Source organism: Pseudomonas sp. AC169 (assembly GCF_979258515.1).
In genome coordinates this window covers 1,983,189-2,098,531 of the sequence record NZ_OZ409866.1, presented here as the reverse complement: position 1 = coordinate 2,098,531, position 115,343 = coordinate 1,983,189, and the positions used below count along the sequence as shown (strand labels likewise).

Annotated in this window: 96 protein-coding genes and 3 pseudogenes (2 of these 99 cut by a window edge); 46 read left to right on the top strand and 53 right to left on the bottom strand. The window is 59.5% G+C overall.

The features are described 5' to 3' along the window. Positions 1–1,106 carry the 5' portion of an MFS transporter gene (locus tag ACZZ0G_RS09545; RefSeq protein ID WP_463555990.1) on the bottom strand. The gene continues 64 nt to the left of window position 1, outside the view, so only the first 1,106 of its 1,170 coding nucleotides appear in the window; its start codon is at positions 1,104–1,106; the stop codon falls past the left edge of the window. A gap of 212 nt (positions 1,107–1,318) precedes the next feature. Here ACZZ0G_RS09545 and ACZZ0G_RS09540 point away from each other — a divergent pair, with 212 nt between their 5' ends. Together ACZZ0G_RS09540 and ACZZ0G_RS09535 are read left to right on the top strand one after the other, a co-directional pair. Then, on the top strand, positions 1,319–2,152 hold the full coding sequence (locus ACZZ0G_RS09540) for an EamA family transporter (RefSeq protein ID WP_463555989.1): 834 nt from the start codon (positions 1,319–1,321) through the stop codon (positions 2,150–2,152). A gap of 39 nt (positions 2,153–2,191) precedes the next feature. After that, positions 2,192–2,575, top strand: coding sequence for an MAPEG family protein (locus ACZZ0G_RS09535; RefSeq protein WP_008081053.1), 384 nt, complete (start codon positions 2,192–2,194; stop codon positions 2,573–2,575). Positions 2,576–2,689: 114 nt separating this feature from the next. Here ACZZ0G_RS09535 and mltA read toward each other — a convergent pair whose 3' ends face one another. Beyond that, positions 2,690–3,874 carry a murein transglycosylase A gene (gene mltA, locus ACZZ0G_RS09530; protein WP_463555988.1) on the bottom strand — a complete coding sequence of 395 codons (1,185 nt, stop codon included), beginning with the start codon at positions 3,872–3,874 and terminating at the stop codon, positions 2,690–2,692. A 128-nt stretch (positions 3,875–4,002) separates the two neighbouring features. Between mltA and ACZZ0G_RS09525 the strand changes: the two genes are divergently transcribed. Next, positions 4,003–4,452 (top strand): c-type cytochrome, encoded by a 450-nt coding sequence (locus ACZZ0G_RS09525; protein WP_463555987.1) that lies wholly within the window; start codon positions 4,003–4,005, stop codon positions 4,450–4,452. A 78-nt stretch (positions 4,453–4,530) separates the two neighbouring features. Here ACZZ0G_RS09525 and ACZZ0G_RS09520 read toward each other — a convergent pair whose 3' ends face one another. From ACZZ0G_RS09520 to ACZZ0G_RS09505, 4 genes and pseudogenes are all read right to left on the bottom strand, one after another. Continuing rightward, positions 4,531–4,926: a DUF1090 domain-containing protein gene (locus ACZZ0G_RS09520; protein ID WP_463555986.1), complete on the bottom strand. Its 396-nt coding sequence runs from the start codon at positions 4,924–4,926 to the stop codon at positions 4,531–4,533. 97 nt (positions 4,927–5,023) lie between these two features. Further along, positions 5,024–6,700 (bottom strand): annotated as a pseudogene (gene ligB, locus ACZZ0G_RS09515) (NAD-dependent DNA ligase LigB). Between the two features lie 247 nt (positions 6,701–6,947). Continuing rightward, entirely contained in the window at positions 6,948–8,138 is a 1,191-nt protein-coding gene (gene metK / locus ACZZ0G_RS09510) for a methionine adenosyltransferase (RefSeq protein WP_034153622.1), read from the bottom strand. Positions 8,139–8,156: 18 nt separating this feature from the next. Continuing rightward, positions 8,157–9,152: an ArsR/SmtB family transcription factor gene (locus tag ACZZ0G_RS09505; RefSeq protein ID WP_463555985.1), complete on the bottom strand. Its 996-nt coding sequence runs from the start codon at positions 9,150–9,152 to the stop codon at positions 8,157–8,159. 259 nt (positions 9,153–9,411) lie between these two features. Here ACZZ0G_RS09505 and tkt point away from each other — a divergent pair, with 259 nt between their 5' ends. From tkt to fba, 6 genes are all read left to right on the top strand, one after another. Continuing rightward, positions 9,412–11,409 carry a transketolase gene (gene tkt / locus ACZZ0G_RS09500; RefSeq protein ID WP_463555984.1) on the top strand — a complete coding sequence of 666 codons (1,998 nt, stop codon included), beginning with the start codon at positions 9,412–9,414 and terminating at the stop codon, positions 11,407–11,409. Positions 11,410–11,560: 151 nt separating this feature from the next. After that, positions 11,561–12,613, top strand: a complete 1,053-nt coding sequence (gene epd, locus ACZZ0G_RS09495; protein WP_102900055.1) for an erythrose-4-phosphate dehydrogenase — start codon at positions 11,561–11,563, stop codon at positions 12,611–12,613. A gap of 12 nt (positions 12,614–12,625) precedes the next feature. Continuing rightward, positions 12,626–13,789, top strand: a complete 1,164-nt coding sequence (locus ACZZ0G_RS09490) for a phosphoglycerate kinase (RefSeq protein WP_064119175.1) — start codon at positions 12,626–12,628, stop codon at positions 13,787–13,789. Positions 13,790–13,823: 34 nt separating this feature from the next. Next, positions 13,824–14,045 carry a hypothetical protein gene (locus ACZZ0G_RS09485; protein ID WP_064119176.1) on the top strand — a complete coding sequence of 74 codons (222 nt, stop codon included), beginning with the start codon at positions 13,824–13,826 and terminating at the stop codon, positions 14,043–14,045. Positions 14,046–14,101: 56 nt separating this feature from the next. Then, entirely contained in the window at positions 14,102–14,434 is a 333-nt protein-coding gene (locus ACZZ0G_RS09480) for an MliC family protein (RefSeq protein WP_463555983.1), read from the top strand. Positions 14,435–14,705: 271 nt separating this feature from the next. Continuing rightward, the gene (fba, locus tag ACZZ0G_RS09475) at positions 14,706–15,770 is read left to right on the top strand and encodes a class II fructose-bisphosphate aldolase (RefSeq protein ID WP_008081027.1); all 1,065 of its coding nucleotides are present in this window, start codon (positions 14,706–14,708) and stop codon (positions 15,768–15,770) included. A 107-nt stretch (positions 15,771–15,877) separates the two neighbouring features. Here fba and ACZZ0G_RS09470 read toward each other — a convergent pair whose 3' ends face one another. Continuing rightward, positions 15,878–16,240 (bottom strand): hypothetical protein, encoded by a 363-nt coding sequence (locus tag ACZZ0G_RS09470; protein ID WP_463555982.1) that lies wholly within the window; start codon positions 16,238–16,240, stop codon positions 15,878–15,880. 298 nt (positions 16,241–16,538) lie between these two features. On the opposite strand from ACZZ0G_RS09470, the pseudogene ACZZ0G_RS09465 reads away from it, so the two are divergent. Further along, a pseudogene (locus tag ACZZ0G_RS09465) lies at positions 16,539–17,147 on the top strand (class II fructose-bisphosphate aldolase); the annotation flags it as partial. Between the two features lie 61 nt (positions 17,148–17,208). On the opposite strand, the gene ACZZ0G_RS09460 reads toward ACZZ0G_RS09465, so the two are convergent. From ACZZ0G_RS09460 to ACZZ0G_RS09450, 3 genes are all read right to left on the bottom strand, one after another. Next, positions 17,209–17,460, bottom strand: a complete 252-nt coding sequence (locus ACZZ0G_RS09460) for a helix-turn-helix domain-containing protein (RefSeq protein ID WP_463555981.1) — start codon at positions 17,458–17,460, stop codon at positions 17,209–17,211. Between the two features lie 220 nt (positions 17,461–17,680). Next, entirely contained in the window at positions 17,681–18,043 is a 363-nt protein-coding gene (locus tag ACZZ0G_RS09455) for a DUF6124 family protein (RefSeq protein ID WP_223027594.1), read from the bottom strand. Positions 18,044–18,406: 363 nt separating this feature from the next. Continuing rightward, positions 18,407–18,817 (bottom strand): hypothetical protein, encoded by a 411-nt coding sequence (locus ACZZ0G_RS09450; RefSeq protein ID WP_463555980.1) that lies wholly within the window; start codon positions 18,815–18,817, stop codon positions 18,407–18,409. Positions 18,818–19,400: 583 nt separating this feature from the next. Here ACZZ0G_RS09450 and ACZZ0G_RS09445 point away from each other — a divergent pair. Further along, positions 19,401–19,802: a hypothetical protein gene (locus ACZZ0G_RS09445; protein ID WP_463555979.1), complete on the top strand. Its 402-nt coding sequence runs from the start codon at positions 19,401–19,403 to the stop codon at positions 19,800–19,802. Between the two features lie 103 nt (positions 19,803–19,905). Here the strand turns inward: ACZZ0G_RS09445 and ACZZ0G_RS09440 are convergent, their stop codons facing one another. Continuing rightward, complete coding sequence (locus ACZZ0G_RS09440) at positions 19,906–20,574, bottom strand: polysaccharide lyase family 7 protein (protein WP_194935214.1); 669 nt, start codon at positions 20,572–20,574, stop codon at positions 19,906–19,908. Between the two features lie 320 nt (positions 20,575–20,894). Here ACZZ0G_RS09440 and ACZZ0G_RS09435 point away from each other — a divergent pair, with 320 nt between their 5' ends. The 3 genes from ACZZ0G_RS09435 to ACZZ0G_RS09425 are packed head-to-tail and all read left to right on the top strand — an operon-like array spanning position 20,895 to position 23,877. Continuing rightward, positions 20,895–23,018 carry a putative bifunctional diguanylate cyclase/phosphodiesterase gene (locus ACZZ0G_RS09435; protein WP_463555978.1) on the top strand — a complete coding sequence of 708 codons (2,124 nt, stop codon included), beginning with the start codon at positions 20,895–20,897 and terminating at the stop codon, positions 23,016–23,018. Positions 23,019–23,061: 43 nt separating this feature from the next. Next, the gene (locus tag ACZZ0G_RS09430; protein WP_034153713.1) at positions 23,062–23,556 is read left to right on the top strand and encodes a M48 metallopeptidase family protein; all 495 of its coding nucleotides are present in this window, start codon (positions 23,062–23,064) and stop codon (positions 23,554–23,556) included. Positions 23,557–23,580: 24 nt separating this feature from the next. Continuing rightward, entirely contained in the window at positions 23,581–23,877 is a 297-nt protein-coding gene (locus ACZZ0G_RS09425; RefSeq protein ID WP_007913779.1) for a winged helix-turn-helix domain-containing protein, read from the top strand. A 199-nt stretch (positions 23,878–24,076) separates the two neighbouring features. On the opposite strand, the gene ACZZ0G_RS09420 is transcribed toward ACZZ0G_RS09425, so the two are convergent. Further along, positions 24,077–24,529: a GNAT family N-acetyltransferase gene (locus ACZZ0G_RS09420; protein ID WP_038358715.1), complete on the bottom strand. Its 453-nt coding sequence runs from the start codon at positions 24,527–24,529 to the stop codon at positions 24,077–24,079. A 254-nt stretch (positions 24,530–24,783) separates the two neighbouring features. Between ACZZ0G_RS09420 and ACZZ0G_RS09415 the strand changes: the two genes are divergently transcribed. After that, positions 24,784–25,521, top strand: coding sequence for a substrate-binding periplasmic protein (locus ACZZ0G_RS09415; protein ID WP_463555977.1), 738 nt, complete (start codon positions 24,784–24,786; stop codon positions 25,519–25,521). 112 nt (positions 25,522–25,633) lie between these two features. Here ACZZ0G_RS09415 and yccS read toward each other — a convergent pair whose 3' ends face one another. The 9 genes from yccS to betI all read right to left on the bottom strand — a co-directional run bounded on the left by yccS (position 25,634) and on the right by betI (position 39,425). Further along, entirely contained in the window at positions 25,634–27,826 is a 2,193-nt protein-coding gene (gene yccS / locus ACZZ0G_RS09410; protein ID WP_463398509.1) for a YccS family putative transporter, read from the bottom strand. A gap of 224 nt (positions 27,827–28,050) precedes the next feature. Further along, positions 28,051–29,229 carry a BaiN/RdsA family NAD(P)/FAD-dependent oxidoreductase gene (locus ACZZ0G_RS09405; protein WP_463555976.1) on the bottom strand — a complete coding sequence of 393 codons (1,179 nt, stop codon included), beginning with the start codon at positions 29,227–29,229 and terminating at the stop codon, positions 28,051–28,053. A 131-nt stretch (positions 29,230–29,360) separates the two neighbouring features. Continuing rightward, positions 29,361–30,698, bottom strand: a complete 1,338-nt coding sequence (gene dbpA / locus ACZZ0G_RS09400; RefSeq protein WP_230669476.1) for an ATP-dependent RNA helicase DbpA — start codon at positions 30,696–30,698, stop codon at positions 29,361–29,363. A 128-nt stretch (positions 30,699–30,826) separates the two neighbouring features. Continuing rightward, entirely contained in the window at positions 30,827–32,254 is a 1,428-nt protein-coding gene (gene mdtD, locus ACZZ0G_RS09395) for a multidrug transporter subunit MdtD (protein ID WP_007913788.1), read from the bottom strand. A 139-nt stretch (positions 32,255–32,393) separates the two neighbouring features. Next, positions 32,394–33,731, bottom strand: coding sequence for a TldD/PmbA family protein (locus ACZZ0G_RS09390; RefSeq protein ID WP_463555975.1), 1,338 nt, complete (start codon positions 33,729–33,731; stop codon positions 32,394–32,396). Beyond that, positions 33,731–35,173: a TldD/PmbA family protein gene (locus tag ACZZ0G_RS09385; protein WP_463555974.1), complete on the bottom strand. Its 1,443-nt coding sequence runs from the start codon at positions 35,171–35,173 to the stop codon at positions 33,731–33,733. The genes ACZZ0G_RS09390 and ACZZ0G_RS09385 overlap by 1 nt, the downstream gene beginning before the upstream one ends. 252 nt (positions 35,174–35,425) lie before the next feature. Further along, a complete protein-coding gene (betA, locus tag ACZZ0G_RS09380) occupies positions 35,426–37,126 on the bottom strand; it encodes a choline dehydrogenase (RefSeq protein ID WP_463555973.1) in 1,701 nt (566 codons plus the stop codon). A 144-nt stretch (positions 37,127–37,270) separates the two neighbouring features. Next, positions 37,271–38,743: a betaine-aldehyde dehydrogenase gene (gene betB / locus ACZZ0G_RS09375; RefSeq protein ID WP_463555972.1), complete on the bottom strand. Its 1,473-nt coding sequence runs from the start codon at positions 38,741–38,743 to the stop codon at positions 37,271–37,273. Positions 38,744–38,831: 88 nt separating this feature from the next. Beyond that, positions 38,832–39,425, bottom strand: a complete 594-nt coding sequence (gene betI, locus ACZZ0G_RS09370) for a transcriptional regulator BetI (RefSeq protein WP_038363121.1) — start codon at positions 39,423–39,425, stop codon at positions 38,832–38,834. Between the two features lie 429 nt (positions 39,426–39,854). On the opposite strand from betI, the gene betT reads away from it, so the two are divergent. Beyond that, positions 39,855–41,852 carry a choline BCCT transporter BetT gene (gene betT, locus ACZZ0G_RS09365; RefSeq protein ID WP_038363124.1) on the top strand — a complete coding sequence of 666 codons (1,998 nt, stop codon included), beginning with the start codon at positions 39,855–39,857 and terminating at the stop codon, positions 41,850–41,852. 249 nt (positions 41,853–42,101) lie between these two features. Here betT and choV read toward each other — a convergent pair whose 3' ends face one another. From choV to ACZZ0G_RS09350, 3 genes are all read right to left on the bottom strand, one after another. After that, a complete protein-coding gene (gene choV, locus ACZZ0G_RS09360; protein WP_064119193.1) occupies positions 42,102–43,280 on the bottom strand; it encodes a choline ABC transporter ATP-binding protein in 1,179 nt (392 codons plus the stop codon). Continuing rightward, the gene (gene choW, locus ACZZ0G_RS09355; RefSeq protein ID WP_457464073.1) at positions 43,277–44,122 is read right to left on the bottom strand and encodes a choline ABC transporter permease subunit; all 846 of its coding nucleotides are present in this window, start codon (positions 44,120–44,122) and stop codon (positions 43,277–43,279) included. Before choW ends, choV begins: the two co-directional genes overlap by 4 nt. Before the next feature lie 66 nt (positions 44,123–44,188). After that, entirely contained in the window at positions 44,189–45,133 is a 945-nt protein-coding gene (locus tag ACZZ0G_RS09350; protein WP_064119194.1) for a choline ABC transporter substrate-binding protein, read from the bottom strand. 437 nt (positions 45,134–45,570) lie between these two features. Between ACZZ0G_RS09350 and ACZZ0G_RS09345 the strand changes: the two genes are divergently transcribed. After that, the gene (locus ACZZ0G_RS09345) at positions 45,571–46,947 is read left to right on the top strand and encodes an L-serine ammonia-lyase (protein WP_463555971.1); all 1,377 of its coding nucleotides are present in this window, start codon (positions 45,571–45,573) and stop codon (positions 46,945–46,947) included. Positions 46,948–47,496: 549 nt separating this feature from the next. Beyond that, complete coding sequence (gene gbdR, locus ACZZ0G_RS09340; protein WP_122604372.1) at positions 47,497–48,600, top strand: choline metabolism transcriptional regulator GbdR; 1,104 nt, start codon at positions 47,497–47,499, stop codon at positions 48,598–48,600. Positions 48,601–48,698: 98 nt separating this feature from the next. Here gbdR and ACZZ0G_RS09335 read toward each other — a convergent pair whose 3' ends face one another. The 6 genes and pseudogenes from ACZZ0G_RS09335 to ACZZ0G_RS09310 all read right to left on the bottom strand — a co-directional run bounded on the left by ACZZ0G_RS09335 (position 48,699) and on the right by ACZZ0G_RS09310 (position 54,287). After that, complete coding sequence (locus tag ACZZ0G_RS09335; RefSeq protein ID WP_016983943.1) at positions 48,699–48,962, bottom strand: hypothetical protein; 264 nt, start codon at positions 48,960–48,962, stop codon at positions 48,699–48,701. A gap of 371 nt (positions 48,963–49,333) precedes the next feature. After that, positions 49,334–50,496, bottom strand: a pseudogene (locus ACZZ0G_RS09330) (gamma-butyrobetaine dioxygenase). A gap of 23 nt (positions 50,497–50,519) precedes the next feature. Then, entirely contained in the window at positions 50,520–50,996 is a 477-nt protein-coding gene (locus ACZZ0G_RS09325) for a thioesterase family protein (RefSeq protein WP_463555970.1), read from the bottom strand. Between the two features lie 227 nt (positions 50,997–51,223). After that, complete coding sequence (locus tag ACZZ0G_RS09320; RefSeq protein ID WP_463555969.1) at positions 51,224–52,189, bottom strand: L-carnitine dehydrogenase; 966 nt, start codon at positions 52,187–52,189, stop codon at positions 51,224–51,226. A gap of 155 nt (positions 52,190–52,344) precedes the next feature. Beyond that, positions 52,345–53,232: a 3-dehydrocarnitine:acetyl-CoA trimethylamine transferase CdhC gene (gene cdhC, locus ACZZ0G_RS09315; protein WP_095187107.1), complete on the bottom strand. Its 888-nt coding sequence runs from the start codon at positions 53,230–53,232 to the stop codon at positions 52,345–52,347. Positions 53,233–53,342: 110 nt separating this feature from the next. Further along, on the bottom strand, positions 53,343–54,287 hold the full coding sequence (locus ACZZ0G_RS09310; RefSeq protein WP_053124565.1) for a choline ABC transporter substrate-binding protein: 945 nt from the start codon (positions 54,285–54,287) through the stop codon (positions 53,343–53,345). A gap of 191 nt (positions 54,288–54,478) precedes the next feature. Between ACZZ0G_RS09310 and ACZZ0G_RS09305 the strand changes: the two genes are divergently transcribed. Then, positions 54,479–55,423: a GlxA family transcriptional regulator gene (locus tag ACZZ0G_RS09305; protein WP_463555968.1), complete on the top strand. Its 945-nt coding sequence runs from the start codon at positions 54,479–54,481 to the stop codon at positions 55,421–55,423. Positions 55,424–55,563: 140 nt separating this feature from the next. Here the strand turns inward: ACZZ0G_RS09305 and ACZZ0G_RS09300 are convergent, their stop codons facing one another. The 4 genes from ACZZ0G_RS09300 to ACZZ0G_RS09285 form a co-directional block, all read right to left on the bottom strand. Continuing rightward, positions 55,564–55,980 (bottom strand): DUF3010 family protein, encoded by a 417-nt coding sequence (locus ACZZ0G_RS09300; RefSeq protein ID WP_463555967.1) that lies wholly within the window; start codon positions 55,978–55,980, stop codon positions 55,564–55,566. Between the two features lie 29 nt (positions 55,981–56,009). Continuing rightward, complete coding sequence (locus ACZZ0G_RS09295; protein WP_463555966.1) at positions 56,010–56,333, bottom strand: helix-turn-helix domain-containing protein; 324 nt, start codon at positions 56,331–56,333, stop codon at positions 56,010–56,012. Next, positions 56,317–56,571 carry a type II toxin-antitoxin system RelE family toxin gene (locus ACZZ0G_RS09290; RefSeq protein ID WP_064388148.1) on the bottom strand — a complete coding sequence of 85 codons (255 nt, stop codon included), beginning with the start codon at positions 56,569–56,571 and terminating at the stop codon, positions 56,317–56,319. The genes ACZZ0G_RS09295 and ACZZ0G_RS09290 overlap by 17 nt, the downstream gene beginning before the upstream one ends. A gap of 212 nt (positions 56,572–56,783) precedes the next feature. Further along, positions 56,784–57,185, bottom strand: a complete 402-nt coding sequence (locus tag ACZZ0G_RS09285; RefSeq protein WP_463555965.1) for a lysozyme inhibitor LprI family protein — start codon at positions 57,183–57,185, stop codon at positions 56,784–56,786. Positions 57,186–57,419: 234 nt separating this feature from the next. Between ACZZ0G_RS09285 and ACZZ0G_RS09280 the strand changes: the two genes are divergently transcribed. From ACZZ0G_RS09280 to ACZZ0G_RS09230, 11 genes are all read left to right on the top strand, one after another. Then, on the top strand, positions 57,420–58,397 hold the full coding sequence (locus tag ACZZ0G_RS09280) for a dipeptidase (RefSeq protein WP_463555964.1): 978 nt from the start codon (positions 57,420–57,422) through the stop codon (positions 58,395–58,397). 106 nt (positions 58,398–58,503) lie between these two features. Further along, complete coding sequence (locus ACZZ0G_RS09275; RefSeq protein WP_005792152.1) at positions 58,504–59,034, top strand: DUF5943 domain-containing protein; 531 nt, start codon at positions 58,504–58,506, stop codon at positions 59,032–59,034. Between the two features lie 15 nt (positions 59,035–59,049). Then, positions 59,050–61,110 (top strand): dimethylglycine demethylation protein DgcA, encoded by a 2,061-nt coding sequence (gene dgcA, locus ACZZ0G_RS09270; RefSeq protein WP_016983627.1) that lies wholly within the window; start codon positions 59,050–59,052, stop codon positions 61,108–61,110. A gap of 112 nt (positions 61,111–61,222) precedes the next feature. Continuing rightward, complete coding sequence (dgcB, locus tag ACZZ0G_RS09265; protein WP_463555963.1) at positions 61,223–63,172, top strand: dimethylglycine demethylation protein DgcB; 1,950 nt, start codon at positions 61,223–61,225, stop codon at positions 63,170–63,172. Next, the gene (gene etfA, locus ACZZ0G_RS09260) at positions 63,172–64,392 is read left to right on the top strand and encodes an electron transfer flavoprotein subunit alpha (RefSeq protein ID WP_463555962.1); all 1,221 of its coding nucleotides are present in this window, start codon (positions 63,172–63,174) and stop codon (positions 64,390–64,392) included. Before dgcB ends, etfA begins: the two co-directional genes overlap by 1 nt. A 9-nt stretch (positions 64,393–64,401) precedes the next feature. Next, positions 64,402–65,172: an electron transfer flavoprotein subunit beta gene (gene etfB / locus ACZZ0G_RS09255; protein WP_463555961.1), complete on the top strand. Its 771-nt coding sequence runs from the start codon at positions 64,402–64,404 to the stop codon at positions 65,170–65,172. 1,241 nt (positions 65,173–66,413) lie between these two features. Beyond that, positions 66,414–67,040, top strand: coding sequence for a hypothetical protein (locus ACZZ0G_RS09250; RefSeq protein WP_463555960.1), 627 nt, complete (start codon positions 66,414–66,416; stop codon positions 67,038–67,040). Beyond that, positions 67,041–67,319 carry a hypothetical protein gene (locus ACZZ0G_RS09245; protein WP_463555959.1) on the top strand — a complete coding sequence of 93 codons (279 nt, stop codon included), beginning with the start codon at positions 67,041–67,043 and terminating at the stop codon, positions 67,317–67,319. A gap of 488 nt (positions 67,320–67,807) precedes the next feature. Then, positions 67,808–71,260 (top strand): GMC oxidoreductase, encoded by a 3,453-nt coding sequence (locus ACZZ0G_RS09240; RefSeq protein WP_463555958.1) that lies wholly within the window; start codon positions 67,808–67,810, stop codon positions 71,258–71,260. A 164-nt stretch (positions 71,261–71,424) separates the two neighbouring features. Next, positions 71,425–73,293 carry a c-type cytochrome gene (locus ACZZ0G_RS09235; protein WP_463555957.1) on the top strand — a complete coding sequence of 623 codons (1,869 nt, stop codon included), beginning with the start codon at positions 71,425–71,427 and terminating at the stop codon, positions 73,291–73,293. A gap of 25 nt (positions 73,294–73,318) precedes the next feature. Further along, positions 73,319–74,560: a metallophosphoesterase family protein gene (locus ACZZ0G_RS09230; protein WP_463555956.1), complete on the top strand. Its 1,242-nt coding sequence runs from the start codon at positions 73,319–73,321 to the stop codon at positions 74,558–74,560. Between the two features lie 88 nt (positions 74,561–74,648). On the opposite strand, the gene gbcA is transcribed toward ACZZ0G_RS09230, so the two are convergent. Further along, the gene (gene gbcA / locus ACZZ0G_RS09225) at positions 74,649–75,944 is read right to left on the bottom strand and encodes a glycine-betaine demethylase subunit GbcA (RefSeq protein WP_095121404.1); all 1,296 of its coding nucleotides are present in this window, start codon (positions 75,942–75,944) and stop codon (positions 74,649–74,651) included. Positions 75,945–76,241: 297 nt separating this feature from the next. Here gbcA and gbcB point away from each other — a divergent pair, with 297 nt between their 5' ends. Continuing rightward, positions 76,242–77,342 carry a glycine-betaine demethylase subunit GbcB gene (gbcB, locus tag ACZZ0G_RS09220; protein ID WP_007911227.1) on the top strand — a complete coding sequence of 367 codons (1,101 nt, stop codon included), beginning with the start codon at positions 76,242–76,244 and terminating at the stop codon, positions 77,340–77,342. 75 nt (positions 77,343–77,417) lie between these two features. On the opposite strand, the gene ACZZ0G_RS09215 is transcribed toward gbcB, so the two are convergent. The 3 genes from ACZZ0G_RS09215 to ACZZ0G_RS09205 form a co-directional block, all read right to left on the bottom strand. Further along, the gene (locus ACZZ0G_RS09215) at positions 77,418–78,563 is read right to left on the bottom strand and encodes an integrase core domain-containing protein (protein ID WP_463555955.1); all 1,146 of its coding nucleotides are present in this window, start codon (positions 78,561–78,563) and stop codon (positions 77,418–77,420) included. Positions 78,564–78,823: 260 nt separating this feature from the next. Then, on the bottom strand, positions 78,824–79,648 hold the full coding sequence (locus ACZZ0G_RS09210) for an SDR family oxidoreductase (RefSeq protein WP_463555954.1): 825 nt from the start codon (positions 79,646–79,648) through the stop codon (positions 78,824–78,826). 202 nt (positions 79,649–79,850) lie between these two features. After that, complete coding sequence (locus ACZZ0G_RS09205; protein WP_016772826.1) at positions 79,851–80,891, bottom strand: threonine aldolase family protein; 1,041 nt, start codon at positions 80,889–80,891, stop codon at positions 79,851–79,853. Positions 80,892–81,017: 126 nt separating this feature from the next. Here ACZZ0G_RS09205 and ACZZ0G_RS09200 point away from each other — a divergent pair, with 126 nt between their 5' ends. The 8 genes from ACZZ0G_RS09200 (at position 81,018) to fdhA (ending at position 91,095) form a co-directional block, all read left to right on the top strand. Next, on the top strand, positions 81,018–81,728 hold the full coding sequence (locus ACZZ0G_RS09200) for a TraX family protein (protein ID WP_463555953.1): 711 nt from the start codon (positions 81,018–81,020) through the stop codon (positions 81,726–81,728). Between the two features lie 257 nt (positions 81,729–81,985). Continuing rightward, on the top strand, positions 81,986–83,239 hold the full coding sequence (locus tag ACZZ0G_RS09195) for a serine hydroxymethyltransferase (RefSeq protein WP_150708227.1): 1,254 nt from the start codon (positions 81,986–81,988) through the stop codon (positions 83,237–83,239). Between the two features lie 20 nt (positions 83,240–83,259). Beyond that, the gene (locus ACZZ0G_RS09190; RefSeq protein ID WP_003206307.1) at positions 83,260–84,510 is read left to right on the top strand and encodes a sarcosine oxidase subunit beta; all 1,251 of its coding nucleotides are present in this window, start codon (positions 83,260–83,262) and stop codon (positions 84,508–84,510) included. Between the two features lie 14 nt (positions 84,511–84,524). Beyond that, positions 84,525–84,854 (top strand): sarcosine oxidase subunit delta, encoded by a 330-nt coding sequence (locus tag ACZZ0G_RS09185; protein ID WP_016986286.1) that lies wholly within the window; start codon positions 84,525–84,527, stop codon positions 84,852–84,854. Then, a complete protein-coding gene (locus ACZZ0G_RS09180; protein ID WP_463555952.1) occupies positions 84,851–87,868 on the top strand; it encodes a sarcosine oxidase subunit alpha in 3,018 nt (1,005 codons plus the stop codon). Before ACZZ0G_RS09185 ends, ACZZ0G_RS09180 begins: the two co-directional genes overlap by 4 nt. 147 nt (positions 87,869–88,015) lie before the next feature. After that, complete coding sequence (locus ACZZ0G_RS09175) at positions 88,016–88,648, top strand: sarcosine oxidase subunit gamma (RefSeq protein ID WP_463555951.1); 633 nt, start codon at positions 88,016–88,018, stop codon at positions 88,646–88,648. Between the two features lie 215 nt (positions 88,649–88,863). Beyond that, on the top strand, positions 88,864–89,721 hold the full coding sequence (gene purU, locus ACZZ0G_RS09170) for a formyltetrahydrofolate deformylase (RefSeq protein WP_008086918.1): 858 nt from the start codon (positions 88,864–88,866) through the stop codon (positions 89,719–89,721). Positions 89,722–89,895: 174 nt separating this feature from the next. Then, the gene (gene fdhA / locus ACZZ0G_RS09165; RefSeq protein ID WP_463555950.1) at positions 89,896–91,095 is read left to right on the top strand and encodes a formaldehyde dehydrogenase, glutathione-independent; all 1,200 of its coding nucleotides are present in this window, start codon (positions 89,896–89,898) and stop codon (positions 91,093–91,095) included. 254 nt (positions 91,096–91,349) lie between these two features. Here the strand turns inward: fdhA and ACZZ0G_RS09160 are convergent, their stop codons facing one another. Both ACZZ0G_RS09160 and ACZZ0G_RS09155 read right to left on the bottom strand, forming a co-directional pair. After that, positions 91,350–92,024 carry an anti-sigma factor gene (locus ACZZ0G_RS09160; protein ID WP_463555949.1) on the bottom strand — a complete coding sequence of 225 codons (675 nt, stop codon included), beginning with the start codon at positions 92,022–92,024 and terminating at the stop codon, positions 91,350–91,352. Then, the gene (locus ACZZ0G_RS09155) at positions 92,021–92,656 is read right to left on the bottom strand and encodes a sigma-70 family RNA polymerase sigma factor (protein WP_463555948.1); all 636 of its coding nucleotides are present in this window, start codon (positions 92,654–92,656) and stop codon (positions 92,021–92,023) included. Before ACZZ0G_RS09155 ends, ACZZ0G_RS09160 begins: the two co-directional genes overlap by 4 nt. A gap of 150 nt (positions 92,657–92,806) precedes the next feature. Here ACZZ0G_RS09155 and ACZZ0G_RS09150 point away from each other — a divergent pair, with 150 nt between their 5' ends. Further along, a complete protein-coding gene (locus ACZZ0G_RS09150) occupies positions 92,807–93,364 on the top strand; it encodes a DUF2780 domain-containing protein (protein ID WP_463555947.1) in 558 nt (185 codons plus the stop codon). A 1-nt stretch (position 93,365) separates the two neighbouring features. On the opposite strand, the gene ACZZ0G_RS09145 is transcribed toward ACZZ0G_RS09150, so the two are convergent. Then, complete coding sequence (locus ACZZ0G_RS09145; RefSeq protein WP_463555946.1) at positions 93,366–94,253, bottom strand: acyltransferase; 888 nt, start codon at positions 94,251–94,253, stop codon at positions 93,366–93,368. Between the two features lie 239 nt (positions 94,254–94,492). On the opposite strand from ACZZ0G_RS09145, the gene rloA2 reads away from it, so the two are divergent. The 4 genes from rloA2 (at position 94,493) to creD (ending at position 98,717) form a co-directional block, all read left to right on the top strand. Continuing rightward, positions 94,493–94,996, top strand: coding sequence for a retropepsin-like aspartic peptidase RloA2 (rloA2, locus tag ACZZ0G_RS09140; protein WP_095050277.1), 504 nt, complete (start codon positions 94,493–94,495; stop codon positions 94,994–94,996). Between the two features lie 67 nt (positions 94,997–95,063). Then, positions 95,064–95,744 carry a two-component system response regulator CreB gene (creB, locus tag ACZZ0G_RS09135; protein ID WP_463555945.1) on the top strand — a complete coding sequence of 227 codons (681 nt, stop codon included), beginning with the start codon at positions 95,064–95,066 and terminating at the stop codon, positions 95,742–95,744. After that, positions 95,744–97,162 carry a two-component system sensor histidine kinase CreC gene (creC, locus tag ACZZ0G_RS09130; RefSeq protein WP_463555944.1) on the top strand — a complete coding sequence of 473 codons (1,419 nt, stop codon included), beginning with the start codon at positions 95,744–95,746 and terminating at the stop codon, positions 97,160–97,162. The genes creB and creC overlap by 1 nt, the downstream gene beginning before the upstream one ends. Positions 97,163–97,346: 184 nt before the next feature. Then, the gene (creD, locus tag ACZZ0G_RS09125; RefSeq protein ID WP_463555943.1) at positions 97,347–98,717 is read left to right on the top strand and encodes a cell envelope integrity protein CreD; all 1,371 of its coding nucleotides are present in this window, start codon (positions 97,347–97,349) and stop codon (positions 98,715–98,717) included. Positions 98,718–98,916: 199 nt separating this feature from the next. Here creD and ACZZ0G_RS09120 read toward each other — a convergent pair whose 3' ends face one another. From ACZZ0G_RS09120 to ACZZ0G_RS09085, 8 genes are all read right to left on the bottom strand, one after another. Then, on the bottom strand, positions 98,917–99,546 hold the full coding sequence (locus tag ACZZ0G_RS09120; RefSeq protein WP_463555942.1) for a glutathione S-transferase: 630 nt from the start codon (positions 99,544–99,546) through the stop codon (positions 98,917–98,919). A 196-nt stretch (positions 99,547–99,742) separates the two neighbouring features. Next, the gene (locus tag ACZZ0G_RS09115; RefSeq protein ID WP_463555941.1) at positions 99,743–99,922 is read right to left on the bottom strand and encodes a hypothetical protein; all 180 of its coding nucleotides are present in this window, start codon (positions 99,920–99,922) and stop codon (positions 99,743–99,745) included. Further along, the gene (locus ACZZ0G_RS09110) at positions 99,919–101,049 is read right to left on the bottom strand and encodes a PepSY-associated TM helix domain-containing protein (RefSeq protein ID WP_463555940.1); all 1,131 of its coding nucleotides are present in this window, start codon (positions 101,047–101,049) and stop codon (positions 99,919–99,921) included. The genes ACZZ0G_RS09115 and ACZZ0G_RS09110 overlap by 4 nt, the downstream gene beginning before the upstream one ends. Positions 101,050–101,123: 74 nt before the next feature. Next, complete coding sequence (locus ACZZ0G_RS09105; protein WP_463555939.1) at positions 101,124–103,562, bottom strand: TonB-dependent siderophore receptor; 2,439 nt, start codon at positions 103,560–103,562, stop codon at positions 101,124–101,126. 235 nt (positions 103,563–103,797) lie between these two features. Next, entirely contained in the window at positions 103,798–104,772 is a 975-nt protein-coding gene (locus tag ACZZ0G_RS09100; protein ID WP_463555938.1) for a FecR domain-containing protein, read from the bottom strand. Beyond that, entirely contained in the window at positions 104,769–105,245 is a 477-nt protein-coding gene (locus tag ACZZ0G_RS09095) for an RNA polymerase sigma factor (RefSeq protein ID WP_463555937.1), read from the bottom strand. The genes ACZZ0G_RS09100 and ACZZ0G_RS09095 overlap by 4 nt, the downstream gene beginning before the upstream one ends. A gap of 336 nt (positions 105,246–105,581) precedes the next feature. Then, positions 105,582–106,289, bottom strand: coding sequence for a 3'-5' exonuclease (locus tag ACZZ0G_RS09090; RefSeq protein WP_463555936.1), 708 nt, complete (start codon positions 106,287–106,289; stop codon positions 105,582–105,584). Continuing rightward, complete coding sequence (locus ACZZ0G_RS09085) at positions 106,286–108,220, bottom strand: putative nucleotidyltransferase substrate binding domain-containing protein (RefSeq protein ID WP_463555935.1); 1,935 nt, start codon at positions 108,218–108,220, stop codon at positions 106,286–106,288. Before ACZZ0G_RS09085 ends, ACZZ0G_RS09090 begins: the two co-directional genes overlap by 4 nt. Before the next feature lie 258 nt (positions 108,221–108,478). Between ACZZ0G_RS09085 and ACZZ0G_RS09080 the strand changes: the two genes are divergently transcribed. Beyond that, on the top strand, positions 108,479–108,925 hold the full coding sequence (locus ACZZ0G_RS09080; RefSeq protein WP_463555934.1) for a response regulator: 447 nt from the start codon (positions 108,479–108,481) through the stop codon (positions 108,923–108,925). A gap of 333 nt (positions 108,926–109,258) precedes the next feature. On the opposite strand, the gene ACZZ0G_RS09075 is transcribed toward ACZZ0G_RS09080, so the two are convergent. Continuing rightward, positions 109,259–111,436, bottom strand: a complete 2,178-nt coding sequence (locus ACZZ0G_RS09075; RefSeq protein WP_463555933.1) for a malate synthase G — start codon at positions 111,434–111,436, stop codon at positions 109,259–109,261. 504 nt (positions 111,437–111,940) lie between these two features. On the opposite strand from ACZZ0G_RS09075, the gene ACZZ0G_RS09070 reads away from it, so the two are divergent. Next, positions 111,941–112,459, top strand: coding sequence for a glycine cleavage system transcriptional repressor (locus ACZZ0G_RS09070; protein ID WP_463398548.1), 519 nt, complete (start codon positions 111,941–111,943; stop codon positions 112,457–112,459). Between the two features lie 223 nt (positions 112,460–112,682). Here the strand turns inward: ACZZ0G_RS09070 and rarD are convergent, their stop codons facing one another. The 3 genes from rarD to ACZZ0G_RS09055 form a co-directional block, all read right to left on the bottom strand. Beyond that, positions 112,683–113,570, bottom strand: a complete 888-nt coding sequence (gene rarD, locus ACZZ0G_RS09065) for an EamA family transporter RarD (RefSeq protein ID WP_463555932.1) — start codon at positions 113,568–113,570, stop codon at positions 112,683–112,685. A 166-nt stretch (positions 113,571–113,736) separates the two neighbouring features. Next, on the bottom strand, positions 113,737–114,711 hold the full coding sequence (locus ACZZ0G_RS09060) for a serine/threonine protein kinase (RefSeq protein ID WP_463555931.1): 975 nt from the start codon (positions 114,709–114,711) through the stop codon (positions 113,737–113,739). Positions 114,712–114,904: 193 nt separating this feature from the next. Next, positions 114,905–115,343, bottom strand: the 3' end of a protein-coding gene (locus tag ACZZ0G_RS09055; RefSeq protein ID WP_463555930.1) for a PhoX family protein. 1,463 nt of this gene lie beyond the right edge of the window; 439 of the gene's 1,902 nt are visible here — the last part of the coding sequence; its start codon lies beyond the right edge, outside the window; it ends in the stop codon at positions 114,905–114,907.

The window sequence follows — 115,343 nt, the reverse complement described above, 5'->3', positions numbered from 1 at the left end:
AGCACTGTCAACACGCCGACCATCGCCCCCGTCCACGGCAAGTCCGCCAGATCCGCGCCACTGGCAACCACCAGCCCGCCAATCCACGCACCTGCCGCATTACCGAGATTGAAAGCGCTCTGGTTCAACGTCGAGCCGAGGTTCGGTGCTTCATGCGCCTGATCGATGATCAGCAGTTGCAGAATCGGGCACAGCGCGAAAGCAAAAATCCCCCACAGCACCAGCGTGATCGCCGCCGGCACAACCGAGCGGCTGGTCTGACTGAACGCCGCCAGAATCACCACAACGGCCAGCGCCACGCCGACCAGCGATGGCAGCAAACGGCTATCGGCCAGACGCCCGCCGAGCATGCTGCCACCGGTCAGACCAACACCGAACAGCAGCAACATCACCGTTACGCCGTGCGGGCTGACCCCGGTGATGTCTTGCAGGATCGGCGCGATGTAGGTGAACACGCTGAACAGACTGGTCGACGCCAAGACACTCATGCCCAGAGCCAACAGCACATTTATCTTGCCCAGCACCTTGAATTCGCTGGCCAGGTTGGCCTTGTCCATCGGGATGTGTTTCGGCAGCCACAGCCACTGCGCCAGGGCGGCGATTACACCAATCACCGAGACCGCCCAGAAGGTTGAACGCCAGCCGGCGTATTGCCCGAGCGCCGTACCCAGCGGTACGCCGAGGACGTTGGCCAAGGTCAGGCCGGTGAACATCATCGCAATCGCTTGCGCGCGTTTGTTCGGCGCGACCAGCCCGGCGGCAACCACCGAGCCAATGCCGAAGAACGCGCCGTGACACAGCGCCGTGACCACGCGAGCGGCCATCAGCGTGGCGTAGTTCGGTGCCAGTGCACAGAGCACGTTGCCGAGAATAAACATCAGCGTCATGCCCAGCAGCGTCGCTTTGCGCGGCATGTTCGCGGTGCCGATCGCCAGGATCGGTGCGCCGAACACCACGCCCAAGGCGTAGCCGGTGATCAACAGACCCGCGTGAGGAATGCTCACAGAAAGGTCGCGGGCGACGTCGGGCAACAAGCCCATGATGACGAATTCAGTGGTGCCGATGCCGAACGCGGCAACAGCGAGGGCAAGCAAGGCGAGTGGCATGCGCAAGGTCTCTGTCGGTAGTCTTGACGCTTTGATCAGGCATACGCAGGCCGACGACCGCTCTCGCAAGAGAGCAGGGCAGGCAGGAATTATTGGTATTTTTCTGTGCGCAACTGAGTGCGGCGTGGTCGCTTGCAGTATAAACAGCTGCTGACACATCGCGAATCAATAATCTGACTAATTGGCTCGCTAACAACAATAAGGAGTGGAACGTGCTGGCGACAGCTCTGGTATTGGTGGCGGCGCTGTTGCACGCGACGTGGAATACATTGATCAAATTCAGCGCCGAACGGCTGCTGGTGGTGGCGTGCATGGACACCGTGGCGCTGCTTGTCGTCGCGATCGCGTTGCCATTCGTCAATCTGCCACCGATGGAAATCTGGCCGTGGATTCTGGCGTCGGCCGCTTTCGAACTGCTCTATCGTTATCTGCTGATCCAGGCCTACCGGGTTGGCGACCTGGGGCTGGTTTATCCGCTGATGCGCGGACTGTCGCCGCTGGTGGTGCTGGCGCTGACCCTGATCTTTGCCGGGGAAGTGCTCACCACGCAGCAGATCTTCGGGATCATGCTGATTCCGTTTGGTATGGCTTGCCTGCTGTGGCAGGGCGGCGGCGGAAAGCATTTACCTTGGTCAATGCTGCCCGTGGTGGCGCTGATCGGCCTGTGCATTGGTTGCTACACCTACATCGATGGTCAGGCGTTGCGGCGCTGGTCGCATCCGCTCGATTACCTGGTCTGGGTCACGCTGCTCAGCGCCTGGCCGTTTCCGATGTTGGCGTGGGTCGCCAAGCGTCCGGCGTTCATGCAGTTCTGGCGTGAGCAATGGAAGCTGGGGCTGGCCGTCGGGTTCTGCGTGTTGTTCAGCTACGCTCTGGTGCTGTGGGCGATGCAACTCGGCTCGATTGCGGAGGCGGCGGCATTGCGCGAGATCAGCGTGATTCTGGTGGTGCTGTTCGGTATGCGCTACTTGAAAGAACCTTTCGGCCGGCCGCGGCTCTTAGCCTGTGGGCTGGTGCTGATCGGCATGCTGGTGATGAAGTTCTGACCGCTCGCGAACTCTATAACTCGAAAAAAGGACGGCGTTATGACGGTGGCTCTGTGGTGTGTATTGATCGCAATTTTTCTGCCGTATATCTGCACTGGTGTGGCGAAAGCCGTGGGCGGCTACCGGTTGAGTGATAACCACGATCCGCGCGACTTTCTCGAAAGTCTCAACGGTGTGGCAAGGCGTGCGCATGCGGCGCAGATGAACAGCTTTGAAGTGACGCCAGCGTTTGCGGCGGCGGTGATCGTCGCGCATTTGGTGGGCACGGCGGAGCTGGTGACGGTCAATGTGCTGGCGGTGCTGTTTATCACCAGTCGCCTGCTGTACATCATTTGCTATCTGGCGGACTGGGCGATCTTGCGCTCGCTGGTGTGGTTTGTGGGGATGGGGTTGATTGCTTCGTTCTTCTTTGTGTCTGTCTGATGATCGGGTGATGCTGCTGGCCCCTTCGCGAGCAGGCTCGCTCCCACAGTTGGAATGCATATCCATGTGGGAGCGAGCCTGCTCGCGGAAGCTGTTGATCAGGCACCGAAAAACTTAGGATTTATCCTTGGGTTTGTCCGCCACCTGCGGCACTTGCGGCAGCGCCGCGCCTTTCGGCCAGAGCATCCAGATCTGCCCCTGCTGTTTCATGTCCCCGGCCAGTTGCCCGGCCGCATCCCCGGTGCCCCAGAACAGATCCGCACGCACCTCGCCGGCAATCGCGCCGCCGGTATCCTGCGCCGCCACCGGGCGCACCAGGGCGGTGCCATCCGGTTTTGTCGTCGACAGCCACAACAGGCTGCCCAATGGAATCACCTTGCGATCCACCGCCGCGCTATAACCGGCAGTCAACGGCACATTCAGCGAACCACGCGGGCCTTCGTTGCTGTCCGGGTTGCGAGTGAAAAACACATAGCTCGGGTTACTGCCGAGCAGTTCGGGGATGCGCGCCGGATTGGCCTTGGCCCAGTTGCTGATCGCGTTCATGGTCACGTCTTCTTTCTTCAGCTCGCCTTGCTCGACCAGCCAGCGCCCGATCGGGCGATACGGATGGCCGTTCTGGTCGGCGTAGGCGATGCGCAACTGTTTGCCGTCCTCGGTCTGAATCCGGCCGGAACCCTGGATCTGCAGGAATTGCAGGTTCATCGGGTCGGTCAGGTAGGCAACCACTGGGGCTTTGACGCCTTTGGATTCGATGGTGGCTGCGTCGTCGTAAGGCTTGAGCACGCGGCCTTCGAGGCGACCGCGCAGACGCTTGCCTTTCAGTTCCGGGTAAATGCTGTCCAGCGAGACGATGATCATGTCTTCCGGCACGCCGTACACGGGCACATTGGCCGTGTCGGTCGGCGTCAAACTGCCGGGGTAGACCGGTTCGTAGTAGCCGGTGATCAAGCCGTTGGGGTTGTCGTTTTCAGCGCGCAGGCCAAACACGTCGAGGTTCTGCTTGAGGAAGGCGCGAATTTCGCTGGCGCTCTGCGGCACATTCGCTGCTGCTGCGCAGGTTGTGCCCCAGACCGGATCAGCCTTCAGGCGGGTGCAGGCGCTGCGCCACGAACCGAAGCCGGCGACCAGATCGCTGTCGGACACCGCCGGCAATGCTTCCCAAGTGGCGCTGGAGTAAGTGGCCAGTGCATGGGTTTTTGGCTTGGCGCTGTCACCACCGGTGCAGCCAGCGAGGATTGCCAGTAGCGGCAGGGTTGCGATCAGCGGGTGACGCAAGGCCTTGAAACGGCTGTTCATGGAGTGATTCCTGTGCCGGTTGCCCGTGTGCTCCATGCGCTCGAACAACCCGTATTTTTAATAGGGCTATTGGTGTTTGGTGGTGACGCGAGGATACTGGCCGCCGAATTCCGTGACCTGAAGCCACCATGACTCTTAAAAGAATTTCTGTTGTATTGCTGGCCTGTCTGACCCTTGCCGCCTGTGGCGGTGTCGATCCGAATTCCCCACTGGGCCAACGCAAGGCCATTTTCAAACAGATGCTCAAGACCGGTGAAGAACTGGGTGGCATGTTGCGTGGGCGCATTCCATTCGACGGGCCGAAGTTCGCCGAGGGCGCGGTCAAGCTCGATGCGTTGTCCCATGAACCGTGGAAGCACTTCCCGCAAGTTCGTGAAGAAGATCACACCAGTGCCAAGGATGATGTCTGGCAGAAGCAGGCGCAGTTTCAGGAAATGGCCCGCACCCTTGAAACCGCTACCGGTGAATTGGTGATTGCCAGTCAGGTTCAGCCGTACAAGGCCAGCAACCTCGGGCCTGCGGTGCAGAAAGTTGAAGATGCCTGCAGCGCTTGCCATAAACAGTTTCGCGATCATTGATACCTAAAAGATCACAGCTTGCGGCAGCTCCTACATTGATCAGGGTAGGAGCTGCCGCAGGCTGCGATCTTTTGATTTTTACTTATCGATTTCGTCCAGCGCATCCTGCAGTTCTTTGCGCGACTCGGCGAGTTTGTCTTTGCGCTTGTTGATCTTTTCCGGGTCGCCTTTCTTCATGGCTTTATCGAGATCAGCCTGACGCTGACTCACTTCGTGCTTGGCTTCGAGCACCTTGTTTTCGCGCTCTTTCTTCAGGCCGGCGTCGGTGCAGTTTTTCGTTACTTCATCCAGAGCCGTCTGCAGGCCAGCCTGCTGATCGGCATTGCCGCGCGACCTGGCCTGTTCGATCTGGTTCATGATGCCCTGCTTTTTCGCAGCGCAGCCGGTCAGGCCCGGAGCGTCTTCGTCGGCCATTACGGGGGCGGCCATCATGCCGCAGAGGGTGAGCATGGCGAGCGGTGCAAGAAATTTCATAAAAGCTCCATGTGCAAAGGCAATCGGGTCGGTCAGGCACTGCGCTGTTGGAGCGCCTCGGTGGTGGTTGGGTTCCCGGGGTAACGGGATTGCGTGCTCAGAAACCGTCGATACCGGCGGTACGCAGGGTATCGCTCAAGGCTAGCACCTGCGGATCGCGAAAGAATGCGCTCAATTGCGCTGCGCGGCCGGGGCCGATACCGGGTTCTGCCTGCCATCGTTCGGTGTCACGTTGTGCCAGCGCCTGCCATGAATCGGGGAGTCGTGCCTCACCGGTTGGCGGTAAGCCCAAGGCCTTCAGCCACTGAGCGAAGGGCCGTTGGCGGGCGCTGTGAAAACTGTTCATCAGGCGTTCGCTACTGCGCTCGCCGAAGCCGGCAATGTTAGCAAGCTCTGGCGCGTCGAGGGTCAACCAATCCAGCAGGTTATTCAGGCGGCCTGTTTCGAAAAGTTTCTCCCAGGTGCCGCGACCGACATGTTGCATCGCCAGTCCCTGTTTGCCACTGAGCCAGGTCAAACGGGCGAGAAACTGGCTTTCGCAACCTGGCGTGGGTTGCCAGCAGCTCAAGTTGTGGAAGTCATCAGCGTTGGGGATCTTGATGTCTGCCCGTTCGACGGTGCGCAGTACAACATTGTCGAGCCGCGGAATGGTCAGGCCGGCGAGGCTGATTGCGACCTGATCACCGGGACGAATATCCAGCGCCTGCCAGCGTTTCAACGAACTGGCGCTGACTCGTTTGATCTCCCTGTCGTCGAGCATGACCGGGACAAGCTCAATCACCGGGGTGATGCGCCCGGTGCGCCCGACCTTGAATTCGACCTTGCGGACTTCGGCCAATGCCTGAGCAAACGGGTATTTCCAGGCGACTGTCCAGTAGGGCGCGCGCGCCTGCCAGCGCTCGGCGGGTGGACGCTGGCTCTGGCGCAAAACCACGCCGTCAGTGGCAAACGGCAGGGGCGAGCGATACCAGTGCTCGCGCCACTTCTGCGCCTCGGTGAAGTCGCTGACGGGATGGCTGAACGGCTCGATTGTGGCGAAACCCAGTGCTGCCAATCTGGCGATACGCTCGGCTAGGTCCAAGGATTCTTGCGGCCAGTCCCAGACGAACAGTCCGATGCCGGCGGCGTGTTCGGCCTCCAACGATTTTCGTCCCATCAGACCCGCTACGGTTGCGCGGGCGTTGACGCTGCCGGCTCGAGCTTGCACGTGTTCGTTCAAGCGCCAGTAGAGTTCGCCTTGCACCAGCAGATCCACCGGTTGTGAAAGACGTTTAGGGATCGCGCCAATCTTCTGTGCCGAAGTCGTCCAGTCTTGGCCACGAACGCCGTTACCACGACTGATGGCCTGATGCAGAACGCCTGCGCGATAAATCAGCGTCACCGCGACGCCGTCGACTTTGGGTTGTACCCAGACATCCTTGCGGTCGCGAAGCCACGCTTCCACAGCCTAGGCCTTATGCAGTTTATCCAGCCCGGTATGGGCGATAGGGTGGGTGATCGAGCCTGAGGCTGTGCGCAAGGGATTGGGTGGCGAGGGCAATTTGAAACACGCTCGCCATTCGTTCAGGCGTGCGCGCGATTGATCGTAGAGCTCATCGGCAACCAGTGAGCGACCTTCGCGGTGATAGGCGTCGTCCCATTGGTCGATCTGTTTTTGCAGGGCGGCGATTTCGCTTTTTGCTTGAGTGGCCGGCCATTTCGGGCAATCGGCGTGGGCGTTGAGGGTCGTACAGACCAGGAGAAAAACAGGCAGCAGGCGCAGCGTGGCAAGCATCGTGAGCGTCCTTGCTCAGGGGGAATGCTAAAAGGTTAGGCGAAGATATTTATACTGTCGGATGGGTGTTTTGCGGCTTGTTTCTGTGCAGTAAAAAAGCCCCTCTCCCTGAGGGAGAGGGGACTGACCGAGTGGTTTGTTGAATGTGCATCGACCTGAACGTTCTGAGTTGAACTCTTTGATGCTGGCATGAAAAAGCCCCGCACGGCGCGAACCGTGCGGGGCTTTTTGTACCGCCGGGGAAGTCTTACAGGCCAGCAGCAGAACGCAGGGCGTCGGCGCGGTCGGTTTTTTCCCAGGTGAACGTGGTGAAGGTGTCTTCGCCAACAGTCTTGGTCTCTGGCGCGCGACCGAAGTGGCCGTACGCCGCAGTTTCCTGGTACATCGGGTGCAGCAGGTCCAGCATGGTGGTGATCGCGTATGGACGCAGGTCGAACACTTCACGCACCAGTTTGATGATCTTGTCATCGCTGATCTTGCCGGTGCCGAAGGTGTTCAGCGAGATCGAAGTTGGCTGAGCCACACCGATCGCGTAGGAAACCTGAATCTCGCAGCGCTCGGCCAGGCCGGCAGCAACGATGTTCTTGGCAACGTAACGGCCAGCGTAGGCAGCCGAACGGTCAACCTTCGATGGATCCTTACCGGAGAACGCGCCGCCGCCGTGACGGGCCATGCCGCCGTAGCTGTCGACGATGATCTTGCGACCGGTCAGACCGCAGTCACCTACCGGGCCGCCAATGATGAACTGGCCGGTCGGGTTGATGTGGAACTGGGTGTCTTTGCTCAGCAGTTCGGCAGGCAGCACGTGCTTGACGATCAGCTCCATCACACCTTCGCGCAGGTCTTTGTACGACACTTCAGGGTTGTGCTGGGTCGACAGAACAACGGCGTCGATACCGACAACCTTGCCGCCTTCGTAACGGCAAGTCACTTGCGACTTGGCGTCCGGGCGCAGCCAAGGCAGCAGACCCGATTTACGAGCTTCGGCCTGGCGCTGCACCAGCTGGTGCGAGAAGGTAATCGGTGCAGGCATCAAAACGTCGGTTTCGTTGCTGGCGTAGCCGAACATCAGGCCCTGGTCGCCGGCGCCCTGATCTTCAGGCTTGGCACGGTCAACACCCTGGTTGATGTCTGGGGACTGCTTGCCGATGATGTTCATCACGCCGCAGGTCGCGCCGTCGAAGCCGACTTCGGAGCTGGTGTAGCCGATGTCGCAAATCACATCACGAACAATCTGCTCCAGGTCGACCCAGGCGCTGGTGGTCACTTCACCGGCAACGATGGCCACACCGGTCTTGACCAGAGTTTCCACAGCAACGCGTGCGTGTTTGTCCTGGGCAATAATGGCGTCCAGCACCGCATCGGAAATCTGGTCGGCGATTTTGTCCGGATGTCCTTCGGACACGGACTCGGAGGTGAAGAGGGAGTATTCGCTCATCTCGATGTTTTCCTGAATTTACCGATGGTGAGTGTCGCCAGCCGGTCGCTGAAAGTGGCGGACCTGGATCTGGAAACCATTACGTAAGCCTACATAGAGGCTTTCCCCGGGAACGAGTCCCGCAGCGGTGGCCCAACGGGCCAAATCGTCCTGTTCAAACCCCAACCACAGATCACCGCAGGCCTCCCTGGCCCAACTCTGGTTGTGGCTACATAACTCTGTCACGAGCAGGCTACCGCCCGGTTGCAGCAGGTCGGCCATGTGCTTGAGCGCATCGGCCGGCGCGGCGAAATGGTGCAACACCATGTTCAACACCACGCAATCGGCCTTGAGGCTGGTGCCGTTCAATGCATCGGCCAATTGCAGGCTGACGTTAGCCAGCTGTTCACGTTCACATACCTGACGCGCCAGTTCGAGCATCGCCGGGCTATTGTCCAGCGCGGTGACGGTGCCGAAGCGGCGGGCCAGTTCCGGCAGAAAAGCACCATCGCCGGGGCCGACTTCAATGGCCGTGGCTGCACCATCGAAGTTCAGTTTGTCGAGCAGGGCCAGCACGCTGTCACGGTACTGCGGCAGGCCTGCGATCAAGTCTTGCTGGGCGCGAAATTTCTCCGCGACCCGGGCGAAAAAGTCCTGACTGGCTGCGGCGCGTTGGCCGTGCACCTGTTCGATGCGCGCTTGCACGTCGTCAGGCAGATCCAGGTTGTCGACTTCTTCTAACAATGCTGCGTGCAACTTGCCGCCCAGCAGTTCGGTGTGGGGCAGGGCGCGGCGATAGAAAATCGCGTTGCCTTCACGGCGGGTTGCTACCAGATCAGCCTGGGCCAGTACCTTGAGGTGGTGGCTCATGCCGGACTGGCCGATGCCGAAAATCTGCGCCAGCTCCAATACGCCGAACGAGTCGTTGGCCAGCGCGCGCAAGACATTCAGCCGCAACGGATCGCCGCCGGCCTTGCACAGGGCCGCCAGCTCGTCGCAATCGTCATGGCGAATGGAAGGCACGCGTAAGTTCATAGGGCTGGCAGTCTAGAGAGGGGGGCAATTCATCGCAAGGCCAATATCAAAAAGTTTTGATATTGCTCGATAAATGGCACTTCTCACGAGACGGTTAACTCTACAAACGAGTAGCGGAAAGGTTTCACCAACAGAAAGCGCCGCTATCCATTGGAAAAACGCCCACCGATGACTATCTGTCATTGCCCCGAGGCGCCCCGGTGAGGGAAAATGCCTTCCTTTTTTCCGTTTCGACTTACCAGAACCCAGGAGATCAGCGATGCCTAGCCGTCGTGAGCGTGCCAACGCCATTCGTGCCCTCAGCATGGATGCCGTGCAAAAAGCCAACAGCGGCCATCCCGGTGCCCCTATGGGTATGGCAGATATCGCCGAAGTGCTTTGGCGCGACTACCTCAAGCACAACCCGAGCAATCCATCGTTCGCCGACCGTGACCGCTTCGTGCTGTCCAACGGCCACGGCTCGATGTTGATCTACTCGCTGCTGCACCTGACCGGTTACGACCTGTCGATCGAAGACCTCAAGCAGTTCCGTCAACTGCACAGCCGCACCCCGGGCCACCCGGAATTCGGTTACACCCCGGGCGTGGAAACCACCACTGGCCCACTGGGTCAGGGTCTGGCCAACGCTGTGGGCTTCGCCCTGGCTGAAAAAGTCCTGGGCGCGCAGTTCAACCGTCCTGGCCACGACATCGTTGACCACCACACCTACGTGTTCCTGGGTGATGGCTGCATGATGGAAGGCATTTCCCACGAAGTCGCTTCCCTGGCCGGCACGCTGGGTCTGGGCAAGCTGATCGCTTTCTACGATGACAACGGCATCTCCATCGACGGCGAAGTCGAAGGCTGGTTCACCGATGACACCCCGAAGCGCTTCGAAGCCTACAACTGGCAAGTGATCCGCAACGTTGACGGTCACGACCCGGAAGAGATCAAGACCGCCATCGACACCGCGCGCAAGAGCCCGCTGCCGACGCTGATCTGCTGCAAGACCACCATCGGTTTCGGCTCGCCGAACAAGCAGGGCAAAGAAGACTGCCACGGCGCTCCACTGGGTGACGCAGAAATCGCGCTGACCCGTCAGGCGCTGAACTGGAACCACGGTCCGTTCGAAATCCCGGCCGACATCTATGCCGAGTGGGATGCCAAGGAAAAAGGTCGCGCGGCCGAAGCAGAATGGGATCAGCGTTTCGCTGCCTACTCCGCTGCGTTCCCGACCGAAGCCAACGAACTGGTGCGTCGCTTGAGCGGTGAGCTGCCAGCCGACTTCTCGGAAAAAGCCTCGGCGTATATCGCTGAAGTCGCGGCCAAAGGCGAAACCATCGCCAGCCGTAAAGCCAGCCAGAACACCCTGAACGCGTTCGGCCCATTGCTGCCGGAACTGCTCGGCGGTTCGGCCGACCTGGCCGGTTCCAACCTGACCCTGTGGAAAGGTTGCAAGGGTGTCAGCGCTGAAGATGCCAGCGGCAACTACATGTACTACGGCGTGCGCGAGTTCGGCATGACCGCGATCATGAACGGCGTGACCCTGCACGGCGGCTTGGTGCCTTACGGCGCGACCTTCCTGATGTTCATGGAATACGCGCGCAACGCCGTGCGCATGTCGGCACTGATGAAGAAGCAAGTCATCCACGTCTACACCCACGACTCCATCGGTCTGGGCGAAGACGGCCCGACGCACCAGCCGATCGAGCAACTGACCAGCCTGCGTACCACGCCGAACCTCGACACCTGGCGTCCAGCCGATGCCGTGGAATCGGCCGTGGCCTGGAAAAACGCTCTGGAGCGTAAGGACGGCCCTTCGGCGCTGATCTTCTCGCGTCAGAACCTGCAGCACCAGGAACGCGATGCTGGCCAGATTGCCGACATCAGCCGTGGCGGTTATGTACTGAAGGACTGCGCAGGCGAGCCTGAGCTGATCCTGATTTCGACCGGTTCGGAAGTGGGTCTGGCGGTTCAGGCTTACGACAAACTGACCGAGCAAGGTCGCAAGGTGCGTGTGGTTTCCATGCCATGCACCAGCGTGTTCGATGCTCAGGACGCTGGTTACAAGCAAGCCGTGCTGCCGTTGCAGGTCAGCGCGCGTATCGCGATCGAAGCGGCGCACGCCGACTTCTGGTTCAAGTACGTGGGTCTGGAAGGTCGCGTGATCGGCATGACCACTTACGGCGAATCGGCTCCGGCTTCGGCACTGTTCGAAGAGTTCGGCTTCACCCTGGAAAACATCCTGGGTCAGGCGGAAGAGCTGCTGGAAGACTAAGTCCGACAGTTGAGTTGTCCGGGCTGACGCCTTCGCGAGCAGGCTCGCTCCCACATTGGAATGCATTTCCCTGTGGGAGCGAGCTTGCTCGCGAAAGCGTTGGTTCGGGCAACATCGCACTGCCTGATTCACCACGGTAATCGAGAACCCCATGCCTCAACCGCGTCCTTACAAAGTTGCACTCAACGGCTACGGCCGGATTGGTCGTTGCGTCTTGCGTGCGTTGTTTGAGCGAGGCGAGAAAGCCGGGTTCGAAATTGTCGCGATCAACGATCTGGCTGACATGGCCAGCATCGAATACCTGACACGCTTTGACTCCACCCACGGCCGCTTCCCGGGCGAAGTGCGAGTAGAAGGCGATTGTCTGCATATTAATGGCGATTGCGTGAAGGTCCTGCGCAGTGCCACTCCCGAAGGCATCGATTGGGCGTCACTCGGCGTCGATCTGGTGCTCGAATGCTCCGGGGCCTATAACACCCGTGCCGACGGCCAGCGCTTTCTCGACGCCGGCGCGCCACGCGTGTTGTTCTCGCAGCCGATGGCCAGCGAGGCGGATGTCGACGCCACCATCGTTTACGGCGTCAATCAGGATTGCCTGACCGGCGACGAACTGCTGGTGTCCAACGCTTCCTGCACCACCAACTGCGGCGTGCCGCTGTTGCGCTTGCTCGACAAGGCGATCGGCCTCGATTACGTGTCGATCACCACCATTCACTCGGCGATGAACGATCAGCCGGTGATCGACGCCTATCACCACGAAGACCTGCGCCGCACCCGTTCGGCGTTCCAGTCGGTGATCCCGGTGTCCACCGGTCTGGCGCGCGGTATCGAGCGCCTGCTGCCGGAACTTGCCGGACGAATTCAGGCCAAAGCCGTACGCGTGCCGACGGTCAACGTGTCCTGCCTCGACATCACGATGCAGACTGCCACGGCGACCGACGCCAATGAGGTCAACCGGATCCTGCGCGAGGCCGCCACCCATGGCCCGCTCAAAGGCCTGCTGGCCTATACCGAGTTGCCCCACGCCAGCTGTGATTTCAACCATGACCCACATTCGGCCATCGTCGATGCCAGTCAGACCCGTGTTTCCGGCCCCAAACTGGTGAACATCCTGGCCTGGTTCGACAACGAATGGGGTTTTGCCAACCGAATGCTGGACGTTGCAGAACACTATCTGCAAACAGCAACTTCAAAAAAACCGTAGGAAGTGCGACCCATGACCGTGTTGAAGATGTCCGACCTCGATCTGCAAGGTAAGCGCGTATTGATCCGCGAAGACCTCAACGTCCCAGTCAAGGACGGTGTTGTCACCAGCGACGCGCGTATCCTGGCTTCGCTGCCGACCATCAAGCTGGCCTTGGAAAAAGGCGCGGCCGTGATGGTCTGCTCGCACCTTGGCCGTCCGACCGAAGGCGAGTTCTCCGCCGAGAACAGCCTCAAGCCCGTCGCTGACTACCTGAGCAAGGCCTTGGGCCGCGAAGTGCCGCTGGTGGCTGATTACCTGGGCGGCGTTGACGTCAAGGCCGGCGACATCGTGCTGTTCGAAAACGTGCGCTTCAACAAAGGCGAGAAAAAGAACGCTGACGAACTGGCCCAGCAATACGCCGCCCTGTGCGACGTGTTCGTGATGGACGCCTTCGGCACCGCTCACCGCGCCGAGGGTTCGACCCACGGCGTGGCCAAGTTCGCCAAAGTCGCTGCCGCTGGCCCGTTGCTGGCTGCTGAACTGGATGCACTGGGCAAAGCGCTGGGCGCACCGGCTCAGCCGATGGCAGCCATCGTTGCCGGCTCCAAGGTGTCGACCAAACTCGACGTGCTGAACAGCCTGAGCCAGATCTGCGATCAACTGATCGTCGGCGGCGGCATCGCCAACACCTTCCTCGCGGCAGCCGGTCACCCGGTTGGCAAATCCCTATACGAGCCAGACCTGCTCGACACCGCGCGCGCCATCGCTGCCAAAGTTAGCGTGCCGCTGCCGGTTGACGTGGTGGTTGCCAAGGAATTCGCCGAAAGCGCCGAAGCCACCGTCAAGCTGATCGCTGACGTTGCTGCTGACGACATGATTCTGGACATCGGCCCGCAAACCGCAGCCAACTTCGCGGAACTGCTGAAATCGTCGAAAACCATTCTGTGGAATGGCCCGGTCGGCGTGTTCGAATTCGACCAGTTCGGCAACGGCACCAAAGTGCTGGCCCAGGCCATCGCTGAAAGCTCGGCGTTCTCCATTGCTGGCGGTGGCGACACCTTGGCCGCCATCGATAAATATGGCGTGGCTGAGCAAATCTCCTACATTTCCACCGGTGGTGGCGCGTTCCTCGAATTCGTCGAGGGCAAAGTGCTGCCAGCCGTTGAAGTCCTGGAAAGCCGGGCCAAGGCCTGAGGCCGCCCGTTTGGCCAGGCAAAGGAGTGTTTACATGGTCAAGTCGTTAGCGCTGTTGTTGCTGACCGGTACGCTGGCGGCCTGCGGGAGTAACCCGAAGGCCGAAGCCACGCCGGCGCCGAGCGAGTCGCAGAAGGGCTGTTATCAGGCCGACTGGCAGGCCGAAACCAACCCGGTGCTGAACAAGCGCTCGGGGCCGGACGGCCTGGAGAAATACGAGACGCAAACCCCGGCCAAGGAACATGGTTGTCCTTGACGGGTCTGACTCTTAACTCAGGGCTGGCGGCGTGTGCCGTCAGTCGAGGAACACGGATGAAAGGCTTGATCGCCATTGCGGCGTTGGCATTGTTGGGCGGTTGCGCGCAGTTGAACCTGTTTCAGTCGTCTGCTCCGGCGGATGACTGGACGACCTGGACCTGCGACAGCCAGGCCAAAGTGCTGTGGCGTTACGCCGACGCCGGCCAGAAGGAAGTCGACGTTCGACTGGGTGGCGGTGATCAGGTCTATCGCCTGAAAGAAGAGCCGGGCGCCTCGGGCACGCTGTACAGCGATGGCATGCTGGCGTTTCACGTCAAGGGTGAGGAAGGCCTGGTGTACTGGGTCGCCACCAATGACCTGATCGGCCGCGGCTGCAAGGCGCAGTAATTGACACACCACAGATCCAATGTGGAAACCGATCCAACTGTGGGAGCGAGCTTGCTCGCGAAAGCGGTGGATCAGCTTGCATCAATGCTGAATGCCAAGCCGCATTCGCGAGCAAGCTCGCTCCCACAGGGGTTCTGTGTAGCTCTCAGGATTTTGCTTTATCGAATCACCAGACCGGGCCTCAACCCCCGATCTGCAATCACTTGAATAGCCGCCGCCGCTCCGGCAGGCTGGCACGATTAACGACCCTCAACCGGGAGAGACACACACAATGGCACTTATCAGCATGCGCCAGATGTTGGACCACGCAGCCGAATTCGGCTACGGCGTTCCAGCCTTCAACGTCAACAACCTTGAGCAGATGCGCGCCATCATGGAAGCCGCTGACAAGACTGACTCCCCGGTGATCGTTCAGGCTTCGGCCGGCGCTCGCAAATACGCCGGCGCGCCATTCCTGCGTCACCTGATCCTGGCCGCGATCGAAGAATTCCCGCACATCCCGGTGTGTATGCACCAGGACCACGGCACCAGCCCTGACGTCTGCCAGCGTTCGATTCAACTGGGCTTCAGCTCGGTGATGATGGACGGCTCGCTGGGCGAAGACGGCAAGACCCCGACCGACTACGACTACAACGTCCGCGTTACCCAACAAACCGTGGCCATGGCTCACGCCTGCGGCGTTTCGGTAGAAGGCGAGCTGGGCTGCCTGGGTTCGCTGGAAACCGGCATGGCCGGTGAAGAAGACGGCATCGGCGCCGAAGGCGTTCTGGATCACAGCCAAATGCTGACCGACCCGGAAGAAGCCGCTGACTTCGTCAAACGCACCCAAGTCGATGCCCTGGCCATCGCTATTGGCACCAGCCACGGCGCCTACAAGTTCACCAAGCCACCTACTGGCGACGTGCTGGCGATCGACCGCATCAAGGAAATCCACAAACGCATTCCGAACACTCACCTGGTAATGCACGGTTCCTCGTCGGTGCCACAAGAGTGGCTGGCGATCATCAACCAGTACGGCGGCGACATCAAAGAAACCTACGGCGTCCCGGTTGAAGAAATCGTCGAAGGCATCAAGCACGGCGTGCGCAAGGTCAACATCGACACTGACCTGCGCTTGGCATCCACTGGCGCAATGCGTCGCTTGATGGCCACCAACCCGAGCGAATTCGACCCACGTAAATTCTTCGGCGCGACTGTGACTGCGATGCGTGACGTGTGTATCGCTCGTTATGAAGCGTTTGGTACTGCCGGTAATGCTTCGAAGATCAAACCGATCTCGCTGGAAGCGATGTATCAGCGTTATCTGAAGGGTGAGTTGAACGCGAAAGTTAACTAAGCCTTCGAGTTGTAGATACACTAAAAAACCGCCGTCGGGCGGTTTTTTAGTGCATTAGGAATGGTCAACTCAGTATCGGCACTCGCTGAGCTGTTTGGATATTTCACCTACATTCCACTTCCGCCAATTATCAGTCCTGCAGTACCCCCCGACATGTCCTTATAAAATGGCCATAGCGCAGTGGCGTCGGGGTTGGATTTTTCTTTTTTAAGACCGTTCCACTCCTCGAAGTCTGGACCATCGTTGTTGTATTTAGCCTCGAACGCCCAATTTGCGTCGGATGTTGAAAAGTTCAAATCAGTTTTCTTGGCTGCGTTATTAAAATGAAATCCGCCGCTGATGTTTTCCTTGCCAGCAGCGGTGCTAAAAGTACCTGTAAAGCGACCAGCCGATTCATCCATGGTAGCGATTTCAAGTTGATGGCCTTTCGGAAACGAGTTGTAAATACCTTTCATGTTTGAATGGGACATTTAAAGCCTCCGCTGTAAATTATTGAATTCAGTTCCTTTGAGTTGTCCCTAAGGAGCCGTTGCTGCGAGAACAGGTTAGTTTTCCGCGTTATTCGTTGTCACCTGTAATAAGTGACAGGTTTTTATATGCTTTTGAAATAATGATCTGCGCAATCTGATCTATAGAAAAAGGGGGGTTAGTAGAAAAAGGCGACGATTTATATATCAATGGCTACTAAGGACGTAACACCAAAAGGCCCGGCATCCGTCACCCTTCCAGTTGAAAAAAGGGGACGACAAAAGGGGACAGATTTATTGCATGGCCGGTGAAGAAGACGGCATCGGCGCCGAAGGCGTTTTGGATCACAGCCAAATGCTGACCGACCCGGAAGAAGCCGCTGACTTCGTCAAGCGCACCCAGGTTGATGCCCTGGCCATCGCCATCGGCACCAGCCACGGCGCCTACAAGTTCATCAAGCCACCTACCGGTGACGTACTGGCGATCGACCGCATCAAGGAAATCCACAAGCGCATTCCGAACACCCACCTGGTGATGCACGGTTCGTCGTCGGTTCCACAAGAGTGGCTGGCGATCATCAACCAGTACGGTGGCGACATCAAAGAAACCTACGGCGTACCGGTTGAAGAAATCGTCGAAGGCATCAAGCACGGCGTACGCAAGGTCAACATCGACACCGACCTGCGTCTGGCGTCCACCGGCGCCATGCGTCGCCTGATGGCCACCAACCCGAGCGAATTCGACCCACGTAAATTCTTCGGCGCCACCGTGACCGCGATGCGTGATGTATGTATCGCTCGTTATGAAGCGTTTGGCACTGCCGGTAATGCTTCGAAGATCAAGCCGATCTCGCTGGAAGCGATGTACCAGCGTTATCTGAAGGGTGAGTTGAACGCCAAGGTTAACTAAGCCTGAGCGTTAGACTGATTAAAAAAATACCCGCCGTGAGGCGGGTTTTTTGTGGGCGTGATTAAAAAAATATTTCCGCTACCTCTTCAAGCGTGGGCATCACTGCTGGAATAACGGTGAGCTCGCAATCCAGAGCGGCAATAACACGTGCATAGGCGTTCATGCCCACAGAAAGGGCGCCTTTCTCTATAGCGATGACTGTGTTACGCGTCACTCTCGCGAGGTCGGCGAGTTGCGCTTGCGTTAGTCCGCGCTCCCTACGCTTTATGCGTAATTGGGCGGCGAGGCGGCTCATTAATAGAACGTGATCCATGTACAGCCTCTGTAACTTTCAAAGTTAAATGTGGCGTAAACGCTACATTTGATCGTTATGAGTCCGCTCGTACGCGTCCGCGTTTACTCGATCTCCCAGACCCTTTTTCAAGCTGTATGCGCCGCCTTCTCCAGAGTGGCACTTCACAGGGCACAGCTAGCTGAATGGCAGCTGTAAAGGAAGTTGGAAGATTTTTCGACGAAAAGTCCGTTATCAGTGACTACTCCTTCAGCTCAACGTGATCCAGTGCCTGATTAACCGCCAGTTCACCGAGCATGACCACCTGCGCGATGCCTAGCGCAGTCTTGCGGTGTGAGGTGTCGAGCATGGCGGCGAAGTTGTTGAGCATTTCGCTGGCTGAACCCAGGGTTTCGCTGGCGTTGGCCAGTAGCGATTCGGTGTTGTATTTCGGGTTGGCGAGGTACATGGGCTCGGGTTTGTGCGTGCTGGCCATGATGAAGGCGGACGGTTTGAGGTAATGGTCGAGGGCGCGTTCGGCGGCGTCGTTGAGTTTTCTGGAATCAAGAGATTCGTAGGGCGATGCGGGATCTGTTTCTGGCGGGTGTGGCGTTGATCTGATCATGTTTCGTCTCCGGTAAATGGAGCCGACACCGGATCGCTACTAAACGAAGAGGGTGGCAGCTGAACGCAGGTTAGTAGACCGGGGAGACGCGACCGGCGCACCCGAAGGCGCCCTGCGTACAGCTACCATCAAGCGCGGGTTATGCCCGACTGAATGGTGCCAATGCGCATCGCGTAACCACGGGCTACTAAACCCGATCACTGGAAATCAGTGACGCGAATCAAGTTACCGATGGCTCGCCAGGCGCACAAGCCGGCGGATTCTGGCGCAGTGGTAGGCAACGGCGCAAGCTGTTGTAGGCATCCGGAAGTAACTGCTGACAGATTTAAACAGCGCTGTTTAAAAGGCTGGATTTAAAACAGGTCAACCGAGCATCCAGCGCTTCAACTGAACGAATAACCCCCCGTCAAGCGGTGTCTGCGCACTTGAATGAGCGCATTGAATTGACTGGGGAAGAGGTTTCTCTTTCAAGTGATAACCGGTCAGAACATGGCGCCCGCCTCCCGTGGCATGAGCGCGGATGGCGCTGAGTGTCGGGTAACCTCTCAAACAGTCCATTTCTCCTTGCCAGCTGTCTTTTGCATCGGCGATGTCGGTCATGAACCAAACGTCGGTGTAGGTACTGTCTCGGTGGTAATAAGACCCGGCAATCGGGTAGCTCTGAGCATTATTTTTCAGCGTGCCCCACAACTGACCGTTGTTTGCGTTTGCATGGGTAATGTCTATGCAAAAGCTGTTGTCGTCGTTGCAGAAGTTTCCGAGTGGACCTGGCATGGGCGGCTTCTTGGCGGATTGATGTGTCAACCAACGTTATCGGGGTTGGTTAACAGAGCCAACTGTCAGGTCTGACAGGTTTTTATATCTTTTTTGGATTTCCCTACGTTTTTTAAGTCCGTGTTGAATGCAGCGGAGATGGGTGCTGTGCCTGAAAGGGGACAGATTTATTGAATTTCTGCCTGCCCTCGGTATTTTTATTAGCGTCCGAACTACTTCGCAGGTCCTCTAGATCGTTTTGAAATCCGAATTCCGTTGATGTTTTCAATTGGGTCGGTGAAACGTGGACCGGGCGTCAATTGCCCGCATTGAAGCGCGCCTCTTATCAACTGCAATTCGGAACATGTCATGGCTTGATCCATGAACTCTGCGTAACGGGCAAGGCGGGGTGGATGGTCCAAGCCACGTCCTTTGAAACCAGTGCTTTCATCCAGCCAATTGTTCTTACACAGATTCGTTCATTAAGTTGTTAAGAAGTCTTTGAGTATGCTTTTTAAGTATAAGAACCTGTCAGATCTTACAGGTGTGGAAAATTTTTTAGCCATTTATTGTAAGGGCTCATTTATATTTCAGGATGGAAAAAATGCAAACGGACAAAAGAGCTACCAGTGTTGGTGTTGGCGACGTTCACATGTTTCTGACGATTCCCGGTGGGGAAAGCTTTACCGTCTCGATTCGTGGAAGAGAGTTTTTGGAACACAGTGGAGAATCTTTTAGCTTTAAGTTTCTTCAGGATTTAGGCAGGAATGAGTTCTATATCGGTTCCAGAATCGACAAAAAACTTCCACTTAACGTGGCGTACAAACTAGGCGAAGTCGGCACAGCTGCCCACGTGCATCTGGAGTTGGACGGCATTGATAACTCAAGGAATGCCCAGGGCTTTGTTTGTTTGGAGCGAGGCGGAGATTATCCGAAGGGTGTGATCTATTGCGCTGAAGAAAAAGCGTTTTCTTTGATTGCGATGTTTGATTTTAAAAATAGTTAATCTTGGCCTTTACTGCGATGTCAGTAACATACGGCAGACTTTAAAAAAGTCTGCCTTTTTCTATTTTATGTCATCAATAATAGATGCTCAGGTAAGCCCCCTGTTATTTGTCATGATCAATATCCAGCTTGCTGAATGTTACTTGCCCGCCCTCACTCGTATACCCGGTGTTGTCCTGCACATAAACCCCGGCCTTGAAATACAACGGCTTGTTGCGCCACGTCGCGCTGATCTGTGAATCCCACTGATATCCCGCCGCACTCACACCCAATGCGCCGCCGGGGCTGAGGTGGATGAGGTAGTTGAATTCGCGATCCAGTTTGATCCCGGTCGCCAGGGTGATAACCCGGCTTTCATCCTCGTCCGGATGCATGCGCACCTTGATCACCAGGTTGCCGGTCTCGGTTTTGGTTTTGTACTGGTATTCGAGTTTGACCATCGGCTTCTGGCTTTCATAAGCATGAATCTGGCCGATGACGATCTTGCCGGAGCTCGGCACTTTGTTGACCGTGAGGGTTGCGCGTAACAGATTGTCGGCGTCCGGGTAGTACCAGTTGCGCAGGGTGCCGTTGCTGTAGGTTTCGCGCAGTTCGGTGCGCGGGTAGATGGCGTTTTCGGTTTTTGACCCGGTAACCGGTGACCAGAAGAACAAGGTGCCGGTGTCGGAATGGAAGTACTGATCTTTGAAGCCGTTCACCAGTTTGGAGGTTTCGACGGTGTATGGCGGGCTGCCAACGGGAACGCTGAGGTTCCAGGTTGCGAGGTCGATCATGTCGGTTCTTCCACTCAGTTCATCCTGAACGCGGGTGCCAGAAGCTCTAGTCCGCGCCTTTTCGGGCGGCCTTTATAAGCGTAGAGGGTAAATTTGTTAACGCCCGTTCGGCAGATGATTGGCGTCAACATCCTGTCGAAATGCCATCTTTCCCGGTTTTAGCGGGCCTGCGGCGTGACCGTTAGTCGGCTAAACAACGCTTTGGCTAAATGATGGCCTGATGACAGCTTCTGCTTTTACAAATCCGCGACTAGAGTGAAGGCTCAGTATGTGTACGGTTTTACCGGAACCGACCTGAAGTCCCGACCAAGAGAAGCAGCATGGAATGCGCGCAACCCCCGCCAGGTGAAGGCAGCTCTGTCCTTTTGATCGTTGATGATTACCCTGAAAATCTGATCAGCATGCGCGCGTTGCTGCAGCGCCAGGATTGGCACGTCCTCACCGCAGCCTCTGGTTTCGAAGCGCTCAATATCCTTCTCTCGCACGACGTCGATCTGGTGCTGCTGGATGTGCAGATGCCGGGCATGGACGGCTTTGAAGTGGCGCGTCTGATGCGTGGCAGCCAGCGCACGCGCCTGACGCCGATTATCTTCCTGACCGCCAACGAACAGTCCCAGGACGCCGTGATCAAAGGCTATGCCAGTGGTGCGGTGGATTACCTGTTCAAGCCGTTCGACCCGCAGATCCTCAAGCCCAAGGTGCAGGCGTTGCTGGAACACCAGCGCAATCGCCGCGCCTTGCAGCGCCTGAGCCATGACCTGGAAGTGGCGCGTGCCTTCAATGCGTCGGTGCTGGATAACGCTGCCGAGGGGATATTGGTAGTGGGCGAGGACGGCTTGATCCGCTTCGCCAACCCGGCGATTTCACGCTTGCTGAATGCCCCGGTGAAGGAACTGGAAGGTAAGGAATTTCTCGATTACTTACAGAAACCGCACATCCCGGTGTGGGCCGATTCCGAGTTTTATGCCGGCTATCAGCGCGGCGAAACACTAAGGCTGCACGACGCCTTACTGCGCACCGCGCCCGGCCAGCAAGTGCCCGTTGCGCTGTCCTGCGCCGCACTGCCCTCCGAGCAACGCGCGATGGTGGTGACCGTGCTGGACATGTCGGTGGTCCGGCACTTGCACCAGCAACTGGAATTTCAAGCGGTGACCGATCCACTGACCGGGTTGCTCAACCGGCGGGGCTTTTACCAGACCGTTGAAAACCTGCTGCTGCGCGGCGAGCGTAGCGACAGCAGTTGGGTGTTGCTCTATCTTGACCTCGACGGCTTCAAGCGGGTCAACGATTCCCTCGGTCACGACGCTGGCGATCGGGTGTTGCGCTGGGTCTCCGAGCAATTGAAGGCCTGTCTGCGGCCGTTCGACATTCTGGCGCGCATGGGTGGTGATGAATTTACCGCGCTGCTGGATCTGGAGTTTCCCGAGCAAGCGGCGAAGATTGCCGAGAAACTCATCGAGCGCGTGTCGATCTGTCAGCAGATCGAAGGGTTGGACATCGCTCTCGGCGCCAGCATCGGCATTGCTACTTACCCGGACTGCGGCTCGAACCTCGACGGCTTGCTGCGCGCCTCCGACATCGCCATGTACGAAGCCAAGCGCGCCGGACGTCAGCAATATCGCTTTTACGATCACGAAATGAATGGTCGTGCGCGTTCGCGGTTGATGCTCGAAGAGAGCGTGCGTGCCGCTATCGAGAATCGCGATTTCAATCTGGTCTATCAACCGCAAGTGGCTATCGACACGGGCCAGATTCGTGGCTTTGAAGCGTTATTGCGCTGGCAGCATCCGAGTGTCGGTGATGTTCCGCCGGGATTGTTCCTGCCGCTGCTGGAAGAAGCGCGGCTGATCAGTCGCCTCGGCAGCTGGATTTATCATCGCGGTGCCGGCCAGCGCAAAGCCTGGGAAACCCTGTTTGCCGAAGACCTGGTGCTCGGCGTGAGTCTGAGCAACACCCAGTTCAGCCTGCCGAATCTGGTCACAGAGTTGCGGCAAGTCATGGAGCGACACGCCTTGCAGCCTCGGCAACTGGAGGTCGAGGTCACCGAAGAAGCGCTGATGCAAAACCCCGACGAAACCCGCAAACAGCTGCGCTTGCTGCGCAATCTGGGCGTGCGTGTGGCGCTGGATGACTTCGGTTCCGGGCCGTGTTCGCTGGCACATTTGCGCGATCTGGAACTGGATACCCTCAAGCTTGATCGCCATCTCATTGCGCGATTGCCGGACTCCAAACGCGACGCCTCGCTGGTCAGTACGGTGATCAGTCTGTGCAAGCAATACGGCTTGCTGGTGATTGCCGAAGGTGTCGAAACCATTGAGCAATACCAATGGCTGCAAGCTCACGGCTGCGAGTACGTGCAGGGCTTCCTCGTCGCGCGGCCGTTGATCGCCGAAGACGCGGTCAGCTTCGCCGAACCGTTTGACTGGAGCGCGCTACCCGGTTGAATTCGCTACACTGGCGCACCTTTTCGAACCGTGTCGCTCGTCCATGACTGTGTTGAAGTACCTCCAGGCCTATCCTGCGCAATTGCAGGATCAGGTGCGCCAACTGATTGCCGAAGGGCGTCTGGGTGAATACCTGAATCAGCGCTATTCAGGGCGGCACGATGTGCAAAGCGACAAGGCGCTGTACAGCTACGCGCTGGACCTGAAGCAGGAATACCTGCGCAACGCCCCGGCCATCGACAAAGTGCTGTTCGACAACCGCCTCGACCTGACGCACCGCGCCCTCGGTCTGCACACCACGGTGTCGCGGGTGCAGGGCGGCAAGCTCAAGGCCAAGAAAGAGATTCGTATCGCCTCGTTGTTCAAGGACGCCGCGCCGGACTTTCTGAAAATGATCGTCGTGCATGAACTGGCGCACTTCAAGGAATCGGATCACAACAAGGCGTTCTATAAATTGTGCGAGCACATGCTGCCGGGGTATCACCAGGTCGAGTTTGACCTGCGCGTGTACCTGACGTGGCGGGATATGCAGGCTTAACCGTACGCAACCAGGAAGGTGGGGATGGACGTCAGCAAGACCAAAAGCAGTTTCTACCGCCGCTTGTACGTGGCGTACCTGATCGACAGCGGTCTGGCCCCGAGTGTGCCGACGCTGACCGAAGTGACCGGCATGCCCCGGCGCACGGCGCAGGACACGATTGCGGCGTTGGCGGATCTGGATATCGTTTGTGAATTCGAGCAGGAAGAGGGCGCGCGCAACCATGCGGGGCGCTATCGGATTCGTGAGTGGGGGGCGATTGATCGCGGGTGGATCGAGCGTAATTTGCGGCAGATCAAGGCGGTGCTTGAGTACCCATAAAAGCCCCTCACCCTAACCCTCCCGAGACGTCGGACCGCCCATAGGGAGAGGGGACTGATTGGGGAATATTGGAGAGTTACGCCGACGTGATCGAATTGCTGTGAATCCATAATCGACGCGGTTTTTCAGGTCGATGTCTGATGCAAGACGATAAGGTCAGTCCCCTCTCCCTCTGGGAGAGGGCTAGGGTGAGGGCTGTTCAGGCGCGACGCATCCCAATGTGTGGAATGTCATCCTCCAGATATTCCTCACCCGCCACAACAAACCCGTACTTGCCGTAATACCCCTGCAAATGCGCCTGCGCCGACAGATAGATCGGCACCTGCGGCCAATGCTTCTCGGCCTGTTTCAGCGCCTGTTCCATCATTTCGTGCCCCAGCCCTTTGCCGCGACCCTGCGGTGCGGTAATCACACGGCCGATCACCACGTCACCGCCCTGGGATTCCGGATCCAGCAGGCGCAGGTAAGCCATCAACTGATCATCTTCCCAACCCATCAGGTGATAGGTATCGCCTTCCAGATCCTGGCCGTCGAGGTCCGGATAGGCGCATTTCTGCTCGACGACGAATACGTCCGAGCGCAGCTTCAACAGCGCGTACAGCTGTTCCTTGCCCAGATCACTGTGATGTTTGCAGACCCATTCGATTGTCATTTGCCGATTCCTTGAATGTGTCGCCCGATACTAAGCGCCTGCGGCAAAGATGTCTTTATGGCGTAAGAGTCTGTGACAAAGGTCAAAATGCCATCATTCCTTTCTCGCAGCCTCGGCGACTTTGTGTAATCTGCTGGAGAGCCCTGTGCACTGGCTGCAATGAGCTAATGTTAGGGCCTGGGTTTTGCCGGTAAGGGGCCTTGGGGTTTTGGCTGAAAACATGCTGGGCAACCTGCCCGCTAAGGATTTCAAGCATGCCGCGTTTGCATCGAGCCTTTGCTTTGATCGGACTGCTCTTGCTGAGTCAGAGCGCTGCAGCGGAGAAGCTGCGGCTGGTGTTTGATATCTGGCCACCCTTTACCGACGACACTCTGGTCAACGGCGGCCTGGCCACCGACATTGTCAGCACCGCGCTGGCTCGGGCCGGTTATGCCAGTGGTTACGAGCAGGTGCCTTGGGCGCGGGCGCTGCTGGGGGTTGGCGAGGGCCGCTACGATGTGTTGGTCAACGCCTGGTACAACGACGAGCGAACCAGACTCGGCCAGTTTTCCGGGGAATACCTGCTCAACCGCATCCGCTTTCTCAAGCGCAAAGACACACCACTCGAATACTCCAATCTGCAGCAACTGCACACGTACCCGATTGCGGTAGTGCGCGGGTACGCCTATTCGGCGCCGTTCGATGCCGACACGGCGTTGCAGAAAGTCCCTGTGCATAACTTTGCCATGGCCGTACGCATGCTTGCGGCGGATCGGGTCAAGCTGACGCTGGAGGATGAGTATGTGGCGAAGTATTACCTGGCGCGGGAATCAGCCAAGGTGCGCAACTCGGTGGAGTTTTTGCCCAAGCCGTTGAGTGAGAACAGTCTGCATATTCTGGTCAGTCTGAAGAATCCGCAGCATGAGCAGATTGTCGCGGGGTTTGATAAGGCGATTGCGGCGATGAAGGCGGATGGGAGTTATGACAAGTTGTTGAGGCAGCATGGGATGTGAGTTTCTGATTTCAGGGTTGTGTTATTGCTGATGGCCCCTTCGCGAGCAAGCTCGCTCCCACAGTAGGAACGCATTCCAAATGTGGGAGCGAGCTTGCTCGCGAAGCGTCCTGTCAGCCAGCGCTGACCTCACTGGTGTCCTTGATCAGGTGCGCCGCCAACGTCCGCAACGGCCCCAACTGCCGGCAGATCAACGCCAACTGCGTCTGCACCAACCGCTGTCCTTCATCAATTTCATCAGGCATCTGCTCCAGCTCATTGGCCAGCGCTTCTTCCTCGTCACTCTGAATCGCCACCGGCTGCTTGTTCGCCAGCCCTTGGGCGATCTCATCAATGCTTGTCGCCAGTTTCACTCCGGCGCCATCGATCAGATGCTCACGCACATCGGCCGGCAACTGGGTTTCCCGGTGTGCACCCAGCCCTGACAGATAACTCAACAACGTGTGCGACAGCACCAGAAAGCGGAAGCCGACATCCGCCTCCTTACGGAAGTGCCCCGGCTCCATGAGCATGTTCGCCAGCGTCGTCGACAGCGCCGCATCGGCGTTGTGCGCATTGCGCCGGGCCAGACGATAGGCGAGGTCATCGCTCTTGCCAGCGGCGTATTGCTGCATGATCTGGCGCAGGTAGATGCTGTTGCAGGTCAGGGTGTTGGCCAGCACTTTGTTCAGGCGTCGACCCTGCCAGTCCGGCAGGAACAGAAATACCGTCAGGCCGGCAATCAGGCTGCCGAGCAAGGTATCGAACAACCGAGGCAGGAACAGCCCGTAACCGTCACCGACCTGGTTGAAGCAGAACAGCACCATGATGGTGATCGCCGCCGTCGCCAGGGTGTAGCGGGTGGTGCGGTTGGTAAAGAACACCACGCCGGCAGCGATGGCGAAACACGACTGCACCAACGGGCTAGGGAACAGATCGAACAGCGCCCACGCCACGGTCAGGCCGATGGCAGTGCCGAAGATCCGCTGACCGAGCTTGCGCCGGGTCGCGCCGTAGTTCGGCTGGCAGACGAACAGGGTGGTGAGGATGATCCAGTAACCCTGCGACGGGTGAATTAGATGCACCATGCCGTAGCCGATACTCAGCGCCAATGGCAGGCGCAGGGCATGGCGGAACAGCAACGACGTTGGCGTCAGTTGCGTGCGCAGGCGAATCCAGACGTCCTTGAGGTTGCGCGGCGAGCGGTCGAGCAGGCTGCTGTCGGTCGCGTCGGCCAAGGCGTCGGGGTTGCTGGCATCGCTGAGCAAACGGTCGAGGGTGCCAAGGTTGGCCGCCAGTGCGCGCAGCGAGCGCAGCAGTCCGCGCCAGGCCGGATTGCTCTGGATGCGCAGATGTTCGAGGGAGGCGTCGAGGTCGCTCAGGGCTTCGGCGAAACTCGCGTCGTAAATGAATGGCTGGCGCATCTGGATCGATTCGGCCAGCGCCCGGCAAGCCTTGCCTTGCTGGCGCAACAGGCGCTGGCAGCGGAACAGCACGTCACTGTGGAAGAACGCTTCGGCCAGTGCGTTATACGGATAGTGCGAAGAACTGGCGCGTTCGTGGATGTCCTGAGCAAGGAAGTACAGCTTCAGGTAACGGCTGACTTTCGAGCCGGGGCGGCCGTTGCCGACGCGGTGCAGGATGATTTCCTTGGCGCTGTTCAGTGCGGCCACCACACGGCCGTTCTGCTGGGCCAATTCCAGACGCCGGGCTTCGACGTCCATCTGCCGGATCGGCTCGAACAGCGAAGATTTCAACTTCAGGTAAAAACCCAGTTCGCGGAACAACCGCGCCAGACTCTGTTGCACCGGCTGGTTGGAAAACAGCGCCTGCCACAACACCGAGAGCAAGCCGTACCACGCCGCACCGGCCACCAGCAGCATCGGCTCGTGCCAGAAATCGGTGACCGCGCCGCCGCGCTGATCAACGCCGATCATCGTGTACACCGACAGAATCAACGTTGCCGAAGCAATCGCGCCATAACGCTCGCCAAGCGCACCGAGCATGGTCAGGCCGAAACTGGCCAGCGCCAGGGCAATGGCAAAGACGATGGGGTAGGGGAACAGCAATTCCACCGACAGCGCGGCGATGCTGAAGCACACCAGCGTCACCGCGAGGGCGTTGAGGCGGCCCTGCCAACTGTCGTCGGTTTCGGCCAGGGCGCTGGCGATAATCCCCAGGAACAATGGGATCAACAGGCGCATTTCATCCTGATACCAACACAGCGCCATGCTGCCGGTCAGGGCGATGAACACCCGCACGCTGTAGCTGAATTTATCCAGCGCCCACAGGCGCCGCAAAGACTGACGAAACGAGGTCGAGGACATGAAGTGCGAAGGCCTTCCGAGGCGATGCCGCTAAATTGAGCCAGTAATGACGCCGACGCAATGGCGCCGATCACATCTGACAGCAAAAAGTGTTCCTTACTGCATCACCCGAAGCAAATGTGGGAGCGAGCCTGCTCGCGAATGCGGAATGTCATTCAACACTTATGTCGACTGATATACCGCATTCGCGAGCAAGCTCGCTCCCACATGGTTTTTTGTTTTGGTCAGGCGTACTGCGCGGCGGCGTAACCGGAGGCCCAGGCCCACTGGAAGTTGAAGCCACCGAGGTGGCCGGTGACATCGAGCACTTCGCCGATGAAATACAAGCCCGGGCTTTTCAGCGATTCCATGGTCTTGGAGGACACTTCGCGGGTATCAACGCCACCCAGTGTTACCTCAGCCGTGCGATAACCTTCAGTCCCCGCCGGCACGACTTTCCAGCTGCCCAGCTTCTCGGCGATCTCCGCCAGTTCCGCGTGGGTGTACTGCTTCATCGGCTTGGACACGAACCAGTTGTCCGCCAGCAGGTTGGCCATCTTCTTGGTGAAGATTTCACCCAGCAAAGTTTTCAACTCACTGTTCGGGCGCTCGGCCACTTGCTGTTGCAGCCAGCTCGCCGCGTCGTGATCCGGCAGCAGGTTGATTTCCACCGTGTCGCCGGATTCCCAGAACGACGATATCTGCAAAATCGCCGGACCACTGAGGCCGCGGTGCGTGAACAGGATGTTCTCGCGAAAGCTCTGGTCGTTGCAGCTGACCAGACAATCCACCGAAGTGCCGGACAGTTCGGTGCACAGTTCCTTGAGCTGATCGGTGATGGTGAACGGCACCAGCCCGGCGCGGGTCGGCAACAATTCATGGCCGAACTGCTTGGCGACTTGATAACCAAAACCGGTGGCGCCCAGTGTCGGGATCGACAAGCCGCCAGTGGCGATCACCAGCGATTGGCACTGAACCTGACCGAGTGTGGTGTCGAGCAGGTAACCGTTTTCGACCTTCTCGATGGTCTGAATCGAAGTGTCCAGGTGCAGCTCGACGCCGGCCTGATCGCACTCGGTCAGGAGCATTTCAAGAATGTCGCTGGATTTGTTATCGCAGAACAGCTGACCGAGTTTTTTCTCGTGATACGGCACGGCGTGTTTGCCGACCATGCCGATGAAATCCCACTGGGTATAACGCGCCAGTGCGGATTTGCAGAAATGCGGGTTCTGCGAGAGGAAATTGCTCGGCTCGGTGTACATGTTGGTGAAATTGCAGCGGCCACCGCCCGACATCAGGATTTTCTTGCCGGCCTTGTTCGCGTGGTCGAGCAGCAACACCTGCCGCCCACGCCCGGCAGCGGTCAGTGCACACATCAACCCAGCGGCGCCAGCGCCAATGATCACGACTTCGGTAGAGCGCAAAACGGTGTCCTCACACAATGATCGTTCCCACGCTCTGCGTGGGAATGCCGCCATGGACGCTCTGCGTCCGTTGTTATGTGACGCGGAGCGTCACGGGATGCATTCCCACGCAGAGCGTGGGAACGATCAGGTCAGAGGATACGCACGCGCAGCGAACGGCCCTTGATCTTGCCGTCGTTCAAACGCTGCAAGGCCTGCATGGCCACGGTGCGGTCCACGGCCACGTAAGCCTGGAAGTCGAAGATCGCGATCTTGCCAACCTGCGCACCCGGAATACCGGCATCGCCAGTCAGTGCACCAAGAATGTCGCCCGGACGCACTTTGTCTTTACGACCAGCACCGATGCACAGCGTGGTCATCGGCGGTTGCAGCGGGGCGAGGCCCTGGGACTTGAGGTTATCGACCTGATCCCAGTTCAGCGGCGATTTCTGCAGTTGTTCGATGGCTTGCGCACGGTGCGCTTCGCCCGGAGCAACCAGGCTGATCGCGATGCCTTTCTCGCCAGCGCGACCGGTACGGCCGACGCGGTGAATGTGGATTTCCGAATCGCGGGCCAGCTCGACGTTGATCACCATGTCCAGCGCATCGATGTCCAGACCACGGGCGGCAACGTCGGTGGCAACCAGTACCGACGTACTGCGGTTGGCGAACATGGCCAGCACCTGATCGCGGTCACGCTGTTCCAGATCGCCGTGCAGGCCGACGGCGGAAATGCCTTTGGCGGTCAGGTGATCAACGGTTTCCTGCACTTGCTGCTTGGTGAAGCAGAACGCCACGCAGGAAGCCGGGCGGAAGTGGTGCAGGACTTTGGTCACTGCGCTCATGCGGTCTTCCGGGGAAATCTCGTAGAAACGCTGCTCGATCTGCGTGTCATCGTGGAACGCTTCGGCTTTCACCGTTTGCGGATCACGCATGAATTTCGACGCCAGTTGCTTGATGCCCACCGGATACGTCGCGGAGAACAGCAGGGTCTGACGACGCTCCGGGGTCTTGACGATGATGTCTTCGATGGCGTCGTAGAAACCCATGTCGAGCATGCGGTCGGCTTCGTCGAGGATCAGCGTGTTCAGGCCATCGAGGACCAGCGAACCCTTGCGCAGGTGCTGCTGAATGCGGCCCGGGGTGCCGACGATGATGTGCGCGCCGTGTTCCAGCGAAGCGATCTGCGGGCCGAAGGAAACGCCGCCGCACAGGGTCAGGACTTTGATGTTGTCTTCGGCACGGGCCAGGCGACGGATTTCCTTGGCGACCTGGTCGGCCAGCTCACGGGTCGGGCAGATCACCAGCGCCTGGCAACCGAAGTAGCGCGGGTTGATCGGGTTGAGCAAGCCGATACCGAAGGCAGCGGTCTTGCCGCTGCCGGTCTTGGCCTGGGCGATCAGGTCCATCCCCTTGAGGATCACCGGCAAGCTCTGCGCCTGGATCGGCGTCATCTGGGCATAACCGAGGGATTCGAGGTTAGCCAGCATGGCGGCGGACAGCGGCAGAGTATTAAAAGCGGTGGCGATGGTGGTCACGGGACTGGCCTGCAAAACAAAATGTCGCGCAGTGTAGCAGCCCCGTGCCACTTTCTTCGAAAGTTCTGGACGAACAGCGGTTAATGTTCGATGTGTTCTTCCGGGCGTTTGGCGCGCCGGCCGTCTTCTTTCGACAGTTGCGAGAAGATCGTCGCGGCGAGCATCGCCATGATCCCGACGGTGACGAAGGTCAGCTGGAACGCGCCGAGTACGGTCTCGACACCATCATTGCCGATTTCTGCGGTAAACCCGCCGAGCAATGCACCGGCGCACGCCACCCCAAGACTCAACGACAATTGCGCCACCACCGAGAGCAAGCTGTTGCCGCTGCTGGCGCTCGCATCGTCGAGGTCGATCAGAGTCACGGTGTTCATCGCGGTGAATTGCAGCGAGTTGATCGCGCCAAGAATCGCCAGCAGACACAGCAACAACCAATACGGCGTCTGCTCGCTGACCAGACCCATGCTCGCCAGCATGATCCCCAGTGCCAGCGTGTTGCCGGTAAGGACGATGCGATAACCGAGCCGTTCGATCAGCGGTCGTGCTACCCATTTGGCGATCATCGCCGCCGCGGCCAGCGGCAGCATGCTCATCCCCGCTTGCGACGGCGAATAACCCAGCGCCACTTGCAGCAACAACGGCACCAGAAACGGCAATGCGCCGCTGCCGAGACGGGCGAACAGATTGCCGAGAATACCCACGGCAAAGGTTCGGGTCTTGAATAGTGACGGTGCGAACAGCGGGTTTTCGATGTGCCCGGCGCGCAGCCAGTACGCCGCCAGACAGGCCATGCCGCCGAACAACAGCAACATCACCCGCAGGTGCGGCAGGTGCAATTCGCCGAGGCCTTCCATGGCGATAGTGATCAGGATCATCGCCGCGCCGAACAACAGGAAACCCAAGCTATCGAAGCGCGTACGCTCGGTGCCGCGCAGGTCGGGAATGAATTTCCACACCGCATAGCAACCGATAACACCGACCGGCAGGTTGATCAGAAAGATCCAGTGCCACGTCAGGTATTCGACCATCCAGCCGCCCATGGTCGGGCCGATCAGCGGGCCGAGCAGCCCGGGGATGGTGATGAAGCCCATGATCCGCACCAGTTCGGATCGCGGGTAAGCACGCAGCACCACCAGTCGCCCGACCGGCAGCATCAGCGCGCCGCCGAGGCCCTGGATGACCCGGGCGCCGATCAGCATGCTCAGGCTGCTCGACAGCGCGCAAAGCAGTGAGCCGAAGCTGAATAACAGGATCGCGCCGAAGAAGATTTTCTTGGTGCCGAAGCGGTCGGCGATCCAGCCCGAGGCGGGTATCAGCAATGCCACGGTGAGCATGTAGGCGATGATCACGCCTTGCATGCGCAAGGGGTCTTCGGCCAGATCGCGAGCCATGGCGGGCAGGGCAGTGTTAAGAATGGTCCCGTCGAGGGACTGCATAAAGAAAGCGATGGCGACGACCCACGGCAACCAGCGGGCGGTGATGGCGTCGAGAGGCGGGCGGTTGGGCATGGAACCTCTTGTTGTCTGTTTGATGATCGTTCCCACGCTCTGCGTGGGAATGCCTCAACGGACGCTCCGCGTCCGCTTTTGGCTGGGACGCAGAGCGTCCCGGGCTGCATTCCCACGCAGAGCGTGGGAACTATCGCTGTCAGAGGGTGAGCGTGAGTCGGCTGACCAGCGCCCCCGGCAGCAACGCCGACGAGGTATTGCGCTGGCTGTACGTACTCGCCGACAGCAGCAACTCACGCTCGGCGGTCAAGGCTTCCAGCTGCGAACCGAGCAAGCTGTAAGCGCTGTCGTCAAAACGCATGGTGCTGACCGGCGCCTGAATCTCGCCGTTCTCGACCCAGAAGGTCGCGAAGCGGGTCATGCCGGTCATACGCGCCGCCGGTTGATCCGAGTAGTTCAGGTACCACAGGTTGCTGATGTACAGCCCGGTGCCCAACTGCTTGAGGATCTCTGCTTGCGACAGATCACCGGCGGCCATGTTCAATGCACTCGGCATTTCACCGCCGCCGGCGCCGTTGGCGGTCAGGCCGTATTCAGCGGCACTTCGCGAGCCGACCAGTTGATCGCCAGCCTTGCCTTCGACGATCAGGCGCAAATCGCTGCGCGGATAGCCTTCGCCGGAAAACGCCGGGCTCAAAGACTCGCTGACTTTCTCGTCCAGCGACAGCAGCGGACTGAAGGCCTGATCGCCAACATACAGCTTCTGCAGCGGGCTGCTCTTGCTGGCAATCGACTGCGCCGAGAAACCGCCCCAGCTCAGCATGCCCATGATTTCTTCCAGCGCTGCCGGTGCCAGATAGGCGCGGTATTGCCCCGGTGCCAACGTGCGCAGCGGACGACCGAGAAATTCCAGTTGCTCGCGGGCCTGGCCGAAGCGTTTGGCGAAACCTTCGCTGCTCCAGTCATGCCCGGCGTAGCTGGCTTTCACCGCTTCGCCGTTCTCATGGAACAGGCTGAAATCGAAGTTGAAGCTGTTGGCCTGATGCCAGCCAAACGCCCCCGAAGAACTGGCGAAGCCACGGCTGATCGGGCCGGCAGCATAGAAGCCGACCAAGTCCAGACCTTCAGCGGCGGCGCAGATTTCATCGACCACCTGTTCAGTGTCCGGCAGCGGATGTTCCTGCACGTTCTGGCTCTGCCAGCCGTTGTGATTGAGCAGCAGGTACGGATCCTGCGGCAGCAGCGGCAGAGTTTCGCGCAGTTGCTGCAGGCCTTCGGCGAGGCGTTGCAGGTCGCCTTCCTGATCACCGGACAGGGTGACCTGCAGGTCAGCGTGACGCCCGTCGTTGATCAGTTTCAGAACGATGTTGGCCTGTTGCACTTGCCCGGCCTGACGCACTTTGGCGTGATTGAAACGCACGAATGCCGAGGATTCGGCGGCATAGCTGAGGGTGAACTGCTCCGGCTCGCGGACACTGTCGCGCAGCCAGTTGACCATGACCTTGAAGGCGTCGGACTGACTCTTCGAAATGCTCATCAGGCGTCTCCCCCAAACACATCAACGTTGCTGAATACGCAGGCCGGCGAAGCGTGGCCGACGCGGATCACCTGGTTCGGTTCGCCCTTGCCGCAGTGCGGTGTGCCCAGCACCTTGACGGTGTTGGCGTCGCCGACGGCGCGCAGGCTTTTCCAGAAGTGCGCGGAAATCGCCCGGTAATTCGGATTTTTCACCACGCCTTTCAGTTCACCGTTTTCGATCAACTGACCCCATTCGCAACCGAACTGGAATTTGTTGCGCGCATCGTCGATCGACCAGGAGCGGTTGGTGCTCATCAAAATGCCGTGCTCGATGCCTTTGATCAACTGCTCAAGCGGCTGGTCGCCCGGTTCGATATTGAGGTTGGCCATGCGGTCGATCGGCGCGCGATTCCAGCCACAGGCGCGGCTGTTGGCAACGCCGTCGAGACCGGCGCGGAATTGCGACAGCGCACCGCCCAGCGGGCGCAGCAATAAACCATCGCGGATCAGGAATTGTTTGCTCGCTTTGCTGCCGTCGTCATCGTGGCCATAACTGGCCAGTTCTTCGGGAATACCCGGGTCGAAGGTCACGTTGAGCAGCTTCGAGCCGTATTGCAGGCTGCCGAAGTCGCTCGCCTTGACAAAACTGGTGCCGGCGTAATTGCGCTCGTCGCCGAGGATGCGGTCGAGTTCCAGCGGGTGGCCGATGGATTCGTGGATCTGCAGCATCATCTGATCGGGCATCAACAGCAGGTCGCGCGGGCCTTGCGGGGTGTTCGGCGCTAGCAGCAGTTGCAAAGCCTGATCTGCGACGTGCGGGCCGGCGCCGATCAGACCGCAGCGGCTGATCACGTCAGCGCCGCCCTGTTGGCCGAAGTTTTCGCGACCGAGGGTGCGGGTCTGGCTGTCGTTGCCGTCGTAAGCGGTGACGTCGAGGCCTGGATAGACGAAGCGCTGGGCCTGGCGCAATTCAGCCCCGGCGCTGCTTAGGTAAATTTGTTCGACGTGGGTAATGCCAATGCTCACCTGCCAATTCACCAGGCGCTCATCCTTTGGCACCGAGGCGGATTCCGCGCCGAGCAGCTCGAAGCATTCGCTCAGGGACGGGAAGGGTTGTTCGAGATTGGGCGAAAAGTAATCAGCGCGATCGCTGGACACTGGCTGATCGCGCAGGTCGAGCAAGGCGTGCGGCTTGAGCCGCCGCGCTTGCTGCTCGGCACGTTCGAGGGCGGCTTGCAGACCTTGTTGCGACAGGTCGTTGGTCGCGGCATAGGCCTCAACACCATTGACGCGCACGGTAAGCATGGCCCCTTCGTCACGGCTCAGGCTCGGCGGTTCGGCGACGTTTTTGCGCACCGACAGGTATTGCCCGGACTCGCGTACATACCGCAGGGAAAAAAACTCAGCGCCCGTGCGCAAGGCAGCGAAGCGCTGCTTGAGCTGGGGGTGGAAATCGAACATTCGGGAACCTCCTTGTCAGGGGGAAGCGGTAGAGCAACGGCGGGGAGGGGTGAAACGGTTGCGCGAGGTCTAGAGTAGGCCTGCGTGGGGGTAGGATCAAGTGACGAGGGGGTGTAGGGGGATTTACTGTGCGAGGCAGGAGATCGTTCCCACGCTCTGCGTGGGAACGCCGCCATGGACGCTCTGCGTCCGCTGTGTGACGCAGAGCGTCACGGGATGCATTCCCACGCAGAGCGTGGGAACGACTTCAGGCTACTGAGCAGCCGGGGTGATATCACGCATCGGCTTGCCCTTCACTGGCGCATCGCCCGCGACATAGTAAGCAGCGGTGCTGCGCGGCAGCGGCTGGCGGCCACGGATCTTGTCGGCGATTTTCTCGGCGATCATGATCGTCGGCGCGTTCAGGTTACCGGTGGTGATGATCGGCATGATCGAGGCATCAACCACACGCAGGCTCTGCATGCCGTGTACGCGACCTTCGCCATCAACCACAGCCATCTCGTCGGTGCCCATCTTGCACGAGCAGGACGGGTGGAACGCGGTTTCGGCGTGCTCGCGGATGAACTTGTCCAGCTGCTCATCGGTTTGCACTTCAATGCCCGGGCTGATTTCGCGGCCACGGAAAGCGTCGAGTGCCGGCTGTTGCATGATTTCACGGGTCAGGCGGATGCCGTCGCGGAACTCCTGCCAGTCTTGCTCGGTGGCCATGTAGTTGAACAGGATGCTCGGGTGCTGGCGCGGGTCTTTCGACTTGGCCTGGATGCGACCACGGCTTGGCGAACGCATGGAACCCATGTGCGCCTGGAAACCGTGCTCTTTCACACCGTTGCTGCCGTTGTAGTTAATCGCCACCGGCAGGAAGTGGTACTGGATGTTCGGCCATTCGAATTCCGGACGGGAACGGATGAAACCGCCGGCTTCGAACTGGTTGCTGGCGCCGATGCCGGTGCCGTTGAACAGCCACTCGGCACCAATGGCCGGCTGGTTGTACCAGAGCAGCGACGGATACAGCGAAACCGGCTGAGTGCAAGCGTATTGCAGGTACAGCTCGAGGTGATCCTGCAGGTTCTCACCGACGCCCGGCAGGTCGTGCACCACCGGAATGTCGAGGGATTTCAGCAGTTCGGCAGGGCCGACACCGGAACGCTGCAGAATCTGCGGCGAAGCGATGGCGCCGGAGCACAGCAGCACTTCTTTGCGCGCTTTGACTTCAACGCGCTCTTCAGCCGAACCGACCAGGTAACGCACGCCAACCGCACGCTTGCCTTCGAACAGAATCTTGTCGGTCAGGGCGTGGGTGACGATGGTCAGGGTCGAACGCTTTTTCGCGGTGTCGAGGTAGCCACGGGCGGTGGAAGCACGACGGCCTTTCGGCGTCACGGTGCGGTCCATCGGACCGAAGCCTTCCTGCTGATAACCGTTCAAGTCTTCGGTGCGCGGGTAACCGGCTTGTACGCCAGCTTCAACCATGGCGTGGAACAGCGGGTTGTTGCCCGCCTTCGGCGTGGTCACGCTGACCGGGCCTTCGCCACCGTGGTAATCGTTCGGGCCGATGTCACGGGTTTCGGCTTTGCGGAAGTACGGCAGGCAGTCGAGGTACGACCAGTTTTCCAGGCCTGGCAGTTTCGCCCAGCCGTCGTAGTCCATCGCGTTGCCACGGATGTAGCACATGCCGTTGATCAGCGAGGAGCCGCCGAGGCCTTTGCCGCGACCGCATTCCATCCGACGACCGTCCATGTGTGGCTCTGGATCGGTTTCGTACGCCCAGTTGTAACGACGACCTTGCAGCGGGAACGCCAGGGCGGCCGGCATTTGCGTGCGGAAGTCGAAACGGTAGTCCGGGCCGCCTGCTTCGAGCAGCAGAACGGTGACGGCGTCTTCAGTCAGACGGGTCGCAAGTGTGTTACCTGCAGAACCGGCCCCTATGATGATGTAGTCGTATTCTTGAGTCATAAGTTCTCCTGGGGGAGCTACAAGCCACCAGCTTCAAGCTGCAAGAAAAAGCAGCGAGCTGTGGCTTCGAAATCGGGGAGGGCGGCAAACCCAAACTGCTTTTACTTGCAGCTTGAAACTTGCCGCTCGTAGCTGATCAGCTAATCAAAATACCGAAACGTACTCACCCAGTTCGACTTGCACGGACTTGATGCGCGTGAAGTTATTCAGAGAGCTGATCCCATTTTCACGGCCAACACCCGACTGCTTGTAACCGCCGACCGGCATTTTTGCGTCGGACTCGCCCCAGGCGTTGATCCAGCAGATACCGGCTTCCAGTTGATGGATCACGCGGTGTGCGCGGTTCAGGTCTTTGGTGACGATACCGGCGGCCAGGCCGAAGTCGGTGTCGTTGGCGCGGCGGATCACTTCTTCTTCGGTCTCGTAGGAGAGGATCGCCATGACCGGGCCAAAGATTTCTTCACGAACGATGGTCATGTCGTCGGTGCAATCGGTGAACACGGTCGGCGCGACGAACGCGCCTTTGGCAAATTCGCCGTCGGTCAGACGGTCGCCGCCGCACAGTACGCGGGCGCCTTGCTCTTTACCCTTGGCGATGTAGCCCAGCACGCTTTCCATGTGCGCGAAGCTGACCAGCGGGCCGAAGTTGGTGTTTTCGTCTTCCGGGTTGCCAACGCGGATGCGCGCAACGCGTTCAACGATCTTGGCTTCAAAAGCGGCTTTCAGGTGCGCCGGAACGAACACGCGAGTGCCGTTGGTGCAGACCTGACCGGAGCTGTAGAAGTTGGCCATCATCGCGGTGTCGGCAGCGCGATCGAGGTCGGCATCGTCGCAGATGATCAGCGGGGACTTGCCGCCCAGTTCCATGGTCACGTCTTTCAGCGACGAAGCCGAAGCGCTGGCCATGACTTTCTTGCCAGTGTCGGTGCCGCCGGTGAAGGAGATTTTTTCGATGCGCGGGTGCTCGGTCAGCCAGGTGCCGACTTCACGGCCGCTGCCGGTCAGGACGTTGAAAACACCGTTTGGAACGCCGGCTTCGGTGTAGATCTCGGCCAGTTTCAGAGTGGTCAGCGAGGTGACTTCGCTTGGCTTGAAGATCATCGCGTTACCGGCCGCCAGGGCTGGCGCGGATTTCCACAGCGCGATCTGGATCGGGTAGTTCCACGCGCCGATACCGGCGACAACGCCCAGCGGCTCGCGACGGGTGTAGACGAAAGAGGTGTCACGCAGCGGAATCTGCTCGCCTTCGATGGCCGGCACCAGGCCTGCGTAGTATTCCAGTACGTCAGCGCCGGTAACGATGTCGACGTACTTGGTTTCGGAGAAGGATTTACCGGTGTCCAGGGTTTCCAGCGCGGCCAGTTCATCGTTGCGCTCGCGCAGGATGTCAACGGCGCGACGCAGGATGCGCGAGCGCTCCATGGCGGTCATCGCGGCCCAGATTTTCTGGCCCTTTTCAGCGCTGACCACGGCGCGCTCGACGTCTTCCTTGGTCGCACGTTGCACCTGTGCGAGGACTTCACCGTTAGCCGGATTGATGGCTTCGAAGGTGGCATCGCTGCCGGCGTCAGAGTACGCGCCATCGATGTAAAGTTTTTGCAGTTCGAAACGGGCCATAGTGTCCTCGCAAGTGCATTGGTGGTTGGCGTTGACCACCGCGGTGAGGCTGCGGTGGCGTTCAGGGGCCGAGCGTTTTCTGTGTGCTCTAGCTCACCTTCTTGGCCAATTGGAAATCCATGTATTCGTAAGCGATCTGTTGCGCCTGCGCCGTGTCGAAAGCGTCTCCCGACAAAGCGCCGCGCAACCACAAGCCGTCAATCAACGCTGCCAGTCCTCGCGCTGCGCTGCGCGCATCTTCGAGCGGCAACACGCGGCGGAACTCGCAGCACAGGTTGGAATACAGACGGTGATCGTTGATCCGCTGCAACCTGTGCAAAGACGGCTGGTGCATGCTGGTGGCCCAGAAGGCCAGCCAGGTTTTCATTGCCGGGCCATTGACCTGGCTGGCGTCGAAGTTGCCTTCGATGATCACCTGCAGATGCGCCCGTGGGCTGTCATCTGCCAGCGCCTGACGGCGCGCGGTGACGCTCTCGCTGAGGGCAGTCATCAGATACCGCATCGTGGCGGCAATCAGGCCGTTCTTGTCCTGAAAGTAATGACTGATGATGCCATTCGAGACACCGGCCAAACGGGCGATCAGCGCAATGCTGGCGTCCCCCATTCCGACCTGATCGACCGCCTGCAATGTGGCTTCGATCAGTTGTTGGCGGCGGATGGGTTGCATACCGACCTTGGGCATCTTGCACATCTCCTTAGGCCTTCCGAGCGGCGAATCACGCCTATCGGATTGAGGGCCAGTCTATTTTGTTTTGATTGAACGTTCAATCAACAAAGAATAAGATCTGCGACAAATCGTCGCTGCCTACAGATTTTTCCTACGTGTAAGTGGCGATAAAACCGACATCCAAAAATGCTCGAAACCTGTATGGGGCATGGCGCGGTTCGCGATTCGATGGACGTGTTGAAAGGGCAAGACGCTCAGGGCCAGGTTTCGGATGAACGTCCGTCCACCTTCGGCCACGAAAGCGATTCGCAGCGCCATTTCGGCAGGTTCGGGCTTTTTTCGGGGTGTCTTTATATCACCCGCCGGTCGGCTGCCAACTAACCGATTGGTCGGGTTCCGTGTTGCCTTGTGTTCTTCTCTCGCACTGCCTGGAGCATTTGTGCCATGAGTTCTGCCTCGCTTATAAAGACCCCGCCCGAGAAGGTGACGGTCAACGGTTGGGTGTTTTACACCTCTACCGCGCTGATTCTGCTGTTGACCGCCATTCTGATTATCGCCCCGCAAGAGGCCGGCAGACTGTTGGGTATCGCTCAGGCCTGGTTGTCGCGCAGCTTCGGCTGGTACTACATGGTGGTCATCGCCGCTTATCTGGTATTTGTCGTCGGCCTGGCGTTTTCCTCGTACGGCAAACTCAAACTGGGCAGCAAGGACGACACCCCGGATTTCAGTTACGGCGCCTGGGCGGGGATGCTGTTCTCGTCGGGTATCGGTATTTCGCTGCTGTACTTCGGCGCGTCCGAGCCGCTGGATCACTATTTCAATCCGCCGGAAGGCGCATCGGCCAGCAACCTGGCTGCGCGTCAGGCGGTGCAACTGACCTTCCTGCACTGGGGCCTGCACGGCTGGGCGATCTACGCACTGGTCGGTCTGGCCGTGGCGTACTTTGCCTACCGTCATAACCAGCCGCTGGCCCTGCGCTCGGCGCTGTATCCGCTGGTCGGCGAGCGTTGGGTCAAAGGCGCGGCCGGTCATGCGGTGGACGGCTTCGGCATGTTCGTGACCCTGCTGGGTCTGGTGACGAACCTGGGGATTGGTTCGCTGCAAGTGTCGTCGGGCCTGGAAAACCTGTTCGGCATGGAACACAGCAACACCAACCTGTTGATCGTGATCATCGTGATGAGCACCGTGGCGACCATCGCTGCCGTGTCCGGCGTGGAAAACGGCATCCGTCGTCTGTCCAACCTGAACATCGTGCTGTTCAGCGGTTTGCTGATTTTCGTCTTGCTGTTCGGTCCGACTTTGCACCTGCTCAACGGCTTCGTGCAGAACATCGGTGACTATCTCAATGGCATCGTGCTGAAAACCTTCGACCTTTATGTGTACGAAGGCGACAACGCCAAGTCCGAGCGCTGGATGGGCCTGTGGACCCTGTTCTACTGGGCGTGGTGGATTTCCTGGGCGCCATTCGTAGGCATGTTCATCGCGCGTATCTCCCGTGGTCGTACCGTGCGTGAACTGGTCGCCGGCGTGCTGCTGATTCCACTGGGCTTCACTTTGGCCTGGCTGTCGATCTTCGGTAACTCGGCACTGGACCTGGTGATGAACCACGGCGCGGTGGAGCTCGGCAAGACGGCGCTGGAACAGCCGTCGATGGCGATCTATCAATTGCTTGAGCATTATCCAGCGTCGAAAGTCGTCATCGGTGTGTCGATCTTTGTTGGCTTCGTGCTGTTCCTGACCCCGGCCGACTCCGGTGCGGTGATGATGGCGAATCTGTCCTGCAAGGGCGGTAACGTCGACGAAGACGCGCCGCACTGGCTGCGGATCTTCTGGTCGGTGGTGATCACCCTGGTGACCATCGGTCTGCTGTTTGCCGGTAACTTCGAAGCCATGCAAACCATGGTGGTGCTGGCCGGTCTGCCATTCTCGGTGGTGCTGGTGTTCTTTATGTTTGGCCTGCACAAGGCGATGCGTCAGGACGTGCAGATCGAACAGGAGCAAGCGCAACTGGCGGAGCGCGGTCGTCGAGGTTTCAGCGAGCGTCTGACACAACTGGACCTGCAGCCGAGCCAATCGGTGGTGCAGCGTTTCATGGACAAGCAGGTCAGCCCGGCGCTGGAAGACGCCACCGCGCAGATGCGTGCGCAGGGTCTGGAAGTGCAGACGCTGTTGGGTAAATCCAAGCGTTGCATGGGCGTGCGCGTGGAGATGGAAGAGGGCAACCCTTTCGTCTACGAAGTGAGCCTGGACGGCTATCTGGCGACCCCGACCGAATCGGCGCAGTCCGATGAAGCGCGCCAGCGTTACTACCGCGCTGAAGTGTATCTGCACAACGGCAGCCAGGATTACGACCTGATGGGCTTCACGCAGGATCAGATCACGCGCGATGTGCTCGATCAGTTTGAAAGCCATCGGCAGCTCCTTGGCCGGGTGTATAGCTAAAGTCAAAAGCTTGCCCTCACCCCAACCCTCTCCCGGAGGGAGAGGGAGCTGACCGAGGTGTCTGGCGTTGTACATCGACCTGAAAGATCGAGTCGATTATGGATTCGGTGAAGCAAGATCAGGTCGGTGTAGATCTGCAGCATCCCCCGGTCGGTCCCCTCTCCCTCCGGGAGAGGGCTAGGGTGAGGGGCTTTTCCCTGACCCAATAAAAAAGGGATCGCTCACCGCGATCCCTTTTTTTATCCCGCCTTAACCGAGGTTCTTGCCCAGCAACGCGTGATACAACTCGCTGTCGCCCAGGATCCCCACCACATGATTGTCATCGTGCAGCACCAGCTTGTTGCCGGTCTGATAACGAATCTGCAGCGCATCACGCATGCCGATGTTCGAATCCACCAGCGTCGGCTTGCGCTCTAGGCCTTCAACCGCTTGCCCCGGTGCCCAGTTCTGCAGGTTCAACACTGAACCATTCTGCCGCGCACCCTTGATGGTGTTGCCCTCGGCCAGGTCCAGCCAGGAATCGCCGCCCGGGTCGAGACACACCGAACCGTTGATGCGTTTGCACTTGTCCAGTGTGCGCATCAGGCTGCGACCGCAAAGCACGTTGAGCGGATTGGTGTGCGCCACGAACGTACGCACATAGTCGTCCGCCGGGTTCAGCACGATCTCTTCCGGCACGCTGTACTGGATGATCCGACCGTCCTTCATGATCGCGATGCGGCTGCCCAACTTGAGCGCTTCATCGAGGTCGTGGCTCACAAACACAATGGTCTTGTTCAGCTTGCGTTGCAGTTCCAGCAGTTCATCCTGCAGGCCCTGACGGATCAGCGGGTCAAGCGCCGAGAACGGTTCGTCCATCAATAGAATGTCGGCGTCCATCGCCAGCGCCCGCGCTAGACCGACACGCTGCTGCATGCCGCCCGACAGCTCGTCAGGCTTCTTGTTGCGCCATTGGGTCAGGCCAACCAGTTCGAGTTTTTCATCAACGAGTTTCTTGCGTTCCTTCTCCGGGCGACCCTGCATTTCCAGACCGAAACTGATGTTCTCGCGCACCGTGAGCCACGGCATCAGGGCGAACTTCTGAAACACCATGGCGATGCGTTTGGTGCGCATCATTTTCAGCTCGGCCGGGGTGCAGGAGGCGATGTCGATCTGGCGGTTTTCATGCTCGACGAACAGCTTGCCGCGGCTCACGGTGTTGAGGCCGTTGATGCAGCGCAGCAGGCTCGACTTGCCCGAACCGGACAGGCCCATCAACACGCAGATTTCGCCTTTGTTGATATCCAGCGTGGCTTTTTCCACGCCGACAATCTGTCCGGTCTTCTTCAGGATCTCGTTGCGGGTCATGCCCTGATCCAGCAGCTTGAGCGCCTCGCGTGGATCCTTGGAGAAGATTACGTCGACGTCTTCGAAGCGAATTATGCTCATGCGTCACCCCCTACTTTAGCGTCGGGTTGTTTGCAGATACGGTCGAGCATGATCGCCAGCAGTACGATCGCCAGGCCCGCTTCGAAGCCCAGGGCGATATCAGCAGTGTTCAGTGCGTTGACCACCGGTTTGCCGAGTCCGTCGGCGCCTACCAGTGCCGCGATCACCACCATCGACAGCGACAGCATGATGCACTGGGTAATGCCGGCCGCGATGCTCGGCATGGCGTGAGGCAGTTCGATCCGTGAGAGCAATTGGCGACGCGAGCAGCCGAAGGCCTTGCCGGCGTCCATCAGTTCTTGCGGGACATCGCGGATGCCCAGGTAGGTCAGGCGGATCGGCGCCGCGATGGCGAATACCACCGTGGAGATCAGGCCCGGGACCACACCCAGCCCGAAGAGGGTCAGGGTAGGAATGAGGTAAACGAAGGTCGGTACGGTCTGCATCAGATCGAGTACCGGACGCATTAACGTGTAGAACATCGGTTTGTGCGCGGCGACGATGCCCAGCGGCACGCCGATGACCACGCAGACCAGGGTCGCGAACATGACCTGGGCGAGGGTTTCCATGGTTTCCTGCCAATACCCCAGATTGAGGATCAGCAGAAAGGAGGCGACCACAAACGCGGTCAGGCCCCACTTGCGTTGAATCAGATGGGCGATGATTGCAATCAGGCCAATCAAGACCAGTGGGTTGAACCAGGTCAGCGCAAACGTCACGCCGTGGATCATCGTTTCCAGGGTCACGGCGATTGCGTCGAAGGTGTTGGCGCCGTGTTGCGTCAACCATTCAACGAAGCCCGCGATGTACTGGCCTAAAGGTATTTTCTGATCGATCAGCATGGTAGTGAACGTCCGCATGCAAGGAAATAAACAGCCCGGGTGGGCGAACCCACCCGGCATAAGCGATTACTGAAGCTTGGCTTTCACGGCCTCCAGGCCAGGTTTACCGTCAATGGTGGTCACGCCAGCGAGCCAGGTATCGAGCACTTGTGGATTCTTTTTCAGCCAGGCCTTGGCGGCCGCGTCAGGCTTCATCTTGTCGTCGAGGATGTTGCCCATCAGTTCGCTTTCCATGTCGACGGTGAACTCCAGGTTCTTCAGCAACTGACCGACGTTGCTGCATTCCGCGGCGTAACCCTTGCGGGTGTTGGTCGCCACGGTCGCCGCACCGAAATCGGGGCCGAAGAAATCATCGCCACCGGTCAGGTATTGAATCTTGAAGCGCTTGTTCATCGGGTGCGGCGCCCAGCCGAGGAAGACCACCGCTGTGTCGCGTTTTTGCGCGCGATCCACTTGCGAGAGCATGCCCGCTTCCGAAGACTCGACCACTTTGAAACCGGCGGTCTTCAGGCCGAAGGCGTCCTTGTCGATCATGCTCTGGATCAGACGGTTGCCGTCGTTGCCAGGCTCGATGCCGTAGATCTTGCCGTCGAGTTCTTTCTTGAATTTGGCGATGTCGGCGAAGTCATGCAGACCTTTGTCATACAGGGCTTGCGGCACGGCGAGGGTGTACTTGGCGCCCTTGAGGTTGGTGCGCACGGTTTCCACGGTGCCGGCGTCGCGGTAGGCCTTGATGTCGTTTTCCATGGTCGGCATCCAGTTGCCGAGGAACACGTCCATGTTCTTGCCGTCGGCCAGCGACTTGTAGGTCACGGGCACGGAGATCATGGTGGTCTTGGTCTTGTAGCCGAGGGCGTTGAGGACAACGGAGGTGGTGGCGGTGGTCGCGGTGATGTCGGTCCAGCCGACATCGGAGAAGTTAACGGTACTGCACTGCGCCGGTTCTGCAGCTTGCGCCAGTAACGGCAGACTCAGCATGGCGGCCAACAACAACGACGGGGAACCTTTCATGGATGGACTCCTTGGTGTTTTTTTTGGCAGTGTTCCGACTGTGGACCACCGCACTTATAGGTTGCGGTTGGATGGCGTTCTGAAGACAGCTCTGTCACGGCGCCTTGCAATCGAGTCATAACGATCATGTACCAGTGAAAATCTGACGCCTACAGGGGGGGTCGTATCCAGTACAGGGATGGTCGCATCCAGTGTCAGTGACGTCGTTTACAGCTTTTTTCAGCCCCCAATGACCCTCTGAGCCGCATAAAAACGGCGAAAAACCGGGGCGAAAACGGCGCGGCGCTGGTGGACATGAGTGCGTCGGTGTCAGACGCCGTGCGTCCCGACAAAAGCCTGATGATGCCGGCATTCCGGCGGATCGCAGCTTGAGCGTAGCAGCTCCGCCAGCGGGCGCTTTTGCGCCCCGGACCGGCATCCTCAGGAGCTCTGCAGCAATGGCTATCAGCGTTTTCGACCTGTTCAAAATCGGCATCGGCCCTTCCAGTTCCCACACCGTCGGGCCGATGCGCGCGGCGGCGTTGTTTGTCGAGTCGTTAAGGGGCCAGCATCAACTGGAACAGGTGCGGCGGATCGAAGTGCAGTTGTTCGGTTCACTGTCGGCCACGGGCATTGGTCACGGCAGCGACAGTGCAGTGATCATGGGGCTGATGGGCGAGTGGCCGGACGCAATCGACCCGTCACAGATCGGCCCGCGTATCCAGGCACTGCGCGAAACCCACACGCTTTTACTGGATGGTCGTTTGTCGGTGCCGTTTGTCTGGGCGCGGGACATGCGCCTGATCGATGAAAACCTGCCGTTCCATCCCAATGCCATGACGATTGTTGCCGAAGGCGATCACGGTGAGTTGCATCGCGACACCTATTATTCGGTCGGCGGCGGTTTTGTCGTGGATCAAGCGCAGGCCTCCAGTGGCGTGGTCGATCTGGATCGCACTGAATTGCCTTATGACTTCTCCAGTGCGGTCGAGCTGCTGGAACTGTGCAAGAAGAACAATTTGCGCGTTGCCGAACTGATGCTGGCCAACGAAAAGGTCTGGCGCAGTGAAGAAGAGATCCGCGCCGGGCTGATGAAATTGTGGCGGGCGATGCAGGATTGCGTCGAGCAGGGCCTCAAGCACGAAGGCATCCTGCCCGGCGGGTTGAATGTGCGGCGGCGCGCGGCGAAGTTGCATCGCAGTCTTCAGGAGTTGGGTAAGCCCAATGTGATCGGCTCGACCTTGAGCGCGATGGAGTGGGTCAACCTGTTTGCACTGGCGGTTAATGAAGAAAACGCGGCCGGTGGGCGCATGGTCACGGCGCCGACCAATGGCGCGGCGGGGATCATCCCGGCGGTGTTGCACTACTTTATGAAGTTCAGCGAAGCGGTGACGGACGCCAACGTGGTCGACTACTTCCTCGGTGCGGCGGCGGTGGGGATTCTGTGCAAGAAGAATGCTTCCATCTCCGGTGCCGAAGTTGGCTGTCAGGGTGAAGTCGGCTCGGCGTGCGCGATGGCGGCGGCGGGGCTGGCGGAGATTCTTGGCGCCACGCCAGAGCAATTATGCAACGCGGCGGAAATTGGTCTGGAGCATAACCTTGGGCTGACCTGCGATCCGGTCGGCGGTTTGGTGCAGGTGCCGTGCATCGAGCGCAATGCGATTGCGGCGGTGAAAGCGATCAACGCGGCGCAGATGGCGTTGCGTGGTGATGGTCAGCACTTTATTTCGCTGGACCGGGTGATCCGCACCATGCGCGATACCGGCGCCGACATGCATGACAAATATAAAGAGACTTCGCGGGGTGGGTTGGCGGTCAGCGCGGTTGAGTGCTGAGTCAGTGACACCGAGGTGAATTCTTCGCGAGCAGGCTCGCTCCCACAGTAGATCTCCAGTGAACACAAAATGTGTGAACGCCAGGGCCCAATGTGGGAGCGAGCCTGCTCGCGAAGGGGCCAGACCAGTCAAAATTGCTCATCAAGTGAACACAGACAATAAATCACGCCACCTTTTAGCGCGTCGCAAACAGATAAGAGTCTTTCCCACCTGTTACATACGATCCGCGCCCCGACCGTCCGTCACCCGTGCTTGCGGTGACACTCCCCACAAACGGCGCGCAGGCCAGTTCCCACAAGTGCTACCGATTTGCTCACACCCATCTGAGCCGCGCATTCCCCGCCGCTGATGGCACTTCGAAATACCTTTCGTCGGACGTCTCGTATAGACACGTCGCGACGTCGTTTTCAGGAGTTATTGAACGGCCATCCAATTTTAGGCATGGCAATTGCTCTGTCATAACAAAGCCCGTCTCCCACGCGAGAACGATGGCAATAACAAGAGCCTCCGCCTGAGGCCATCACCCGCTTTGTGTGAGGAGATACCGCGATGACGACGTTCAACTCCGGGGCCCAACCCCAGAACCGTGCGCCTCAATCCATCGGCTTTCTGCTGCTGGACAATTTCACGCTGATTTCTCTGGCCTCCGCAGTAGAACCCCTGCGCATGGCCAACCAATTGTCCGGTCGCGAGCTGTATCGCTGGAGCACCCTCACCGTCGATGGCGGCCAGGTGTGGGCCAGTGACGGTCTGCAAATCACCCCCGACGCTTCCATGCACAAAGCCCCGCCACTGGACACGGTGATCGTCTGCGGCGGCATCGGCATTCAACGCACCGTTACCCGTGAACACGTCTCGTGGCTGCAAAGCCAGGCGCGTCAGTCCAAGCGCCTCGGCGCCGTGTGCACCGGCAGTTGGGCTTTGGCCTGTGCTGGCCTGCTCGACGGTTTCGATTGCAGTGTGCACTGGGAGTGTCTGGCAGCGATGCAGGAAGCTTTCCCGCGCGTGGCCATGAGCACCCGTTTGTTCACCCTCGACCGTAACCGCTTCACCAGCTCCGGCGGCACCGCGCCGCTGGACATGATGCTGCATCTGATCAGCCGCGATCACGGCCGTGAACTGTCCGCCGCGATCTCGGAAATGTTCGTCTACGAACGCATCCGCAACGAGCAGGATCACCAGCGCGTGCCGCTCAAGCACATGCTCGGCACCAATCAGCCGAAACTGCAGGAAATCGTCGCGCTGATGGAAGCCAATCTGGAAGAGCCGATCGATCTGGACGAGTTGGCGGTGTACGTCGCTGTGTCGCGTCGACAGCTGGAGCGGCTGTTCCAGAAATACCTGCACTGCTCGCCATCGCGTTACTACTTGAAGCTGCGCCTGATCCGCGCCCGGCAGTTGCTCAAGCAGACGCCGATGTCGATCATCGAAGTGGCTTCGGTGTGTGGCTTCGTCTCGACGCCGCACTTCTCCAAGTGCTACCGCGAGTACTTCGGCATTCCGCCGCGTGACGAGCGCGTAGGCTCCAACACCACCCAGCAAGTGGCGATGCTGCCGCTGCCGCAGGCGATCGTGATGTCGCCGCTGTCGGGGCCGATGTCGGCGTTGAGTCAGGCGCGCAATGAGTCGACGTTTGCCAGCGTGAGGCTCTGATAAGGATCGTTCCCACGCTCTGCGTGGGAACGCAGCCCGGGACGCTCTGCGTCCCAAAAGGCCGAACGCGGAGCGTGGGAATGATCAGGTGAGCAACGTCAGGCGCTATGGCTTTGCTGGTAGTCCGCCAGTGCCGGCAACAACTGCTTGTCGATCGCCTGACGCACCGCCGGCTGGATACTGGCGCCGCTGGTGTACATGTCCTTGACCATCTTGCGCAGTTCAAACGCGCGAACATTATCCAGACCGCGCACTGCGCACTCGCACGCCTGATCGGCGGTCGTGCCACTGGGGACTTGAATGCCCAACGCCTTGAGCTGGCCCAACAAATCTTCCTGATCGATCAAATCGGCATACATCATGACGCGCATCCTTCTTCAATAACGGAGGTCGTGGCTCGATTCTGGTAGCCATGCCGGGGCACGGCAAGGGCGATTTGTCGCAGTGGCTGCGACGGCTATGAACAGGTCGTTTTCGGCTAACTCACCGCTCAAGGGAGTGGGCACACTGAACTCAGCTTGCAACACGAAGGTTTGGTCACCCTCGCACGGCAGCTCCTCAAAAGTACCCTCTGCCCCGATCCTGTCACGGCTGGTATCGGGGCTTTTTTTGCCTGTGAGTCAGATAGTGTGGTGGTGACTGATCTGACGCCATCGCGAGCAGGCTCACTCCTACAGTTGAAATGCATTCCCCCTGTAGGAGTGAGCCTGCTCGCGAAGAACGGTGACGCGGTCTAGCGCTGCAACACCAGAATCCGCGACAACAACTCATCCCGGTCGATGTAGCAACCCTGAAAATGCCGTGCCCCGGTTGCCGGGTCAAAGGCATTGCGCGCATGCAGCGTGCGGCGATTATCGAAGCACCACAGCTCTCCGGGATTGAGCCGCTGTATCAAGCGAAAGCGTGGCTCGCGGGTCATCGCGATAAAGCGTCGATACGCCCGATACAACCGGGGCATCTGTTCCACCGACGTATCAAACGCCCCGCGCAGAAAGTTCGCCATGCGAATCTCCGACACACGCCCCAAGGCATCCAGCGCAATGATCGGCGCCAGGCAGCGATAGTCGCTGTGCCGATCCTTGTTGCGAAACTCCACGGGGATTTCGCACAACGCTTGGAATGCCGTCGGATCTTCGCTGCGCAATGCATCGGCAATCGCAAACCCGTCGACAAAACACTCTCGCCACCCTCGGCGTCATTCACCAGGCAATGCAGAAATTGCAGCCCCGGTTGCAGTTCGCGAGTGGGCAGGTCGGTATGCAACGGCAAGTTGAAAGCGGTGTAGGCATTGCTGTCGGCATCGGCCTTGGATTGCACGTTGAACAGCACGCCGAAGTTGCTTTCGCGGATGAAGGAAATCCGCTGCGCAATGAGCTTCAGTGAGCCAGGCTCGGTTGGCACGCCGTGCACTTGCGTCAGGCCGATGTCGCGGATCGCGAGCAGCCATTGCAGCAGCGCAGCGTTGTCGTTCATCAGTGCCGCGTATTCGAACACCGGAAGTTGTAGGTCGCTGCGCCACAGAAAAGGTTTGGGCTTGGCGGCCAAGCGTTCGGCGCGGGATTCATCATCGTAGGCATGGGCGCGCAACCAGCCCGGATCGAAACGGCTGAGGTGGCCGTCCTGCCAGTCGATGCGCAGACAGCCGTCGCTATCGATATGTGCGGCAGCAGGCTTGAGGTCTTCAGCGGCATCGACAATCTCGAAGACTTGTTCGCGGGTGACGTTATAGACGCACTGTGGACACGGGCAGTTGTCGCGCAGCCAGACATGGTGGAACGGGCTGACGCGACCGTCAGCCCATTGGATGGCAACGCGATCCGCCAGGCTCTGCACGCCACCGAGCGCGCTGATCAACGGATAAGTACGGAAATCGGCAACAGCGGCAGCGGTGTTCATGGCGGCTCCTTGCGATCGATGGATTACCGGGCGGGTGGCAGCGCGATAACGCGGCCGAGGTAAGCGGGAACGGGAAGGTCTTTCTGTTCGGCGACGATGTCTTGCAGGCGACTCAAGGTGTCCGGGCTGAACAGCGCCGAACGCGGGCCGGCGAGATCGACGTGCAACAGCATCTGTTCGTTGCCGGCCAGTTCCTGATCCTCAGCAACCTTGTGCAGGCTGTGATAGAGGTGCAGGCGTTTGCTGTCGTGACCGATGATTTGCGTGCGCACTTCGACCTCGGTGTCGAGCTTCACTTCGTGCAGATAATTGAGGTGCAGTTCGAGGGTGAACAGCGAGTTGCCGCTGGCTTCACGGTTGTTGCTGTCCATGCCGAGACGGTCCATCAGGGCGTCGGTGGCGTAGCTGAAGATCAGCAGGTAGAAGGCGTCGCGCAGGTGGCCGTTGTAGTCGACCCAGTCGGGGATGATGGTGGTTTGGTAGGTGGTGAGGTGCGGCATGGTTTGGGTTCCGGCAGTTGGCGGGTCGTTAAGATCAAGAGCTACCCCCTCACCCCAGCCCTCTCCCCCAGGGGGGAGAGGGGGAAAGGGGGCCGATCTTCAAGCTTTTCAAGTCCTGAGTTCGGCTCGATAGATCAGGTCGGTGCAGCTCGCATGAACACCGCAGTCAGTCCCCTCTCCCCCCGGGAGAGGGCTAGGGGGAGGGCAGCGATGTCATGCCATACACATCACTCGCTAAAACGCATCCCATGCTTCTCCTTGGTGGTCTTCACCGCCTCCAGCACCGCCAGCAAGCAATCATCACGATAGCGCTCCAGCGCCGAAATGCTGTGGCGACCAAGCTGATCACTGGTGCCATCGACCACATCATCAATCAACTTGTCAGTCAGTTCCGGTGCCGGCAGATACGTCCACGGCAACTGCAACGCCGGGCCGAATTGCGACATGAAGTGGCGCATGCCCGCATCGCCGCCGGCCAAGGTGTACGTCAGGAACGTACCCATGAACGACCAGCGCAACCCGGCGCCAAAACGAATCGCATCATCGATCTCGCCAGTGGTCGCCACACCGTCATTGACCAGATGCAGCGCCTCTCGCCACAACGCTTCAAGCAAGCGGTCGGCGATAAATCCGGGCACTTCCTTGCGCACATGCAACGGGCGCATGCCGAGGGATTCGTAGACTTTCATCGCCGCTTGCACGGCCTCCGGTGCGGTGTTCTTCCCGCCCACCACTTCTACCAGCGGCAGCAGATAAACCGGGTTGAACGGGTGGCCGACCACGCAGCGTTCAGGATGCGTTGAGCTCTCGTAGAACTCGCTCGGCAGCAGACCGGAAGTGCTCGAACCGATCAACGCATTCGGCTTGGCCGCAGCGCTGATTTTGCTGTGCAGATCGAGTTTCAGCTCGAGACGTTCCGGGGCGCTTTCCTGAATGAAATCAGCATCGCGCACGCATTCTTCGATGGTCGCGACAAAGCGCAGACGATCCTGCGAAGCACCGGGTGCCAGGCCGTTTTTTTCCAGCGCGCCCCAGGCATTGGCCACGCGTTTACGCAGTGCCGCTTCGGCACCCGGTGCCGGGTCCCAGGCCACCACGTCGAGGCCATGGGCGAGGGCGCGAGCGACCCAGCCGCTGCCGATGACACCGCTGCCCAGCGCGGCGAAGGTTTTGATTTCGGTGATAAAGCTCATAGGAATTTTCCCGTGAAGTAATCCCTGTAGGAGCTGCCGAAGGCTGCGATCTTTTGATCTTGATCTAAAAAAACAAGATCAAAAGATCGCAGCCTTCGGCAGCTCCTACAGGTGGAATTGGGGGGGCTGTGAGAGCCCCATTTTTTGGCTGAGGGTTAGCCGCGCTGGGTCAGGCCCATTTTCTTTCGACCTTCCGCCGGCGTGAGGACGCGAGCGCCGAGGCGGCTGAGGATTTCGGTGGCGCGCTCGACCAGTTGGCCGTTGGTGGCAAGCACACCCTTGTCCAGCCACAGGTTGTCTTCCAGCCCGACCCGCACGTTGCCGCCGAGCAACACCGCTTGCGCGGCCATCGGCATCTGCATCCGGCCAATGCCGAACCCGGCCCACACTGCATCGGCGGGCAAGTTATCGACCATGGCTTTCATCGTCGTGGTATCCGCCGGCGCGCCCCAGGGAATGCCCAGGCACAGCTGGAACAGCGGGTTATCCAGCAAACCTTCCTTGATCATCTGCTTGGCAAACCACAGATGTCCGGTGTCGAAAATTTCCAGCTCAGCCTTCACGCCCAGCTCGGTAATGCGCTTGGCGCCGGCACGCAGTTGCGCCGGAGTGGACACGTAAATGGTGTCGCCATCGCCAAAATTCAGGGTGCCACAATCGAGGGTGCAGATTTCCGGGAGCAATTCTTCAACGTGAGCCAGACGGGTCAGCGGGCCGACCAGATCGGTGTTCGGGCCGAACTCCATCGGGTTCTCGCCAGCGCCGATTTCCAGGTCGCCGCCCATGCCGGCGGTGAGGTTGACGATGATGTCGACGTCCGCCTCGCGGATGCGCTCCATCACTTCGCGGTACAGCGCTACGTCACGGCTGAACTTGCCGGTCTGCGGATCACGAACGTGGCAGTGCACGACGGTGGCGCCAGCCTTGGCTGCTTCAACGGCCGCCGCAGCGATTTGTTTCGGGGTGACCGGCACATGTGGGCTTCTGGCGGTCGTGTCGCCAGCACCGGTGAGTGCGCAGGTGATGATGACGTCGTGGTTCATGGTGCGGTTTCCTTCAGGCGTGATGGGTCTGTCCGCAGCCCTTTTCGGGCTGCGAAGCGTGGTTCAGTCCTCTCTCTCCGGTCAGGGAGAGGGGCTTTAAATTGAGAGGGTTATTTGCTGGTCAGCTGGAGGTTTTCAGCGGCTGGTTTGCCATCGAACGTGGTCACGCCGTCGAGCCAGCGCTGCTTGTCTTCCGGGTGATCCTTGAGCCATTGCTTGGCGGATTCGAAAGCATCTTTGTGATCGAGCAGCGGCTGCATCATCCGGCTCTCGTCTTCGGCGGTATAGGTCAGATTACTCAGCAAGCGACCGATGTTCGGGCATTGCTCGGCGTATTTCGGCGCGGTCACTGTCCACACCGTCGCCATGCCTTCATTCGGGCCGAGGGCATCTTCACTGCCGGTGAGATAGGTCATCTTGACGTTGACGTTCATCGGGTGCGGTGCCCAGCCGAAGAACACCACCGCCTCTTTGCGGCGCACGGCGCGATCGACGGCAGCGAGCATGCCGGCCTCGCTCGACTCGACCAGCTGGAACTTGCCGAGGCCGAACTGGTTCTTGGCGATCATTGCCTTGATCTGCGTATTGGCGCCCGAGCCCGGCTCGATGCCGTAAATCTTGCCGCCGAGTTCCTTTTCGAACTTGGCGATGTCGGCAAAGGTTTTCAGGCCTTTATCTGCCAGATAGGTCGGCACCGCGAGGGTGGCGCGGGCGTCCTTCAGGCTCGGTGCTTCAAGGACTTTAACCTGATTGGCGTCGACAAACGGCGTAATGGTTTGCGTCATCAACGGGTTCCAGTAACCGAGGAACAAGTCCAGACGCTGATCGCGAATCCCGGCGAAGATGATTTGCTGGGACGCGCTGGTTTGTTTGGTGTTGTAGCCGAGGCCGTCGAGCAGTACCTGGGTCATCGCACTGGTGGCGATCACGTCGGTCCAGTTCACCACGCCCATGCGCACGTTCTGGCATGACGCAGGTTCGGCCGCCATGACGCTGGCGCTCAAGAAAGCGGTACCGCTGAGTGCAAGAACACAGCTGCTGATCAGTCGTTTCATGTCGGGTTCCTCGGCAGGTCGTTATTGTGGTTCCCGGCATCTGGTGCGCCGGTGATGCAAAGTTACGCAGCAATGCGCCCGTGAAAGCGCACTACGGCGACGGGCATTAGCACTGTAGCGACCTGCACCCTTGAACGCTGACGACAATCGGCGTATCAACGAGCCACGCTACCCGCGAATCGAGTGCGCACATGTCCCAGGATTTCTACTTTCTGCTGATGCCGGGTTTCTCCGCCATCGGCTTTATTTCCGCGATCGAACCGCTGCGTGTGGCCAACCGCTTTCGTGGCGAGTTGTACCGCTGGCATGTGTTGAGTGCCGATGGCGGGGCAGTGCTGGCGAGCAACGGCATGTCGGTCAACGCCGATGCGGCGCTGGAGCCGTTGAAGAAAGGTGCGACGTTGTTGGTGGTGGCCGGGTTTGAACCACTGAAGTTCGCCACGCCAACCCTTGAACACTGGTTGCGGCGGCTGGACAACGAAGGCGTCACCCTCGGTGCCATCGACACCGGCAGCTTTGTCCTTGCTGAAGCGGGCCTGCTCGATGGCCATCGCCTGACCCTGCACTGGGAAGCCATCGATGCCTTCAAGGAATCTTATCCACAGCTCAGCGTGACCCAGGAGCTTTTCGAGATCGACCGCCGGCGCATCACTTCGGCGGGCGGTACGGCTTCCATCGATCTAATGCTCGATCTGATCGCCCAGGCCCATGGCCCGCAACTGGCGATTCAGGTCAGTGAGCAATTTGTGCTGGGGCGCATTCGTCCACGCAAAGACCACCAGCGCATGGAGGTCGCCACGCGTTACGGCATCAACAACAAGAAACTGGTGCAGGTCATCGGCGAGATGGAGCAGCACAGCGAACCGCCGCTGACCACGCTGCAACTGGCGGAATCGATCAAGGTGACGCGGCGGCAACTGGAGCGCTTGTTTCGGCTGCACCTGAACGATACGCCGAGCAACTTTTACCTGCGCTTGAGACTGGAAAAGGCCCGGCAGTTATTGCGCCAGACCGACATGAGTGTGCTCGAAGTCAGCATCGCCTGCGGGTTTGAATCACCGTCGTATTTCACCCGCAGCTACCGTACACGCTTCGCCCGCTGCCCCCGCGAAGACCGGCGTACCGCCCAAGCCTGATCTTGAGACCGGCGAATAAACCTGTGGGAGCGAGCTTGCTCGCGAACGCGGTAGATCATTCAACAAAACTGTCGACTGACCCCCCCTCTTCGCGAGCAAGCTCGCTCCCACATTTGGATCTTCATTGTCTGAAAAAACGCTTATTTCTTCACCAACGCCGAACACGCGGCTTTATAAGCCTCATGCTGATACTTGTTCAACGTCCCCGGCAGTTCAAAATTGTGCTTCTTCGCCTGCGCATTGATCGTCTGCGGCGACAACAACGTCACCTCGCACCCATCCAGCAACTGCAAAATCCCTTCAATCTTGAATGTCGTCGGCCCACCGGCAAACTCACCCTTCTTGCTGCGCTTCTTGATCGCAATCCGGTCAACCGAATTCTCCCGAACAAACGACGCCACCTGCGCCGCAAACACTTTCACGTTGGCCGCTTCGTCATCGTCTTCGAGGGCGATCTTCTTGGTGGCGAGGGGAATGTGGCTCAGGGTCGAACCGTCGAGAGCGGCCACGGCGATGATCGCTTCGCTGCCTTTGATTTCGATGCCGCAGATGTTCATGGGGAATTCCTTGAAGTGAGGAGGGCAGCTTACAGCTCTAGCTGATTGGCGGTGATGCCGAACGCCGCTGCAATTTTTTCGCGTGTCGCTTTACGTGGCTTGGACACCGTTTCCTGCTGGGCAAACGCCGGTTGCGAAATGCCCATGCGTTTGGCGACTTCTTCCTGAGTCAGGTTGAGGTATTCGCGCCAGGCACGGATGGGTGTCGCCCCGTCAACCATGCGGCTAACTACCGCATGGGGAATCAGGTCGGGCTGCATTTTTTGCGCAACGTATTGCGCGTAAGGGATGACGACGAAGGCTGGGTTGCCCTCGGCGTCGTTGATGATTTGGATGTCAGTAAGTGCGTTCATCGCGTTTTTTGACCTCTTGAATACTGACCACTTTGATTGCTCCGTCCCAGTCGAACATCACTCGATAATTGCCGACACGCAGGCGGTAGGCATAGTCATGGCCAATCAGTGCTTTGACATTGCCCACATCAGGCATGTCGGCAAGCGCCGTAACGGCATCCCGAACCTGTACCTGATGCACAGAATGCAATTTCAAGAGTTGCTTAACGGCCTTTCGTGTCCAGTGGATGCTGTTCATGGAAGAATATAAGTCTTTTATAAGATTCGCGAATCTTTACTTATATTTTCAAGGCGGCCAATCAAGAACTGTTGTCAGCATATTGCGTGAAAGGCCCGTAGATCGGAGCTTTCACGTAATAGGTGTAGGCGAAGTCGGCATGTGCGGTAAGAAGAGGAGATTCACGAGGCAAATGCAGAAAGCAGTTCCAATTTTCCTTCAAGTTCTGAGGACTATTCCTGCCCAATCGACTCCAAAAACTCCGACCGTTCATCACTCATCCGCGCCACGCAATCATTCTGCGCAATCGTGAAGGCCTTGCTCCCCGCCGTCGCCGGAAACGCTTCCACCGCGCAATCGGCATCCCGCGTCTTCAGCCACTGCTGCTGAGCCGTCTTGATCTTGGCGGTGATGTCGGCCAGTTGTGTCGGGTTCTTGCCGTACGCGGTCTGCATGCGCTCGTTGAGGCTGGCGTAGTTGTCCTTGAGCAAGTCTTCGGCGGTGGTGCGGCTGTAGGCTGAGCATTCCAGGGTCTGGACGTCGTTTTCGACGGCGTCGCACGGGTTGTTGTCGGACTCTTCGGCGGCGTGTACGCCGGTCGCAAGCAGTGCCAAAGCCAGGAAGATCGATTTCATTGTTGTCGCCGCTCTAATCCAGTGGTGTTTCCAAGATGCGGGAGATTCTGGCTCAAGCGTGCGGGCTTGAACAGGTAGCTGATCGGAGCGTCTGGCGACCCTTTGTCGCGGATTGACGCTTTCGGCAATTCCCCTGTCGTTTTTGCACCCGGTCGCCCCGGCACCGAGGCATATGCTGGCCCCAAAGCGCCGGCAGACGATTCGGCGCATGAATCGCCAATAAGGGGACGCCTGATGAGCCCAGCCGAATTACACGCCGACAGCATCGTTATCGACGGTCTGATCATTGCCAAATGGAACCGCGAGCTGTTCGAAGACATGCGCAAGGGCGGTCTGACGGCAGCCAACTGCACTGTGTCGGTGTGGGAAGGCTTTCAGGCGACCGTGAACAATATCGCCGCCAGCCAGAAGCTGATCCGCGACAACAGCGACCTGGTGATGCCGGTGCGCACCACCGCCGACATCCGCAAAGCCAAAGAGCAGGGCAAGACCGGCATCCTCTTCGGCTTCCAGAATGCTCACGCGTTTGAAGACCAGATCGGCTATGTCGAAGTGTTCAAGCAGCTCGGCGTCGGCATCGTGCAGATGTGCTACAACACCCAGAACCTGGTCGGCACCGGTTGCTACGAACGTGACGGCGGCCTGTCGGGTTTCGGTCGCGAAATCGTTGCCGAGATGAACCGCGTTGGCGTCATGTGCGACCTGTCCCACGTCGGCTCCAAGACCTCCGAAGAAGTCATCCTCGAATCGAAAAAACCGGTGTGCTACTCCCACTGCCTGCCGTCGGGTCTCAAAGAGCACCCGCGCAACAAGTCCGATGAAGAACTGAAGTTCATTGCCGACCATGGCGGTTTTGTCGGCGTGACCATGTTCGCGCCGTTCCTCGCCAAGGGCATCGATTCGACCATCGACGACTACGCCGAAGCGATCGAATACGTGATGAACATCGTCGGCGAAGACGCCATCGGCATCGGCACCGACTTCACCCAGGGTCACGGCCAGGACTTCTTTGAATACCTGACCCACGACAAGGGCTACGCCCGCCGCCTGACCAGCTTCGGCAAGATCATCAACCCGCTGGGCATCCGCACCGTCGGCGAGTTCCCGAACCTCACTGAAACCCTGCTAAAGCGCGGCCATTCCGAGCGCGTGGTGCGCAAGATCATGGGCGAAAACTGGGTCAACGTCCTGAAAGACGTCTGGGGCGAGTAACGCTTTCTCAAGACCGCCGCCGATCTGCTCCCTCTCCCTCTGGGAGAGGGCTGGGGTGAGGGCCGCGGCCAACACTGAATCTAAAATTTTCTGGAGTTAAGTTTCCATGGCCAAGATCGCCCCGCAATTGCCAATCGAAGTCGACAGCGAGACCGGTGTCTGGACCTCCGACGCCCTGCCAATGCTCTACGTGCCGCGTCACTTCTTCGTAAATAACCACATGGGCATCGAAGAAGTTTTGGGCGCAGACGCCTACGCCGAGATCCTCTACAAGGCCGGCTACAAATCCGCCTGGCACTGGTGCGAGAAAGAAGCGGAATGCCACGGCCTGGAAGGCGTCGCGGTGTTCGAGCACTACATGAAACGCCTGTCGCAACGTGGCTGGGGCCTGTTCAAGATCCAGGACATCGACCTCGACAAAGGCACCGCCAGCGTCAAACTCGAGCACTCGGCGTTCGTCTACGTCTACGGCAAGGTCGGGCGCAAGGTCGACTACATGTTCACCGGTTGGTTTGCCGGGGCCATGGACCAGATTCTTGAGGCGCGCGGCAGCAAGATTCGCACGGTCGCCGAGCAAGTCTACGGTGGCTCCGAAGAAGGCCACGACGACGGCCTGTTCACCGTCAAGCCGTTGTAAGTCGAGGAACCCGCCATGGCTTTCGAAGCAATGTTCCAGCCGATCCAGATCGGCAAACTGACCATCCGCAACCGCGTGCTCAGCACCGCGCACGCCGAGGTCTACGCGACGGACGGCGGCATGACCACCGACCGCTACGTCAAATACTACGAAGAGAAAGCCAAGGGCGGCATCGGCCTGGCGATCTGTGGCGGCTCCTCGGTGGTCGCCATCGACAGCCCGCAGGAATGGTGGAGCTCGGTGAACTTGTCCACCGACCGGATCATTCCGCATTTCCAGAATCTGGCCGACGCCATGCACAAGCACGGCGCCAAGATCATGATTCAGATTACCCACATGGGCCGGCGCTCGCGCTGGGACGGCTTCAACTGGCCGACACTGATGTCGCCGTCAGGCATCCGTGAACCGGTGCACCGCGCGACCTGCAAAACCATCGAGCCGGAAGAAATCTGGCGGGTGATCGGCAACTACGCTCAAGCTGCGCGCCGGGCCAAGGCCGGTGGTCTTGACGGCGTTGAACTGTCGGCGGTGCACCAGCACATGATCGACCAGTTCTGGAGCCCGCGCGTCAACAAGCGTACCGACGAATGGGGCGGTACTTTTGAAGGCCGGATGAAGTTCGGTCTGGAAGTGTTGAAAGCCGTGCGCGCCGAGGTCGGTGACGATTTCTGCGTGGGCATGCGTCTGTGCGGTGACGAGTTCCACCCGGACGGCTTGTCCCACGAGGACATGAAGCAGATCGCCAAGTATTACGACGACACCGGCATGCTCGATTTCATTGGCGTGGTCGGCTCGGGTTGTGACACCCACAACACCCTCGCCAACGTGATTCCGAACATGAGTTATCCACCGGAGCCGTTCCTGCATCTGGCCGCCGGGATCAAGGAAGTGGTCAAGGTGCCGGTGCTGCACGCCCAGAACATCAAGGACCCGAACCAGGCCACACGGATTCTTGAGGGCGGTTATGTCGACATGGTCGGCATGACCCGCGCGCACATCGCTGACCCGCACCTGATCGCCAAGATCAAAATGGGCCAGATCGACCAGATCAAACAGTGCGTCGGCGCCAACTATTGCATCGACCGTCAGTATCAAGGTCTCGACGTGCTGTGCATCCAGAACGCCGCGACGTCCCGTGAATACATGGGCGTGCCGCACATCATCGAGAAATCCACCGGGCCGAAACGCAAAGTGGTGATCGTCGGTGCCGGCCCGGCCGGGATGGAAGCGGCACGTGTTGCTGCCGAGCGTGGCCACGACGTGACCCTGTTCGAGAAGAAAGAATTCATCGGTGGGCAAATCACCACCGCATCGAAAGCGCCACAGCGTGACCAGATCGCCGGTATTACTCGCTGGTTCCAGCTGGAACTGGCGCGGCTGAAAGTCGATCTGCGCCTGGGCACGGCGGCTGATGCCGACACCATCATGGACTTGCGTCCGGACGTGGTGGTGCTGGCGGTCGGTGGGCATCCGTATCTGGAGCAGAACGAACACTGGGGCGCCGCTGAAGGGCTGGTGGTCAGCAGTTGGGACGTGCTCGACGGCAAGGTCGCGCCGGGCAAGAACGTGCTGGTCTACGACACCATTTGCGAGTTCACCGGGATGTCGGTTGCCGACTTCCTCGCCGACAAGGGCAGCCAGGTCGAGATCGTCACCGACGACATCAAACCGGGCGTGGCCATCGGTGGTACGTCGTTCCCGACCTACTACCGCAGCATGTACCCGAAAGAAGTGATCATGACCGGCGACATGATGCTGGAGAAGGTCTACCGCGAGGGCGACAAACTGGTCGCGGTGCTGGAAAACGAATACACCGGCGCCAAAGAGGAGCGGGTGGTCGATCAGGTGGTGGTGGAAAACGGCGTACGTCCGGATGAGGAAATCTACTACGCGCTCAAAGAAGGTTCGCGCAACAAGGGCCAGATCGACGTCGAGGCGTTGTTCGCGATCCAGCCGCAACCTTCGCTGAGCGAGGCGGGCGACGGCTACTTGCTGTTCCGCATCGGCGACTGCGTGGCGCAGCGTAATACCCACGCCGCCATTTACGACGCACTCCGGCTCTGTAAGGATTTTTGACGGCTCAGCTGCGAGCCATAAGCTTCAAGCCGCAAGTAAAAGCCCGGCAGATTTTGCTGCTCTTTCTTGCAGCTTGTAGCTTGTAGCTTGCACCTCGCCAGAGGTGACTCTGATGTTGAACACCCTTCTTCCAATCCTGTTGTTCGCCGCTCTGGGCCTTGGTGTCCTCGGTGCGTTGCGGCGGGTGGCCATGTGGCGCCGGGGCCGGGCCTCGAAGGTCGATCTGATCGGCGGCCTGTTCGCCATGCCCAAGCGCTACATGGTCGATTTGCACCATGTGGTGGCGCGGGACAAATACATCGCCAACACCCACGTGGCCACGGCCGGCGGTGCGGTGGCGTCGATTGTGCTGGCGCTGCTGGTGCACGGTTTCGGTCTGCATAACCGCATCCTCGGTTACGCCTTGCTGCTGATGACGGCGGTGATGTTCGTCGGCGCGATCTTCGTTTATCTGCGTCGGCGCAACCCGCCGGCGCGGCTGTCGAAAGGCCCGTGGATGCGCCTGCCGAAAAGCCTGTTGGCGTTCTCGGCGTCGTTCTTCCTGCTGACCCTGCCGGTGGCCGGAATCCTGCCGGAGAACTTCGGCGGCTGGGTACTCGCGGTAATTTTGGGGATCGGCGTGCTTTGGGGCGTGTCGGAACTGTTCTTCGGCATGACTTGGGGCGGGCCGATGAAGCACGCCTTCGCCGGTGCGCTGCATTTGGCCTGGCATCGTCGCGCCGAACGCTTTGGCGGCGGTCGTTCCACCGGTTTGAAGCCTTTGGATTTGAACGATCCGACTGCTCCGCTGGGTGTTGAAAAACCCAAGGATTTCACCTGGAACCAGTTGCTCGGTTTCGACGCTTGCGTGCAGTGCGGCAAGTGCGAAGCCGCGTGCCCGGCCTTCGCCGCCGGCCAGCCACTGAACCCGAAGAAGCTGATTCAGGACATGGTCGTCGGTCTCGCTGGCGGCACCGACGCGAAGTTCGCCGGCAGTCCTTATCCGGGCAAACCTGTGGGTGAGCACTCGGGCAATCCACATCAACCGATTGTCAACGGCTTGGTCGACGCCGAAACCCTGTGGTCGTGCACCACCTGCCGTGCTTGCGTCGAAGAGTGCCCGATGATGATCGAGCACGTCGATGCCATCGTCGACATGCGCCGTCACCTGACCCTGGAAAAAGGCGCGACGCCGAACAAGGGCGCCGAAGTCCTCGAAAACCTGATCGCCACCGACAACCCCGGCGGTTTCGCCCCGGGCGGGCGGATGAACTGGGCGGCGGACTTGAACCTCAATCTGCTCAGCGAAAAGAAATCCACCGACGTGCTGTTCTGGGTCGGCGACGGTGCCTTCGACATGCGTAACCAGCGCACATTGCGCGCCTTCGTCAAAGTGCTGAAAGCGGCGAAAATCGACTTTGCCGTGCTCGGTCTCGAAGAGCGTGACAGCGGTGACGTGGCCCGTCGTTTAGGCGACGAAGCAACCTTCCAGTTGCTCGCCAAACGCAATATCCAGACCCTGGCCAAATACAATTTCAACCGCATCGTCACCTGCGACCCGCACAGCTTCCATGTGCTGAAAAACGAGTACGGCGCGTTTGATGGCAACTACTTGGTGCAGCACCACAGCACCTATATGGCAGAAATCATTCAGGCCGGCGCGCTGAACCTCGGACAGCACAAAGGCAACAGCGTGACCTATCACGATCCGTGCTACCTCGGCCGCTACAACGGCGAGTACGAAGCGCCGCGTGAAGTGCTGCGTGCGCTCGGTATTGAAGTCAAAGAGATGCAACGTTCCGGCTTCCGCTCGCGCTGCTGCGGCGGTGGCGGCGGGGCGCCGATCACTGACATTCCAGGCAAGCAACGGATTCCCGATATGCGCATGGAAGACATCCGCGAGACTGGCGCCGAACTGGTGGCGGTGGGTTGTCCACAGTGCACGGCGATGCTCGAAGGCGTGGTCGAACCGCGTCCGCTGATCAAGGACATCGCCGAACTGGTGGCCGACGCGCTGCTCGAAGACGCCGCGCCAAGCAAGCCTGCCACCCCGGCCAAACGTGAACCAGCGGAGGCCCACTGATGAGCGACATTATCCGCCGCGACCCGCGCGCCGAATGGATTGCCCGTAACCGCTTGCACCCGCTGCACGCGGCCATGCAACCGGCGCAACACAGCTGGATGGGCCCCAACGGCATCATCCGCAAGAACCTGCATGGCATCGGTTTTATCGGCCCCAACGGCATCAAGCGTATCGACCGCAGCGGCGCGCAACAGGGCGGGGCGGTCAAACGCTCGGCCGCTGTTGAGGTGCAGTTGCCGCTGCATCAGGTCCCGGCCCCGGCGTTCTACATCAGCGTGGTGCCGGACATGGTCGGTGGCCGTTTGAGCAGTCACGACCGTGACTTGCTTGGCCTCGCCCATCAGCTCGCCGGTAATGACGGCGCGGTGTTGGCGGTGGTCTTTGGTGAGCACAAGGAAAATACTTTCGCCACCGCAGGTGTGGATCGCTTGCTGGTGCTCGAAGGCGAACAGTTCAGCGGTTATGCACCGGAACAGCGAGTGCAGGGTTTGCGCGCTGTGGATAACCAGTTCAACCCACGTCATTGGCTGTTGCCGGATAGCCGCAGCGGTGGTGGCGAACTCGGTCGACGCTTTGCGGCGGCATTGGGCGAGCGCCCGGCGACGCGGGTCTGGCAGGTCAAGGATCAGGAATGCATTGGCCGTGCAGGCGCTGGTTTGCAAGACCTCGCCCGTCCGCTCGCGCGGTTGATTCTCGCCGCCGCCGAATGCGCCGAGCCAGTCAGCGAAACCCGTCACGAAGCGTTGCCGGTGGAGTTATCCACAAGTGTCGTGCGCAGCCTGTCGCGAATCGAAGATCTCGGTGCGGTGGCGGTTGACCCAGCGGCGATTCCAATGGCCGAAGCCGAGTTCATTTTCTCCGGCGGCAACGGCGTCAAGGATTGGGCACTGTTCCACGAAACGGCCGCAGCACTTGGCGCCACCGAAGGCGCCTCGCGGGTCGCGGTGGACGATGGCTTCATGGCCCGTGATCGCCAGGTCGGCGCGTCCGGCACCTGGGTCACCGCGCGGGTTTACGTGGCTGTGGGTATCTCCGGGGCGATCCAGCACCTGCAAGGTATTGGTGCTTGCGACAAAGTGGTGGCGATCAATCTCGACCCGGGCTGCGACATGATCAAGCGTGCTGACCTCTCGGTGATCGGCGAAAGCGCAGAGATTCTGCAAGCGTTGATCGAAGCGGTCGCGGCTTACCGCAACGAAGCCAAGCGCGATGCGGCTTAAGGAAACGCTATGAACACGAAAGTTATCAGTCTGGTTTCAATTGGCGCCCACCCGACTTCCGGCAGGCCACGCCGCGCCGACCAGGACGCGCGCGCCGTGGAACTCGGCCTGCAACTGGCTGGGGATAACCTGCAAGTGCTGCACGCCGGCGACGTTGCGGAGCCGGCGTTGCGCGCCTATCTGGGCATGGGTCTTGAGCAGATGCACGTGCTGGAGCAACCGGCTGGCGCCGATGCGTTGCCGGCGCTGACCGCGTATCTGCGTGATGCCGGTGCACAGGTGGTGTTGACCGGCAGCCAGGCAGAAACCGGGGAAGGTTCGGGGATGTTGCCGTTTCTGCTCGCCGAAGGTCTGGGCTGGCCGCTGGTGGTGGGGCTGGCGCAGGTCGAGTCGATCAATGACGGTTCGGCGCTGGTCCTGCAGGCGTTGCCGCGTGGGCAGCGGCGGCGGTTGAAGGTCAAGCTGCCGTTTCTGGCGACTGTGGATAACGCCGCGCCGAAGCCTCGGCAAAGTGCTTATGGTCCGGCGCGACGCGGGGTCTTGCAGGCTGAAGACATCGAAGTGGTGGACGATGAGTTGCTCGCGGTCGCCACTTTGCAACCGGCCAAGCCTCGGCCCAAACGGCTGAAGGTGATCAAAGCCAAAAGTGGCGCCGACCGCATGAAAGCCGCTACCGCCAAAGCCAGTGGCGGCGGTGGGCAGGTGCTCAAAGGCGTCACCCCCCAAGCCGGCGCCGAAGCCATCCTCAAGCTGCTGATTGAAGAAGGCGTCGTCCGCTGAAAAGCCCCTCACCCTAGCCCTCTCCCGGAGGGAGAGGGGACCTACGGTGGCGTGCTCAAGCGTTACATCGACCTGAAAGATCTGCGCGACCTCAGGTTTGGCCAAGCTAAGATCACCGCATAGGTGGCAGGTCGCTGCATTTATCCAATACACCTCACCCCAGCCCTCTCCCTATGGGAGAGGGCTGGGGTGAGGGTAGGCGATTTACCCACAATCCCTGTTGGCGGATCTGTGGATAACGTGTTCGCCCCTCTCTACACCCCACGCCAATAAAGCCTTACAGCCCTTCGATCAAAAAACAACCAGCCTAAGTCTCGGATTTTCGAAGCTTTTTCGGCAGGATAACTCAATAAGTTGCCCCCAATCTCTGTTGGCGCTTCTGTGGATAAGATGTTCGCTATCCACTGAGGCCCTTATAAGACGTGGCTCGCAGTGAATTGGTTAAAAAACAATCAATTCATCTGTTTCAACGAAAAACTTCTGCAAAACCCCCGTTTTCGCATAGCTTCCAGCGCTTTTCCACAGCAAGGCCAAAGTTACCCCCGATCTCTGTTGGTGCTTCTGTGGATAAGGTGTTCGCGATCCTCCACAGGCCATGCAAACCGTGGCTTTCAGGCAATAGGTCAAAAAACAATCAATCAGTCTGGAAAACCATGATTCCTCATAAGTCACGGATTTTATTGTGTTTGCACAATAAAAATTTGACCGATGAACGGGTTGTTCACAACTGTTGTGGGCCGAAATGTGGATAAGTTGTTCATGTACCACTGTAAGCCTTGCTACCTGGAGCTTTGCGCCAATTGGCTGTTTTTTGACCATTCTTGGAGCAGAGGATATTTCCGGCCCTGTCATGGAAGTGCCCTTCAGTACGCTGGGGCATATAGCAAATACAAATAACATCAGGTTCTTTTTAGTATATCTGGCGGTTTGACATTATTTTGCCTGCCGACTTTAATCTTCCTCGCGATGAAGTGAACAAGGTAGTTCAAATAGTTTTTCTCATGCCTCTGCGCAGGAGTAATGCAATGGAATGTTTCACGCACAGCAATTAATAGCGTTATCCATAAAATGTTTTCTGCTTGATTGCCGATAATTGAATGGTGCGACATCGCATCTTTGGCAATTCATATCCGCTGCCTTTGAGCGAAGTGTCGGGAAACAAATACGAGCCTGTTCAAGATGATCTTGCGTGCTCGGCTATAGGGTGAGCTGTTTACAATCAACTACAAGGAGTTATGGAAATGTCTAAAGCCGCCAAGTCAGAAGTAAAGTCCGTTGCCGCCGCAGCGGTCGCACCGTCCAAAGGTGCGTATGTTGAACTGTTGAATGAAATGCGCACTCACGCTAAACAGCGTTCCTCGGGAACGGCCCGTGGTGTGCTGATGGCGTCTCCACATTTGCAGCAGATTCATTTGCGCAGTCTGTATGTCAGCAACAGTTCCAATGATCCGGCTGTCAAGAATCTCGAGCCCAAGGCACGAGAGGCCGGTGAGGGGCAGTCGGATCAATCCCAGACTGAGCTGACCAAGGCCACGGAGGCCTTCGAGAATTCGGGCTCAACGGATACTTCGGATTACAAGAAAAAGCTTGAGGAGCTTCGTAAACGAGATCAGGAGTCGGCTAATAAGCGTATCGATAAAATGTACGATGAGGCCATTGCGCAGATCGACAAGTTTCCACAAAGCGGCGATGCGGTGGTCGGCTTCATGGAAACCTTTGGCGGATTGTTCAATGCCGTTCTGGACAAGATCACCGACTTCTTTGTTGAAGTAGGCAAGAACATACTCAACTGGCTGAAGAACGTCTGGGAAAAAATCACCAGTACTTTCAATTCAGTGGTGAGCTGGATTACCGGCTGGTTCTCCTGAATGAATAAGCGAGTCGGACCACCACCGTTCATTAATCCTATTGAGGGTGAATGGTGTCGCGCATTCAACTTTGAGGAAAACAGGGCGCTTGAAGATAATAAGGAGAAACTGGATGTTCTTCGTCGGCGCGACAAGAAACGGACTGAAGAACGGATCGATAGTTTATACGATGAGTTATTGCGCAAAGTTGATCCAGACTATAAACGGCCGCCCGGCACTTCCGATGTAAGCCGCATTTATTCGGTAGCGCAGAGCATTATTGGCTCCTGGAACTGGTAACCAGACGAATCCTGGAGTTTTGAAGCCGGTGCCCGGTTTACGTTGGGCGTCGGCTTTTCCACGTGATGCGCATACTTGCTTTTGAACTCTTCTTCATAACCAGTGGATAGGCATGTGGATAACTTGTTCGCCAAACCGTACGCCATAGTCCAAACGGCAATTGATCACATTTCATACAGTTCTAAGACGTTGCCTTGACTTCGATTCCGGCGCTGTCTTCACTGCAATGGCACAAGGACAGCCGTCACTTATCCACATCTGGTTCTGGGAGAACGCATGATGGATAGCCAGCCGCACCGCCCCCCGCCCTCGCCACGCAAGCGCACGCTTCGGCGCGCCGCCAATCAGCACGCTCGCCTGTAGCGCGCCTCACCCGCCAGACCGCTGTGCTGTCGCCGGACTCGTTCCGGAGGCCAGGTGCCCGTTCGCCCATTGATTGCAGGCAACCGCAGAGTTGCCCCCATCTGCCTGATTAGAGGATGCACCTCATGACACGGATCGCAACGCCCATCAGCGAGATCAAGGAACACTACGATGTGATCGTTATCGGTTCAGGCTACGGCGGCGGCATTGCTGCCTCGCGCCTGTCCCGTGCCGGCAAACGTGTGTGCCTGCTCGAACGCGGTCGGGAAATCCAGCCCGGCGAATACCCCAACACCATGATCGCCGCTACCGAAGAGCTGCAGGTGCACGACCCGGATGGTCATATCGGCTCGCGCACCGGTTTGTTCGACTTGCACGTCAACGCTCAGCAAAACGTCGTGGTCGGTTGCGGCCTCGGCGGCACGTCGTTGATCAACGCCAACGTGGCCCTCGAGCCAGAGCCGGGCGTGTTCGATGACCCGCGTTGGCCGCAGGCCGTGCGTGAACACCGCGACACGTTGCTCAAGGACGGGTACGCCCGCGCCCGGGAAATGCTCAAACCCAATCCTTACCCGAGCACTTCGCCGAATCTGCCCAAGCTCGACGCCAACAAGAAATCGGCGGATTACCTCAAGCAAGGCGCGCATTTCTACAAACCACCGATCAACGTGACCTTCGACAAACTGCCGAACAACCTCAACCATGTCGGCGTTGAGCAACTGCCGTGCAACCAGTGCGGCGACTGCGTTTCGGGCTGTAACAACAAGGCCAAGAACACCACGCTGATGAACTACCTGCCGGACGCCTGGAATCACGGCGCGGAGATTTTCTGCCAGGCCGAAGTGCGGCATCTGGAACGTAATGGCGACGGCTGGATCGTGCATTTCCAGTGCCTCGACAGTGGCCGCGAGATGTTCAACGCGCCAACATTGTTCGTGAAGGCCGACATCGTCGTGGTCTCCGCCGGCACCCTTGGCTCCACTGAAATTCTTCTGCGAACGCGTGACAAAGGCCTGGTGATGTCCGGCCAGCTCGGCGAGAACATGAGCGGCAACGGCGACATCCTCGGCTTCGGCCACAATTGCGAGCAGACCATCAACGGCATCGGTTTCGGCGCGCACCCGGCCAAGGAATTGCACCCGGTCGGCCCGTGCATTACCTCGGTCATCGACATGCGCACCGAAGGCGACTGGCGCAGCCGTATGGTCATCGAAGAAGGCTCAATCCCCGGCGCGCTCGGCCGGCCGATGGTGCCGGCGATGGCCGGGTTTGCCGAGATGATCGGCGTCGCCACCGATGACAGTTTCAGCGGCAAGATCAAATACAAGGAGCGTGAAGCCGAAAGCTTCCTGCGCGGCCCGTATTACGGCGCGCTGCACAACATGCAGACCTACCTGATCATGAGCCACGACAGCGGCCAGGGGCGGATGGTCCTCGACAACAAGGACCAGCTGCGCATCGATTGGCCCGGCGTTGGCGAGCAGGAGAACTTCAAGCTCGGCAACCAGCGTTTGCAGCAGAGCACCAAGGCGTTGGGCGGGGTCTGGGTGGAAAATCCGATCTGGACCAAATTGCTTAAGCACAGCATCGTCTCGGTACACCCGTTGGGCGGTTGCGTGATGGGCGAAGACGCTGCGCAAGGCGTGGTCAATCACAAGGGCCAGGTGTTCAGTGGCGCCAGTGGCAGCGATGTCTACGCCAACCTTTACGTGACTGACGGCGCGGTGATTCCGACCTCATTGGCGGTGAATCCGCTGCTGACGATTTCCGCCGTGAGCGAACGCAACATGGGCCTGCTCGCCGCCGACCGTGGCTGGCAGATCGACTACACGCTGCCGTCGGCGCCACGCAAACCGGTGGCGCCGCCGACCCTTGGCGTGCAGTTCACCGAAACCATGAAGGGCTATTTCTCTCGCGCCTTCACTGCGGCGCAAAGCACCGATCTGAAAGTCTACGAAGCAGCGGCCAAACGCGGCGAGGCGGACAATTCACCGATCGACTTCACCCTGACCATCACCGCCAATGACATGAACCGGATGATCAAGGAGCCGGAGCACGCAGCAACCATTGTCGGCACGGTGAGCGCGCCGGCGTTGTCGCCGCAGCCGCTGACCGCCAGCAACGGCGTGTTCAACCTGTTCGAGCAATTCGAGCAGCAGGTCGATACGCGCCACATGAAATACGACATGAAACTGACCGCCGAGGACGGCAACGATTACTTCTTCAGCGCCTTCAAAACCGTGCCGGAAGACAACGGCGTGCTGAATATCTGGCACGACACCAGCACGCTCTACGTGACGCTGTATCGCGGGCCGGACAAGACTGGTGAGGTGATCGGCTCCGGGGTGATGCACATTCATCCAACCGATTTCGCCAAGCAGATGACCACCATGAAGGTCCTCAACGCGCGCAACGAACGTGAGCGCATCGAAGGGCTGGCGCGGTTCGGCAAGTTCTTCGCCGGGATTCTCTGGGAAAGCTACGGCGGCGTGTTTGCCGGCGATATCTACTTCAATCCGGATGCACCGCCACGCTTGAAACGGCCGTTGGATGCGCCGACGCCGGCAGTGCATTTCTTCCCCACCGAGGACGGCGTCGAATTGCGGTTGACGCGTTATCAGGCCGGCAGCAAAGGCCCGGTGATGCTGGTGCATGGTTTGGGCGTGGGCTCGAATATCTTCTCCACCGATACCATTCAGACCAACCTGCTCGAATACCTGTGCAAACACGATTACGACGTGTGGCTGCTGGATTTTCGCGTGAGCATTCTGTTGCCGGCGAGCAAGAAGGAGTGGAACGGCGACCAGATCGCCCGATACGACTTCAAGGCTGCGATTGCGCAAATTCAGTCGGAGACCCAGGCAAAGGACGTGCAGTGCGTGGTGCATTGCTACGGCGCGACGACATTCTTCATGTCGCTGCTCGCCGGTTTGCAGGGCGTGCGCTCGGTGGTCTGCTCGCAGATTGCTGCGGACACCGTGGTCGCCACGGCGACGGGTTTGAAGGCCGGGTTGCACCTGCCGGGGATGCTCGATGCGATCGGCATCAAGTCGATGACGGCTTACGCCGACAGCAAGGAAAACTGGTTCAACAAACTCTACGACAAGGCCCTCAACGGCTACGCGCGGATCGAGGCGCAGGGTTATTGCACCAACCCGGTGTGCCACCGCATTACCTTCATGTACGCCTCGCTGTATCGCCACGACACCCTCAATGAAACCCTGCACGACAACCTGCACGAGTTGTTCGGCGAGTCGAACATTGAGACGTTTGAGCATCTGGCGCTGATCGTGCGCAAAGGGCATCTGGTGGATTTCAAAGGCAACGATGTGTACATGCCGCACTTTGATCGACTGACCATGCCGATCTGTTTTATCAGCGGTGCCGACAACCAGTGTTACCTGCCGGAAAGCACCCTCAAGACCTACCAGCGTTTGTGCGACATGCATGGGCCTGCGCGCTACAGCCGGCAGGTGGTGCCGGGCTACGGCCACATTGACTGCATGTTCGGCAAGAACGCAGTGGTCGATGTCTACCCGATCATCCTTGAACACCTGGAGAAAACTGCCCTCGGCTGACTGCAGACCGAGTCGACCGCTTCGCGAGCAGGCTCGCTCCCACAGGGTTTTGTGCCAGTCACAAGACCATTGGGCATCCCCAATCCAATGTGGGAGCGAGCTTGCTCGCGAAAGCGATGCATCTGGCACTACATCTCTCCGGTCTGCACAAGGAAATGGATGATATGGACAGCTACATCCGCTGGTTTCAACGCTTCATCTGGATAGGCATTGCGATGAACATGGTGTTCGCCATCCCCGCGCTGTTCGCGCCGGGATTGCTGACATCGGTGGTCGGGCTGCCGCCGCAACTCTCCGACCCGTGGCTGGAAAACGCCGGGATGCTACTGGTCGGTATCAGCGTGTTTTACATGCCGTCGGGTTTCAACGCGCCGCGTTACGTGGTGCATTCCTGGCTGTGTGTGCTGACGCGGTTGATCGCGGTGATCTTCTGGATCTACCTGATCAACACCAGCATTCAAGGTTCGGTATTCGTGCCGATGCTGATGGGCGACCTGAGCTTCTTTCTGATCCTCGGCATTCTGCTGTACTTCGGCACCACGCCGGAAAACCGGCCGTGGGCGCTGCTCTGCGATGGCTGGCGCGAATGGAAAGCGGCGTGGCAGCGGCGATGGCAGAGCCACGCCTTCAAGGTCGGCACGCTGGTGGTGGTCGCGGTGCTCGGTTTCATCGGTTACGAAACCTGGTATCAGATGCTCCGTGTCGTGCCTGAACAGGAATATGCCTCGGACGAAGATCACTACAAATACGCCGCCATCGGCCTCGGTATCGAAGCGCGAATTCCCTACTACCTGTTCGCCGTGCTGCCGCAGATGTGCCCGGAGAAAATGCCCAAATCCGGTGGCTGGGAAGTCTTCGGTTTCCTCTTTGAAAACGGTAAGGACCTGCCAATCGGCATGGCCAAGCGGCAGATCGGTTACCCGACTGTCGAGCCAAATTGCGCGTTGTGTCACACCGGTTCCTACCGCGCCAATGCCAGCGATGTCGCCGTCAATGTACCGAGCGCGCCGGCTAACACCCTGCAACTGCAAGCGTTCCAGTGGTTCGCCTACGATTGCGCCAGCGATCCGAAATTCACCACCGACGCGGTGATGACGGCGATCAACAGCAAGTTCCAGTTGGGCTTCTTCGAAAAAATCTACAACCGCTACCTGATCATGCCGATGGCGAAAAGCGCACTGCTCAAGCAAAAACAGGCCTATGCCTGGCAGAAGCTGCGTCCACAACAAGGCCCGGGCCGCACCGACACCTTCAACCCGACGAAAATGGTGGTGTTCGGCTTCCCGGATGACTCGACGATCGGCACCGTCGACCTGCCGCAGGTGTGGAACCAGAAACCACGGGAATCGATGTACCTGCACTGGGACGGCAATAACAACAAGATCCACGAACGCAACTACGCCGCCGCCATGGCCGTGGGTGCGACGCCGGAATCGGTGTTGCCGCCGAGCTTCAATCGCGTGACCAACTGGCTGCTCGGGCACAAGGCGCCGGCGTGGCCGTGGGCGCTGGATCAAGCGAAAGTCGCGCAGGGCAAACCGATCTGGGAAGCGAACTGCGCGGCTTGCCATGACTTCGGTCGGGCCGACACCGGGCAGGTCACCACCAATATCGATCAGCTCGGCACCGATCCGCATCGGCTCGATTCATTCACCACAGGTTTGGTGGCCGCGTTCCACTCCTTCAAAAAACCGCCGTTCGATTTCGGCGCCTATCGCAAGACCCAGAGCTACAGCAACACGCCCACCGACGGCGTCTGGCTACGCGCGCCGTACCTGCACAACGGCTCAGTGCCGACGCTGTGGGACTTGTTGCAAGCGCCGGAAAAACGTCCGCAGACCTTCATCACCGGCTCGGATATTTACGACCCGGTCAACGTTGGTTTTGTCACCAGCGGCGCCCAGGCCAAAGCCTCGGCGGACTTTAAATACGACACGCGTCTGGAGGGCAACCACAACACGGGTCACCTATACGGCACCACCTTGTCGGACGACGACAAACGGGCGCTGATCGAATTCATGAAAACCCTGTGAACCCTTACGGATAGAGGAATTTGCCATGTCGCTGGTCAGTCATTGGGAACACGAATACGACAAGGTCAAAGTGCGCATTCACGGCTTGTTCACGCGCATGGAAATGGCCTGGATGAAACTCATCAGCGAGCTGGAACCGCAGGAGTTTCAGGCAATCATCAAGTTGCTGCAGCGCGGGCATGATCAGGCCCAGTACGTGCTGAAAAACGGCGAGTTGCCAGACGATGAACCGAGCGTGCCGTGGGAGTTGTCCCACGGTTTGTCGATCCTGCGCATCGGTAATGCCACACCGCTGCCGCAGTCGACCGATCAACTGGCGACCCGGGTGCTCAAGGACGGCAGCCTGCTCGGCTGTCGCAAGTGGGAACTGCTCGATCTGCTGTGGAGCGAGGCGCTGCTGAAGTGGATCGAAAACCTGCGCCATCACGCGACCTTCGGCACTGACCCGGCGCTGATGCAAATGGATCGTGAGGTGACTCTGGCGATTGCCGGCGACTGGGGCACCGGGCCGTTCGACAGTCATGCGCCGGCGGTGTCGGTGGCCAATCAGATGCAACTGGCTCAGGCGGATTTCACCATTCACCTCGGCGATGTGTATTACGCCGGCAGTCATTCCCAGGAAGACGTCGACATGGCCGGTTGGCCGATGGGCACCCACGGCTCGTTCACCCTCAATTCCAATCACGAGATGTACAGCGGCGCCCACGGCTATTTCAAGGAACTGGCCAAGCGTTTTCCGGGGCAGCAGGGCACCAGTTACTTCGCGTTGATCAATGACGACTGGCTGGTGGTCGGGCTGGATTCCGCCTACGCGTCAGATGCGATGAATCTGTACATGGACGGCACGTTGAACGAACCGCAGATCCAGTGGATGAAAGGCCTGCCCAAACGCAAGAAACTCATGGTGCTCAGCCATCATCAGGGCTTCGATATTTCCGGGCACAACAAGACTGCGCTGTATCATCCGGTGTGCGATGCACTCGGGCGCGAGCCGGATTACTGGTATTGGGGGCATCTGCACAACGGCATCGTCTATGCGCAGCAGGGCGGTTTGCATGCGCGTTGTGCCGGGCACGGGGCGATTCCCTATGGCAACGCCAGTGAGCTGAACGGGCATTCGCGGGTGTTGTGGTCGGAGACCGAGGATGCCAAGGACCCAGCGTATCCGCTGCGGGTGTTGAACGGGTACGCGAAGATCAGGTTGGTGGGGGAGGAGATCTTTGAGGAGTTTATTGGGGAGGATGGCTCGGTGAGGTGGAAAAGCTAGCTTCGAGCTAAAAGCTGCGAGCTACAAGTCAGAAACCCTGTGTTGCGTTTCGCTTGAAGCTTGCAGCTCGAATCTCGAAGCTGTTTTTCTAGCCTTGGACTGGGACGCCTTTGAGGTACGGCGCTGGCTCGGCGCCGAGGTTGTTCAACAGGCGCTCGCTGTACCAATCCACGAAGTTGACCACACCAAACTCATAGGTCTTCGAATAAGGCCCAGGCTGATACGCCGTCGAGTTGATCCCGCGCTGGTTCTCTTCCGCCAGACGCCGGTCCTGATCGTTGGTCGCATCCCACACCTGGCGCATGCGCTCGACGTCGTAATCCACGCCTTCAACGGCATCCTTGTGCACGATCCACTTGGTAGTCACCATGGTTTCCTGCGCGCTGATCGGCCACACGGTGAAGACGATGATGTGATCGCCCATGCAGTGGTTCCACGAGTGCGGCAGGTGCAGGATGCGCATCGAACCCAGGTCCGGGTTTTTGATCCGGCCCATCAGTTTCGCGCAGCCCTGTTTGCCGTCGAGAGTCATCGATACGGTGCCCTTGAGCAGCGGCATGCGCACGATGCGGTTGCGCAGGCCGAAACTGGCGTGGGCGTAAGGAATCTTCTCGGCTTCCCACGCGGCAGCGGACGCAGCGACGTGGTCCTTGAATGCCTGATCGGCGCGCGGGTCGGTGACGTCGTCCCATTCCAGCAGGGTTTTCAGCAGTTCCGGGTGCGACGCGTTGCAGTGGTAGCACTCGCGATTGTTTTCCAGCACCAGTTTCCAGTTGGCCTTTTCCATCAAGGTGGTGGTGATCGCCACCTTGGTGTTCTCCATGTCGTACGGTTCCATGTAATGGTTCAGCGTCGCCAGGAAGTCATCGATGGCCGGTGGATTCTCGGCCAGGCTGATGAAGATGTAACCGCCGGCAGTCTTCACGTTCACCGGTTTCAGGCCGTACTGCTTCATGTCGAAGTCGGCGCCCATTTCGGTGCCGGCGAACAGCAAGCGACCGTCCAGCTCGTACGTCCACTGGTGGTAGTGGCAGACCAGTTTGGCCACTTTGCCTTTTTCACTGGTGCACAGGCGCGAGCCACGGTGACGGCAGACGTTGTGGAAGGCGTGGACTACGCCCTCGGCGCCACGGATGACGATGATCGGGTTCTTGCCGATCTGCAGGGTCAGGTAGTTGCCCTTGGCCGGGATTTCGCAAGTCATGCCGGCGATCAACCACTCTTTCTGGAAGATCTCCTGCATGTCGATATCGAACAGCCGCTCATCGCTATAGAACGGTTGCGGCAGCGAAAACGTCCGCTCGCGCTCCTGGAGCATTTGTGCGGTGGCCTTGCGTGCGGGTTCCAGCGGATCGCCCAGGCTGATTTTTGCGGTGACGTCCATCGATGTGATCCTCATGGCCATCTGCGTGGCCGGCGAAAAGTGGCTGATCAGGTGTGCTGCTAACGGTTGCTACGCAAGGTGTAAAGAATCTGTCTTGGTGTTGGGGCGAGTGTGGGGCCGGCGCAGGGCGGAACCTTATCCATGGGCGACATGGTGCAATCTGTTCCCGACGCGCAACCCCCGGTGGTTGGGGGCTGGTCGCGATAAGTATGCCGATGTCGCGGATAGGTAAACGGGCGGTTCGCGCTATACGCAGAATCGCCGACATGAGGCCGACAGTCGGCCGTGGAGAACAGCATGTCCAACAGCTTCCTGAATCCGGTCACCACCCAGACCTGGGCCAATGGCCGACACATCGTCCGTTGCGTCAAAGTCATCCAGGAAACCTGGGACGTGCGCACCTTCTGCTTTATGGCCGATCAGCCGATCCTGTTCTTCTTCAAGCCCGGGCAGTTCGTCACCCTGGAGCTGGAAATCGAAGGCCAGCCGATCATGCGTTCGTACACGATCTCCAGTTCGCCGTCGGTGCCGTACAGCTTTTCGGTGACGATCAAGCGCGTGCCGGGCGGCAAGGTTTCCAACTGGCTGCACGATACGCTGCATGAAGGCCAGGAGCTGGCGGTGCACGGGCCGGTCGGGCTGTTCAACGCCATCGACTTCCCGAGCCCTAAAGTCCTCTATCTCAGCGGCGGCGTCGGTATCACGCCGTGCATGTCGATGGCGCGCTGGTTCTACGACACCAACGCCAACGTCGACATGACCTTTATCCACAGCGCGCGCTCGCCGAAAGACATCATTTACCACCGCGAGCTGGAGCACATGGCGTCGCGGATCGACAACTTCAGTCTGCACCTGATCTGCGAGAAGCATGGCTTGGGCGAGCCGTGGGCGGGGTATCGCGGTTACCTGAACCACAAGATGCTCGAATTGATGGTGCCGGACTTCCTCGAGCGCGAAGTGTTCTGCTGCGGCCCGACGCCGTACATGAATGCGGTCAAACGCCTGCTGGAAGTGGCCGGTTACGACATGTCGCGTTATCACGAGGAGTCGTTTGGTGCGACGCCACCGGAAGCGCGTGCCGATGCGGTGGAGCAGGCCGAGCAAGCAGCCGATGCACCGGAAATCGATGCAGCGGATCTGCATCAGGTCGAGTTCACCTCGTCCGGCAAGAGCATTCGTGTGGCACCGGGAGAGACCGTGCACGCGGCGGCAGCCAAGCTTGGGTTGATGATTCCGAAAGCGTGCGGAATGGGGATTTGCGGGACGTGCAAGGTGCTGAAGCTGGGCGGCGAGGTGGAGATGGAGCACAACGGCGGGATTACCGAGGACGACGAGGCGGAGGGGTTTATCTTGTCGTGCTGCAGTGTGCCTAAGGGGGATGTGCGCATCGATTTCTGACTGCGTACGGCTTGCCCCTCACTGTAGAGACCGGTACATCCTTTACAAATTAGACCGGGGACATCGTTTACACCTTTAAAGGCTTGAAACGCGTTTGGCGCCGTTTTCAAGCCTGCCTAAACAGTGGCTGCAAAGGTACAGTTCCCAAGCGTCATCAGCCACTTCCTTCAGCGCGATATCCTCTCCAATCAGAGCCTCTCCTAGAAAAATCAGCTGTCCTTTCCATTTAATTTCCCCATTTGACCGAACCTTGCGTACTTCAACATCGGAACCGTATTCAAACGCAGGCAAGTAACCAGGATAAGCGCGTGTCGACGGGCTATAGACAGATGCCGGCGGTTTCATGCCCAGCGCGGTGTGCGGTCGGTGGTGGTTAAAGTCTTGGATGAATTCCTGAAAAGCCAGCTGCTGGCGCACCAGGTTTTCCGCCGGTGGCACTGCTGCCTTTAGCGTTCTATGCATCCGTTCATGTCGCCCATTTTGGTCGGGACGGCCAGGCGTAATCGTTTCGACATGGATTCCAAGCCTGATGAACCAAACCGATAACTTCGAAAGTCGCGCCAGACCTGTCGACGCAAAAGGAGCGCCATTGTCAGTGCGGATCACATCCGGCAGCCCATATTCTCGAAAAGCCCACTCGAAGCCTTCCCGCGTCGGCGCTCCGTGCGTACTGGGCAAGGCGCGACAGACGAATAAAAAGCGGCTCATCTGATCGGTAATGGTCAACGGGTAGCACCAATTACCGTCCTGCATTTTGAACTGCCCTTTGTAATCAGCACACCAAGTCTGGTTGGGCGCGTCGACCGGACGCAAATGTGTTGGAGCACGGGGACGCGGGGGATAGGGCCGTCGCGCCACCACCAAACCAGCTTTCTTCAACCACTCCCCGGCGGTGCTCGCGGCCGGCCATTGGATATGCGGATCGGAATCGCGCAGGCGACCAATGATCTGCTTGGGTCCCCGATCGGGATGTTCGTTTTTCTTGGCCAGCAGCGTGGCAATAATTTCGTCGGGCGTTTGATGAGGACAGTTCAACGGCTTGCGCGATTGCTCTTTCAAGCCATCTACGCCCAACGCTGCGTATCGTTCCAGCCACTTGTCGATGGTTGGACGGCTGACACCATAGCGCCGGCTTAATTGGCTCTTGGTGTAGCTGCCGCCAAGCCAGTCACTGACTAACTTCACTCGTTGATCCATTGGGGACTCTTGATTCCAGGGCATGGTCAGCACCTCCTGACCATGATTAATACCTGTAAACCATGTCCCCGGTCTCAAACGTAAAGGATGTACCCGGTCTTTACCCACCCCAGCCCTCTCCCGGAGGGAGAGGGGGCCGACCGAGGTGTCTGGCGTTCTACATCGACCTGAATGACCTTGTCGATTATGGATTCGGTAAAGCAGTTTCACGTCGGCGTAATTCTCAAATATCCCCCAATCAGTCCCCTCTCCCTTTGGGAGAGGGCTAGGGTGAGGGGGCTTTTTCAGTCTACAAACAAATCCGGCATCAACGCTGCCTCGCTTTCTCGATCAAACCGGTAATGCTCAAACTCGCTAACGCCGCTCTCGCGCAAAATCTCCTCATCAATCAACAACCGCCCGGTAATCTGCCGTCCACTACTATCCAGAATCACATGCGCCGCATCCGCCATGATCGCTGGCGTTCGCGCCTGCTTGAACGACTCGCGATTGCCCAACTGAAACTCGATCGCCGCTGTAGCAATCATCGTCTGCGGCCACAACGAATTGACGCTGATCCCGTAACTGGCGAATTCCTCACTCATCCCCAGCGTCAGCATGCTCATGCCGTACTTGGTCACGGTGTACGGGCTGAACTGTGCAAACCATTTGTTCGCCAGATTCAGTGGTGGTGACAGATTGAGAATGTGCCCGGCGGATTTTTTCAGATAGGGCAGGGCGGCCTGACTGCACAGCAACACCGCGCGGGTGTTGATTTGGTGCATCAGGTCGAAACGCTTGAGTTCGACGTGTTGCACACCCGTGAGCTTGATTGCCCCGGCGTTGTTCACCAGTGCATCGATGCCGCCGAAGTGCTCACTGGCCTGCGCGAGTGCCTGACGCACGGCGTCTTCATCACGCACATCCACTTGCAGGGCCAGAGCCTTTCCGCCCGCCGCTTCGACTTCCGCCGCGACGCTGTGAATGGTGCCGGGTAATTTGGCGTGGGGTTCGGCGCTCTTCGCCGCAATGACGATGTTGGCCCCGTCCTTCGCGGCGCGCAGCGCAATCTCACGGCCAATGCCACGGCTGGCGCCGGTGATGAACAGGGTTTTGCCTTGTAACGACATGCCGATGCTCCTGCTTATTGTTATGTGAGCGAAGGGCTCGACAGACAATGTAGACCAAGTCTTCAGGTGCGAACGAGGAGGGCTGAGTGGGCGAGTTTTTGTGGGAGCGAGCCTGCTCGTGAAAGCGGTGTGTCATTCAACATCTGTGTTGTTTGACACGGCTTCTTCGCGAGCAGGCTCGCTCCCACAGGGGAGGGGTCTATCAGGCGGACATGACTTCGCGGATGTCGCGGGCCAGTTCGCGGACGCGTTCTTCTTCGGTGTCCCACGAGCACATGAAGCGCGCGCCGCCCTTGCCGATGAAGGTGTAGAAGCGCCAGTTCTTCGCGGTCAGCGCGGCGATGGCCGGTTCCGACAGTTGCAGGAACACGCCGTTGGCCTGCACCGGGAACATCAGTTCGACGCCGGGAATATCGCTGACCAGTTCAGCGAGCAATTGCGCGCAGTGGTTGGCGTGACGCGCATATTTCAGCCAGGCGTCGTTTTCGAGGATGCCGACCCATGGCGCCGAGAGGAAACGCATTTTCGACGCCAGTTGCCCGGCCTGCTTGCAGCGGTAATCGAAGTCTTCGGCCAGTTTGTGGTTGAAGAACAGGATAGCTTCACCCACGGCCATGCCGTTTTTCGTGCCGCCGAAGCACAGCACGTCAACGCCGGCCTTCCAGGTCAGATCCGCCGGGGAGCAGCCGAGGAACGCGCAGGCGTTGGAGAAACGCGCGCCGTCCATGTGCAGGTGCAGGCCGAGTTCTTTGCAAGTCGCGCTGATGGCGCGGACTTCTTCCGGGGTGTAGACGCTGCCGACTTCCGTGGCTTGGGTCAGGGTCACGACGCGTGGTTTCGGGTAGTGGATGTCCTGACGCTTGAGGGCGACTTCGCGGATCGACTGCGGGGTGATCTTGCCGTTTTCAGTGCCGGCGATCAGCAGTTTCGAGCCGTTGGAGAAGAATTCCGGGGCGCCGCATTCGTCGGTTTCGACGTGGGCGGTTTCCGAGCAGATCACGCTGTGGTAACTCTGGCACAGCGACGACAGGGCCAGCGAGTTGGCGGCGGTGCCGTTGAAGGCGAAGAACACTTCGCAGTCGGTTTCGAACAGTTTGCGGAAATGATCGGCCGCGCGTGCGGTCCATTCATCGTCGCCATACGCGCGTTGGTGGCCGTGGTTGGCCTGTTCCATGGCCGCCCAGGCTTCAGGGCAGATACCGGAATAGTTGTCGCTGGCGAATTGTTGGCTCTTGTCGGTCATGGCCGGCTTCCGTGGTCGAGACTCTTGTGAAGGCTCGTGGTCAATGGTGGTGCGCACTTTACCGAAGATCTTCCGGGGAGCACACGGGATGTCACGTTCAGGAAATTACCAGTTTGCGGGCCGATTATGCACCTGACTAAACGCGACGGCGCACTGGATCTGCTCAAGTGGCTGGCGCTGCTGAGCATGTTGCTCGATCACCTGCGATATGTCGGGTTCTCCGCCGATTGGCTGTACGTGCCGGGGCGGCTGGCGTTTCCGTGGTTTTGTCTGGCGATGGCGGCGAATCTGGCGCGTGATGGTTCGCGCAGGATGGAATGGCGGTATCTGGGCTGGTTGTTGCTGTTCAGTGCGGTGAGTGAAATTCCCTATCGGTTGTACATTCCTGAGCCGGATACGTTGAATGTGATGCCAACGCTGGCGCTGGGGTTGTTGGTGGCGCGTGGGTGGCAGGATCCATCGGTCATGTCGCGATTGCTGGGCCTTGCTGCGCTGGTGCTGGCGATAGTTTTCCCGGAACGACTGATGTTCGGCTTCTTCGGGGTACTGCTGCCGCTGGCGATGCTGTTGGTGTTTCGCCGGCCTTGGTATTTCAGCTTGCTGGCGGGATTGATTTGTCTGGCGGCGAATCAATGGCAGGTGCTGTACGACTCGGCGAGGTTGGGTAATAGCGTCGCCATTCTGGGCATTGCCACCTGTCTGTTTGCGCCAATGCTCGGAATGTTCCTGTTGCGACATGTGCGACATCTCCAGCCACCGCCGATGCGCCGCTGGGCTTACGCCCTCTATCCCGCGCATTTCCTCCTGCTGCTCGCCGTCCGCCAGTTGCTCGCCTAACCCCTGTAGGAGCTGCCGAAGGCTGCGATCTTTTGATCTTGAAAATCAAAGTCAAAAGATCGCAGCCTTCGGCAGCTCCTACAGGGGGATGCATTCTTTGGGTCATTTTCAGCCATGTCGTAAACGCACCTTTGCGTGGCGCGCGCAGGCATTTGAGCTGTCTGCGCCGGTCATACCATCGGCATCAAAGGGCACTGTCGTGATTGCCAGTGCCTTACCGAGACGAATGGCGCACAGATGCCGCTGGGAGAGACGCGATGTTCAGCAAGCAAGACCAGATCCAGGGTTACGACGATGCATTGCTGGCGGCGATGAATGCCGAGGAGCAACGTCAGGAAGATCACATCGAGCTGATCGCGTCAGAGAACTACACCAGCAAACGCGTCATGGAAGCGCAAGGCAGCGGCCTGACCAACAAATACGCCGAAGGCTATCCGGGCAAGCGCTACTACGGTGGCTGTGAGCATGTGGATAAAGTCGAAGCGCTGGCCATCGAACGCGCCAAGCAACTGTTCGGCGCCGATTACGCCAACGTCCAGCCGCACTCAGGTTCCTCGGCCAACAGCGCTGTTTACCTGGCGCTGATCCAGCCGGGCGACACCATCCTCGGCATGAGTCTGGCCCACGGCGGTCACCTGACCCACGGCGCCAAAGTGTCGTCCTCGGGCAAGCTCTACAACGCCGTGCAGTACGGCATCAACACCGACACCGGGCTGATCGATTACGACGAAGTTGAGCGTCTCGCCGTCGAATCCAAGCCGAAAATGATCGTCGCCGGTTTCTCCGCTTATTCGAAGACTCTGGACTTCCCGCGCTTTCGTCAGATCGCTGACAAGGTCGGCGCGCTGCTGTTCGTCGACATGGCCCACGTCGCCGGTCTGGTCGCTGCCGGTCTATACCCGAACCCGCTGCCGTACGCCGACGTGGTCACCACCACCACGCACAAAACCCTGCGCGGCCCACGTGGCGGGCTGATCCTGGCCAAGTCCAACGAAGAGATCGAGAAGAAGCTCAACGCCGCTGTATTCCCCGGCGCTCAGGGCGGCCCGCTGATGCACGTCATCGCCGGTAAAGCCGTGTGCTTCAAGGAAGCGCTGGAACCAGGCTTCAAGGCTTATCAGCAACAAGTGATCGACAACGCTCAGGCGATGGCCAGCGTGTTTATCAAACGTGGCTACGATGTAGTGTCCGGCGGCACCGACAACCATTTGTTCCTGGTCAGCCTGATCCGTCAGGGCCTGACCGGTAAAGATGCCGACGCCGCCCTCGGCCGTGCGCACATCACCGTCAACAAGAACGCCGTGCCGAACGACCCGCAATCGCCGTTCGTGACCTCGGGCCTGCGCATCGGCACCCCGGCTGTCACTACTCGCGGTTTCAAAGTGGCGCAGTGCGAAGTGCTGGCTCTGTGGATCTGCGACATCCTCGACAACCTTGGCGATGCCGATGTTGAGGCAAATGTTGCCAAGAACGTCGCAGCCCTGTGCGCTGACTTCCCGGTTTACCGCTGAGTGTTCTGGAGTAACTGACTATGCAACGCTATTCGGGCTTCGGCCTCTTCAAACACTCCCTCAGCCACCACGAAAACTGGCAGCGCATGTGGCGCACGCCGACGCCGAAAAAGGTCTACGACGTGGTCATCGTCGGCGGCGGCGGGCACGGTCTGGCGACCGCCTACTATCTGGCGAAAGAACACGGCATCACCAACGTCGCCGTGGTCGAGAAGGGCTGGCTGGGCGGCGGTAACACCGCGCGCAACACCACCATCGTGCGTTCCAACTACCTGTGGGACGAGTCGGCGCACCTCTACGAACACGCGATGAAACTGTGGGAAGGCCTGTCCCAGGATCTCAACTACAACGTGATGTTTTCCCAGCGTGGCGTCTACAACCTGTGCCACACCCTGCAGGACATCCGTGATTCCGAGCGTCGGGTCAGCGCCAACCGCCTCAACGGCGTCGACGGTGAGCTGCTCAACGCCAAGCAAGTCGCTGACGAAATTCCGTACCTCGACTGCTCGAAAAACACCCGCTACCCGGTGATGGGCGCAACTGTTCAGCGTCGCGGCGGCGTGGCCCGTCACGATGCCGTGGCCTGGGGCTTTGCCCGTGCCGCCGATGCCCTCGGTGTGGACTTGATCCAGCAGACCGAAGTGATCGGTTTCCGCAAGGAAAACGGCGTGTGCATCGGTGTTGAAACCAACAAGGGTTTCATCGGCGCCAAGCGCGTCGGCGTGGTCACGGCCGGTAACTCCGGGCACATGGCCAAGCTCGCCGGTTTCCGCCTGCCGATCGAATCCCATCCGCTGCAAGCGCTGGTGTCCGAGCCGATCAAACCGATTATCGACAGCGTGATCATGTCCAACGCCGTGCACGGCTACATCAGCCAGTCCGACAAGGGCGACCTGGTGATCGGCGCCGGTATCGACGGCTACAACGGCTACGGCCAGCGCGGCTCGTACCCGGTGATCGAACACACCATTCAGGCCATCGTCGAGATGTTCCCAGTGCTCTCCCGCGTACGCATGAACCGCCAGTGGGGCGGGATCGTCGACACCACGCCGGACGCTTGCCCGATCATTTCGAAAACCCCGGTCCCGAACATGTTCTTCAACTGCGGTTGGGGCACCGGTGGCTTCAAGGCAACGCCTGGCTCGGGCAACGTGTTTGCCGCGAGTCTGGCCAAGGGTGAAATGCACCCGTTGGCCGCACCTTTCTCCATCGACCGTTTCCACAACGGTGCGTTGATCGATGAACACGGCGCTGCTGCGGTTGCCCACTAACAGGAGAAATCCCCATGTTGCATATCTTCTGTCCTCACTGCGGCGAACTGCGCTCCGAAGAGGAATTCCACGCATCCGGTCAGGCGCACATTCCGCGCCCGCTCGATCCAGGCGCCTGCACCGACGAGGAGTGGGGCGACTACATGTTCTTCCGCGATAACCCGCGTGGTCTGCACCACGAGCTGTGGGATCACGTTGCCGGTTGCCGTCAGTACTTCAACGTCACCCGCGACACCGTGACCTACGAGATTCTCGAAACCTACAAGATCGGCACCAAGCCGCAATTCACCGACAAGGCTGATACGGCGAAAACAGCCACGACGGCGCTGGGAGAGAAGGTATGAGCCAGACCAATCGCCTGTCCAACGGTGGACGGATCGACCGCAACAAAGTGCTGAGCTTCACCTTCAACGGTCAGAGCTACAAAGGCTTCGAGGGTGACTCGCTGGCCGCCGCGCTGATCGCCAACGGCGCCGACATCATCGGCCGCAGCTTCAAGTATTCGCGTCCTCGCGGCATCTTCGCCGCCGGTGCCGAAGAGCCGAACGCGGTGCTGCAGATCGGCGCTACCGAAGCCACCCAGATCCCCAACGTGCGCGCCACGCAACAGGCGTTGTATCAAGGTCTGGTCGCGACCAGCACCAACGGCTGGCCGAGCGTCAACAACGACATGATGGGCATTCTCGGCAAGGTCGGCGGCAAGCTGATGCCACCGGGTTTCTACTACAAAACCTTCATGTACCCGCAATCGTTCTGGATGACCTACGAGAAGTACATTCGCAAGGCTGCCGGTCTTGGCCGTTCGCCGACCGAAGTCGATCCGGACACCTACGACTACATGAACCAGCACTGCGACGTGCTGATCGTCGGCGCTGGCCCGGCCGGTCTCGCCGCTGCCTTGGCCGCTGCGCGCAGCGGTGCCCGAGTGATTCTTGCCGATGAGCAGGAAGAGTTTGGTGGCAGCCTGCTCGACTCGCGTGAAAGCCTCGACGGCAAACCGGCGATGGACTGGGTCGCCAGTGTCATCACTGAACTGAAGAACACCCCGGACGTGCTGCTGTTGCCGCGCGCCACGGTCAACGGTTACCACGACCACAACTTCCTGACCATTCACGAACGCCTCACCGATCACCTCGGTGACCGCGCGCCGATTGGCCAGGTGCGTCAGCGCATTCACCGTGTTCGCGCCAAGCGTGTCGTGCTGGCGACCGGTGCTTGCGAGCGTCCGCTGGTTTACGGCAACAACGACGTGCCGGGCAACATGCTTGCCGGAGCTGTGTCGACTTACGTGCGTCGCTACGGCGTGGCACCGGGCAAGAAGCTCGTTCTGTCGACCAACAACGATCACGCTTATCGCGTCGCTTTGGATTGGCTCGATGCCAGTCTGCAAGTGGTGGCCATCGCCGATGCGCGCAGCAATCCGCGTGGTGCATTGGTAGAAGAAGCCCGCGCCAAAGGCATTCGGATTCTCACTGGCAGCGCCGTGATCGAAGCCCGTGGCAGCAAGCGTGTCACCGCTGCCCGTGTTGCCGCGATTGATGTAAAGGCTCATGCCGTGACCAGTCCGGGCGAGTGGCTCGACTGCGATGTGGTCGCCAGTTCCGGCGGTTACAGCCCGGTCGTTCACTTGGCCTCGCACCTCGGTGGCAAGCCGACCTGGCGTGAAGACATCCTCGGTTTCGTACCGGGCGAAGCACCGCAGAAACGCGTGTGCGTCGGTGGTATCAACGGCGTTTACGGTCTCGGCGATTCGTTGGCTGACGGTTTTGAAGGTGGCGTGCGTGCTGCCGCTGAAGCGGGTTTCCAGACCGTCGAAGGCGTGTTGCCGAAAGCCCTGAGCCGTCACGAAGAACCGACGCTGGCGCTGTTCCAGGTGCCGCATGAAAAGAACACCGCACGGGCGCCGAAGCAATTCGTCGATCTGCAAAACGACGTGACCGCTGCCGCCATTGAGCTCGCAACCCGCGAAGGTTTCGAGTCGGTCGAGCACGTCAAACGCTACACCGCGCTGGGTTTCGGCACCGATCAGGGCAAGCTCGGCAACGTCAACGGTCTGGCCATTGCCGCCCGTTCGCTGAATGTGACTATCCCGCAGATGGGCACCACGATGTTCCGCCCGAACTACACGCCGGTGACTTTTGGCGCCGTGGCCGGCCGTCACTGTGGGCACATCTTCGAGCCGGTGCGTCACACCGCGCTGCATGCCTGGCATGTGAAAAATGGCGCCGAGTTTGAAGACGTCGGTCAGTGGAAGCGTCCTTGGTACTTCCCGAAAAACGGTGAAGACCTGCACACCGCCGTGAAGCGCGAATGCAAAGCCGTGCGCGACAGCGTCGGCCTGCTCGATGCCTCGACCCTCGGCAAGATCGACATTCAAGGCCCGGATGCGCGCGAGTTCCTCAACCGCGTGTACACCAACGCCTGGACCAAACTCGATGTGGGCAAGGCGCGCTACGGTTTGATGTGCAAAGAAGACGGCATGGTCTTCGACGACGGTGTCACGGCGTGCCTGGCCGACAACCATTTCGTCATGACCACCACCACTGGCGGCGCCGCACGCGTGCTGCAATGGCTGGAGCTGTACCACCAGACCGAATGGCCGGACATGAAGGTGTACTTCACCTCCGTCACCGACCACTGGGCGACCATGACTCTGTCCGGGCCGAACAGCCGCAAGCTGCTCAGCGCTGTGACCGACATTGATTTGAGCAACGAAGCCTTCCCGTTCATGACCTGGAAAGAAGGGCTGGTCGGCGGTGTGCCGGCGCGGGTGTTCCGCATCTCGTTCACCGGTGAGCTGTCGTACGAAGTCAACGTGCAGGCCGACTACGCGATGGGCGTGCTGGAGAAAATCGTCGAGGCCGGCAAACAGTACAACCTGACCCCCTACGGCACTGAAACCATGCACGTGCTGCGCGCCGAGAAGGGTTTCATCATTGTCGGTCAGGACACTGACGGCTCGATGACCCCGGATGACTTGAACATGGGCTGGTGTGTGGGGCGCACCAAACCGTTCTCGTGGATCGGCCAACGCGGCATGAACCGTGAAGACTGCGTGAAGGATCAGCGTAAGCAACTGGTCGGTCTGAAACCGATCGATCCGAACGTGTGGCTGCCGGAAGGTGCGCAGTTGGTGTTCAACACCAAACAAGCGATTCCGATGACTATGGTTGGCCACGTGACCTCCAGCTACGCGCACAACTCCCTCGGTTATTCGTTTGCCATGGGTGTGGTCAAGGGCGGTCTGAAGCGCCTCGGTGAGCGGGTGTTTGCACCGCTGGCCGATGGCAGCGTGATCGAGGCGGAAATCGTTTCTTCGGTGTTCTTCGATCCGAAGGGGGATCGCCAGAACATCTGACACTGATCGTTCCCACGTCGAGGCGTCGAACCGTCTGCGTGGGAATGCATCCCGGGACGCTCTGCGTCCCAAGAGCGGACGCAGAGCGTCCATGGCGGCATTCCCACGCAGAGCGTGGGAACGATCAAGAATTCAGGAAGGTGCTTTATGACCACAGCCAATGTTTACCAACAACGCCCGACCACCGGCGCCAAGGCCGAGTCGTCGCTGCACCATGCCGACCTCGCCAGCCTGGTCGGCAAGGGTCGCAAGAACGCCGGCGTGATCGTGCGTGAAAAGAAACTCCTCGGCCACCTGACCATCCGTGGCGATGGCCACGATGCAGCCTTCGCTGCTGGCGTGCACAAAGCCCTGGGCATTGAACTACCGGGCGCTCTGAGCGTCATCGTCAAAGGCGAAACCAGCCTGCAATGGATGGGCCCGGACGAGTGGCTGCTGATCGTGCCAAGCGGTGACGAATTCGCCGCCGAACAGAAACTGCGTGAAGCACTGGGCGATCTGCACGTTGCGATCGTCAACGTCAGCGGCGGCCAGCAAGTGCTCGAACTGAGCGGGCCGAATGTGCGTCAGGTGCTGATGAAGTCGACCAGCTATGACGTGCACCCGAACAGTTTTCCGGTGGGTAAAGCGGTCGGCACCGTGTTCGCCAAGTCGCAGCTGATGATTCGGCATACGGCGGAAGACACTTGGGAATTACTGATTCGTCGCAGTTTTTCGGATTACTGGTGGTTGTGGTTGCAGGATGCTTCGGCTGAGTACGGGTTGAGCGTTCAGGCCTGACAGATCAAGAGCCACCCCCTCACCCCAGCCCTCTCCCCCAGGGGGGAGAGGGGAAAGGGAGCAGATTTGTGTGGTTTTCGAGCCTGAGTTCGACCCGATATTTCAGGTCGGCGTAGCTCGAACCAACACCACGGTCAGTCCCCTCTCCCTCTGGGAGAGGGTTAGGGTGAGGGAAAAACCTGACACCCCGCACAAAGAACAGGAGTCACCGCACCATGAGCCGCGCCCCAGACACATGGATTCTGACCGCCGACTGCCCCAGCGTCCTCGGCACCGTGGACGCGGTGACGCGTTTTCTGTTCGAGCAGGGCTGCTACGTCACCGAGCACCACTCGTTCGATGACCGCCTCTCCGGGCGTTTCTTCATTCGCGTGGAATTCCGCCAGCCCGACGGTTTCGACGAGCAATCCTTCCGCGCAGGCCTCGCCGAGCGTGGTCAGGCGTTCGGCATGATCTTCGAGCTGACCGCGCCGAACTACCGTCCGAAAGTGGTGATCATGGTTTCCAAGGCCGATCACTGCCTCAACGACTTGCTCTACCGCCAGCGCATCGGCCAATTGTCGATGGACGTGGCGGCGGTGGTCTCCAACCACCCCGATCTGAAACCGCTGGCCGACTGGCACCAGATTCCCTACTACCATTTCCCCCTTGACCCCAACGACAAGCCGTCGCAGGAGCGTCAGGTGTGGCAGGTGATCGAAGAGTCCGGCGCCGAACTGGTGATCCTCGCCCGCTACATGCAGGTGCTGTCACCGGAGTTGTGCCGCAAGCTCGATGGCAAGGCCATCAACATTCATCACTCGTTGCTGCCGGGCTTCAAGGGCGCCAAGCCGTATCACCAGGCTTACAACAAGGGCGTGAAGCTGGTGGGCGCGACGGCGCATTACATCAATAACGATCTCGATGAAGGGCCGATCATTGCCCAAGGCGTCGAGGCGGTGGATCACAGTCATTACCCCGAGGACCTGATCGCCAAGGGGCGCGATATCGAAGGCCTGACGCTGGCGCGGGCGGTTGGGTATCACATTGAAAGAAGGGTGTTTCTCAACGCCAATCGCACGGTCGTTCTCTAGATTGCTTTCGCGAGCAGGCTCGCTCCCACAGGGGTATGCATTCCAGTGTGGGAGCGAGCCTGCTCGCGAAGAGGCCATAACAAACAACGCAAAACCAACAAGCAATACCCGAGCACTCAACGCGCTGCCTGCCTGGGCAACGCGGTTCCATAAAAACAACAGCGAGGTGAAAGCATGTCTGGCAATCGTGGTGTGGTGTATCTCGGCGCTGGCAAGGTCGAAGTACAGAAAATCGACTATCCGAAAATGCAGGACCCGCGCGGTCGCAAGATCGAGCACGGGGTCATTCTCAAAGTGGTTTCCACCAACATCTGCGGCTCCGACCAGCACATGGTGCGCGGCCGTACCACGGCGCAGACCGGTCTGGTGCTGGGCCACGAGATCACCGGCGAGGTGATCGAAAAAGGCTCCGACGTCGAAAACCTGAAAATCGGTGATCTGGTTTCCGTACCGTTCAACGTGGCTTGCGGGCGCTGCCGTTCCTGCAAAGAGCAACACACCGGGGTCTGCCTGACCGTCAACCCGGCCCGTGCCGGCGGCGCTTACGGTTACGTCGACATGGGCGACTGGACCGGCGGCCAGGCCGAATACGTGCTGGTGCCGTACGCTGACTTCAACCTGCTGAAACTGCCGGATCGCGACAAGGCCATGGAGAAAATCCGCGACCTGACCTGCCTCTCCGACATCCTCCCGACCGGTTACCACGGCGCGGTCACTGCGGGCGTTGGCCCGGGCAGCACCGTTTACATCGCGGGCGCCGGGCCGGTCGGTCTGGCCGCTGCTGCCTCTGCGCGTTTGCTCGGTGCAGCGGTTGTGATCGTCGGCGACGTCAACACCATCCGCTTGGCTCACGCCAAGGCGCAGGGTTTCGAGATCGTCGATCTATCGAAAGATGCACCGCTGCACGAACAGATCGCCGCGTTGTTGGGCGAACCTGAAGTCGACTGCGCGGTGGACTGCGTCGGTTTCGAAGCTCGCGGTCACGGCCATGACGGAGCGAAATCGGAAGCACCGGCCACCGTACTCAACTCGCTGATGGGCGTGGTACGTGTTGCCGGCAAGATCGGTATTCCGGGCCTGTACGTCACCGAAGATCCGGGTGCGGTGGACGCCGCCGCGAAAATGGGCAGCCTGAGCATTCGCTTCGGTCTGGGCTGGGCCAAGTCGCACAGCTTCCACACTGGCCAGACGCCAGTGATGAAGTACAACCGTCAGCTGATGCAGGCGATCATGTGGGATCGCATCAACATCGCCGAAGTGGTGGGCGTGCAAGTGATCAGCCTCGATCAGGCGCCGGAAGGTTACGGCGAGTTTGATGCGGGTGTGCCGAAGAAGTTTGTGATTGATCCGCATAAGTTGTTTAGTGCGGCGTAACGCTTAAGCGCGATGCAAAACGGCGACTTCAGGGTCGCCGTTTTTTTGTTGCAAGCCCAGGTCAAAAGCTACCCTCACCCCAGCCCTCTCCCGGAGGGAGAGGGGGCCGACCGAGGTGTCTTGCGTCGTATATCGACCTGAAAGATCGAGTCGACTATGGATTCAACGCAAGTCTTTCAAGTCGGTTATTGCGCAAATATCCCACGGTCAGTCCCCTCTCCCTCTGGGAGAGGGCTAGGGTGAGGGGCTTTGCTTCAAAGGGCTGCCAAAGCACCCTGATAAAGAACCGGCCCAGTCGGTTGCCCGGTCGGCGAACCACCTTTCGGTTCCAGGCTCACTGCCAGTGCAATCGGTTTGCCGATCAAGGCTTTTTGCGCCTCACTCAACTCAACCTTGCCTTTGCCCCCCGCCGGAATGACCCCAAGCGAGATCGGTTTGCCATCAGCCGGAATCGCCCACAGCTCCAGACTGCGATCCGAATCAACCGCCGCCAGCGTCAGCGGCTCGACCTGCAGATAATCCGCATGTGCCTCGACCTTCAGCGCCGGTTGCGCATCGCCGGTCAACAGGGTGGCGCGGTAGCGGGCGTCGTCACGGTTGTAGAGCGAGCCGAGGAACACCAGCACCACGATCGAACACAGCGCAGCGGTAATCCTTAGCCAGTTCCAGAACGGCCGCTTCTCAGGCACATGAAGCACTTGGGGTTCGATCCGCGCGGTAATGCCTTGCCACACTCGGTCGGGCACGGGATGTTCCGGCAGCGTTTCGGTGAGAGAGGCGAGGCTTTCCTGCCATTGCGCCAGTTCAGCCCTTAATGCCGCGTCGTCCAGCAGCAATTGCTCAAACCGCCGACGCGCAGCCGATGACATCAAGCCAATCGCATAATCGGCAGCCAGAGCGCGGCGCAGGGCAGGGGTCTGGTAGTTCATGATTCAAGGCACCGCCGCAGGCGTTCCATACCTCGGCGGATCCACGACTTGACCGTGCCCAGCGGCGTGGCCAAGTGTTCGGCGAGTTGCGTGCACGACAATCCCTGAAAATAGGCCACGGTGATCGATTGGCGCTGCATGCCGTCGAGAGTTTCCAGGCAGCGGTTCAGCGCGTGCGCTTCGCGGGCGCTCTTCAACTGATCATGCGCCGAAGGACTTTCGTCCGGCAAAGCATCCCGCTCAAGATCGGTCAGCGGCCGGTCGCGGTGTTTGCGCAATTGATCAATGGCATGATTGCGCGTGATGTTGATCATCCACGTCAGCGGTGCCGACAGGTGCGCTTCGTAGCGCGAGGCGTTGTTCCAGATGCGCACGAAGCTTTCCTGCAACACTTCCTCGGCCAGATCCGCACGCCCCATAAAACGCAGGGCCACGCCATGCAGGCGCGGGCCGACGCTGCGATAGAGCGTTTCGAAGGCGCGACGATCACCCAGTGAACACTGGGCCAACAGCTGTCGCAACTGATCGGTGTCGGCGGTGGAAATAACGACTCTCCAGGCAAAGGTCGAGCGACGAGGGCTGGGCTCGGACTGTTCACAGGCTAGTTCAGCGACAGCGGTTGTGCCATTCATCGCGAGGGTGTCCGGGATTTCACGTTTTATATACGCAAGCCGGATGAAAATGGATGCGCCGCGCCGGAACATGCCCGCAGATACCCGGTCAAACCGGCAGTTTCGCTGCCCGTTCAACGGGTGGTTTTCACAGCGCAAGAGGATGTCTGAATGAAGATTTCACGCGGTATTGCTTTGGCTTCACTGATGACCCTTGCGGCCAGCCCGGTGTTCGCCGGTTTCAGCCTCGACGATGTGACCAAGGCTGCTTCGAGCATGCAGGGCGGCAACGCGGCCACAGCCGCCGCACCGACTTCGGAAACCGCCGGTCTGCTGCAAGCGGTCACCGGTCTGGGCGTTACGCCGCAGCAAGCCGTCGGCGGCACCAGCGCCATGTTGGGGCTGGCAAAGAACCAATTGAGCAGCACCGATTATTCGCAGTTGGCCAAAGAAGTGCCGGGTATCGATAAGTTATCGGGCGGTAGCGGCAACCTGGCGGCGTTGAGCGGATTGCTCGGTCAGTCCGGCAAATCCGCCGGTCTGGAAAACGCACTGGGCAACGTCAAGGACACCAATGACCTGAACAATGCCTTCGGCGCATTGGGCATGGACAGCGGCATGGTCGGCCAGTTCGCCCCGGTGCTGCTCAAGTATCTGGGTGATCAAGGCGTCGGCGGCCCGCTGCTGCAAAGCTTGGGCAGCATCTGGGGCACCGGCACCGGTAGCTGATTCAGCGGCGCTCGCTGCGCAGTTCGGCGATGCGCTGATCCTTCTCGTTCCAGAGCTGGTTGACCCAACTCTGGACCGTCTGGCGAAACGCCGGATCATTCTCGTAATCGCCCTGCCACAGTGCCGGGTCGAGTTCACGGGTCTGGATGTCGATGATCACGCGTGGCACGTTGCCGCTGATCAAATCCCAGAACCCCGGGATTTTCGCCTGTGGATACACAACCGTGACGTCGAGAATCGCATCCAGCTGTTCACCCATCGCCGCCAACACAAACGCCACGCCGCCGGCCTTGGGCTTGAGCAAGTGGTTGAACGGTGATTGCTGCGCAGCACTTTTGGCGGTGGTGTAGCGCGTACCTTCCAGATAATTCACCACGGTCACCGGCTGCCGCTTGAACAGCTCGCAGGCCTGTTTGGTGATTTCCAGATCCTTGCCGGCCAGCTCAGGGTTTTTCGCCAGAAACGCCTTGGTGTAGCGCTTCATGAACGGGTAATCCAGCGCCCACCACGCCAGGCCGAGAAACGGCACCCAGATCAGTTCTTTCTTGAGGAAGAATTTGAAGAACGGCGTGCGCCGGTTGAGCGTCTGGATCAGCGCCGGGATATCGACCCACGACTGGTGATTGCTGACCACCAGATACGAGGTGTCGCCGCGCAAATCTTCGCCACCGCGAATGTCCCATTGGGTGGGGATACACAGGCGGAAAATCAGTTTGTCGATTTCGGCCCAGGTTTCGGCGATCCACATCACCGCCCCCGATGCATAGTCGCGCCAGCGGCCCGGAGCCACCAGTTTGAGCAGGGCAAAGACCAGCAACGGCCCGATCAGGATCAGGGTGTTGAGCAACAGCAGCAGGGTGACGAAACAGCCGGTGAGCAGGCGGCGCATAAGCAACTCTTTGCAAACGGATGGGCGCGCCATGATAAGCAGCTTCGCGCGGCAGGCCAAATCGGTGGTGACGAATGTTTCACTTTAGTCGCGTTAACCTGATCGTTCCCACGCTCTGCGTGGTAACGCCGCCAGGGACGCAGAGCGTCACTGGATGCATGCCCATGCAGAGCGTGGGAACGATCAAGCGCGCAACGGTCTAAAATCCCGTTGCCCAACCTCTCAAGGAAGCCCCTTACGTGAAATCCCTCCTTGCACTGTTTGCCCTCGTCGCCCTGCCGGTCATGGCCGCCGAGCCGACCCTGTACGGGCGCTACGAATACATCGCGCTGCCGGAAATCGGCGGTGAAGTGCTCAAGGCCAAGATGGACACCGGCGCGCTGACCGCCTCGCTGTCGGCCAAGGACATCGAAACCTTCACCCGCGATGGCGATGAATGGGTACGGTTCCGCCTCGCCACCAAGGACGCCAGCAACAAGGTCTACGAACACAAGGTCGCGCGCATCAGCAAGATCAAAAGCCGTTCGGACGAAGAGGATGAGGGCGAAAGCACCGAAGTCGCCAAGCGCCCGGTGGTCGATCTGGAGCTGTGCCTGGGCAACGTCAAGCGTACCGTTGAGGTCAACCTGACCGACCGCAGTAACTTCAACTACCCGCTGCTGATCGGCGCCAAAGCCTTGCGCGAGTTCGGCGCTGCGGTAAATCCGGCGCGGCGCTTCACGGCCGACAAGCCGGACTGCTAAGTGGTCTCATTGACGTAAGGTCAGGCTTGGGGCACCGTTCGCGCACTCAACCACGGGCTCGGACGCCATGCCTCATATCCTGATTGTCGAAGACGAAGCGGCGATTGCCGACACGCTGATTTTTGCCTTGCAGGGCGAGGGCTTCGTCACCACGTGGCTGAGCCTTGGCGTGGCGGCGCTGGAGCATCAGCGTCAGACGCCGGCCGATCTGATCATCCTCGACATCGGCCTGCCGGACATCAGCGGTTTCGAAACCTGCAAACAACTGCGGCGCTTCAGCGAAGTGCCAGTGCTGTTCCTCAGTGCTCGCGATGCCGAGATTGATCGTGTGGTGGGGCTGGAGATCGGCGCCGACGACTACGTGGTCAAGCCGTTCAGCCCGCGTGAAGTCGCGGCGCGAGTGAAGGCAATCCTTAAACGAATGGCACCGCGTCCTGTGATTGAAGGCACTTCAGCGCTGTTCCGTATCGATCCTGAACGGATTCAAATCATTTATCGCGGCCAGACGCTAAGCCTGACCCGCCACGAATTTCGCCTGCTGCAGTGCCTGCTCGAACAACCCGAGCGCGTGTTCAGCCGCGAGCAATTGCTCGATGCGCTGGGCGTCGCCGCCGACGCCGGCTACGAGCGCAGCATCGACAGCCATATCAAAAGCGTGCGCGCTAAATTGCGTCTGGTGCTTGCCGACGCCGAGCCGATCCAGACCCATCGCGGCCTCGGTTACAGCTACAGCCCGGGGCACAGCTGATGTCACTGGGGCTGCGGATCTTTCTGGTGTACGTGCTGTTTGTCGGCCTCACCGGTTATTTCGTGCTCAACACGGTGATGGAGGAAATCCGCCCCGGCGTGCGCCAGTCCACCGAAGAAACCCTGGTCGATACCGCTAATTTGATGGCAGAAATCCTGCGCGATGATTTCAAGGCCGGCACCCTCAGCGAGAACCGCTGGCCGGAGTTGCTGCGTGCTTACGGCGAGCGCCAGCCGCAAGCAACTATTTGGGGCTTACCGAAAAATCAGGTCAACCATCGCATCTACGTGACTGACGCCAAAGGTGTCGTCGTGCTCGATTCCAGTGGTGTCGCGGTCGGGCAGGATTACTCGCGCTGGAACGACGTCTACCTGACCTTGCGCGGCGAGTACGGTGCGCGCTCCAGTCGCAGCGATCCGGGTGACCCAACATCTTCAGTCATGCACGTCGGCGCGCCGATCCGCGACAACGGCCAGATCATCGGCGTGGTCACCGTGGCCAAGCCCAACAGCTCATTGCAGCCGTATGTCGATCGCACTGAACGGCGCTTGCTGTTTTACGGAGCAGGTCTGATCGGCCTCGGCCTGCTCTTTGGCGCATTGCTGTCGTGGTGGCTGAGCCGCGCGCTGCACCGTTTGACCGGTTATGCCCAAGCGGTCAGCGAAGGCCGGCGGGTAGAAGTGCCGCATTACCGTGGCGGTGAACTGGAACAGCTCGCCACAGCGGTTGAGCAGATGCGCACGCAACTGGAAGGCAAGGCCTACGTCGAGCGCTATGTGCACACGCTGACCCATGAACTGAAAAGTCCTCTGGCGGCGATTCGTGGTGCAGCGGAGTTGCTGCAAGGCGACATGCCGCCGGTTCAGCGCCTGCGCTTTGTCGGCAACATCGACAGTGAAAGTGCGCGGATGCAGCAGTTGATCGAGCGCTTGCTGAACCTGGCGCAAGTGGAGCAACGGCAGGGCCTTGAAGAGCGGGTCGCTGTGCCGTTGACGGTCTTGATCGATGAGTTATTGCAAGGTCAAGCGGCGCGGATTGAAGGTAAGCAGTTGCGCATCGAACAGACCATTGCTGCGGATCTGCTGTTGATTGGCGAGCCGTTTCTGCTGCGTCAGGCGTTGGGTAACTTGCTGGAAAATGCGCTGGATTTCACGCCGATTCAGGGGCTGCTGCGTTTCAGTGCCGAGCGGGTTGGTGAGCAGATCGAATTTCGATTGTTCAATGAGACGGCGGCAATTCCCGATTATGCTTTACCGCGTTTGACCGAGCGCTTCTACTCATTGCCGCGCCCGGACAGTGGACGCAAAAGCACGGGGTTGGGGCTTAACTTCGTTGAAGAGGTGGTCAAGTTGCATGGTGGGTCGATGCGGATCCGCAATGTCGAGAACGGTGTGGAAGTGACAATGCGCTTGCCTTGATACCGAGGCGCGGCCTTCGCGAGCAGGCTCGCTCCCACAGGGGATTTGTGAACACGCAGATCCAATGTGGGAGCGAGCCTGCTCGCGAAGGGGCCAGTGAAGTCTCCACACAATCTCCATACTCCCCCCACATTTCCCTCATACAGCACCAGCAGACTCTGCCCATCCAAACAGGGAGAGTCCCATGAACAAGAATCTGACGATAAAGCTCGGCGCCATCGCCGTGCTGATCCTGCTGTTGCTGATCCCGCTGCTGATGATCGACGGCGTCATCGACGACCGCCAACAACTGCGTGACGGCGTGCTCGAAGACATTGCCCGCAGCTCCAGCTACAGCCAGCAACTCAGCGGGCCGGTGATGGTGGTGCCGTATCGCAAAGTGATTCACAACTGGAAAACCAACGACAAAACCAGCCAGCGCTACGACGAGCCGAGCGAAGAGCGCGGGCGTTTGTACTTCCTGCCGGAGCGTTTCGAGCTCGACGGTCAGGTGCAGACCGAACTGCGTGCGCGGGGCATTTATGAGGCGCGGCTGTTCCATGCCGATAACCGCATCAACGGCCACTTCTCATTGCCGGCGCAGTTGGGCATCAAAGAGGACTTCACGGATTATCAGTTTGATGCACCGTTTCTTGCGGTGGGAATCAGCGACATTCGCGGCATCGAAAATGCGCTGAAACTGGAACTCGACGGCCAGCGTCTGGACTTCGTGCCGGGCACCCAGGTCGGCTGGCTCGGCGAGGGTGTGCGGGTAACGCTGCCGCTGCTCGACACCAGCAAATCCACGGAACTGAGCTTCGGTTTCGACCTGCGCCTGCAAGGCACCGGTTCATTGCAAGTGCTGCCGGTGGGCAAGAGCAGCAGTGTCAGCCTTACCGCCAATTGGCCGCATCCGAGTTTCATCGGCAACTTCCTGCCGGGCAAACGTGAGATCAACGATCAAGGTTTCAGCGCCGATTGGCAGACCACTTTTTTCTCCACCAACCTGCAAGACGCCATGAGTCGTTGCGTGAGCAGCAATGATTGCGAGGCATTCAATGGTCGCAGCTTCGGCGTGAGTTTCATCGACCCGGTGGATCAGTATCTGAAAAGCGATCGGGCGATCAAATATGCCTTGCTGTTCATCGTCCTGACATTCGCCGGTTTCTTCCTGTTCGAAGTGCTCAAGAGCCTGGCCGTGCACCCGGTGCAATATGCATTGGTGGGCGTGGCGCTGGCGTTCTTTTATCTGTTGCTGCTGTCGCTGTCGGAGCACATCGGTTTTGCCCTGGCGTATCTGTTGTCGGCCAGCGGTTGTGTGTTGTTGATCGGGTTTTATGTCTGCCATGTGCTGCGCAATGTGCGCCACGGTTTGAGCTTTTCGGCGGGGCTGGCGGCGTTGTATGGCCTGCTTTATGGACTGCTGAGCGCTGAGGATTACGCGTTGCTGATGGGCTCGTTGTTGCTGTTCGGTTTGCTCGGTGTGTTTATGGTGCTGACGCGCAAACTGGACTGGTACGGGATCGGGCAGAAGCCGGCCAAGCCGTTGGAGTTTGATGTGGGGGCGATGCAATGAGCGGGTTGCGTGAAGATAAGCGGGAGGTAAAGGTTTTGGTGACTCTGATTTTTGCAGCGCTGCCGCCGGAACCGAGTTGGTGCATTCGCGAGCAGGCTCGCTCCCACAGGATGGGTGTTGAAACAGAGTTCTCTGCCACACCCAAAACCAATGTGGGAGCGAGCCTGCTCGCGAAGAGGCCGGACCAGGCGTCGCCGATTTAAGGCTTGGGCATCGTGGCGATCATGGATGGTCGCTGACTCACTTCAAAAAACCAGTTGGCCAATTCCGGGTTGGCGTCACGCCAGCCCAGATCCGGGAAACGCAGGTCGAGGTAACCCAGCGCACACGCGACGCTGATGGCGGCCACATCGAAATGGCTGGTCAGCTCGGCAATGGCATCTTTTTCCAGCACCGCGAGGGCACGGCGGATCTTGTCGCGCTGAGCTTCGAGCCATTCGTCCCAATGTTTTTCCGGAGCACGCAGGACCATTTCATAACGCACCATCACCGACGCATCCATGATCCCGTCGGCCATCGAGGCGAGGGTCAGGCGACGCCAGCGGGCCGCGCCTTCGCGCGGGATCAGCGGATTGCCGACGTGTTGCTGGTCGAGGTATTCAAGAATGACGCGGCTGTCATGGATGACATTGCCGTCGGCCAGACGCAGCGCGGGGATTTTACCCAGCGGATTATCAGCGTTGAGCTCGGCGCTCGGGCTGACCGGGCTGAGCACGCAATCTTGCAACGCGACGCGATCCTGCTGACCGGTCTCGTGCAGCAACACCATCACTTTGCGCACGAACGGGGAGAGCGTGTTGTGGTACAGGGTCATGCTGGGGGCGGACATTGGCAAACCTCGGTGATCGTCGAAGAGCAGGAGGTTAGCCTAGCCAGATGCGGCGAGGCTGGCGAGGAATTGATGGTGTAATTGTTGCCGCCTTCGTCGGAACGCCGCCCGGAGCAAGCTCGCTCCCACAGGGGTACGCATTTCAAATGTGGGAGCGAGCTTGCTCGCGAAGGGGCCATGCCAGGCAACACAGATTTCACCCGCGCTGCAACAATCCTTTTATGGCCAGAACCGCTGGCACGCCGAGCCCAACCCAACTCAACGCATCCCAAATCCCATCCCCCAACAACGCCGCAAACAACCCCGCCGCACTGAGCAACGCAATCACGAACGGCGTGCTGAACACCTTCCAGAAATTCGACTGACGCGGCTTCATGCAGACGCCTCCGCCGTTTCCAGCACAGGCTTCGCCGCTTTGCGCCGCACCACCCACAAATACACGCCACTGGCGAGGACGATGATGGTCAGCACATCGAGCGCGGCCCAGAGGATTTTCATCGGCATGCCGCCGTAGTCACCAAAGTGCAGCGGCTGCGACATGCCCATGGCGTCCATGTACCAAGGCCGTTCGGCCACGGCGGTGACTTGCAATGTCGTGGCATCGATCAGCACCGGCGTCAGCAGATGCGAAGTCAGGTGCGTGCCACCCTTCATGAACACCGAGTAATGGTGCTCGCTGGAAAAGCGTGTGCCGGGGAACGCGATGAAGTCCGGCTTCATGCCCGGTGCCACTTCGGCGGCGATGTCGAGCAAACGCGTGGCCGGCGCCAGGTGCGTCAGCGGTGGCGCATCGCGGTAAGGTTCGATCAGCGCAGTCAGTGCTTCATTGCGCCAAGCGGCGATCAGCAGGTCGGCGCAGGCGCTGATCACGCCGGTCACACCCACCACCAATGCCCAGGTCAGAGTGACCACGCCGATCAGGTTATGCAGGTCGAGCCAGCGCAACCTTGTCGACTTGTCCTGGCGTACGGTGCCGAACTTCAAACGACGCATGAACGGCAGGTACAGCACCGTCCCGGACACGATGGCCACGACAAACAGCAGCCCCATGAACGCCAGCAGCAACTTGCCCGGCAACCCGGCGAACATGTCGACGTGCAGGCGCAGGATGAACAGCATCAAACCGCCGTTGGCTGAAGGCGTTTCCAGCGCTTCACCGGTGCGTGCGTCGAGCATGAAGGTGTGCGACGAGTTCGGTTCAGTGCCGGCGGTTTTTGCCATGATCGCAAACGCTGCGTTCGGGTCTTCGTCGTCATAGCCGAAATACTGCATGACTTCACCCGGTCGATGTTTCTGCGCGGCATCCACCAGTTGCTGCAGATTGAGTTGCGGCGTGTCGGCCGGCATCTCGCGCAACTCTGGGGCATCACCGATCAGGTGGTCGATTTCATGGCTGAAAATCAACGGCAAACCGGTCAGTGCCAGCATCAGCAAAAACACGGTGCAGACCAGGCTGGTCCAGGTGTGGATGAACGACCAGCGGCGGATTGTTTTACTTTTCATTTCATGACCTTCTAAAACACCAAAGCCGTCCACAAGGGACGGCCTGGTCACAGGGCCTGTTTAAGCTCAGTTGCCTACCACTTGTAAGTGGCACTGGCGACGACGCTGCGCTGGTCGCCGTAGTAGCAATAGAAACCGTCGCAGGTGGAAATGTAGTCCTTGTCGAACAGGTTGGTGGCGTTAAGTGCCAGCGACGCGCCTTTGAGGCTGTTGTCCAGGCGGCCGAGGTCGTAATGCACGCTCGCGTCGAACACGGTGTAGGCGTCGGCCTTGCCCAGCCAGGTGTTGGCCTTGTCGCCGTAGGTGTTGCCGGTGTAACGCACGCCACCGCCGATGCCGAAGCCGTCGAGTACGCCGGCGTGCCAGGTGTAATCGGTCCACAGCGAGGCTTGCTGGTTTGGCATCAGTTGCAGGCGATTGCCCTTGTCGACGCCTTTCTGCACTTCGGATTTGGCCAGGGTGTAGGCGGCAATGACTTTCAGGTTGTCGGTCACGTCGGAGACTGCTTCCAGCTCCAGGCCTTTGACTTTCACTTCGCCGGTCTGGCTGGTGATGGTCACGTTGTTGACGATGCTGTTGACCGAGACGTTCTTCTGCGTCAGGTCATACACCGCCGCGCTGAGCAGGGTTTTGCTGCCCGGTGGCTGGTACTTGATGCCCAGTTCCCACTGCTTGCCTTCGGTCGGCTTGAGCGAGTCGGTGGCGGTGGCATCGGCGCCAGCAGTCGGCTGGAAGGATTCGGCGTACGACAAGTACGGCACGAAGCCCGAGTCGAACACGTAGCTGATCGCCGCGTTGCCGCTGAACGCCTTGTCACGCTGGGTGTTGGTGGCGTCGTCCTTGTTGAAGAATTTGGTGCTGGTGTGCACCCAGTCTTCGCGCCCGCCCAGGGTCAGACGCCATTGGTCCAGAGCCATTTGGTCCTGCACGTAAAGGCCGGTCTGGGTGGTCTTCTGGTTGTAATCGTAAAACGCGCTGGAGCGCGGTGGACGAACGATGGTCTGGCCGTAGATCGGGTTGTTGACGTTGATCTCCGGCGCGCTGCCGAAAATTGAGGTGTAGTTGTCGTTGCTGCGCTGATGGTCGAGACCCAGCAGCAGGGTATGACGGATGTCGCCTGTGGCGAAGTCGGCCTGGAAATTGTTGTCCACGGCGAATTGGCTGATGTCCTCATCGACGTTGGTGGTGCCCCGACCGACGTTGCCCTGATCATCCACGGTGAAACCGGCGAACGACGGGTTGTAGCTGTTGACGGTGACCGTCTGGAACGCCAGATCCGACTTGGTGTAACGCAGGTTCTGCTTGAACTGCCAGACATCGTTCAGGCGATGTTCGAAGGCGTAACCGAGCGCGTAGTAGGTGCGGTCGTAGAAGTCGTAGTCAGGATCACCGAGGTTCTTGTGGTGGGAGATCTTGCCGAAGGGCATGTCGATCTTGGTGCCCTGGATCGGATAGAACTGGCTGGTGACACCGGTATCGTCACGGGTGAACTGCGTGAGCAGGGTCAGCTTGGTGTCGTCGTCGATGTTCCAGGTCAGGCTCGGCGCGATGTTGTAGCGCTTGTTTTCGATATGGTCGATCTGCGTATCGCTGTCGCGCACCACGCCGCTGATGCCATACAGGAACTGGCCCGCTTCATCGATCTTGCCGGTGCTGGCGAAGTTGATCTGGCGGTGATTGTCGCTGCCGTACTGCAACTGGATTTCGCTGCTGGCTTCGGCGCTTGGACGACGGCTGACCATGTCCAGCAGGCCGCCCGGCGGGGTCTGGCCGTACACCGAAGAAGCCGGACCGCGCAGCAAGGCGAGGCGGTCGAGGTTCCAGGTTTCCGGTTTCGGGTTGGCGTAGATACCGCGTGGCAGTGCCAGGCCGTCGAGGTACTGGGTCGGTTCGAAACCCCGTACGCGCAGCCAGTCGATGCGGGTGTCGCTGCCGTAGCTGCTGGCGGTGATGCCGGGCATGTAGCGCACGGCGTCGTCGAGGCTGTGCACGCCACGATCTTCCATTTGCTGACGGGTCGCCACAGAGATCGAACGCGGCGCTTCGACCAATGCGGTGTCGGTCTTGGTGCCGGCGGCGGTGCGCGTGGCGGTGTAGCCTTCGACCGGGCCCCAGGCGCTTTCGTAATTTTCCACGCCGATGACCGAAGTTTCCGGCAATGCCATTACCCCTTCAGGCACGGCAACCAGGGTGTAGGTGCCGGTGCTGCTTTGCTCCAGTTGCAGACCGCTGCCACGCAGTGCCGCGCGCAAGGCACCGGCCGCGTCGTACTGGCCGTTGACCGGCGCCGAGGTCTTGCCTGCCGCCAGCGACGGATTAAGCGACAGCGCGATGCCGCCCTGGCTGGCGATCTGGTTCAGGGTGGTCGACAGTGGCGCCGCCGGCAGGTTGTAGGCGCGCACGCTGGACGCTTGTTCAGCGGCGAGCAACGGACTGCTGATCAGCGGCGCGCTGAGCGCGATGGCGACAGCCAGCAGACTGGGGCGCAACAAGGTGTCTAGCGAACGGGACATACGGCGGCTCCTGAATGGAAATATTTCTCAATTGCCTGTGTGCCGGATGAAACTCGAAAAGTGATAGGGCGGGATGAAAATAATTTCTATTAGCCGGAAAACAGCCACATTTCTGCGGGGTTGATCGTTCCCATGCTCCGCGTGGGAATGCCTCAATGGACGCTCTGCGTCCGCTTCGACAGGGACGCAGAGCGTCCCGGGCTGCATTCCCACGCAGAGCGTGGGAACGATCAGGTCAAGGGGAGGAGGGCTCGGCCTTCGCGACAGTGACCCAATACGGCGTATGCCGCTCGATCTGCACCGGCAGGGTCGGCAGCAGCGCGCTCAGGGCCTTGTCGGTGTCGTGCAGCGGGAAACTGCCGGTAATGCGCAGATCCGCCACTTCCGGCGCCACGCCCAAGTGCCCACGGCGATAACGCCCCAGTTCATGCACCAGATCGCCCAATCGCGCGTTATCCACCACCAGCATGCCGCGCGTCCAGGCATCCGCGCCGGGATTGAGCGCGACAATCGAGCCCAGCCCGTCACTGCGCAGCAGCACTTGCTGGCCTTCATGGAGGATTTGCTCTTCAGGATTCGATTGCGTGTGCGCCGCGACCGCCGACTGCAACACACTCAGGCGCGTGCCTGCTTCTTCACGCTTGACCAGAAACCGCGTACCCAAGGCGCGCATGCTGCCTTCACGGGTTTCAACGATGAACGGGCGTGCATCGCCATGCCCTGTCTCGACGAGAATTTCGCCTTCCTGCAACACGATCAATCGACGCTTGTCATCGAAACGCACGTCCACCGCACTGTGGGTATTAAGATTCAGCACGGTGCCGTCCGCCAGGCGCACGGTGCGCTGCTCACCGGTCGCGGTGCGTTGATCGGCGAGCCAGTAATCCAGCGGAAGAAACCGTTCGCTGGCGAACAACCCCAGCCCCACGATCACCACGACGCTGGCCAGACCACTGCCAAGTTTGCGCACGCGGCGGCGAATGCCCTCGCGCGATTGCAGCAAGGCACTGCGGGCCGGCCCTTTGGCCGCACTGAAACGCTGATCGAGCATGCCCAATTGCCGCCAGGCACGGGCGTGTTCTTCATGGGCCGCGTGCCATTTGGCGAACTCCTCGCGCTCCAGCGGACTGCTCGAGTCGAGGGTCAGTTGCCAGGCAATCGCCGCGTCCAGCACATGGGCCGGTACCGGTCCGGAATTGGTCGGGCTCACGTCGGCTCACCGTACAGCGCGATGTAGCACTGACGAATGCCTTGCGCCAGATACTGGCGCACTCGCGGCACCGAGACACCGAGCTTGGCGGCGATCTCGGCATGGCCGAGGCCATCGAGGCGGTTATAAAGGAAAGCGGCGCGGGCCTTGGTCGACAGTTTACCGAGCAAGCGGTCGATGGCTTTGAGGTCTTCCAGGATCATTTGCTGTTCTTCCACCGACGGTTGTTCGCCTTCGGGGATCAGCATCAGTTCGGTGAGGTAGGCCTGTTCCAGCGCAGCGCGGCGGAAGTAGTCGAACAGCAGACCTTTGGCGATCGCCACCAGAAAGGCGCGCGGTTCGCGGGGTGTCGGCATTTCGTCGCGACCGAGCAGACGAACGAAAGTGTCCTGGCTCAGGTCTTCGGCACGTTGCGGACACGCCACATTGCGCCGCAGCCATGCCAGCAGCCAACCACGATGGTCGCGATACATCGCACCGACGAGCTCACTGTTAGGGCTTGGGACTGACGACACCGGACATCACCGATTGGGAAATGTTAACTAACGCGAATTGTTCGCGATTGTGGCAGAGGTGGGAATGGTTAGCAATTGGCCACTGGTCAGGTGGGGCGTTTAAAGGCAGACCCTCACCCTAGCCCTCTCCCGGGGGGAGAGGGGACTGACCGAGGTGAATGTTCGAGATACACCGACCTGAAATTCTTCGGTCGAACTCCGGGGTCGACAACATGAAGATCTGCTCCCTTCCCCCTCGCCCCCTTGGGGGAGAGGGCTGGGGTGAGGGGGATGGATCTTGGACTTGACTCAATTTCAGAACGAAGGCGCCTGCTGCCGCCGCTTCCACTGACTCAACCGCTGCTGCAAATTCAGCGGACTATGAATCTGCTGCCCCCGCGCCCGGCTGAACAGAATCAGTGCCAACTCCGCCGTCGCCAGCGCATCGGCACTCGCGTTATGCCGTTCGAACACCTCAAGCTTGAACCAGTCGATCCACTCATCCAGTCCGGCCTCACGAATCTGCGCCTGTGGACACACCAGCGGCGCGATATCCGCCACATCAAGAAACACCTGCTGCAACTTGTGCCCCAGATGCTCCTTTAATGCGCGGCCCAGCATGTGCTGATCAAACGGCGCATGAAACGCCAGCACCGGGCTGTCACCAATAAACTCCATGAGATCGAGCAACGCCTCGGCCGGCTCACTGCCCGCCGCAATCGCATTTGGCCCCAAGCCATGAATCAACACGCTGGGGCTGAGCTTCAATTCCCGGCATTGCAGCGTTCGCTCGAACTGCTGACTGAAATCGATCGCGCCGTCCTCGATCACCACCGCGCCAATCGACAGCACGCGATCCTTGTTCAGGTTGAGTCCGGTGGTTTCCAGATCCAGCACCACCCAGCGCTGTTCGCGCAACGTGCATTCGCGCAGTTCGGTAATCGTCGGCAACTGGGCCAGACGCTGTTGCAACTCCGCTGGCACTACCGGACTGGCCGGGCGCAGCCACGAGAACAGGCTCATAGCTGATACCGCAAGGTCAGGCTGCTTTGCAGGCGCTGAGCCTGGCGCAGGGATTCACGCAGGATGCGGCGGTCGAGGTGATTGAGGCTGTCGGGATCGACGCGGTTGGAGTACGGCAGATTCTCGCGGGTCTGCAACTGATGCTGCTGCATGCGCGTCTGCTGAATGAAGTGATAGGCCTCTTCATACGCGGCGCCGTCCAGCCGTTCGATCACTTCTTTATCGACCAACTGACGGAAGCGTTCGAGGGTGTTGTTGGCGTCGATGCCGTTGGCCAATGCGAGCAAGCGTGCGCCATCCACAAATGGCGTCAGGCCTTGAACCTTGAGATCCAGCGTGGCTTTCTCGCCGTTCTTGCGTGCCAGCACGAACTCACGGAAACGCCCCACCGGTGGACGATTGCGCAAGGCGTTCTCGGCCATCATGCGCTGGAACAAACGGTTGTCGCCGACCTGCTCAAGAATGCCTCGACGCAGTTGCTCGCAGCTTGCTTCCTCGCCCCAGACCACGCGCAGATCGAAATAGATACTCGAGCCGAGCAGGTTTTCTGGCGTCGCCTCACGAATAAAGGCCGCAAAGCGCCGAGCCCACTCCGCCCGCGACAAACACAGCTCAGGATTGCCGGCCATGATGTTGCCCTTGCACAAAGTGAAGCCACACAGCGCCAGGCTGTGGTTGATCTGCTGGGCGATCGGCAGCAGCTTGCCGCGAATCTCCGCTGCATGTGCGGCGTCCCGTGCGTCGAACAGAATGCCGTTGTCCTGATCGGTGTGCAGCGTTTGCTCGCGGCGGCCTTCGCTGCCGAAACACAGCCAGCTGAACGGCACACCGGGGTCGCCTTTTTCGGCGAGGGTCAGTTCGATCACCCGGCACACGGTGTGGTCGTTGAGCAGGGTGATGATGTGGGTGATCTGCGTCGAGGACGCGCCGTGGGCGAGCATGCGCTCGACCAGTTGGCCGATTTCGCCGCGCAGGCTGACCAGTTGTTCGACGCGCTGGGCGCTGCGGATGGTCCGGGCCAGATGCACCAGATCGACCCGTTGTAGCGAAAACAGATCGCGTTCGGAAACCACGCCGCACAGTCGCTGATCCTTGACCAGACAGACGTGGGCGATGTGCCGTTCGGTCATGGCAATCGCTGCATCGAACGCGCTGTGATCCGGCGAAAGATAAAAGGGCGAAGGCGTCATGTGGCGCTCGATGGCTTGGTTGAAATCACCGACACCGGCGGCCACCACATGCCGCAGATCGCGCAGGGTGAAAATCCCCAGCGGGGCCTTGTGTTCATCCACCGCGACGATGCTGCCGACCTGTTGTTCGTGCATCAGCTTCACTGCTTCACGCAATGGCGTGTCGGGGCTGCACGTCACCGGGTGACGCATCGCCAGTTCGCCCAGGCGGGTGTTCAGCGAGTACTGCGTGCCGAGGGTTTCCACGGCTTTCTGCTGCACTTGCTGGTTGACCTGATCGAGCAGACTGCTGACCCCGCGCAAGGCGAAATCACGGAAAGCGTTGGAGAGGGCGAACAGCTTGATGAACGCCAGTTTGTTCAGTTGCAGGCAGAACGTATCTTCGCCGGCCAGGTGTTCGGTGCGCGTCGCGCGTTCGCCGAGCAACGCGGCCAGTGGAAAGCATTCACCGGTGGTGATCTCAAACGTGGTCTCGGTGCCAGGCTTGGTGATGTGCTGACGTTCGCCGACCACCCGACCTTGCTTGACGATATGGAAGTGTTCGACCGGGCCGTCGGCGGGTTTGATGATGCTCTCGCCCTGGCCGTAGAAACGCAGCTGACATTGCTCCACCAGATAAGCCAGGTGGGCGTGTTCCATCTGATTGAAGGGCGGGAAGCGCTGGAGGAATTGCAGAGTGCCCTGAATGTTCTGCAATACCGCGGTTTTCCCTGCCTGGGTGAAGGCGTCCGCTTTACTCATAACCATTACCGCAGTCTTTTTCGAATTGTTGTTGTCGGATCGTTCTGACCATGGTCGACCCCTGCGGGCGGGGTGCCCATTGGACGTAAGTCTAGGTTTTGCCACCATTGGCGCAGTTTCGGAGATGCCCTACGCAAACAGTCGGAAATTCCCTGTATTACCCCCTTGGAAAAAAATCCGACGAAGTGCACATTGAAGCTCTGCCCCGCGATGTCTGACCACTTGCCAAGGGATTGTTTTGAACATTTAGAGAACGCCATGTCCGACCACGATATTTTGAGCGATGCCGAGCGAGAAGCGCTCAGTGCAGTCATGCTCGAACCTGATCTGCCGCCGCAGCGTGTGTTGATCGTTGATGACGACAAGGACGCCCGTGAACTGTTGTCGGAGATTCTCGCGTTGGACGGCATTCGTTGCCTGACCGCAGCCAGTGGTGAAACGGCGTTGAAGATGCTTGAAGAAAAGCCTTCGATTGGTTTGGTAATTACTGATCTGCGTATGGGCAATGTCGGTGGGCTGGATCTGATTCGTCAGGTACGCGAGTCAGTGCGGGCGGCGCTGCCGATCATCATTGTTTCCGGCGATGCCGATGTGAAGGACGCAATCGCGGCGATGCATTTGAGCGTGGTGGATTTTCTGCTCAAGCCGATTGATACGGGCAAGTTGTTGGCGCTGGTGAAACATGAATTAGGCATCGAGCCTTAAAAGCCCCTCACCCTAGCCCTCTCCCGGAGGGAGAGGGGACTGACCGAGGTGGATGTTCGAGGTACACCGACCTGAGATTCCTCGGTCGAACTCAGGTTTTGAAAAGCACCAATATCTGCTCCCTTGCCCCTCAACCCTTGGCAATTCCTGAGCCGAACTCAGATTTTGAAAAGCACAGAGATCGGCTCCCTTTCCCCCTCTACCCCTTGGGGGAGAGGGCTGGGGTGAGGGGGATCGATCTCAAGCCCACCACAAATACCAGCCCACACCACACAAACAAAAAAGCCCTGATCTTTCGATCAGGGCTTTTTCATGTCCGGCATTCAGCGCAAGTTACAGGCCGTTGGCCTTCTTGAACTCGCGACGACGACGGTGCAGAACCGGTTCGGTATAACCGTTCGGCTGCTTGGTGCCTTCAACCACCAGTTCGACCGCCGCCTGGAAGGCGATGTTGCTGTCGAAGTTCGGGGCCAGCGGATGGTACAGCGGGTCGTTGGCGTTCTGACGATCCACCACCGGCGCCATGCGCTTGAGGCTTTCCATCACTTGCGCTTCGGTGACCACACCGTGGCGCAGCCAGTTGGCGATGTGCTGGCTGGAGATACGCAGCGTGGCACGGTCTTCCATCAGGCCGACGTCATTGATGTCCGGTACTTTCGAGCAGCCGACGCCCTGGTCGATCCAGCGCACCACGTAACCGAGAATGCCCTGGGCATTGTTGTCCAGTTCGTTCTTGATCTGCTCTGGCGTCCAGTTCGGGTTGACCGCCAGCGGGATGGTCAGGATGTCGTCGACCGAAGCGCGAGCGCGTTTGGCCAGTTCGGCCTGACGGGCGAACACGTCGACCTTGTGGTAGTGCAGCGCGTGCAGTGCAGCAGCAGTCGGCGACGGCACCCAAGCGGTGTTGGCGCCGGCCAGCGGGTGAGCGATTTTCTGCTCGAGCATCGCGGCCATCAGGTCGGGCATCGCCCACATGCCTTTACCGATTTGCGCGCGACCTTGCAGGCCGGTGCTCAGACCGATATCGACGTTCCAGTTTTCGTAAGCGCCGATCCACTTCTCAGCTTTCATGTCGGCCTTGCGCACAACCGGGCCGGCTTCCATGGAGGTGTGGATTTCGTCGCCGGTGCGGTCGAGGAAACCGGTGTTGATGAATACCACGCGCTCGCTGGCCGCCTTGATGCAGGCCTTGAGGTTGACCGTGGTGCGGCGCTCCTCGTCCATGATCCCGACTTTCAGGGTATTGCGCGTAAGGCCCAGTACGTCTTCGATGCGACCGAACAGCTCGTTGGTGAACGCTGCTTCTTCCGGGCCGTGCATCTTCGGTTTAACGATGTAGACGGAACCGGTGCGCGTGTTGCGACGCGAGGTGTTGCCGTTGAGGTTGTGCATCGCCGCGAGGCAAGTGACCAGACCGTCGAGGATGCCTTCCGGCACTTCGTTACCGTCTTTGTCGAGGATCGCGTCGATGGTCATCAGGTGACCAACGTTACGCACGAACAACAGCGAACGACCGTGCAGCGTCACTTCACCGCCATTTGGCGCGGCGTAGGTGCGATCCGGGTTCATGGTGCGGGTGAAGGTCTGGCCGCCCTTGGACACGGATTCCGACAGGTCGCCCTTCATCAGGCCGAGCCAGTTGCGGTAGATCACCACTTTGTCGTCAGCATCGACGGCGGCCACGGAGTCTTCGCAGTCCATGATGGTGGTCAGCGCCGCTTCCATCAGGATGTCTTTGACGCCGGCCGGGTCGGTCTGGCCAACCGGGGTGGTGGCGTCGACCTGGATTTCGAAATGCAGACCGTTGTGTTTCAGCAGGATCGCGATTGGCGCGCTGGCGTCGCCCTGGAAACCGATCAGTTGTGCATCGTCGCGCAGGCCAGTGTTGCTGCCGCCCTTGAGGGTGACCACGAGTTTGCCGTCGGCGATTTTGTAGCCGGTCGAATCGACGTGGGAGCCAGCCGCCAATGGCGCGGCTTCGTCGAGAAACGCGCGGGCGAAGGCGATGACTTTGTCGCCACGCACCTTGTTGTAGCCTTTGCCTTTTTCCGCGCCACCTTCTTCGCTGATCGCGTCGGTGCCGTAAAGGGCGTCATACAGCGAACCCCAGCGGGCGTTCGAAGCATTGAGAGCGAAGCGAGCGTTCATCACCGGCACAACGAGTTGCGGGCCGGCGGTACGGGCGATTTCATCATCGACGTTTTGCGTCGTTGCCTGGAAATCAGCCGCTTCTGGCAGCAGATAACCGATTTCTTGCAGGAAGGCTTTGTAGGCCACGGCGTCGTGCGCCTGACCGTTGCGTTCCTGATGCCAGGCGTCAATACGAGCCTGGAAGTCATCGCGTTTGGCGAGTAGGGCTTTGTTCTTCGGCGCCAGGTCATGAATGACCTTGTCGGCACCTTCCCAGAATTTTTCGGCGGTGAGGCCGGTACCGGGAATGGCTTCGTTGTTCACGAAGTCGAACAGGACTTTGGCGACCTGCAGGCCACCGACTTGAACGTGTTCAGTCATTGCTTGCCTCACTCTGCTCAGCTATTTCGCTTTTCAGCTCTTCAATTTTGACAATGAAGCCTCTGGCCATTTAAACCACAAACCTGCGGACCAGTACATGCCATTGCTGGCGGCTGGGCTGGGACCAATCAACGGCTTGGGGCCTTGCTGACGGGGCTTTCAGGGTTGCGAACAGGCCTTGGGCAGACATCGATTCAGCGTTATGTAGTGCGCGCTGCGGCATACTACATGATGAGTTGCGCTTGTGAAAATCAGACTAATTACGTCGTTCTGCGACCTCATGTCGCATTGCGGTCACATCGCGGAACGGGATGTTCTCAAAAAACCATTGGATTGTTCCAGCTAAATATAAAAAGTTGTACACATAAATGCTATTTGGCTGCTATGGCGCCGGTTTATGTGGGAGCGAGCCTGCTCGCGAAAGCGTCGGTCGCCTCAACGGAAAATCGACCCTTGCCTATACTTGCCCTTCTATAACAAAAGTCATGACAAGAGGGCGACGCCATGGACCATCTCGTACTCACCGTTTTCGCTCCGGACAAGCCCGGGCAGGTCGAGCGCATCGCCCAATGCATCGCCGAACACGGCGGTAACTGGCTGGAAAGCCGCATGTCGCGGATGGCCGGGCAGTTTGCCGGGATTCTTCGGGTGGGGGTGCCGGCGGAGGCTTACGACGAATTAGTCGATTCCCTACAAGCATTGTCGACGCATGGCATTCGCGTACTGATCGCTGAAAGCGGTATCGAACAATCGTGCACCTGGAAACCGATCGCCATGGAATTGGTGGGCAATGACCGGCCGGGGATCGTCCGCGACATCACCCGGTTGTTGAGCGAGCAGGGTGTGAACCTGGAAAGGCTGATCACGGAAGTGCGTCCGGCGCCGATGAGCAGTGAGCCGCTGTTTCACGCCGAGGCGATTCTTGCAGTGCCACTGACCTTGTCGCTCGACGTTTTGCAGTCGCGTCTGGAAACCCTGGCTGACGATCTGATGGTGGAACTGGTGTTACGCACAGACGTTTAAGCGCCGATCAGGTTATCCAGTTTAAACGTGCACCTGCCTGTGGATAACCTGTAGAGACACCCCGCAACGCGAGGCCCGCCGTGGCTTTGCAGCAGGTGATCAAAAAACCGCCAACATTCAGTGACTTGCACACAAACGGCGGGGATCACGCTGTGGATAACCTTGGGAAGGAACGATGCAGGCCACGAGAACCGTGGCCTGTGAAGGTTTGTGCGTTTTTTGATCAGCTGCGCCGACGCAAACTGATCACTGCATCGACGCTGTAAACCGCCAGACCCGCCCAGATAAAGATGAACGCGATCAGCGTGCTCGACGACAAGTGCTCGCCAAACAGCAACACCGCTTGCAACAGCACCAGGGTCGGCGCCAGGTATTGCAGGAAACCGATCGTGGTGTAGGGCAAGTGGCGCGTGGCGGCGTTGAAGCACACCAGCGGCACCAACGTGACCGGTCCGGCGGCTACCAGCCACCAGGCTTGCGAAGTCGTCCAGAACTCAGGCTGAGCGCTGGTTGCGGTCTGGTTGAACAGCAGCCAGGCGATGGCAATCGGCACCAGCATCCAGGTTTCCACCACCAGCCCCGGCAACGCCTTGACCGGCGCCTGTTTGCGAATCAGACCGTAAAAGCCGAACGTCAACGCCAGCACCAGCGACACCCACGGCAGATTGCCGACCTGCCACACCTGCTGCGCCACGCCCACCGCCGCCAGGCCGACTGCGAGCCACTGCATGCGGCGCAGGCGTTCGCCGAGAATCATCATTCCCAACAACACGTTGACCAACGGGTTGATGTAGTAACCGAGGCTCGCTTCGAGCATGCGCCCGTTGTTCACTGACCACACATAGGTCAGCCAGTTGGCCGCGATCAACGTGCCGCTCAGCGCAAGAATCGCCAAGCGTTTGGGATTGTCGAGCAGTTCACGCCACCAGCCCGGGTGTTTCCACACCATCAGGAGCAGCGCACCGAACAGCGCCGACCACAACACCCGGTGAATGATGATCTCGACCGCCGGAACCTCGGCGATGGCTTTGAAGTAGATCGGGAACAGGCCCCAGATGATGTAGGCACTCAGGCCCAGAATGTACCCGCGACGCGGGTTGGCGGCTTGCATGCAGAATCCTTGCTCAGGCAGCTGACAAAGGGGGGATTGTAAGGAGCTTGTATAGATGTGTCGTGTCAGAAAGCGAAAAGATCGCAGCCTTCGGCAGCTCCTACAGGGATATGCATTCCAAGGTAGGAGCTGCCGAAGGCTGCGATCTTTTGATCTTTGATTTTGATCAGAAGAGTTTCAGTGGCTCTTCATTCAGCGCCGACAGTTGCTCACGCAACGCCAACACCTGATCGCCCCAATAACGCTCGGTGCCGAACCACGGAAAGCTGTGCGGGAACGCCGGGTCATCCCAGCGCCGAGCGAGCCAGGCGCTGTAGTGCATCAGGCGCAGGGCGCGCAGCGGTTCGATCAGCGCCAGCTCACGCGGATCGAAATCGTGAAACTCGTTGTAGCCATCCATCAATTCCGACAACTGCCCCAGACATTCCTGACGATCACCGGCGAGCATCATCCAGATGTCCTGCACCGCCGGGCCCATGCGGCAGTCGTCGAGGTCAACGATGTGGAACATCTCGTCGCGGCACATCATGTTGCCGGGGTGGCAGTCGCCGTGCATGCGGATGTTCTGGTGCGGCGTGTTGGCGTAGGCATCTTCCACGCGCTTGAGCAGGTCGCGGGCGACGGACTCGTAGGCCGGCAGCAGGCTTTTCGGAATGAAGTTGCCTTCGAGCAACGTGTTCAGCGAGGCGTGGCCGAAGTTCCGCACGGCGAGGGCTTCACGGTGTTCGAAGGGCTTGGTCGCGCCGACCGCATGAATGCGCCCGAGCAACTGGCCGAGGCGATACAGCTGATCAAGATTACCCGGCTCCGGCGCGCGACCGCCGCGACGCGGGAACAGGGTGAAGCGGAAACCAGCGTGTTCGTGCAGGGTTTCGCCGTTGTGGATCAGCGGCGCCACCACCGGGATTTCGACGTCGGCCAGCTCAAAGGTGAACTTGTGTTCTTCGAGAATGGCTTCGTTGGTCCAGCGCTGCGGGCGGTAGAACTTGGCGATCAGCGGCTCGGAGTCTTCGATGCCGACCTGATAGACGCGGTTTTCGTAGCTGTTGAGCGCCAGAATGCGCGCATCACTGAGGAAGCCGATGCTTTCAACGGCATCGAGCACGAGGTCGGGTGTGAGGGTTTCAAACGGGTGGGCCATGCTGACTCCTGCGCGCAGCAGGCTGCCGCGTCCGGCCCAGCATGGTAGCGCAGATGGCAGGCAGTGAGGGGGTTGGTGTCTGGGCGGGCCTCTTCGCGAGAAGGCTCGCTCCCACAGGATCTTCAGTGTGCACACTATCTCATGCACACAGGCGATCCAGTGTAGGAGCGAGCCTGCTCGAGAAAGCGGTTTATCAGGCGCCGACGATCCCGCCATCCTCACGGGTAATCGCCATCACCGACGAGCGCGGCTTGCCATTCGGCAAATGCTCAGGGAAGGTCGAACCACCGTTTTCCCCCGGATGCTGAATCCCGACAAACAGGGTTTTCTGATCCGGCGAGAAACTGATCCCGGTGACCTCACAACCAATCGGTCCGACCATGAACCGACGAATCTCACCGGTCTTCGGATCGGCACAGAGCATCTGGTTATTGCCCATCCCGGCAAAATCCCCGGCGTTGCTCGAGTCGCCATCGGTGAGAATCCACAAACGGCCAGCCTTGTCGAAACCCAAGCCATCCGGGCTGTTGAACATGTTCTGCGGGGTGATGTTCTTCGAGCCGCCCTTCGGCGTCCCGGCGTGCACGCCCGGGTTGCCGGCGACCACAAACAGATCCCAGGCAAACATCTTC

What these genes read in the sequence shown, in the direction of transcription:
- ACZZ0G_RS09535 (WP_008081053.1), top strand. Translation starts at nt 2,192, where the DNA reads ATGACGGTGGCTCTGTGGTGTGTATTGATCGCAATTTTTCTGCCGTAT.
- mltA (WP_463555988.1), bottom strand. Translation starts at nt 3,874, where the DNA reads ATGAACAGCCGTTTCAAGGCCTTGCGTCACCCGCTGATCGCAACCCTG.
- ACZZ0G_RS09525 (WP_463555987.1), top strand. Translation starts at nt 4,003, where the DNA reads ATGACTCTTAAAAGAATTTCTGTTGTATTGCTGGCCTGTCTGACCCTT.
- ACZZ0G_RS09520 (WP_463555986.1), bottom strand. Translation starts at nt 4,926, where the DNA reads ATGAAATTTCTTGCACCGCTCGCCATGCTCACCCTCTGCGGCATGATG.
- metK (WP_034153622.1), bottom strand. Translation starts at nt 8,138, where the DNA reads ATGAGCGAATACTCCCTCTTCACCTCCGAGTCCGTGTCCGAAGGACAT.
- ACZZ0G_RS09505 (WP_463555985.1), bottom strand. Translation starts at nt 9,152, where the DNA reads ATGAACTTACGCGTGCCTTCCATTCGCCATGACGATTGCGACGAGCTG.
- tkt (WP_463555984.1), top strand. Translation starts at nt 9,412, where the DNA reads ATGCCTAGCCGTCGTGAGCGTGCCAACGCCATTCGTGCCCTCAGCATG.
- epd (WP_102900055.1), top strand. Translation starts at nt 11,561, where the DNA reads ATGCCTCAACCGCGTCCTTACAAAGTTGCACTCAACGGCTACGGCCGG.
- ACZZ0G_RS09490 (WP_064119175.1), top strand. Translation starts at nt 12,626, where the DNA reads ATGACCGTGTTGAAGATGTCCGACCTCGATCTGCAAGGTAAGCGCGTA.
- ACZZ0G_RS09485 (WP_064119176.1), top strand. Translation starts at nt 13,824, where the DNA reads ATGGTCAAGTCGTTAGCGCTGTTGTTGCTGACCGGTACGCTGGCGGCC.
- ACZZ0G_RS09480 (WP_463555983.1), top strand. Translation starts at nt 14,102, where the DNA reads ATGAAAGGCTTGATCGCCATTGCGGCGTTGGCATTGTTGGGCGGTTGC.
- fba (WP_008081027.1), top strand. Translation starts at nt 14,706, where the DNA reads ATGGCACTTATCAGCATGCGCCAGATGTTGGACCACGCAGCCGAATTC.
- ACZZ0G_RS09470 (WP_463555982.1), bottom strand. Translation starts at nt 16,240, where the DNA reads ATGTCCCATTCAAACATGAAAGGTATTTACAACTCGTTTCCGAAAGGC.
- ACZZ0G_RS09460 (WP_463555981.1), bottom strand. Translation starts at nt 17,460, where the DNA reads ATGGATCACGTTCTATTAATGAGCCGCCTCGCCGCCCAATTACGCATA.
- ACZZ0G_RS09455 (WP_223027594.1), bottom strand. Translation starts at nt 18,043, where the DNA reads ATGATCAGATCAACGCCACACCCGCCAGAAACAGATCCCGCATCGCCC.
- ACZZ0G_RS09450 (WP_463555980.1), bottom strand. Translation starts at nt 18,817, where the DNA reads ATGCCAGGTCCACTCGGAAACTTCTGCAACGACGACAACAGCTTTTGC.
- ACZZ0G_RS09445 (WP_463555979.1), top strand. Translation starts at nt 19,401, where the DNA reads ATGCAAACGGACAAAAGAGCTACCAGTGTTGGTGTTGGCGACGTTCAC.
- ACZZ0G_RS09440 (WP_194935214.1), bottom strand. Translation starts at nt 20,574, where the DNA reads ATGATCGACCTCGCAACCTGGAACCTCAGCGTTCCCGTTGGCAGCCCG.
- ACZZ0G_RS09435 (WP_463555978.1), top strand. Translation starts at nt 20,895, where the DNA reads ATGGAATGCGCGCAACCCCCGCCAGGTGAAGGCAGCTCTGTCCTTTTG.
- ACZZ0G_RS09430 (WP_034153713.1), top strand. Translation starts at nt 23,062, where the DNA reads ATGACTGTGTTGAAGTACCTCCAGGCCTATCCTGCGCAATTGCAGGAT.
- ACZZ0G_RS09425 (WP_007913779.1), top strand. Translation starts at nt 23,581, where the DNA reads ATGGACGTCAGCAAGACCAAAAGCAGTTTCTACCGCCGCTTGTACGTG.
- ACZZ0G_RS09420 (WP_038358715.1), bottom strand. Translation starts at nt 24,529, where the DNA reads ATGACAATCGAATGGGTCTGCAAACATCACAGTGATCTGGGCAAGGAA.
- ACZZ0G_RS09415 (WP_463555977.1), top strand. Translation starts at nt 24,784, where the DNA reads ATGCCGCGTTTGCATCGAGCCTTTGCTTTGATCGGACTGCTCTTGCTG.
- yccS (WP_463398509.1), bottom strand. Translation starts at nt 27,826, where the DNA reads ATGTCCTCGACCTCGTTTCGTCAGTCTTTGCGGCGCCTGTGGGCGCTG.
- dbpA (WP_230669476.1), bottom strand. Translation starts at nt 30,698, where the DNA reads ATGCTGGCTAACCTCGAATCCCTCGGTTATGCCCAGATGACGCCGATC.
- mdtD (WP_007913788.1), bottom strand. Translation starts at nt 32,254, where the DNA reads ATGCCCAACCGCCCGCCTCTCGACGCCATCACCGCCCGCTGGTTGCCG.
- ACZZ0G_RS09390 (WP_463555975.1), bottom strand. Translation starts at nt 33,731, where the DNA reads ATGAGCATTTCGAAGAGTCAGTCCGACGCCTTCAAGGTCATGGTCAAC.
- ACZZ0G_RS09385 (WP_463555974.1), bottom strand. Translation starts at nt 35,173, where the DNA reads ATGTTCGATTTCCACCCCCAGCTCAAGCAGCGCTTCGCTGCCTTGCGC.
- betA (WP_463555973.1), bottom strand. Translation starts at nt 37,126, where the DNA reads ATGACTCAAGAATACGACTACATCATCATAGGGGCCGGTTCTGCAGGT.
- betB (WP_463555972.1), bottom strand. Translation starts at nt 38,743, where the DNA reads ATGGCCCGTTTCGAACTGCAAAAACTTTACATCGATGGCGCGTACTCT.
- betI (WP_038363121.1), bottom strand. Translation starts at nt 39,425, where the DNA reads ATGCCCAAGGTCGGTATGCAACCCATCCGCCGCCAACAACTGATCGAA.
- betT (WP_038363124.1), top strand. Translation starts at nt 39,855, where the DNA reads ATGAGTTCTGCCTCGCTTATAAAGACCCCGCCCGAGAAGGTGACGGTC.
- choV (WP_064119193.1), bottom strand. Translation starts at nt 43,280, where the DNA reads ATGAGCATAATTCGCTTCGAAGACGTCGACGTAATCTTCTCCAAGGAT.
- choW (WP_457464073.1), bottom strand. Translation starts at nt 44,122, where the DNA reads ATGCTGATCGATCAGAAAATACCTTTAGGCCAGTACATCGCGGGCTTC.
- ACZZ0G_RS09350 (WP_064119194.1), bottom strand. Translation starts at nt 45,133, where the DNA reads ATGAAAGGTTCCCCGTCGTTGTTGTTGGCCGCCATGCTGAGTCTGCCG.
- ACZZ0G_RS09345 (WP_463555971.1), top strand. Translation starts at nt 45,571, where the DNA reads ATGGCTATCAGCGTTTTCGACCTGTTCAAAATCGGCATCGGCCCTTCC.
- gbdR (WP_122604372.1), top strand. Translation starts at nt 47,497, where the DNA reads ATGACGACGTTCAACTCCGGGGCCCAACCCCAGAACCGTGCGCCTCAA.
- ACZZ0G_RS09335 (WP_016983943.1), bottom strand. Translation starts at nt 48,962, where the DNA reads ATGATGTATGCCGATTTGATCGATCAGGAAGATTTGTTGGGCCAGCTC.
- ACZZ0G_RS09325 (WP_463555970.1), bottom strand. Translation starts at nt 50,996, where the DNA reads ATGCCGCACCTCACCACCTACCAAACCACCATCATCCCCGACTGGGTC.
- ACZZ0G_RS09320 (WP_463555969.1), bottom strand. Translation starts at nt 52,189, where the DNA reads ATGAGCTTTATCACCGAAATCAAAACCTTCGCCGCGCTGGGCAGCGGT.
- cdhC (WP_095187107.1), bottom strand. Translation starts at nt 53,232, where the DNA reads ATGAACCACGACGTCATCATCACCTGCGCACTCACCGGTGCTGGCGAC.
- ACZZ0G_RS09310 (WP_053124565.1), bottom strand. Translation starts at nt 54,287, where the DNA reads ATGAAACGACTGATCAGCAGCTGTGTTCTTGCACTCAGCGGTACCGCT.
- ACZZ0G_RS09305 (WP_463555968.1), top strand. Translation starts at nt 54,479, where the DNA reads ATGTCCCAGGATTTCTACTTTCTGCTGATGCCGGGTTTCTCCGCCATC.
- ACZZ0G_RS09300 (WP_463555967.1), bottom strand. Translation starts at nt 55,980, where the DNA reads ATGAACATCTGCGGCATCGAAATCAAAGGCAGCGAAGCGATCATCGCC.
- ACZZ0G_RS09295 (WP_463555966.1), bottom strand. Translation starts at nt 56,333, where the DNA reads ATGAACGCACTTACTGACATCCAAATCATCAACGACGCCGAGGGCAAC.
- ACZZ0G_RS09290 (WP_064388148.1), bottom strand. Translation starts at nt 56,571, where the DNA reads ATGAACAGCATCCACTGGACACGAAAGGCCGTTAAGCAACTCTTGAAA.
- ACZZ0G_RS09285 (WP_463555965.1), bottom strand. Translation starts at nt 57,185, where the DNA reads ATGAAATCGATCTTCCTGGCTTTGGCACTGCTTGCGACCGGCGTACAC.
- ACZZ0G_RS09280 (WP_463555964.1), top strand. Translation starts at nt 57,420, where the DNA reads ATGAGCCCAGCCGAATTACACGCCGACAGCATCGTTATCGACGGTCTG.
- ACZZ0G_RS09275 (WP_005792152.1), top strand. Translation starts at nt 58,504, where the DNA reads ATGGCCAAGATCGCCCCGCAATTGCCAATCGAAGTCGACAGCGAGACC.
- dgcA (WP_016983627.1), top strand. Translation starts at nt 59,050, where the DNA reads ATGGCTTTCGAAGCAATGTTCCAGCCGATCCAGATCGGCAAACTGACC.
- dgcB (WP_463555963.1), top strand. Translation starts at nt 61,223, where the DNA reads ATGTTGAACACCCTTCTTCCAATCCTGTTGTTCGCCGCTCTGGGCCTT.
- etfA (WP_463555962.1), top strand. Translation starts at nt 63,172, where the DNA reads ATGAGCGACATTATCCGCCGCGACCCGCGCGCCGAATGGATTGCCCGT.
- etfB (WP_463555961.1), top strand. Translation starts at nt 64,402, where the DNA reads ATGAACACGAAAGTTATCAGTCTGGTTTCAATTGGCGCCCACCCGACT.
- ACZZ0G_RS09250 (WP_463555960.1), top strand. Translation starts at nt 66,414, where the DNA reads ATGTCTAAAGCCGCCAAGTCAGAAGTAAAGTCCGTTGCCGCCGCAGCG.
- ACZZ0G_RS09245 (WP_463555959.1), top strand. Translation starts at nt 67,041, where the DNA reads ATGAATAAGCGAGTCGGACCACCACCGTTCATTAATCCTATTGAGGGT.
- ACZZ0G_RS09240 (WP_463555958.1), top strand. Translation starts at nt 67,808, where the DNA reads ATGACACGGATCGCAACGCCCATCAGCGAGATCAAGGAACACTACGAT.
- ACZZ0G_RS09235 (WP_463555957.1), top strand. Translation starts at nt 71,425, where the DNA reads ATGGACAGCTACATCCGCTGGTTTCAACGCTTCATCTGGATAGGCATT.
- ACZZ0G_RS09230 (WP_463555956.1), top strand. Translation starts at nt 73,319, where the DNA reads ATGTCGCTGGTCAGTCATTGGGAACACGAATACGACAAGGTCAAAGTG.
- gbcA (WP_095121404.1), bottom strand. Translation starts at nt 75,944, where the DNA reads ATGGACGTCACCGCAAAAATCAGCCTGGGCGATCCGCTGGAACCCGCA.
- gbcB (WP_007911227.1), top strand. Translation starts at nt 76,242, where the DNA reads ATGTCCAACAGCTTCCTGAATCCGGTCACCACCCAGACCTGGGCCAAT.
- ACZZ0G_RS09215 (WP_463555955.1), bottom strand. Translation starts at nt 78,563, where the DNA reads ATGCCCTGGAATCAAGAGTCCCCAATGGATCAACGAGTGAAGTTAGTC.
- ACZZ0G_RS09210 (WP_463555954.1), bottom strand. Translation starts at nt 79,648, where the DNA reads ATGTCGTTACAAGGCAAAACCCTGTTCATCACCGGCGCCAGCCGTGGC.
- ACZZ0G_RS09205 (WP_016772826.1), bottom strand. Translation starts at nt 80,891, where the DNA reads ATGACCGACAAGAGCCAACAATTCGCCAGCGACAACTATTCCGGTATC.
- ACZZ0G_RS09200 (WP_463555953.1), top strand. Translation starts at nt 81,018, where the DNA reads ATGCACCTGACTAAACGCGACGGCGCACTGGATCTGCTCAAGTGGCTG.
- ACZZ0G_RS09195 (WP_150708227.1), top strand. Translation starts at nt 81,986, where the DNA reads ATGTTCAGCAAGCAAGACCAGATCCAGGGTTACGACGATGCATTGCTG.
- ACZZ0G_RS09190 (WP_003206307.1), top strand. Translation starts at nt 83,260, where the DNA reads ATGCAACGCTATTCGGGCTTCGGCCTCTTCAAACACTCCCTCAGCCAC.
- ACZZ0G_RS09185 (WP_016986286.1), top strand. Translation starts at nt 84,525, where the DNA reads ATGTTGCATATCTTCTGTCCTCACTGCGGCGAACTGCGCTCCGAAGAG.
- ACZZ0G_RS09180 (WP_463555952.1), top strand. Translation starts at nt 84,851, where the DNA reads ATGAGCCAGACCAATCGCCTGTCCAACGGTGGACGGATCGACCGCAAC.
- ACZZ0G_RS09175 (WP_463555951.1), top strand. Translation starts at nt 88,016, where the DNA reads ATGACCACAGCCAATGTTTACCAACAACGCCCGACCACCGGCGCCAAG.
- purU (WP_008086918.1), top strand. Translation starts at nt 88,864, where the DNA reads ATGAGCCGCGCCCCAGACACATGGATTCTGACCGCCGACTGCCCCAGC.
- fdhA (WP_463555950.1), top strand. Translation starts at nt 89,896, where the DNA reads ATGTCTGGCAATCGTGGTGTGGTGTATCTCGGCGCTGGCAAGGTCGAA.
- ACZZ0G_RS09160 (WP_463555949.1), bottom strand. Translation starts at nt 92,024, where the DNA reads ATGAACTACCAGACCCCTGCCCTGCGCCGCGCTCTGGCTGCCGATTAT.
- ACZZ0G_RS09155 (WP_463555948.1), bottom strand. Translation starts at nt 92,656, where the DNA reads ATGAATGGCACAACCGCTGTCGCTGAACTAGCCTGTGAACAGTCCGAG.
- ACZZ0G_RS09150 (WP_463555947.1), top strand. Translation starts at nt 92,807, where the DNA reads ATGAAGATTTCACGCGGTATTGCTTTGGCTTCACTGATGACCCTTGCG.
- ACZZ0G_RS09145 (WP_463555946.1), bottom strand. Translation starts at nt 94,253, where the DNA reads ATGCGCCGCCTGCTCACCGGCTGTTTCGTCACCCTGCTGCTGTTGCTC.
- creB (WP_463555945.1), top strand. Translation starts at nt 95,064, where the DNA reads ATGCCTCATATCCTGATTGTCGAAGACGAAGCGGCGATTGCCGACACG.
- creC (WP_463555944.1), top strand. Translation starts at nt 95,744, where the DNA reads ATGTCACTGGGGCTGCGGATCTTTCTGGTGTACGTGCTGTTTGTCGGC.
- creD (WP_463555943.1), top strand. Translation starts at nt 97,347, where the DNA reads ATGAACAAGAATCTGACGATAAAGCTCGGCGCCATCGCCGTGCTGATC.
- ACZZ0G_RS09120 (WP_463555942.1), bottom strand. Translation starts at nt 99,546, where the DNA reads ATGTCCGCCCCCAGCATGACCCTGTACCACAACACGCTCTCCCCGTTC.
- ACZZ0G_RS09115 (WP_463555941.1), bottom strand. Translation starts at nt 99,922, where the DNA reads ATGAAGCCGCGTCAGTCGAATTTCTGGAAGGTGTTCAGCACGCCGTTC.
- ACZZ0G_RS09110 (WP_463555940.1), bottom strand. Translation starts at nt 101,049, where the DNA reads ATGAAAAGTAAAACAATCCGCCGCTGGTCGTTCATCCACACCTGGACC.
- ACZZ0G_RS09105 (WP_463555939.1), bottom strand. Translation starts at nt 103,562, where the DNA reads ATGTCCCGTTCGCTAGACACCTTGTTGCGCCCCAGTCTGCTGGCTGTC.
- ACZZ0G_RS09095 (WP_463555937.1), bottom strand. Translation starts at nt 105,245, where the DNA reads ATGTATCGCGACCATCGTGGTTGGCTGCTGGCATGGCTGCGGCGCAAT.
- ACZZ0G_RS09090 (WP_463555936.1), bottom strand. Translation starts at nt 106,289, where the DNA reads ATGAGCCTGTTCTCGTGGCTGCGCCCGGCCAGTCCGGTAGTGCCAGCG.
- ACZZ0G_RS09085 (WP_463555935.1), bottom strand. Translation starts at nt 108,220, where the DNA reads ATGAGTAAAGCGGACGCCTTCACCCAGGCAGGGAAAACCGCGGTATTG.
- ACZZ0G_RS09080 (WP_463555934.1), top strand. Translation starts at nt 108,479, where the DNA reads ATGTCCGACCACGATATTTTGAGCGATGCCGAGCGAGAAGCGCTCAGT.
- ACZZ0G_RS09075 (WP_463555933.1), bottom strand. Translation starts at nt 111,436, where the DNA reads ATGACTGAACACGTTCAAGTCGGTGGCCTGCAGGTCGCCAAAGTCCTG.
- ACZZ0G_RS09070 (WP_463398548.1), top strand. Translation starts at nt 111,941, where the DNA reads ATGGACCATCTCGTACTCACCGTTTTCGCTCCGGACAAGCCCGGGCAG.
- rarD (WP_463555932.1), bottom strand. Translation starts at nt 113,570, where the DNA reads ATGCAAGCCGCCAACCCGCGTCGCGGGTACATTCTGGGCCTGAGTGCC.
- ACZZ0G_RS09060 (WP_463555931.1), bottom strand. Translation starts at nt 114,711, where the DNA reads ATGGCCCACCCGTTTGAAACCCTCACACCCGACCTCGTGCTCGATGCC.